Consider the following 114,740-nt stretch of genomic DNA (forward strand, 5'->3'; position numbering starts at 1 on the left):
CATAGGCAAGCCCGCGTGCAGCCGCGTGACGGCGCATATTCTCACCGGCCGCCTCGGCATTCGAAAACAATTGCACCGCAATTGCGCCTTCGCCTCTGCTTACAGCGACTTGCCCCAGCCCCGCCAGCATTTCTCCGTCATCGGGATCGACCCGCTGCGCGCGATTGTAAAAACGCAGCGCCGAGGAGAAATCGCCAAGTTGCAGAGACGCGTTCCCTGCATCGAGCAGGGCGCGCATGTTTTCCGGATTTCGACCGAGCCTTTGCATCGCATCCGAAAGCTCTGCCTGTGCTTGAGCGGGCAAGCTTTGCACGACTTCCTGCGCATGAACCTGAGTCGCTGCAAGCAACGGAAAACCCGCGATAAAAGCGGAAACGGAAAGCTGGCAAAGGAAAAGGCACGATCGGATCATCGACCGCGCCCTAACCATATTTGACACTTCGCGAAAAGCCCGAAGTGCGTGTGTCGAGCCGTCGGTACGATCATCCGTGCCGATATCGGGCCGATCCAAGGGCGAGTTTACTGATTGTTCTGCCGGCCGAGGAAGCGCGGGATGCGCATGGCGCTGCCGCTATCGTCATCCTCGTCGTCATCTTCCTCATCTTCGCTCGATGAGCCCTGACGCGACAAGTTGGCCATGCGTTCGAACAGCGTACTGCCTCCGCCAGAAGGCGGCGGATTGTCTGCTGCCGGAGCGGGAGCGCCGTCGGTAGAAGCATCGCCAGCATCGTCAGATCTTACGCCGCCTTCGCCTTCGCCCTGCGCAGCACCACCGCCCAGCATGCGCGCGCGGCGGCCGCCCGTCGGCGCAGGGTCGATGTCTTCATCCGCCTCGGCGAGGCGCGTCGCATCGAGGAGAAGTTCGTCGCCTTCGCCATCGTCGCTGTTTTCGCCCGTTTCACCGGCATCATCACCATCTCCGGCCGCGTCGCCCTCACCCATCCCGGTCGGCATATCCGGCTCGGCGGGTTCTTCGGAGTCAGCCGTCAGGTCGAGCATATCGTCGCCTTTATCCTCGTCGGCTCCGAACCCTTCCGGCTCCGAGGCTCCGAAATTGGTGTCATCCGCGGGAGTGGGGATAGAAGCAGGTTCAGGCGCGGCAGGCTCCTCTTCCGGCTCATCCATCGCACCGAGATCGAGCGTATCGTCCTCTTCCTCGTCCATTGACGTGTCGGAGGGAATGGGGATCGCCGGGCGCCCAGGGCCGCGCGAAGCAGAAAGATCGACGGACCGTGAAGGCTCCATAGCACCATCGGCGCTCTGCTCAATTCCCGTTGCCACCACCGAGACGCGGATCTTGCCGTCCAGCTCCGGATTGAAGGCGCTGCCCCAGATGATGTTGGCTTCGGGATCGACAAGCTCGCGAATGTGGTTTGCAGCCTCATCCACTTCGAGCAGCTTCATGTCCTCGCCGCCGATGATGGAAATGATGACGCCCTTCGCGCCCTGCATCGACACACCGTCGAGCAGCGGATTGGCAATGGCGCGTTCGGCAGCTTCGAGAGCGCGATTGTCGCCCTCGCCTTCGCCCGTGCCCATCATCGCCTTGCCCATTTCGCCCATGACGGAGCGGACATCGGCAAAGTCGAGATTGATGAGACCCGGCATCACCATCAGATCAGTGATGGAGCGCACGCCCTGCTGCAGCACTTCGTCGGCCAGCAGGAAAGCTTCCTTGAAGGTCGTTTCCGCCTTGGCAACGAGGAACAGGTTCTGGTTCGGAATGACGATCAGCGTGTCGACATTCTTCTGCAGTTCCTCGATCCCGCTTTCGGCACTGCGCATGCGGCGCGTGCCTTCGAAGAGGAAAGGCTTGGTCACCACGCCGACGGTAAGGATGCCCTTGTCACGCGCCACCTGGGCGATGACGGGCGCTGCACCCGTACCGGTGCCGCCGCCCATGCCGGCTGCGATGAAGACCATGTTGACGCCATCGAGTGCACGCTCGATTTCTTCGGTCGTTTCCTCAGCCGCGGCACGGCCGACTTCCGGGCGTGAACCAGCGCCAAGGCCCTGCGTGATGTCCGGGCCAAGCTGGATCCGATGTTCTGCCGTCGCTGTATTGAGCGCCTGCGCATCGGTGTTCGCAACGATGAAATCGACGCCTTCGATTTCAGACTCGATCATGTTGGCGATGGCGTTGCCGCCCGCACCGCCCACACCGATTACGGTAATGCGCGGGCGCAGTTCTTCTACAGAAGGCGGGCCGATATTAATGCTCATCTTAAAATTCCCCCAGGGAGAGGTTTGATTTCCTTTGGATGCGACCTTGCCACAAAGCGATTCTCAGGCAGAGAAGGCACTGAATTGTTTCCACAGCTGTGCATAGTATCAAAAATACTCTTTCATCGCGCCCCATACACGCATCAGCGTTGCCACGGGGCCGAAAGAGCTGGTTTGGGTGAAGCGTGAACCGATGGAGCGAATGTCTACCGGATCCTCCGCCGCATAGAGCACAAGGCCTGCAAGCGTTGCAAAACCGGGCGCGGAATGCGCCTCTGGCAAACCGCGCAGGGCAACGGGCTTTCCGATCCGGGCGGGCACGCCGAGCACGCTTTGTGCATAGTCGGCGAGGCCAGCAAGTTCGGCGCCGCCGCCGGTCAGGACCACCTGCCGCGCGCTCGATCCGCTCTTGCCGCCAGTAAAGCCCATGGAATCGAGCGCATTGCCGACTTCACGCATCAACTGGTCAAGCTCGCCAGTGATGACGGCGATAAGTTCTGCCCGCGGTACCTGATTGCGATCATCTGCGCCGCGCGCGACAGGGCCGCGCCCTTCTTCGCCCGGAGCGGTGACCGAAATCATTTCGCGGTGATCATGCGGGCTGGCAATAGCCGATCCGTTCACGCATTTGAGGCGCTCGGCCTGGAAGCGGCGGATCGAGAAGGCACTTGCGATGGCATCGGTGATATCGTTCGAACCGCGCGGAATGGCGGCAAGGCCAACCAGCATGCCGCCTGCGTAGACAGAGACATTCGTCACTTCGCCGCCGAATTCGACCATGGCGACACCTAAGTCACGCTCCTCAGCGGTGAGACATGCATATCCCGTGGCGAGCGGAGACGCGACGATCCCTTCCACATCGAGATGCGCGTTCTGGACCGCCTCCCTGACATTGCGAATGGGCGCGCCATCGGCGAGCATCACATGGACATCGACCCCCAGCCGCTCTGCATGCAAATCTTTCGGATTGGCGACGCCATGTGCGCCATCGAGGAAATAACAGGCAGGCTGCGCATGGAGGACGCTGCGGCCATCGGGCTGGATTGTGTCGCGCGCGGCCATCAGCAGCGCCTCGATATCTTCTTCCTCGATCCGGCGGCCGCCAATGCCGAGTTCTATCGGGCGGATTTCGCTTTGCAGGCCTGCACCCGAGCAGCCGATCCACACTGCATCGACGCTCGTCCCGGCGAGTTTCTCTGCTCGCTCCAGCGCATCGCGCACGGCATAGGTTGCTGCCGCCATATCGACAACATAGCCGCGGTTGATGCCCTGGCTGGCGCGGTGGCCGCTGCCCAACACCTGCATCTCTCCATTCTCGGTAATCGCCGCGATGATCGCGGAAATGCGGAAACTGCCGATGTTGATCGCACCGATTATCCGCGCGACGTGCTGCTGCCCTGCCATCAGCTATCCCCCTCCATGGCCAATTCCTGCTGCTCCGAACGCCCCGGTATATTCATGTACATGCGCGGCGCATTGCGCATGTCGAAACTTGCTGCCTGCCCGCCGATCAGGCGGTGCACGCCGTCGGCCTGAGCAAAACTGATCAAGGCCGCTGCCGCGCGGTCTTCACCTTCGGGTAGAGCCAGTTCCTGATCGGTGACGAAAGTCAGGTCCCAGCGGCGATTGCCGATCCATTCGGCGGCTTTGATCTGGCTTTGCAGCGCGGGCGCGGAATCGAGAAGTGCGGTCAGGTCTTCCACACGGTCCTGCGCGCCGGGTCCTGCGATAAGAAGATATTCCGAAGCGGCGGAGCGGCCGATCGGCTCCAGCTCGACACCCGTATCGTCAATCAGCATCAGCCGGTCGGGCCGCTGGAGGACGGCATGCGGCTCCCTCTCGATGATGTCGATCACCAGAGTATCGGGCAATTGGCGCGAGACGCGGGCATCGCGCACCCAAGGCAGCTCGACCAGGTCCTCGCGAAGACCGGCGAGATCAACACGTGTCATGGCGAGGTTCTGCTGGCTGAGAGCGCGCTCATACACTGTCTGCACATTCATCCGCTCGATACCGTTGGGTTGGATATGCTGCACTTCATAGCCGGCGTTCGACGCAATATGCGCGATACGGTCCGACGCGACAGCAGTGGCCCCGGAAATATTCGCGATGAAAATCGCTGCGGCGAGCGCGCCGCCGAGGATCATCACGGTGAAAGCCTTGTGGAGCTGCTCTTCGGTAAACGGCAGCATGGAAAGCGCGCGGCCGATAATCGACTGGCCCTTGCTGCGTGCCGAGCGGACCTTGCGGCTGGTGCCCTGCGCGCGCGCCTGCCGCCTGACGCCTTTCGCTTTCCGGGTGACCGTGCGTGCCATCAGGAAAGCTTCCCGGCACGCCGCAGCGCGTCCTCGACGATCATCTCGCACAAGGTCGGATAGTCTATGTCACAATGCGAGGCCTGCTCCGGCACGAGGCTGAGCGGGGTCATGCCCGGCTGGGTGTTGGTTTCCAGCACGAACAAACCGTCCTCGCCTTGGCTATCATCCCAGCGGAAATCGGTGCGGCTGGTGCCGTGGCATCCAAGCACCTTATGCGCGCGTTCGGCATAGCGGCGGCACAGGGCGGCGATGTTGTCCGGAATGTCGGCGGGGAAAACGTGAGTCGTCTTTCCGTCGGTATATTTATGCTCGAAATCATAAAAGCCAGTATCGATGATCAGCTCGGTCACGCCGAGTGATTGCACACCGTCCGCCGTATCGATCACAGCCGTCGTCAGCTCGCGCCCGCGAATGTATGGCTCTGCCAGCAGGCTTTCGAAATCCTGCCACGGCCCCTTCGCATCGCGCGCAATCGGATTGCCGTAAGGACTATCCTCTGTGACGATAGCGACGCCGACTGACGAGCCCTCATTCACCGGCTTCAGGACATAGGGCCGCGCGATAGGATCGCTTTCATACAGGTCATCCGATTGGACGATCCGCCCGCCGGGCATCGGAATGCCGTGTGGAACAAGCGCCTGCTTCGTCAATTCCTTGTCGATTGCGACAACCGAGGTCGCGAGGCCTGAATGGGTATAAGGAATACCCATCAGATCGAGCATGCCCTGCACCGTGCCGTCCTCTCCCGGGACGCCATGTAGCGCGTTGAAAACCGCATCGGGCGCAGCTTCGCGGATCTTCGCGGCAACATCGCGGTCCATGTCCAGCCGGGTGACGCGGTGCCCTGCGCTCTCCAGCGCATCGGCCACACCATTGCCGGACATGAGCGAAACCTCGCGCTCATTCGCCCAGCCGCCCATCAGGACGAGGATGTGGAGGGGGGAAAGCAAGCTCACGGCCGCCCCACCCGCTTGATTTCCCATTCGAGCGCCACGCCCGTTTTCTCGCTCACACGGCGGCGGACTTCTTCGCCGAGCCCTTCAATTTCAGAGCTTGTCGCATCGCCGGTATTGATCAGGAAATTGGTGTGTTTCTCGCTCACCTGTGCTCCGCCCATTTTGAGACCGCGGCATCCGGCTTCGTCTACGAGCTTCCATGCACTGGTGCCCGGAGGGTTCTTAAAAGTCGATCCACCGGTCTTGGTGCGCAGCGGCTGCGAATTCTCGCGCTCTTCGGCGATGCGGTCCATTTCCGCGCCGATTACCTCAGGGTCGCCGGGTTCGCCTTTGAAGCGCGCAGCCACTACGATCGTGCCATCGGTCAGGCGCGAGTGGCGATAGCTGTATTCGAGATCGCCGACGGGCAAGGTCAGGAAAGCGCCATTGGGCATGACCACATCGCAATCGACAAGGATATCGGCCACTTCGCGCCCATATGCTCCGCCGTTCATGCGCACGAAACCACCGACAGTGCCGGGAATACCGCGCAGGAATTCCAGCCCTGCAATCCCTGCATCGCGCGCGGCAGAGGCAACCAGAATGCCCGGCGCACCGCCGCCGCATTCGATCACATTGTCGCGCTTTACCTCGACGGTCGAAAACGGCTTGCCCAACCGCACGACCACACCCGGCACTCCGCCATCGCGAATGATAAGATTGGACCCCAGGCCCAGCGCCATCACCGGCGTGCCGGGCTCCAGCGCGGAGAGAAAATTGGTGAGGTCTTCAAGATTGGCAGGTTCGAACAGCCAGTCAGCCGTGCCGCCGCTCTTGAACCAGACGAGCTTGGCGAGCGGCGCATTTTTCTTCAGATCGCCCAGAACTTGGTTGGGCACGATGCCGCTACCGCCCGGCTCCTCCGCTCCACCCGGCGCGCCGCCGACCCAGCGGTTCTCACCCATCTGCAACCCATTGCTCATTCGCCGTCTCCTCCGGCCCGGAAATTGGCGACAGCGGTGGCAAGGCCTGCTGCCCATTTGGTGATGTCGCCTGCACCGAGGCACACCACCATGTCGCCGGGCGCAAGCACCGCATTCAGTTTTTCCGCAAGATCGGTAGGGCCATCCACAGCTTCCGCATGGCGATGGCCCCGCGCTTTGAGGCCGGAAACGAGCATGTGTTCGTCAACGCCGGGAATAGGCTCTTCGCCTGCCGGGTAGACGGGCGCTGCGTAAATCAGGTCTGCATCGGCGAAGGCGCCTTGGAAATCCTCCAGCAAATCGCGCAGGCGCGTGTAGCGATGCGGCTGGGCGACTGCGATCACGCGGCCCGTTGCAGCATCCTTGGCTGCGGAAAGCACTGCGCGGATTTCCACCGGGTGATGCGCATAATCGTCAATCACGCGAGCGGTTCTGCCGCCCTCTAGCGCGATATCGCCGACATGGCTGAAGCGGCGCTTCACCCCGCCGAAGCGAGAAAAGCCATCACGGATGGCATCGGGCGCGCAGCCCATTTCCAGCGCCACCGCGATTGCCGCACAGGCATTCTGTACGTTGTGGCGGCCGGGCATGGGAAGTTCAATATTCTCAATGCGGGTTTCACCGCCATCTCGATCGGTCTGCACGACATCGAAGCGCGTTACGCCGCCATCGGGCTGGACATTTTCCGCCCGGACATCGGCATGGGCGGAGAAACCGTATGTAATCACCCGCCTGTCACGGACCTTGGCGATGACATTGCGCACTTCATCGTGATCGAGGCACAGCACTGCAGCCCCGTAGAACGGCACATTCTCGATGAACTGGACGAAAGCATCCTTCACCGCATCGAAACTGCCGTAATGATCGAGATGCTCGGGATCGATATTGGTGACGACAGCGATTGTGCCATCGAGGCGCAGGAAGCTGCCATCGCTTTCGTCGGCTTCGACGACCATCCAGTCGCTATCACCCAGCCGCGCGTTGGAACCGTAGCTTTCGATGATGCCGCCGTTGATGACGGTCGGGTCGACGCCGCCTGCATCGAGCAAGGCCGCGACCATGCTTGTCGTGGTCGTCTTGCCATGCGTCCCGGCGACCGCGACCGTCTGTTTAAGGCGCATCAGCTCTGCAAGCATTTCTGCGCGGCGCACGACGGGGACGCGGTTTTCGAGCGCAGCGGCAACTTCGGGATTGGTACGCTTTACGGCGGTAGAGGTCACCACCACGGCAGCGTCACCTAAGTTCGACGCATCGTGCCCGATATGAACCATGATACCGGCCTCGCGGAGGGCCTCGACCCGCGGGCTTTCATTGAGATCACTGCCCTGCACTGTGTAACCAAGATTGTGCATCACTTCGGCAATGCCGGACATGCCGATGCCGCCGATGCCGACGAAGTGGATAGTCCCGATATCGGTGCTGACTGCTTTCATTCAGGGCGCTCCCGTGCCGCACCTTGACCAGCTTCGACACCCTGCGATGCGCCGCGCGCATTGTTTTCACCCACGCGGATCACATCCATCATGTCTGCGCCGCCGAAGCCTTCGACGAGATCGGCCAAATCGCTGGCAGCCTTGGGCCTGCCGCAATTCCACGCGGCATGGGCTGCTGTTGCGAGCGTATCTGGCCGCTGCGCCATGGCTTGGATCTGCTTGGCGAGTTCTTTCGCTTCGAACTTAGTCTGACGAATTGAGCGTGCACCGCCCGCCCTCACGATTTCGCGCGTGTTGGCGGCCTGGTGATCGTCTGTCGCGATGGGCAACGGGACCAGTATTGCGGGCCGACCGACTGCGGTGAGTTCGGCAATGGTCGATGCCCCCGCGCGGCCGATGAAGAGATGCGCATCTGCCAGCGTCGCTGCCATGTCCTCGAAATAGGTCGCAAGCTCTGCCGGAATGCCGTGATTGGCATAGCGCTCGCGCACGGCCTCCAGATCTTCAGGACGGCATTGTTGCGTCACCTGCAATCGGCTGCGAAGCGCGGTGGGGAGCATGGATAGGCCATCGGGCACAACTTCGGAAAGCACCCGCGCACCCTGGCTGCCGCCGGTGACCAGCACGCGGAATAGGCCGTCTTCGGTAAAGGCGGGAAACGGCTCTTCGCGCAGAGAAAGCACGCCCGGACGTACCGGATTGCCGACAAGGTGGACCTTGTCTGCGTGCTTGTCTTTCAACCGGTCAACTTCTGGATAGGCGGTTGCAATGGCATCCACCCGGCCCGCCATCAGGCGATTGACGCGGCCAAGCACGGCGTTCTGCTCGTGAATAACCGTGGGAATGTTCATCGCCTGCGCCCCGAACAGGGCAGGCATGGCGGGATATCCGCCAAAGCCGATCACCGCGCTGGGGCCGAAGCTTTCGAACAGGCGACGGGACATCGCCTTGCCCTTTTGCACGGCCGCGATCGCCTTGGGCCAGCGCAGCGGATTTTTGCCGAAGCGGCCCGCGGGCAGAACATGGGCGGTCAGAAAATCGGGCTTGCCGGGAATTGCCGCGCCGCGCTCATCAGTGATCAGCGCAACATGGTGACCACGCCGCTCCAGCTTATGCGCCAGCGCGAAAGCGGGCGTCAGATGCCCGCCAGTGCCGCCTGCTGCCAATACGAAATGACGCGATGATGCCGTCATGTGTCACCCTCTTTCTCAATCGAACCCTTCCAGTCGAAGGGTTCTCGCGCGAGATAGGGATTGCGGCGAGTCACCGCCAGCAGCAGTCCCACGGTGAAGCAGATTGCGAGCGTCGATGACCCGCCATAGCTGATCAGCGGCAGCGTCATGCCCTTGGAGGGAAAGAGCTGCAGATTGACGAGGATATTGATGAACGCCTGTCCGCCGAACATCGCCGTCAGGCCGCTCGCGGCAAGAATGATGAACAGCCGGTCTTCTTCGACCATGCGGATCAGCACGCGCAGCACAATGGCGAGGTACAGCAGCACGACGATACCGCAGACGATCAGTCCGAACTCCTCGCCAATGACGGAAAAGATATAGTCCGTATGCGCTTCGGGCAGACGCATTTTATTATCGCCCAGCCAGAAGCCACTGCCGGTCCACCCGCCAGAGTTGAGCGTGCGGCTGGCGAGGTCCACGTGGTCGAACGCCGTCGGCCCGCCAAGGAAGGCGTCGATGCGGTGGCGCGCATTGTCGTAGAACAGATAGGCCGCGATCATCCCGGCAACGCCTGCTGCGGTCAGCATGCCGATCCGCTGGAGCGGAAGGCCCGCCAGCATCACCATGACAAACCATGTGCCGACAAACAGTATCGCGCCGCCTAGGTTGGGCTGCGCCATCAGAAGGACGACGATCAATCCCACCAGAGCGCCCGAGACGCCGATGACGGGAAGCTTGTCGTCGCGAAGCTTCCAGCTGAGGATCCACGCGAGCATGATGGCAAAGGCGGGCTTTAGGAATTCGCTCGGCTGCAGGCTCATCCCGACATTCAGCCAGCGCCGCGCGCCGTTGATTTCCGTGCCCACGAAGGGAACCAGCACCATGGCAAACAGCATTGCGCAGCCGAGCGCGATTGCGCCGCGCCGCAGCAATTTGAGGGGCATGAGCGAGGTTCCGATCAGCACGCACAGGCCAAGCACTTGCATGCGGATATGTGCCCAGAAGAAATAAAGATCGGGCAGCTGCGTTTCTGCCGTGGAAAGGCGATTTGCACTTGCCGGAGAGGCCGCAGCGACCGCGAGCGTGCCGACCAGCATCAGCAATGCAACAAAAAACAGCAGCCAGCGATCGACCTCGCGCCACCAGATGCGAAGCTCGCGCTTCCAATCGGTCTTCATGCGCGGCTGGCCAGAGAGGCTCGGCCGACGCTCACCCGGGCGGGGAATAAAGATGGGGCGTGTCGTCATGCGACCGATCCTCCTTCCAGCCCGCAGGCTTCGCGGTCGCCCCCGCAAGCGATTTCGGCAACGGCTTCTTTGAACATTTCGCCGCGCACTTCGTAATCGCGGAACTGGTCGAAGCTCGCACAGGCAGGGCTCAGCATCACCACATCATTGGCGCGCGCGTTCTCGACCGCGCGGCGTACCGCCTCCGGCAGCATTTCGCAGCGGTGGACCGGCATCTGGCCTTCCAGCAGATCGGCGAACATCGGGCCCGCTTCACCGATGGTGTAAGCCCGGGCGACATGGCTGAAGAAAGGCGCGCAATCATCGAGATTGTCTTCCTTCGCGAGACCACCGCAGATCCAGTGGATGCGCTTTTGCTCGCCCTCCGGCGGAAAGGCCGCAAGCGCGGGCGCGGTGGACGCAGGATTGGTCGCCTTGGAATCGTTCACGAACAGAACTTCGTCGCAAATCGCGACCCGTTCCATACGGTGGGGCAGACCGGGGAAGCTGCGAAGGCCCTCTTCAATCTGCTCTGAATTCAAGCCCATCGTGGTGCATAATTGTGCAGCAATTGCCGCGTTCTGCAGATTGTGCGGGCCCTGAAGGCTCGGCCAGTTATCTTGCTGATCGGCCCAGCGCGACGGGTCGACGCAGCGCGCCTGGCCTTCGAGTCGCCGCTCGGCTTCGGCAGACTGGATCGCCCGCGTCGGCGCATCGGCACAGCCGAACACCGCGAATTGGCCGCTGCCCTGCATCGTGAACAGCCGCCCCTTGGCGAAAGCATAATCGGCAAAGCCATCATAGCGGTCGAGATGATCAGGCGTAATATTGAGCAGCGCAGCCGCTTCACAGGCGAGCGAGCGGGTCAAATCGATCTGGTAGCTCGACAGCTCCAGCACATAGACGCCGCCTTCGGGCAAAGGCTCCTGGGTGAGAATCGGCAAGCCGATATTGCCGCCCATCGTTGTTGGGACGCCCGCAGTCTTGAGGATGTGGTGGACCAGCGCAGTCGTGGTCGATTTGCCATTGGTGCCGGTGATGCCGACGACCTTGTGCGGCGGCAGTTCGGACCGGGCGAGCGCGAAGAGCTCGATATCGCCGATGATCGGCACACCCGCAGCTTTCGCCCGCTCACGAAGCGGGTGGGTATTGAGCGGCACACCTGGTGAAACCACGATTGCATCAAAGCCAGTGAGATCGATCTCAAGCGGATCGCCGATTTTCGCGCGGCCTTCCAACTGCCGCTTCGGCTCCGCGCGGCGATCCCAAACGGTGACGTCGGCGCCGCTCGCCAGCAGGCTTTCGACCGTGGCCATGCCCGATCGCGCCAGTCCCAGCACGTGATAGCGTTTGCCGCGAAAGGCTTCTGCAGTGATCATCGCACCTTCAATGTCGCGAGCCCGATCACGGCGAGCACGATGGCGATAATCCAGAACCGGATCACGACCTTGCTTTCGCTCCAGCCGAGCTGTTCGAAATGGTGGTGGATGGGGGCCATGCGGAAAATGCGCTTGCCGGTCCGCTTGAACCAAAAGACCTGCACGATCACGCTCACCGCTTCGAGGACGAAAAGACCGCCGATAATGGCGAGTACGATCTCATGATGGCTGGCAACGGCAATCGCGCCCAGCGCGCCGCCCAGGGCAAGCGATCCGGTATCGCCCATGAAGACCGCGGCTGGGGGTGCATTGAACCACAGAAAGGCAAGCCCTGCTCCCATGATGGCAGCGCACAAAATCGCCAACTCACCCGCGCCCGGCACATGCGGAATGCCCAGATATTCCGAAAAGTCGACGCGGCCTACGAGGTAGCAGATGATGAGGAAAGCACCCGCTGCAATCACCACCGGCATGGTGGCAAGACCGTCCAGCCCGTCGGTCAAATTTACCGCATTGCCTGCGCCCACGATTACCACGGCGGCGAACACGTAATAGAACGGGCCGAGCGGTATCTGCACTTCAGAGAAAAAAGGAATGTAGAGATCGGTGCTGATCTGGCTGACGATCAAATAGCTGGCGATGCCGGCGACGATAAATTCAGCAAACAGCCGGACCTTACCCGAAACGCCTTTGTGGCTGCGCTTGGTCACCTTGTCGTAATCGTCGAGGAAGCCGATCAGGCCGAAACCTATCGTCACCGCGAGGCAAGCCCATACGAAGGGGCTGGAAAGGTCCATCCACAGCAGCATCGCGATCGTCAGGGCGATCAGGATCATCAGGCCGCCCATGGTCGGCGTGCCCACCTTGGCGAGATGCGACTGCGGCCCATCGCTGCGGATCGGCTGGCCCTTGCCCTGCCGCACGCGCAGCATGTTGATGAATTTGGGCCCGATAATCAGGCCGATGATAAGCGCCGTCATCATCGCCGCACCAGCGCGGAAGGTCTGGTAACGAACGAGGTTCAGCGCGCCCTCAAAATTCAGAAGTTCGGCCAGAAAATAGAACATAGGTTACGGGCGTCAGCCTTTCCTCGCGGCAAAATGATCGACCACGCGCGATAACCCTACAGAGTTCGATCCCTTGACCAGGACGGCGTCCCCGCCGGCAAGGCCGAATTCCTGTAGCGCCGCGATAGCTTCGCCCGCATTTTCGCAATGGGCAAAGCGGAAGGGATTGCCAAGCGTATCGCGGGGCAGTTTCCCCATTTCCCGTGCGAGGGCCGCCATCTCGGCGCCAACGAGAATTGCGTAATCGACATTCGCATCTGCAAGCGGCTCGGCAAGATTGGCGTGGAATTGCGGGCCGAAATCGCCCAGTTCCTTCATGCTGCCGAGTACCGCAATCCGGCGCGAAGCGGGCGTTTGCCCAAGCTGCGCCAGCGTGGCGCGCATGCTCGCAGGGTTGGCGTTGTAGCTTTCATCGATGATGAGCGCGTGGCCGCCGGGAACCGGCACCCGCTGGCGCGCTCCCCGGCCCTTCAGTCCGCCCATTTCAGCGAGGGCAAGACCCGCTGCGCCCAGATCGCCGCCTGCCGCATAGACCGCTGCCATCACGCAGAGCGAGTTGTCGATCCAGTGTTCGCCCGGCTCCGCCACGGTAAAGCATAGGCGGATATTGCCCATCGCTGCCGTTACCAGCGCGCCGCCAGTCGCCTCGTCCGGCACGTGGTCGAGGAGGCGCATGTCGGCATTGGTACCGCGACCGAAAGAAAGGACTTTTGCGCCCTGCTTGGCCGCCGCATCGCGCAGCTGCTGGAAATGAGGGCTGTCTGCCGGGATCACTGCCGTGCCGCCTTCTACCAGGCCGTCGAAGATCTCCGCCTTGGCATCGGCAATCGCCTCCATGCTGCCGAGGTTCTCGATATGCGCGGGCGCGATGGTAGTGATGACGGCGACATGCGGGCGCACCTGCGTGGTAAGTCCGCGAATTTCTTCGGCATGGTTCATGCCCATTTCAAACACGCCATATTTGCTGCGCGAAGGCATGCGCGACAGGCTGAGCGGCACGCCGACATGATTGTTGTAGCTGCGCACCGACCGATGCGCCGCCCCGCGGCTTGTGCGCTCTAGCGCGGTGAAAATCGCTTCCTTCACACCAGTCTTGCCGACCGAGCCGGTCACCCCGATGATGCGCGCTTTCGCACGGTTGCGCGCTGCTGCCGCGAGAGCGTGCAGCGCGCCGGTGGTGTCCTCCACCAGCACATGCGGATAATCGACCGGACGATCGACGATGGCCGCAGCCGCTCCGTTAGTGAATGCCGCATCGAGAAAGCGGTGGCCGTCCATCGCCTCGCCTTTCAGCGCGATGAAAAGGTCCCCCGATTGCACATCGCGGCTATCCATCTCGACGCCGCTAACCTGAAATTCACCATAAGCGGTCCCGCCTGTAGCGTCGGCGATTTCGGCAGAAGTCCACAGGGCAAGGCGCAGCTCGTCGCGCGCAGGGCGCGGCCAGCGTAGAGTCTTGGCGAGCGCGCTCACTGATCACCCCCGGCTGCCATAGCCGCAGCGCATTCGCGCGCGACGGTCACATCATCGAACGGCAAAACCCGCATATTCTCTCCCGATCCCACGATCTGTCCCTGTTCGTGTCCCTTGCCTGCGACCAGCACGATATCGTCCTGGCCCGCCTCGGCGATAGCTTCCGCGATGGCAGCGCGCCTTCCCGCGACATCGCGTGCACCCTTTGCTCCGCTGAGGACCTCGGCCCTTATCGTTTCCGGGTCCTCTCCGCGCGGATTGTCGTCGGTGACGATCACCAGGTCCGAACCTTCCACAGCAGCAGCACCCATCGGCGCGCGTTTGCCCTGGTCCCGGTCCCCGCCCGCACCGAATACGGTGATGAGCCGCCCGGTAACATGCGGACGGAGCGCAGCAATCGCGGCGCTCAGCGCATCCGGCGTGTGGGCATAATCGATATAGACGGGCGCGCCACTCTGGCTGATGACGGCGCGCTCCAGCCGTCCGCGAACGGGTTGGAGGCGCGACACGGCATCGAAGACCTGTGCCGGATCGCTGCCGGTCACGAGGGCAAGGCCCGCAGAGGTCAGCGCATTGGCGACTTGATAGGCCCCAATCAGCGGTAGGCGGAACGTCCGTTCCTGCCCATCGTGCTCGAGCGTCAGTTCCTGTCCCAGCGGCGTTGCGCTGCGCGAGGTCAGGCGAATATCCTTGCCCTTCTCACCAACGGTGAAGATTCGCAGACCGCGCTCCTTTGCGACGGCAATCGCGCGCTCGGACCATTCGTCGTCCGCCCAGATCACCGCTGCGCCGTCTGCATCGACCACTTCGGTGAACAGCCTCATCTTGGCCGCGAAGTAGTCTTCCATGTCCTTGTGGTAATCGAGGTGGTCACGGCTGAGATTGGTGAACGCGCCAGCTTTTACGGGCAGGCCTTCATTGCGATACTGGCTGAGGCCGTGGCTGGAGGCTTCATAGGCGACATGGGTCACGCCTTCGCGCGCAAGCCCGGTATTGTTGCCAAGGAAAGTTACGATGTCAGGCGTGGTGAGGCCGGTGGAGACGCTCTCGTCCGGCGTCGTTACACCCAGCGTCCCGATGCTGGCCGCGCGTTCCCCGCACATGCGCCAGATCTGCCGCGTCATTTCGACGCAAGACGTTTTTCCATTTGTGCCGGTTACCGCGACGACCGTTGCGGGCGTGGGGCGGAAATATAGCGCTGCAAGATCTGCGAAAAGCTTGCGTGGTGTGTCGCTGGCGATGTGCAGCGCGCCCTCGACCGTAGCTTCGGGACGGGCGACCACAGCAATAGCGCCCGCAGAAATCGCGGCGGGAATGAAGTCCTCACCATTTACTACGCTGCCCTGAAATGCGCCAAACACATTGCCGGGCGCGACCTTGCGGTTATCAATGGCAAAGCCGGTGATAGCTGTATCACCGGCTTCGGCTGCGTCCGTTCCTGCGGCGCTGGCGAGATCGGAAAGACGCATCAGTCGGTATCTCCTACGAGAGGGCGCAGGTCGGACAGGTCGATGTCGCGATCAGCATCGGGATAGACGCCCAATTGCGGACCGATGCGCGGGACCAAGCGGCCCACAATCGGTGCAGCGTTCCAAGCGGCGGTACGCTGATAGGAGCTGGCAACTGTGCCCTGCGGCTCATCCAGCATCACGATCACGACATAGCGCGGATCGTCCATCGGGAATGCAGCGGCGAAAGTCGAAACCAGCGTGGTCTGGCGATAGCCGCCTGCGCCCGGCTTTTCCGCACTGCCCGTCTTGCCGCCCACGCGGAAGCCCGGAGCATCGGCGTTGCGCCCTGTGCCATAGACCGCAATCATCCGCAGCAGCTGGTTCATGCGCGCGCTGGTGCTGGCCTTGAATACGCGGCGACCGCGTGGCGCTTCACCCGGGCCGAGACGGTGGAGCGTCGCCGGACGCCAGATACCGCCATTCACCATGGCAGCATAGGCGCTTGCGAGGTGCAGCGGGGTCACCGCGATACCGTGACCGTAGCCGACCGTGACGCCGCGAATGCGAGACCATTCGCCCGACTGCCAGAGCGGGAAACCGCGTGCAGGCAGCTCGATGTAAGGCCGCTCATTCATGCCGAGCTCCACCATATACTGGCGCAGCGTGTCGGCCCCCATTTCATCAACGATATGGCCGGTCACAACGTTGGAGGAATGGATCAGCATTTCCGGCGCATTGAGAGTGGTGCCGTAATTGCTGAGATCCCGGATCGTTGCACCCTGCACCTGATAGGGCGTAGCGCTGTAGCGGCGACCAATATTGGTTATTGAGCCGCTGTCGATTGCTGCAGCCACGGTCAGCGGCTTGAATGTCGAACCAAGCTCGTAAACCTGGTTGGTGACGCGGTTGAAAGCCGGCGCGGTGATGCCGCGATCGTGTTGTTCCTGTGTCACTCGCACATCGGATGACTGCACGTCATTGGGATCGAATTCGGGCAGCGACGCAAGCGCGAGCACCTCGCCCGTGTCGACATCCAGCACGATGCCGGCGGCGCCCACCGCGTTCACCGAAAGCATGCCACGGCGGAGTTCGTCTTCGAGCGCACCTTGCGCGCGCATATCGATGCTGAGCGCCACCGACTGATCGCGGCGAGCGGGATCGAGCAATTGTTCGTCCAGCACCTCTTCCATGCCCACGCGGCCATGGCCATCCGCGCCGACGTAGCCCAGAACATGCGCCGCCATCGATCCTTGTGGATAGTGACGATCTTCTTCCTGCGGCAATTCCAGCGCCAATTCACCCAGAGCGCGGACGCGGTTGGCATCTTCGGGCAGGATGCGCCGACGGATGTACCCGCGCTCACCGGAGGCGAGCATTTCGGTGACTTCCTGCACATCAAGATCAGGGAATATATCGCGCAGTTGCTGTGCGATTTCACCAGGTTCGCCGATCAGAGGCGGCCCGCCATCGCCGCCCTCGCTCATCGCGTCAGGATTGAACCACAGCGCGTACGCCGGGAAAGCGCGCGCCAGCGGCACACCGTTGCGATCGGTGATCTCTCCACGCGGAGGCAGCAGCTGGTCTGCCATGCTCTGCCGCGCCGAGCCGGGCTCAGCAACGCCGATATAGGCTAGCTTGAGCAGCGCGACAGCAGCCACCAGCACGAACACCACGACCACCAGCAGGATGCGCAGTCGTGCGATCAGCAGAGAGCGGCGGCGGTGATCGATCTGCCCCGCAGGACGAGGAATGATTGTGTGCGGTGCGGCAAAGCTGGTCACCGGATGGTCGCCTCCGCAACTGCGCCGCTCACACCCGCGATCGGCATGCGCAGCGGCCCGGGCGCGACGGTAACGGCAAGACGGCCATCATCTTCAGCCTCTTCCTCGAGAAGGTTCGCATCGATCGGGCGGCCTGTGAGCCGGGAGACGATTTGTGGAAATTCGGGCACATCCTCGACGGAGCGCATGCCGGCAAGGCGAATGGGCGCAGGCGCATCGACGCTGGGCGGAGCACCATAGGATGCGAGCTGGCGCGGCCCCTCGATAAACTGGTCGGCGGCGGGTGCCTGAAAGCCGAAGTCCACCCGGTTCCAAGCGGCCAATTGCACCTGATTGGCGCGCGTGAGCAATTCGGTCTCGAGAAGCAGCTTCTGCTCTTCCAATTGAACAATCTGTTGCTCGGCGCGCACGACATCGGCGTGGACGGACGTGACCTTGATATGCAGCATGGCATAAAGCGCCAGGCAAATCCCCAACGCAGCAAACCAGCCAATGCGGCGAATACGACTTGGTGCGGTCATGCGGCGTGCTCCCTTGCTGGTGCGGCAGTGCGTGTGCCCGCGCGCAAAGTGGAGGATCGGGCGCGCGGATTGCGGTCGATTTCGGCGGCGGACGGGCGGATAGCCTTTGTCAGTTGCCCGAAGCGCGGGAGGGGTGTTGTTCGCGCTTCGGGCAGGTGGCGCGAGCCGCGGGGGTTCATATTCGCGGCATCGCGGAAGAAGCTCTTCACGATACGGTCTTCAAGCGAGTGAAAAGAGACGACTGCGAGCCGACCGCCTTCTTTCAGCAGCGTTTCAGCGGCGCTCAACCCCTGCTCAAGCTCGTCCAGCTCGCCATTCACATGGATGCGGATGGCCTGGAAACTGCGGGTCGCTGGGTCTTTCTTGTCGCCGGCGCGATAGCGCAGCGCCTTGCGCACGACTTCGGCCAGTTCACCGGTGGTGGTGAGTGGACGCGCTGCCACAATGGCGCGGGCAACCCGGCGCGACTGACGCTCTTCGCCGTAGCGATAGAGCACGTCGGCGATGTCTTTCTCATCCGCTTCATTGACGAAATCGGCAGCATTCGGGCCGGACTGGCTCATCGTCATGTCGAGCGGGCCGTTGCTGCTGAAGGCAAAGCCGCGCTCGGCCTGGTCAAGCTGCATGGACGACACGCCGATATCCATCGCGATGCCATCGACCTCGGCAATGCCGGCCTCTGCCATGCTTTCGACCATTTCGGAAAAACGGCGTGGGTGCAGGACCAGGCGGGGGGAATCGCCTTCGGTCTCCGGCCATTTTTGCCCAGCAGCGATCGCATCGGGATCGCGATCGAAGGCATGGACAGTCGCACCGCGTTCGAGGATCGCGCGGGTGTAACCTCCGGCGCCGAAGGTCGCGTCGATGATGACATCGCCGGGCTGCGGGTCGAGCGCTTTAATCACTTCATCGAGCAGGACGGGGACATGGGGCGCGGACTGGCTCATTTGCGCGCCGCCTTTGCCGCGGCCTTGGCGCGTGCATCTTCGGCCTCTGCCACGAACAGCTCGTGCCGCAGCGCCCAGCTGCCGCCCATCTGGCCCAGCCGGTCAAGATCCCACAGAGTGATGAAGGTGCCGCCGCCGATGAAACAGATATTGTGCGAAATCCCGCCGACCTTGCAGTAGCGTGGCGGCAGAATGAAACGGCCACTGCCATCGAAGGGCACTTCGTGGTGCGAATAAAGCTGCATCTCGCGCTCATCCCGATCAAAATCGAGATCGCGGCGCACGGCATTATCTTCCTCGCGATTGAGGATGTCTTCGAACTTGTCGATGCTCGAATGGCCGAAAGCGGTCAGGCAGGGATATTTGTGATGCGTGGTGACGCAGAGAACGCGGTCATCACCCAGTGCCTCGAATGTCTTGCGGAACATGGGAGGCAGGACGAAGCGATCCTTTTCGCCGCGAAGCGAAAAGCCCTCTCCTCTATATCCCGCCGTCTGCTGCGACACGTCCCATTCCCCGAAATTTCATTCCCCATCGGACAAATCTTCCCCGCATCCAGCCGCGCGCAAGCACGACCGAACGGCCTCCGAATGAGGCGCATTACGGGTTTGTTGTCCGATAGAATCACGGAATAACGCGGGTTAACGCGGGATGGAAGGGGAAATTACGGGAAATTGTGGGAGAACAGCGCAAATACCTGATTTTACGACGAATCTTCCTCGTCTATTTACGCGCATTCATGGTTAGCGTCATCAGCGTGGCAATTGGAATTGCTGGAAAATTCCGGCGAATCCGCCAGTCCTTCGGCATTTTCACCGTGATTTCCCGCACCGTCCCCAAATTCGGGAAAAATCGTCTGGAGCAGCATGCCAAAACCAGCTTCCGCCTTTGGATATGGCCCTGCGATATCAATGATCGCCGCATCGGCCATCACAAGCACCTCCCCCTCCCCAATCGCACATCGCGCCAGCAATCCTGCCGAAAGCAGGGTGCAGTCGTCAGTATCCTCAACCAAAGCAAATTCGCCTGGCTCGTTGAATGGCAATTGCTGCCCGTTGAGCTCTGCCAGCTCCAGATTTTCAGCGCTGTGATCGTGGTGGGTGGCTGCGTCTCCATCGTGCAAAGTGAGCCGCAGCCCCCAATGCGTAAGAATTGGAGAAAGAAGGATCGTATCCTGTGGCCGCCGCCTGTCGCCGATGTGGAAGCGACTGGGGCCTGTCATCACCGGATCGGCAAAGAGCAGCAAACGCCCTCCCCCGCGCACCCATGCGTCCAGCGCGACATTTTCCTCGCCCGTCAGTCCACGCGGCTGGGCCATCAGCAGCATATTCAATGGCGCGAGCGCTTCCGGCGTCAAATAATCGAGGGGGATCGGTTCAGCATGCTCTTCGATCAAATCGCGTGCCCAATGCGTATGCGCCTCTCCGCGTATCAGATCGCCCATGCCATCGGCTTCGCCCCAATAGATCGGGATAGTGCCCATCAGGCCAAGCTGGGGACGCGGAGGATCCACATGCGTCATCACCGGCTCCTGAGCGGCGGCAGGTGCGCTGAGCACCAGCGCAAGCGACGCGAGCAGTTTACTGCAGCGGCGCATTGGAAGGCGGCAAATCTTCAGTCGGCGGAGGCGATGGTGAGGCGCTGTTCGTCGGCGTCGGCTCAGCGGGAAGCTCCGGAACCACGCCTGCGTCAGACAGCGGATCGCGCGGCGCGGCCGTTTCGGTCGGCTCGACTGTGGGCGCAGCGTCGGGCACGGTGATCGCCTCGGTCTGCTGCGCGCGGCTGATGACGATATCGGCCAGCCCGATCAGAAGCACCATGGCGACAATACCGAATAGCCCGATTTGCAACCGTTGTATGCGCTCTGCACGCGTCCCGCCGAGCGGCACATAAGGCGCGTTATCCGCCTCTCTCTGCCGCATCATTTTGTAGGGATCGAAAGCCATGGGCCAAGTTTAGCCCGTCAAGATGAACCTAGCCAGTCGAAAACTGGCAAGTCCTTCTGACGCAGCCAGTCGGCGTTATAGAGCGTTGAAAGATAACGAAAGCCGCTATCGCACAAGATGGTGGCGATCCGCGGTGTTTCGCGCCCCTCCGAAACCAGCTGGCGACCGAGCGCAACTGCACCTGCCACATTGATGCCGCTCGATAGGCCGAGGCACAGCCCCTCTTCGCGTAGCAGCCGAGCGACCCAGTCGAGCCCTTCCTCATCCGAGATGCGGAATTGCGTATCGATCGGCGCGTCTTCCAGATTGGCGGTAATGCGCCCTTGGCCGATGCCCTCTGCGACCGACGAACCTTCGGATTTCAGCTCGCCTTCCGCGTAGTAATTATACAGCGCCGCGCCATGCGGATCGGTCAGCGCGATGCGGATATTCTCGTCCTTTTCCTTCAGCGCCAAACCCACGCCCGCAAGCGTCCCGCCCGTGCCCACAGCGCATGTGAAGCCATCGACGCGCCCTACCAGCTGATCCCAGATTTCAGGCGCGGTGGTTTCGATATGGGCGCGGCGATTGGCGACATTGTCGAACTGGTTGGCCCAGATGGCATTGTCCATATCCTCTGCGATGCGGCGGCTGGTGTGCACAAAGTGATTGGGGTCTGCAAATTTGGTCGGCGGCACGGTAACCAGCTCTGCGCCGAGCGCTCGCAGCGTGTCCATTTTCTCCCGCGACTGATTGTCCGGCATGACGATGATCGTCTTGTAGCCGAGCGCATTGGCGACAAGCGCAATGCCGATGCCGGTGTTGCCCGCCGTGCCTTCGACGACGGTGCCGCCCGGCTTCAACTCCCCGCGCGCCTCGGCATCGCGCACGATCCAGAGTGCCGCGCGATCTTTCACCGATGCGCCCGGATTGGCGAATTCGCACTTGCCCCAGATTTCGCATCCCGCAGCCTCGCTCGGGCCGGAAAGCAGGACAAGCGGCGTATTGCCGATGAGGTTGAGAGTATCGGTACGGACGGGTGCGTTCATCATGGCAGATGAGTTAGGCTTCACGCCGCCAATGCGCAACGCGATTGGTTCTTGAGGTGGCTAAACTTAATCCTCTTCGGCGATCGTCACTTTCAAACCATCCAGCTCACCTGTGAACGGGATCTGGCAAGACAGGCGCGAGTTGTCATCGCGGTGATCGCTGGAATCAAGAAGATCGTCCTCGTCCTCGCTCATGTCCGGCAGCTTGTCCTTAAAGGCCGGGTCGACATGCACGTGGCAAGTCGCGCAGGAGCAGCAGCCGCCACACAGCGCCAGCAGCTCGTCAAAACCATTGTCGCGGATCGCTTCCATCACCGTCAGGCCGTCATCGACCTCGATTGTGGATTCTTCGCCTGCGCGGTTGACGACGGTAAGCTTGGGCATGGGCTTGCAATTCCTCTCTCTTGGGGCGAGGCGGAGCTAGGCAATTGCGCCAAGCTTGGCAAGGATGGACAAAGGATGGGGCTGACCGCCGCTCAGATCAAAACCGCGCTGGACGAAGTAGCACACCGCGAGCCGGCGATTGCCGATGCGCTGGCGAAGGCGGGATACCCCGAACCGCGCATCCGGGAGACTGGCTACAAGACGCTGCTGCGCACCATCGTCGGCCAGCAGGTAAGCGTCGCTGCCGCCACTAGCATGTGGAACAAGCTGGAAGCCGAGCTGGGCGAAGACTTCGGCTGCGAAGACCTGCTATCCCGCGATTTCGACACCCTGCGCGCCTGCGGGCTTTCGCGGCAGAAGCAGGGCTATGCCCGGTCGCTCTGCGAACTCGTCAGCGCGGGCGAGGTCAATTTCGACAATCTTCCCGCAGACGATGAGGAGGCGATCGCCGAGCTCACCAAGATCAAGGGCATTGGCCGCTGGTCGGCAGAGATCTACCTGCTGTTCGCAGAGGGTCGCCCCGACATCTGGCCCGCCGGAGACCTAGCGGTGATGGCAGGCATCGGCAAAATCCTCCGAATGGAAGAGCGCCCTGACGAAAAAACCACCCGCGCCCTCGCCGAACCCTGGCGACCCCATCGCGGCGCAACGGCGATTTTCACGTGGCACTGCTACAACAATCCGGCGCTTTAGCTTGGCAACACGCCGCCGCGTTCCTAGCTGTCACCCTTATCCAAGGGAGACAATATGAGCACCACCGCCGCTGACCGCGTATCTTCCACGAAGCTCATCAGCCGTGATGACCTGTTTGGAAATCCCACCCGCTCCGGGGGAAAGATCAGCCCCGATGGCAAATGGGTCAGCTGGATGGCGCCGTGGGAACGCGTGATGAACGTTTTCATGGCTCCGGCAGACGATCCTGACAATCCGCGCCGCATGACGAGCGCCAAGGACCGCCCGATCCCGCAATATTTTTGGGCACCCGACAGCCAGAGCCTGCTCTACATCCGCGACAAGGAAGGCGATGAGAACTTCCTGCTCTACACCGTTCCCGTCACGGCGGAGGAAGGTGCTGAGGAGAAATGCCTCACTCCCTTCGAGGACACACGCGTGCAGGTCGTCGGCGGGTCCGAGACCATTCGCGACAAGATCCTGATCGGCCTCAACAATCGCGATCCGCGCTTTCACGATGTCCACCTGCTCGATCTGAACACCGGCGAGCTGGAGCTGGTGTTCGAGAACAACGAATGGGCCGGCTTCGAAGCGGATGACAGCCTCACCCTGCGCTGGGCAGTGCGGCAGAATGCCGCGGGCGGCACCGACATGCACGAGATCACCGATGGCGTGGTGGCGGACGAACCGCGCGAGACCACGGGGCTGGACGATGCGCTGACCACCGGCATGGCTGGCTACACCACCGATGGCAGCATCTTGTATTGGCTCGACAGCCGTGGTCGCGACACGGCCGCGCTCTTTGCCGAAGATACCGCGACAGGCGAGCGCACGCTGATCGCCGAACACGACAAGGCCGACATCGGCGGCACCATGCGCCATGCCAAGACCGGCGTAGTGCAGGCTTACAACGTCACTTACCTTCGCACCGAACATCACGCGATCGATCCGGACATCGGTGCGGCCTTTGCCTGGCTGCGTGAGCGCTTGGACGGCGATTTCGGCGTGCAATCGCGTACCGATGATGATCGCCGCTGGCTGGTATGGAACGACCCGCTAACTGGCCCGATCGCAAGCTATCTGTTCGATCGCGACACCGAAACGCTGACGCAATTTTACGTCACCAAGCCGGAACTCGAAGGCGCACCGCTCCAGACCATGCACGCGCGTGAAATCAAAGCCCGTGACGGGCTGACCCTGCCGAGCTACCTCACCCTGCCCCCGCAGTCGGATGCGGAAGCCACCGGCATTCCGCAAGCGCCGGTGCCGATGGTGTTGCTGGTCCATGGCGGCCCGTGGGCGCGCGATGGCTATGGCTATAACCGCGCGCACCAGTGGCTCGCCAATCGCGGCTATGCGGTGCTGAGCGTCAACTTCCGTGGCTCTACAGGCTTCGGCAAAAGCTTCATCTCCGCCGGCGACAAGGAATGGTCCGGCAAGATGCATGACGATTTGATCGACGCGGTCGAATGGGCGATTGAACAGGGCATTGCCGAGCGCGACAAGGTGGCGATCATGGGCGGATCCTATGGCGGCTACGCCACGCTGGTTGGCCTGACGTTTACGCCCGATGTTTTTGCCTGCGGTGTCGATATCGTAGGCCCGTCCAACCTCGAAACGCTGCTGGAAACCATCCCGCCCTATTGGGAGCCGATGGTGAAGCAATTCCATGAGCGGATGGGCGACCCAACCACGGCCGAAGGCGTCGAGTTCCTGAAGTCTATTTCCCCGCTCTACAAGGCGAACGAAATCATCAAGCCGCTGCTGATCGGCCAGGGCGCGAACGATCCGCGCGTGAAGCAGGCCGAAAGCGATCAGATCGTGGACGCCATGGAGCGCGACGGTGTTCCTGTCACCTATGTGCTCTTCCCCGATGAAGGCCACGGCTTCGCCCGGCCCGAAAACAACATCGCTTTCAATGCGATTGCGGAGAATTTCCTCGCCGAAGTGCTGGGTGGCCGCGCCGAGCCGGTGGGCGATGTGCTGGAAGCCTCAACCGCCGAAATCCGCACCGGCAAGGAGCATGTGGGGCTGTAGTTGACAGCCATGTCAGTAGTGATATCGCCCTTAGCGAAAGCGAGAGGCAATATGACTGACTATAAAAGCATCCTCATCACCGGCGGCGGATCGGGCATCGGGCGCGCAATTGCGCAACGTTTTTCGCGCGGGGGATGGTTTGTCGGCCTGGCCGATATCAGCGAAGACGGCATGGCGGAGACAGGCGCACTGCTCCCCGAAGGCACGTGGTCATCTCACACGCTCGACGTGCGCGATCCCGAACAGTGGGAGCGCGTCCTAAAGGAGTTTCATGAGGCTTGCGGTGGGCGGATCGATTGCCTTGCCAACAATGCGGGCGTACCGCTGGGCGGCGATCTGGCGGATCTGACGACCGAGGAGATCGACCGCACGCTCGCGATCAATCTCAACGGCGTCATCTACGGCGCGCGTGCCGCCTATCCCTATCTCAAAGAGGCTGCACCCGGCTCCTGCCTGGTGAGCACTTGCAGTGCCGCGGGCCTTTACGGGCAGGCGGGCATGACCGTCTATTGCGCCAGCAAATTCGGCGTGCGCGCGATTACCGAAAGCCTCGATGTGGAATGGGCGGCCGACGGCATCCGCGTGACTGATGTGATGCCCAGCTTCATCGACACGCCCCTTCTCGCGCAATCGAGCCATCATGGCGACAACACCCCGATCCGCGACCGCGTGCAGGCAGCGGGCCTCGAGTTCACGCCAGTGGAGGATGTTGCCGAGACCTTCTGGCGCGCGGTGCATGGCGACAAGCTGCACAATCCGATCGGCGCAACTGCCAAGAAGATCGCCACCGCGGCGCGCTGGATGCCCTCCTACATCCGCAACAAATCGCGCGAACTGGCGCTCAAGGGTCTCAAACCCATGGGTTGACCAGCCCTTCCAATCGCATGATAGCGAAGGGCAAGGGAGAGGCGGAAATGGCCACACAAAAAAGCATTTTCATCACCGGCGGCGGCAGCGGGATCGGCCGCGCGATGGCGCAGCATTTCGCAGCGCAAGGCTGGCTCGTCGGCATTTCCGACCGCAACCAGCAGGGCATGGATGAGACCAAGGCGCTGCTGCCGGACGGTCAATGCCACACCTATAAATTCGATGTGACAGACCGCGCTGCATGGGACGAGGCGCTGTCCGCATTCACCAAGCACACCGGCGGGCGGCTTGATGTCCTCGCCAACAATGCCGGCCTGCCATCGGGCGGCCCGCTGACTGAAGTCACGCATGAGGAGCTCGACCTGCTGCTCGACGTAAACCTGCGCGCGGTGTTCTACGGCGCGAAGGCCGCCTTCCCTTACCTCAAGGCTGCAGCACCCGGATCATGCCTGCTCAATACCGCCAGCGCGGCCGCGATTTACGGCATGGCGAACCAGAGCGTTTACGGCGCGACCAAGGCTGGCGTGCGCAGTATGACCGAAAGCCTCGATGCCGAATGGGCGCATCTGGGGATCAAGTCGCGCTCGATCATGCCCAGCTTCATCGATACACCGCTGCTGCAAAACCCGCCCAACCGCAGCCGCAACACGCCGATCCGCGACAGCGTGATGAAAGCAGGTCTGGAATTCACGCCGGTAGAGCAAGTCGCACAGGAAGCCTGGGACGCGGTGCATGGCGACAAGGTTCACACCCTCGTCGGCAAGACCGCGCGCAAGATGGGCTTTGTCGGCAAGTGGTTCCCCGGCACACTACGCAAGCGCGCCAAGACGCTTGCGCAGGCGCATGAGGAAAGCGAAGGCCGCCCGGCGGAGAGTTAGCGCTCAGTAGCCGCCCAAGTATTCGAATGGCAGTAGATGGGGTGGAAAGCTGTCATTCCCGATACGTCGCCCATGGTGCCCAAGCCGGGAACCGGTCGATACATTCATGGCTAGTGCCGGTATCGAACTTCACGCTCAGTACTCGAAAAACTGCGACAAACCCCTCGGGGGGCCAGTCGGGATTTCCGTAAGTTGGCAGCAAGTTTTCTGCTGGAGCAGGAGAGAATATTCCTACTCGGCAGATACCATGGCTAGCAAGCGAGGCGATTGCCTTTCGGTAGACACCCACTGTCGCACTCTCTGGTAGGTCAACGATCACAAAGGGGCTGCTCCCATGTGGACCGACTTCAAGGCCCTGAACCAGCGGAGCAAAATCATCAATACGATCTCCTCCTAGGTTCCATTGGCCAGTTTCAGGTTCAAACAATGGAAGGGATGGATTTGAACCTTCTTCGAACACAATGCCACCGGGTTCGCCGTAAACCTCTAAAGCGAAATCTTTAGGGCCTGATGCGTCGAGATGTCCCGTTACCCATAACTGCGTCGCAGCCATCCGTGCAGCGTAGATAATCAAGATTGCGAAGAGAATTCCTAGCAGAAGCACTCTCGTTCGGCTTATACGTTTTCGGAGCATCTCTTCTTGTAGCAAGATAGGTCCGATTGGCCAACGTCCGCAATCGGGTCGATACCGGTCATCCCACCAGCGCGTCGATGTCCCCGGCCAGCTTCACATCACGTTCGCTCAATCCATCCGCATCATGTGTGGTCAGCGTGATTTCGACCTTATTATAGACGTTGAACCATTCGGGATGGTGATCCTGCTTTTCGGCGAGGATCGCGACGCGGCTCATGAAGCCCCAGGCTTCCACGAAATCACCGAATTCGAAGGTGCGTTTGATCGCGCCGCCTTCGCGGTCGAATTCCCAGCCATTGAGGCTCTCTACAGCGACATTGGCCTCGGCTTCGGTCAATTTGGCAACAGACATCGTCATTCCTTTTCTTGCGCGTTTCGCATCTCTTGCCCTAACGCATGGGGCGATGGAAACGTGCCGACTAGCCGCAAATCATCTGGCGTGCCGCCGCGGCGAGCGGTTGCTGTTTACCGGCCTTTCGCTGGAGCTGGCGGGCGGCGAGGCATGCCACGTGACGGGACCGAATGGCACGGGTAAGTCGAGCCTGATCCGCATCCTCGCCGGGCTTCTTCGACCCTTCGTGGGCACGGTGGAAAACACGGGTAGCATGGCGCTACTCGATCAGTCACTCGCGCTCGATGAGCATCTGCCGCTGGGAAAGTCGCTGGCTTTCTGGCGTGCATTAGATGGGGCTGCGGATCGTGATCTGGCGCGCCTTGGTCTGGCGGAGCTGCTCGAAGTACCGGTGCGTTACCTGTCCACCGGGCAGCGCAAGCGGGCAGCCATCGCCCGGCTTCTCGGCCAGAATGCGCCAATCTGGTTGCTCGATGAGCCACTGAACGGCCTCGATACGCAGGCCGTGGCACTCGTGGAGCAATTGGTCGCCGAGCATGTGGCGGCAGGCGGCATCGCGCTCATTGCCAGCCATCAGGCTATTGCCGTTCCGGGAATGCGAACACTCGCCCTCCCCGATTTCGAACCTGAACTCGCGTGAGTACGATTGCCACCTTGCTGAAGCGTGACCTCGCGGCGCTGCTACCTGGCTCGGCCAAGGGCAATTCGCTGCTGCCGCTGCTGTTCTTCCTCGCCGTGGCGATGCTCTACCCGTTCGCTGTAGGCCCCGATGCTGCCTTGCTTGGAGCGACAGGTGGCGGGGTGATCTGGGTCGCGGCCCTCCTCGCTGCGATCCTGCCGCTCGACCGGCTGCTCGCGCCCGATGTCGAGAGCGGCTTCTTCGACCAATGGGCTCTGCGGGGTATCGCCGAGGAAGTCATCGTCGCCGTGCGCCTGCTGGCCCATTGGCTGAGTTTCGGCCCCTTCATCATGCTCGCCGCCCTGCCCGCGAGCGCCCTCGTCGGGATCGACAATGCGACTCTCCATACGGTGCTCCTTGGCCTGCTGGCCGGAACGCCTGGCCTCGCCGCTATCGGCATCATCATCGCGAGCGTCACGGTCGGCATCAAAGGCAATGCAGCGCTATCCGGCCTGCTCGTGATCCCCCTCGCCGTGCCCTTGCTGATCTTCGGCGCAGGCTCGCTATCCAGCGGCGGCGAAGGCGGATTGGCCCTCACCGGCGCCATCAGTCTCGCGCTCGTGGCAATGGCGCCTTTCGCAGGCGGAGCCGCCATCCGCGCGAGCCGCGAGAGCTAGCCACGCGGCAAAACCCAAAGTTAGTCGCAGAAGCTGATGCGGTAATTGCCGCTGGAATCGATCTGCGGGACCACGCGGCTCATTTCGCGCAAATCATCGCCGACGCGCACTTGGTCCACACCCACGCCGCGCACCGGGCGTTCGGGTCCACGGTGCCAATTGTCACCAATATCCGCGTAATACAGCTCCGATCCATTGACGATGATCGCATCGCGGCGGTCCGAGAACGCGATGGCATTGTCATGTCCGGGAGCAAAGGTCCAAGCCCCGTTCCCGTTCATTCGCTGCCCATTCACCACGAGACTGAAGGCGATATTCTTCGTGACATTACAGCGATTGACCACCCGCAATTCAGCACGGCGACCTTCCCCGCCAACGCCGCCGAAATGGATCCACGGCACATATCCCACCCCGCCATCATCAAGCGGAACCTCCGCGAAATCTCCGCCGACCGTGCCCGATACGGTGGTGAGCGTGCTGACCGGGATCGTGTCGGTGACGGCGCTGCCATAATCGGGTGCAGAGTGAACGGTGGCGGGCTCAAGCGTGAAATAGTCATCCGCTGTCGAGCTATCGAGCGATGGCAGGTTGTCCTGCGCGAGCGCACTGCGCTGGACGTAGGCCTGCCGTCCGGCAATCCGGGCCCAATCGGGTGCGCCATCGACCGACACCACCTCAACATAATCGCCTCTGGATAAGGCGCCGATCTCTCCCGCGCCGTCGCTTGGAGAATCGAAGAGAGCGACATTCCGCCGCGCGAAGGAAGGATCGCCGCTTTCTGCCGCGACCTCTTGAGCCGCGTCGTGATTGTTGGTCAGGCCACCAAACGCATCGTCCTGCGGCACGAACCCGCCGCCTTCGTCATCGCCCATTTGCGACATCGCGAAAAACCCGATTCCCACGATGGCGACAGCGATCCCGACGGGGACCCAGCGCCCCTTGTTTTTCGGCGGCGGCGCATGGATGGGCTCTTCAGGCTGTACGCGCGACGGCTCATGCCTGTCTTCCCGCACCACCTCTTCAGGCGCGTCATGATCTTGTCCCATGAAGGGTGGAACTTCCTCAACTGGCCGTCTGGCAGTTTCGGGTTCTACTGGCGGCGAAGCGGGCGTCGAAGTGGGTGCAGACGGAGGCGGTGGAGGCGGAGGAGGCGGTGCTGCAGGCTCTGGCGCGGGGCCGATAATCTCATCGAACAAACCAATCAGAGGCGGGCATTCGCCAGCCGGCATCGTGGCCTTCCGGCCGGGACCTGCTTCATAATCGATGATTGTATCGCGGGTGATATCCTGCCGCTCAATGGCGGCGCGCCACTGCTTTTCGGTCGATAGCCGCCGTTTGCGACCACCGGTCGTCGCGATAATCTTGGCGCTGGAAAAATCGTCTGCCACTTGTTCACATCCTGCCTGTCCGCACGGTTTGCCTGGAGATGACGGCCTGCGTCAATTCATCCGGTAGGTGATGGCTGTGGCGTATGTCCCGCGTGTGGGGGAGCCATCTGCATTGAGCGCGGGGTTGAAACGGGCATAGCGCCGCATACCGTCGCAAGCCGCATCGTCCAAAGTGCTGGACCCGCTGGAAGAGGTGACCGAACAGGTCGCCACGCGGCCATTGCTCCCGATAACGACGCTGACGCCGACGGATCCTTCTTCACCTGCCCGAAGGGCGCGAGACGGATAATTGTTGGCAATCTGCCGCGCCCAGCGTCCCTGATTGTCAGGCTGGGCCGGCCGGGCGAGCGACCGCGCGGGCGCGCCTGTCTTGTCAGGGGCCGGAGCAACACTAGACGCGAGTGTGGGCGTAGGTGTCGGCGTCGGACTGGGCGTAGCACGCCTTTCGCGAGCGGCATCGTCACTGGCGCTAGCAGAGGGCGTTGGCGTAGGCGCGATCTCTTCGGCGGGCAATTCTACCGCCGCATCCTCTTCCACTTCATCCGGAATTTCTTCGAGTGCAGCATCGGCGTCCGCCATCAGACCGTCGTCATATTGGCTGAAATTCGGCTCGGTATCGTCACCGCCGCCCATGGACAGAGCGCCTATCGCGACAATTGCGATCGCCCCCCCAATCCACAAGATGGCGGCGCGGGATGACTTTGGCTCTTCAGCAACAATTGGCTGATAGCTCGTTGGGCCAGACGCTGCAGAAGAAGCGACCGGAGCGGCAGCAGCAGCCGCGCCTGGCGCCGCTTTTTCAGCCTTACTCTCCGATCGAGCCGCCGGTGTCGCCGGGACAGGCTTAGGCTGCGCTGGCGTGGTCTTTGGGGATTCGGCCGCTGGTTTGGCCACAGGCGCAGCCGCAGGGCCGACGATGCTATCGAAAAGCGGCGCGAGCTCGGGGCAATCTCCGGCCACCGTTTCGACCGGGCCCTTGCCGGGCGCCTCGTAAGTTACAGGCGTGTCACGCTCCAATTCGCCATTTGTGATGGCCGCGCGCCATTGCTTCGGCGTCGAAAGCCTCCGCATGCGTCCGCCAATCTGGGCGGTAATCTTGGGATTGGGACCTGCCACGGTTTACTCGCTCAGCTTTCAGGACAAGCCGCTGATCGCGCCTTTGGTCTTGAGCTTCCACTCATTGTTCGAATCACGCTGCAATACGGCGGGGCGAATAACGGACAGCTTGTCCCCCCGCTGCATGTCGAAATGGTGCGCCAGCGGATGGTCCGATGCCTCCTGCCGATATTTCTGCCACGATTTTTTCAGGTTGAAGCCCGGAAGAAGCAGCGCCTCATTGCTGTTATTCGGATCGGGAACGACCCAGAATCGATCGATATCGCTTTTGATCAGCGTGGTAATATCGGTGCTGCGCTCATTGGTGTAATATTGCGCCTTCACACTTTCCGCGAGCCGGGTGAAATCGCCCGGCTTGGTGGTGGAATTGAATTTGTTCACCAGATCGTCTGCATTGTGCGCGCTCGCCGCAGTTGGCGCCCTTGCGGCCGGTTCTGCTGGGCGGCTCTCAGGCTGAGGAGCGGGTCTCTCCGGCGGTGGCGGCGCGCCGCGATGCGGGTCTTCCGGGTCCTGCACACGATCATTCTTGCGGTCGTATACATTGCTCGAAGCTGCCGCAGCGGAGGTTGAGGAGGCAGGGGTATTGGCAGCGCTGTGGCCTCCCGCTTCCAGCTCCTGGACGCGCTTTCGCAGCGCATCGCGCTCTTTGCGCAGATCTTCAATCTGTCGTTGATAATCGGCGAGCACTTCGCTCGGATCCTGCACTTTTCCATAGGGAGGCATTGGCTCGTTCCCCTTTATCTTGACCGGCGAATTCTTGCGTGCGCCCCGTCCATCGTCGCTGGCAAATTTTCGGCGCAGCCAGAAAATGATCGGGATGGCCGCCAAGATGGCGAGCGCGAGGATGAGCAATTCCACATGCTCGCGGACCATCGCCATGGCTGACGTATCTTCGGACGCAGGATCAGTCTCAAGCATTTCCGGCGTAAAGGTTTCGTCTCCGGCAGGCGGCTCTGCAGTCACAGGCAAAGCAGGTTCGCCCGGCTGTTGCGGCGATCCGGGCGCATTTGCATTCGGACTGCTCACCTCTGCGGGTGCAGCCTCAATCTCCGGCTGAGGAGCCGCCTCGGGCGCGGTGACGGTCCCGGTCGAAGTATCCTGCGCCGCGGCAGGTGAAAGTGCGAAACCCGCTGCAGCGATCGAAGCAAGGCCGATGGCGCGAAAGCCGCGAAGCAACGCCTGCGCCCTCACCATTTCGGGTCCTCATTCTGCACCGTCAACAGGTTCTGCCGTTCATCAACATTGCGCGCCAGCATATGCACCAGCATCCGCAATTTGGAGATGAAGGGTGGTTCGATTTCCTGCGTTTCGCCGGTCTCGTCATCGCCCGATTGTTCCAGCGCCGCGAGTGCGCGGGAGAATTCCCGGTCCACGCTGTTGCGGATGTCGTTCCGCGCCGCGCCATTTTTAGAATCGATCTTGATCTTCAGGCCCGTCCGCTTCGCGAGAAGGTCAAGGAAGCGATCGAATTCGTGATCGGTGACATCATCCAGCCGCAGGCCTTCGGGAAGGTCTTCCACCGCAAAATCGCTGCCGAAAGTCTTCTGCTCGCCATTGGAGAGAATGACTGCCTCACCCAGAGGCGTGGCGGTGTTGCGCGCATGGCGTTTACGGTCTGCGCGCGTGCCGCAAAGCATGCCATGCGCCACTTCGTGCTTGGGATGGGTGGAGAAAAGATCGCCCACGCGCGGGTCACTCGGCTCGGTGATGCGAGCATTTTCCTCGCCCTCCGCAGGCTCTGCATGGACAACATCGGTGATCATCCGTGCCAGCTGGCCGAGCAGGCTGTATTCGTCTTCCGCGCGCCCGAAATGACTGAAGAAGCTCGACCCGCGTCCGGCGAATGCCAATGTCAGCGAATTGATATCGCTATCGTTCAGCAGCCCCTTGCTCTTCAGGCTTCGCAGCACCAGTCCGGTGTAGTAAAACAGCCCTGCCAGAGCGAGCGTCGCGGTGTTGGTGAGGCCCACACCCTGCGGCTCATCGCTGAACATCGGATAACTGTCCGCAAATGTATCGTTGAAGTCCGGCTGGCTGATGTAAAGCTCGACAAAATGTTTCAGCGAAGCGTTCTGGCCGAAGCGTTCGAGCACGTCGCGCATCGATGATGCGGAGCTGCGGAATTCATCGAATACAGCGATGTTCTGCGACAGGAATTGGGTGAAGAAATCTCCGCCCGCGATTTTAAAGGAGCTGCGCCAGATTGTCTCTTCGCGATGATAGATCGCGATTTCCGTCGTGCCGCCGCCGATATCGAACATGGTGATTAGCCTGCCGGCTTTGCCGACATGCTCCGGCCCATCGACGAAGAAGCGCAATGCTGCAGCCCCTTCGGTCTCGAAATCGACATAGTCTTTGATATTCGGCTTCTTCCCGATGACTGGCTCCATAATGCCGGTCCATGCGAGCTTTACCGCCTCCTGAAACACGTTGGCGTCCCTGGAACTCCAGGCCTGCGGATAAGAAAAATGCCACTTGATCTTTTCCGGCATGACTTCGCGCGCCATGGCCTCGACCGTGCTCATCATGATGATCTGGCGGATGAAGCGCCGAACCATCCATTTGATCTCAGGATCCTTGCTCCACTTCAGGTCGAAAGCGAGCTCCTTCTTCTCCTCCCGCTCGACGGCATAGCTGAACTTGTCCGCCACTTCCGGCATGAAGAAGATATTGTCTGTGATACCGTGATAATTGGAATTGCCCACATCCCCGCTGGAATTGCCGCCGCGAAGGTCGAAGCTGCGGCGATACATGACTGTCGGGAAAGGCGAGATGACTTCTGTTGCCGGGAAAAACGGAACGCAGTCGTAGTGAAACTGGTCCTCATCCGCCAAGCGGCTGTGGATGGGCCGCGACACGCGCGGTTTGAATACCATCCGCTCCGTCTTCGAGCCTGACTTGAAATAGACAACCGTATTCGTCGTGCCGAAATCGACCGCAATATCCATCGTTCCCGGCCCTTGCGCGCTGCGCCGTTCGGGCAGCAGTATGCAGCCGGCGGGCATGATGTCGCCGCCATCGTCAGGCTTCATGCCGAAGAACAGGTAATCCGCGCCCTGGCCAAGGATGTGCTGTTCGCCAATCGCATCCTCGATATCGGTGAAACGGAAACGGTGGGCGATAAGCTTGCCGTCCTGACCTTTCAGTTCCCCTGAATTGCCTTGGAAGAATTGCTCCATCCGCTCGAACACCAGATCGTCATTCGATCCCAGCGACATGAGCAGCGCCATTGCCTCTGTCCGGCGGTTCTTGGACCGAAGTGCGACCGTATCGGCAAGGCTCTGCATGGATGCAGCAAAGCGCGGCGCCATTTCATAATCGGAATTGAAGCTGTAGCGCATGAAATTCCACGGCCAGTTCTTCATGCCGACGTCGGGCCACAGGATGATATCATCCGGCACGCTTTCCTCTGCCACCATGGTCTGCTTGTCATAAAGCTTGGAAATCGTGTGGATCGGCGCGCGCGATGATGAATCGGACGGTATCAGATCGAGTGTCAAGCGCACTTCAAAGGCATCGCCGCGATCATCGATCGATAGCTGGTGGCTGATCCGATCGCGCGAAATCAGGAACAGCACCAGCGGGCTGATCGGCAGGGTGAAGTTCTCCCAGCGGGGCCCGTGCTCTTCCACCGGGCCATCATTAGCGAGCTTCACCAGCTTTTCAGTAAACAGCTGATCGGGCGTGATGACCATATAGCCGTCGCGTTCAGCATCGCGCTGCAGCGCGTCGCGATTGCCGCCCTGATCGACGGTGCCGAGCATGTATTTGCTATAGAGCCGCACGTCCTGCGGCGCCTTCTGCAAAGTTTTCTTGGCGATATCGGGATCGATCAGGATCAGGCCGCGCAGTTTGCCTTGCTCATCATCGCTCCGCGCGAAAACGCCATTGTCCGGCAGGACTTTGAGCTCGCATTCCGAAATCGCACCTTCGACCTCGTCGCCCGGTGCGGGCGCGCTGCCGAGCACTTCGTAAAATGGATAAGGCAGGTCTTCGGAGAAGCCTTCGTAATTGCCTGCAAAAGCGCGCGCAGAGCCATCGATCTTTTCTTTGCAGGCCTTGCCGAAATCGCCGATCTCCGTGCGAATTTCATGCGCCTTGTGCGAGATATTCGGGCCATCGAGGGCTTTGAAAATATTGATCAGATAGGCGTATAGCGCGACCCACTGTTCCTGCGGAATATCATTGTAATTGCACGGATCGCGAAGGCCATCGCGCAGCCACGGCACGCCTTCCATCTGCAGATTGCGTGCACCGCGAGCAGGCGCCACGAGGCAATTGGGGACCATCAGGCCGATGGCATTGGTCTCGCCCACATCGAATTCATCTTCACCCGTCGTCCGGATCGTAATGACGCCGGTGCGCGTCCAATCGAGGTTCTGGTTCAGCGTGTCCTTCGGGGCAAGCCGCCGCAGCACGCTGCGGAACTTCGCATTGCCAACGCCCGTCTGGTCGAGATCGATCGTCTGCACGCGCAGGATGAAAGTGTTGGTGTAGAAATGCCGCAGCGCCAGCAGCGCAAGCAGGCCGCGCCACTGATCGCGCGCATCGGCTTTCGCGATATGGCCCTTGGTGGTCAGCGCCTGGTTGAACAGCAGCGGGCGCGCCCATGGATCGGGCAGCGACTTAAGGCCATCGATCTCGACATCGTCATTCGACAGTTCGAGCGAGCTCGCCATGTCATTCAGGGCACCCGATTTCATCCACACGCCGGAAGCCGTTGCGGGCGGATAATCCTCGAAATTGAGTTTGGGGAGGTTGTAATAATGCGCCATGTTCTGTTCCCCTTATCCTTCGCTCGCCATGATCGGGCGGATGTCGCTGAATTCGTATAGCGCAGCGATGAAGCGGCCCATATTCTTGTGGTCGCCTTCCACTTCCAGCTGGGTCAAATTGTCCGAGAGGTCGACGACATTGGGCATGTCTGCATCCTTTTCGTCATCGAATTTCGTTGCGACCGACGTGTAAAGCTGCTCGTACTCCGGGTAATTCAAGCCCGGTCGGACATGCGGATCGAGGTCCAGTCGGCGATAGTCTATTTCTTCGACCAGCGGATAGCCGACGCGCCACAGTTCGAAAGAATTGTCCGCGTCGCGGCGTGAATAGGCGTCGATCGACGCGCACCAGCCAACAGCGTGGTCAAGCGCATCCTCAAAATTGTTGAGCGCCTGCGAAGGGCTGTTCTCATCCCAATTGATGCGATCAAGCTGCTGCGTTTTATACCACTGATCGCGGCGCACTTCTTTGCGCTTGGACGGATCATCGATCTGCGGCTTCCAGAACTTGAATGCGACAGCAAACCGCAGGAAGTTGGACACGATTTCGTGCAGCCGCTTGCGGTCTTCATCATTGCCGGAAATCGCTGGGATATCGTCCCAATCGATACGGTGATAATCGCCGCGCGCGGACACGGTGATGTTCTGGGTCACCTCTTCGTCCGGCAAGCGCTGCGTTTCGAAGAAGCGATAGCCGGCCGATGCGGCGAGGAATTCCGGCAGCAGGGCCGGATTACGCTGCGTACCCGAACCCTTTGAGTGGACGTCGATAGAGAAAAACGGGTTCCAACCGATAAGGTAGAGCTGGTCGAAAATGTGCTCGCCATCTTCGGCCTGACCCTTATCACCCAGCATGTGCTGGTAGTGGCGCAGCGCCCCGCGGGCCTGCACCTGCTGCTCATGCGCGCGGGCGACATTCTGGTCCTGGTCTTCATCGGGATCGGGAAATCCGAAATAGGGGAGCATCAATATGCCGCCAATATCGACATTGCGGGTGATGCCTTCCTCGCGGAGGCGATCGCGGATAATGCGCGCGATAGTGGGGAAGCCAGCTGCGCCGGTCCCGCCGAACACGGATCCGGCAAGCATGATGCGGCAATTGCCCTGCATGCCTGCGCTTTTAATTGCCTCTGTGATGGCGTCCCAGAAAGGATTGCGCTCTTCAGCGCGCAGAGTCATCGCCGCTGCACCGATATGCGGGCGACCGCGATAGCCCTGCCCCAGATCGAGGTTTTGCTCCTCGCTTTCCTCATCCCCGCCGGTTTCAAACAGCGCATCGAAAAGGTGCTTGTCTTCATTCATCGGGCCGAACACACCGGCGAGCGTTGCACCTGCTTTCTCGTCCGGGATCCACAGACCATCATCACCATCGAGCGGTTCGATCGCTGTCTTGAACAGTGGGCATTCGTCAGTACCGTCAATCGTGTGCGCGGAGCCGCCCCGCCAGGAATTGCGCGCACGGCGATAGGCTTCAAACACGGTGCGTGCACGGTTGAGGTTGCCGTTGCTTTCGTCCTGATCGACAAAGCCGACTTTCATCTCATTGGGCCCGACGCCCATGGCGGCGAGATTGATCACCGCTTCCACGACCTTTGCGCCGGTACCGCCAACGCCAATGATGATATTCATATTCTCTCGTCCTTCAGAAGGATGTCATGCGCGCGGGGCTTGCGCCGCGCAGCTCAGCCAAAAATTCAGCCGCCGGGGATGGACGGCTTCATTTTCTCAGGCGTGGAAATGCGCGTGCCGAGCCAGAAGGTGATCAGCCACACAACGACCATCATTGCCGGGAATCCCCAGCCGCGCGCCGGTGCCAATACCTGGCCCCAATTGCCGAAATAGCTGGAAAAATGCGCGAGCACCGCAAAGCCGATAGTCACGATCACGATGGTGAGAGCATGGCCGAACCACGCACCGCGCATGGAGCGGAAACCCGCAGGGTCGCCCACCTTCTCTCCGCGCGCCACGATCTGGAACACGAACACAAGGCCGATCACCAGCACGGCAAGCCCGGTCAGCGCATGCCAGAAAGCGATATCGCCCTGCGTGTCATCGACAAGCGATTCCAGCGAACGCTGCACCTGCGTCAAACATTCCTGCGCCTGGTTGCCCGAAAAGCCGCCGCCAGCGCCTTCGCAATTGGCGAGGCGCTCCGTCTCTAGTGTGGGATCGAGCGCATCGGTGGACCCGTTCACGAAAAACAGGATCGCGCCAAACACCAGCATCACAGCCAGCCAGAGCCCTGCAAATTTGAACATTGATTGCGCCATTAGCGTTACTTCCCCCTTGTTCGCGCCGAGATGCGACGCGGCGTTTCAACTATTCGCTTTGAATGATCACCTGTGTGGCTGATCGTTCGATTTCTTCGCGGCCCGGTATCATCAGCTCTGCCAGCAATATGCGGCGGAGCGGCTCAAGGCCGGGAACACCGGTGCGCTGAGCGCCCGACGATGCGCGCAGACGCTGCAGCAACTGAGAATTGTCCATGGACCATTCGGTCATCCAAGCAGCCGCCGGATGATCGTTCACGATACCGCGCTGGCCGGCAACCACCTGCACCAGATAGGTGCCTTCACGGTCCGCTCCCAGCTGATTGAGCACATCCTGCGTCAGCGTGTAATTGACCGTTTGTCCGCTAACCGAGCCACCGCCGGGAGGCAGCGCCCCAACGCTGGTCCACGCCGCACCGCTCTCACAGCCTTCGGCATCGAGCATGGTTGGATCGAGCCGCCAGACCCAGCCTTCCCACAACGGCTGGTTCCCAATTACTTCAAAATCGGCAACGCCTGCATCGGCCTCGACACTCAGTAACAGACCGCCTTCATCGGCGGCATCGGCGCGCTCGGCATCGAACACGTAGGATTGGATGCCTTCGGCCCCCGGAATGCGGGTCTGGATCGGGCGCGCGATAAAGCCGGTCGAAACGCCCGACAGCGCAGGCTCGCCGAGCACAATGGAACCTGCTTCAAGCCCGAACAGTGCAAAGGAGCGGTCCGAAACGGCCGTGTCCGCGCTGAAAGGCGTGATTTCGGCAGTGTCGAGATATTCGAAATAAGTCCGCACCTGATAAGGCGTACCGATCAGCAGGATCACCAGCGGACGATCGGATATGGAAGCAGAAACCGCTTCGGTGCCGACAAAAATCCGGCCGTTGAAAGGCACGCGCACGGCAAGAATGCCGACCGACAGGCCCTCTTCGACGATCATCGTGCGCAGGCTGCCGCCGACCGATGCCTCGAATGCGTCGATAGCCTCGCGGTCATCGAGCATTAGATCGGTGACGATGACAGACAGCGCGCCCGAACCTTCACTCTCGCGCGAATGCAAGACCCATTCGAGCAGGTCGGCAATACGCGTCTCGCTGTCCGTATATATGGCGGGGCGGGCGAAGGCAGCGGGATCCTCGAACTGTTCGGGCGCTTCAGGCTCTGCGCGATTGAAGCGATATTCGCCAAATTTGTAATAGTCGACTTCGCCACCGCCGGCGCTGTAGAGGCTGCTGCGGGTGAAATTACGCGTTAGCGATGCGAGATTGCCGATGGCGTTGGGGCTGTTTGCAACATAACCCGCCATGCCGCCCGACACGTCGAAATAGAGATCCACATCGCCCGGATTACGGCGAATGGCGGAAGACGCTGCCCGATAGTTTTCCACCGGCGCTGGCAGGCATGTGGCGACATTGTCGAGCGAGACTTCCGGTTCTTTCGTGAAAATGCGGTAGGCGATGATCGCCCCCACAAACAGCACCACAATTCCCCCTGCGACTGCCGCGATGCGCCAGTCAAAACCCTTTTCAGCCCGTCTCGCCAATATTCCCCCCGACACTTGTCGCGATAATCAATGGCTCTACTGTTAACGTAAATCAATGATTCGGAAAGCCCCCGTGAGGATGAGAATTTTATAATGGCACAGGTCGAAAACAACTTGACCGTCACCGCTCGCGTCGGCGGCAGGCATCGCCGGCTCGCGACCGAGAAGCAATTGCGCGCCGCGATTGCCAAAGGCGAGCTTGATCGCAAGAGCGAAATCAGTGTCGAGCGCCCGGGTGCCGAAAAGCAGGTGATGGTGGCGGAAAACGTGCCCGAACTCGCCGGACTCTTCGACGAGATGCTTGGCGCAAAGCCTGCTCCGCAACAGCCCGCGCCGGAAGTGACGCAGCAAGACGAGCAGCCACACCGGAGTGCGCCAGTGAATGCCGAAAGCGACCCTGCGCCCTCCCTCGCCACCGCGCCGATCCAGCGCAGCCAGCCACCGGCGAGCGACCGGACATTGTTCGAACGCGCGGAGGCCGGGGGAGCGATCAACCGCAACTCCTCTCGCCCAAATTATCGCGGCGGGGCGAGCGAGCCCTCACCTGTCGATTACATGGTGATGCCGCTTAAACGTTATGCCGAGTTCCATGGCCGTTCGAGCCGCAGCGAATATTGGTGGTTTCAGCTCGCCGTGATCGTGGCGATGTTCGGGCTTGTGGTTGTGGCTGGCGGGATCATCGGCGAAGGCAGTTTCGGTATCATAGCGCTCGCATGGCTCGGCGTCCTGATACCGAGCTTTGCAGTCACCGTGCGGCGCCTGCACGATAGCGGCCTGTCGGGAACGTGGCTCATCGGCCTAATCATCGGATCGATAATCCCCATCGTGAATTTCCTGACGATAATCGTCTGGTTCATCCTGATGGTGCTGCCGGGAAACCAGGGCCAAAACCGCTTCGGCCCCGATCCTCTCGACCCGGCCAATGCAGAGGCGTTCAGCTGAACTGGACGTCAATAGGGTGGATGAAAATCTTCCGATTGCAGCGTGAGCATATAAACGACGAGCATTTCGGCTTCATCTTGCTCAAGATAGAAGTCCATTTGCTCGGGGTAATTATGCGCTTCTATCAGCCAATTTGTGAGCGTTTCGCGCGTAAGACCCGGCGTATTGGCAATCACCGGAAATTCGGGCGCTTGCGGATTCGGAGACAGGCCCATCGGCTCGATCGAATGGCATCCGGCACAGGCTGCCTGAGCTAGGGCGTACCCCTCTGAATGCATCGGCTGCGCGCCTGCCTCAGCAGTTTCCTGCCCGCTTGATGGCTGACACGCGGCAAGCGCAATCGCTGCCGAGGCCACTAGAAAATGCGAAGCTTTCATAATCCGACCCTCCCAATCGTTTTCAATATCGCGGCTGACGGGTCGGCAGTCTTTGCGCCAGATCAATAAGGCGGCTTGTGCAGACCCTTGGGCGAAGTTGTGAAGATCTCTGCGCCGTCTTCGGTAATGCCGATCGAATGCTCGAACTGCGCAGAGAGTGACTTGTCGCGCGTCACCGCGGTCCAGCCGTCATTGAGCAGTTTCACATGCGGGCGGCCGAGATTGATCATCGGTTCGATCGTCATGAACATACCTGCTTTCAGTTCCGGCCCCGTGCCGGCACGTGCGGCATGGACCACTTCGGGCGCATCGTGGAACAGGCGGCCAAGGCCGTGGCCGCAAAAATCGCGCACCACACCATATCGATGGCGCTCTGCCATTTTCTGGATTGCTGCGCCGATATCGCCCAGCCGCGCGCCGGGGCGCACTTGCGCGATGCCTTCCATCAGGCATTCATATGTCACATCGACCAGCTTCTTCGCTTTCAGCGCAGGCTCACCGACGAAGAACATGCGGCTTGTATCGCCGTGCCAACCATCGAGCAGCGGGGTGACATCGATATTGACGATATCGCCATCCTTTAGCCGCTTGTCCGACGGAATGCCGTGGCACACCACGTGGTTGATCGAGATACAGCAGCTGTGCGTATAGCCGCGATATCCAAGCGTTGCCGGAACTGCGCCGGCATCCAGCATCATTTCACGCGCCACGCGGTCCAGCTCATCGGTGGTGACGCCGGGCTCTACCCGCGCCGTCAGTTCGTCGAGCACTTCAGCCGCAAGGCGACCTGCCTTGCGCATGCCTTCGAAACCTTCGGGGCCATGCAGTTTGATCGTGCCGTCGCGGTAGACGGACATGTCTTCGGTTACGTGCTGATATTGCGTCATGGATCGCTACCTAAGCGATCTCAGCCGCAATTGCGAGCCAGACCTATTCCGGTGGCTGGAAGGCGGCGGCATATTCGGGCCGCACGATGTCGCGGATCTGGTCATCCACTTCGAAAGTGAATTCGTAGGAGCCTTCCGAATAGGGGCCCGCCAGATAGGGAGCGATCTGAATTCCGATGCGATCAAAAAATTCGCCATTGGTGGAGCCGAGCAGCAAGTTCGTCTCATCCGGCATAACGCAGGTATCGAAAATATCGTCCGATTGCGGGTCGACAGGGATGCCGCGCCGCTGCTCGCGCTCCATATTCAAGGCCTCGCACAGCCGTTCGCCCAAGGCTTCATCCAAAGCTTCGGGTGAGGTGAAAAAGGCGATCGGTTCTATCGGCGCATCGCCCTGCTTGTCCCAGACCATGGTGTCGAAGCCGTAATTGGGATGCGCGCCGCCTTCATAGGAACTGAGCGTTGCCGACATGCTCAGCCAGTCGGGCAAATTCGATACAACTTCCCACGCGGTCTCGCTGGAATAGGAATTGAACGGGAAGCCATTGCTGCGCGCCCTTGCGCTGCCTCTAGCCGCTTCCGTGGCAAGCCGCTGGCGCTTTTCATCCATCCGTCCATCGAGCCACAGTGCGAGCGCGGGTATTTCGCCCGCCTCCTGCGGATAGGAATAATCGAACAGGAATGTGTCGGTTTGCTCGGAGACCTCGCGCGCGCCGCCCACGGGCACGGGCAGAGAGGGATTTGGCGCAGCGCCGCTATCCGATCGCGCAGGTGCGTCGGGCGGCGCAGTTTCGCCTCGCCCGGATAGCGCATCGCATCCCGCCAACAGCAGGGCAGGAACAAGCAGCCACGTGATTCTTTGCATGATCACAAACGCCTCTTTCCAAACCACCACGAAAACGGCAAGCGATATTGTATGACTATAGCGACAGACCTGATCCAGCCGGATCGCGGGCAGGATGCCACCGCGATCCATCTCGTGAACACTGATAGCTTTCAAGAATTCGCCCAGGGATTATCCGGCCCACAGCGCGCTGCGCTGGCCGCGCAAAAGTTCAAAGGCGGCGGATATGATGTCGCTATCGTCCCGGATGGAGAAAGCTGGTTTGCCGTGGGCGGCGTGGCCGATCCGGCAGAACTTTCCAGCTGGTGCCTTGCCAAGCTTGCAGAAACCCTGCCAGCTGGCACTTATCGAGTCGCAGGCCGCCAGCCCGGCCCAGCCATGTTCGGCTGGCAAACCGCGCAATATGAATTCACCCGCTATCATAAACCTGACGAGGCCGAAGGGCCGCGCATCCTGCTGACCGAAGATGTCGCCAAGATCGATCTCTGCGTCGCCGAAGCGCAGGCGAGCGCATTGGTGGCCGATATGGTGAATACCCCCGCCGAAGATATGGGCCCGGCCGCGCTGGAGGCCGAAGCCGAACGGATCGCGACAGAGCACAAGGCTGAGATGAACGTCGTCCGCGGCGATGCTCTCGAAACAGGCTATCCGATGGTTCATGCCGTTGGGCGCGCCGCCGCTCGCAGCCATGCGCCGCGTCTTATCCATTTCACCTGGGGCGATAATAGCGATCCGACCATCGCGATTGTCGGCAAAGGCGTGTGTTTCGATTCAGGCGGCCTTTCCATGAAATCCCCGCGCGGCATGTTGCTGATGAAAAAGGATATGGGTGGCAGTGCACATGCGCTCGCATTGGCCGAACTCATCATGAAAGCAGGCCTCAAAGTGCGGCTGCATTGCATCGTGCCTGCGGTAGAGAATGCCGTAGCTGGCAATGCTTTCCGCCCCGGCGACGTGCTCAATAGCCGCAAGGGCCTGACGGTCGAGATCAGCAATACCGATGCCGAAGGGCGCTTAATCCTTGGCGATGCACTGACGCTCGCCAGCGAGCAGGAGCCGGAGCTGATTATCGATTTCGCGACACTGACTGGCGCAGCACGGGTGGCCGTGGGTCCTGACCTGCCCGCCCTGTTCACCCGGCGCGACCAGACGGCAGACCAGCTGATCGCCGCAGGCCGCGATCATGATGATGAGCCGTGGCGCCTGCCACTGTGGGACCCATACGCGGATTATCTGAAATCCCAGATCGCCGACACGGACAATTCCCACAGCAATGGCTTTGCGGGTGCAAGCGTTGCAGCAAGCTTTCTCGACAAATTTGTCGAAGACGGCGTGGAATGGGCGCATTTCGATACATTCGCTTGGCGACCCGCAGCCAAGCCGGGCCGCGCGAAAGGCGGCGCTGCACTGGGGCTTCGCGCGAGCTTCCACATGCTGCGCGGACGCTACGGTTAAGGGGCTCCCTTGTGCCGAAAGTCATGCGCGGCTAAGCGCGCTTTCTCGAATTGCATAGCGAAGCAGGAACGGCATTGAGCCAGAACGACGCATCCACCGGCATCAGCCAGGGAAAAGGTCCCTTCATCCTTGCAGGGCCTATCGAGCGCCCCGATCCGCGCACCGTGCCGTTGCGCGGTGACATTGCGCATATCGCGCTCGCTGGAAAACACTTTGTACCGCACTACGCCGTGCCCCAGCCGCGCACTGTAATGCCCGGAGGTGCGCCTCTGCGCGCGGCGGCTGACGATACGGCCGAAGAAATCTGCGTCGTGATGGAAGGCGAAAGCTTCGAAGTGCTCGATGTGGCGGGGCAATGGGCCTGGGGCTGCCTCTCGGTCGAAGGCCCGGTGGGCTATATCCGCGCCGACCTGCTCGAGGCAGTCGAGTAATGCCGCAAACGGTCTTCATCGATGGCGCAGCGGGCACTACCGGCCTTGAAATTGCTGACCGGCTCGAAGGCCGCGAGGAATTCGATCTGGTCCGGCTCAGCGAAGCAGAGCGCAAAGACCCGGACTGCCGCCGTACCGCGCTTAATTACGCCGATTTTGCGATCCTTTGCCTGCCGGATGACGCTTCGATCGAAGCTGTTTCCATGCTGGATGAAAATAGCGAAACGCGGCTGATCGACGCCTCCAGCGCCCATCGCGGCGCGCCGGGCTGGATTTACGGCTTCCCCGAACTGGTCGGGACGAATGCCATTGTGAATGCGAAGCGCGTGGCCAATCCGGGCTGCTATCCCACTGGCTTCCTCTCGCTGATCGCGCCGTTGATCAGGGCGAAGCTGCTGCCGCGCGACTGGCCCTACACGGTGAATGGCATTTCCGGCTTTTCCGGCGGTGGGAAGAGCCTGATCGCCCGGTTCGAGGACGAGGCAGACATTGCTTATCGCGCCTACGGGCTGGCGCTCGGTCACAAGCATTTGGCGGAGATGAAAAGCAAGGCGGGTTTGGAGCATGAGCCGGTATTCTCGCCAGCCGTCGTGCCGGCCTTCCGCGGCATGCTGGTGGAAGTGCCGCTGCATGTGGCAGCCATGCGCTCTGCCGCAACGCCGGAAAAGCTGCGTGACGAATTGACGCGCTACTACGCCGAAGCAGCGCTGATTACCGTACATCAGGATAATCCAGATGAGCTGATCTTGCGCCAAGAGCAGGAGCCGTCCGACCGGATCGATCTGTGGGTCTTCGCCGACAAGGAAGGCGAAGCAGTCCGGCTGATCGCGCGGCTTGATAATCTGGGCAAAGGCGCGGCGGGCGCGGCGGTGCAATCGCTCAACCTGATGTCGGGCGCGGACGAGCTTGCGGGCCTGCGCATTTAAGCTGCCCAGCTTTTGGGCAGTCATGCCTCAAAATTCACCAATCGGGCTCGTCTCGATGGAGGGTGTAAGACCTTTGCACCCTTTCGCCCGAGGAGGCGATTGGTTACGCTCTCACGCAGTAAGTCTGGCACGATTCTTGAACTCTTTCGAGCGGGTAATGTCAGGCGGGAACACGCCCGGCACTTATCCGCTTAACAAGGATAATATTGGGCCAGAGCACAGGGGCGCTGCGTGAAGAAGATCGAAGCCATCATCAAACCCTTCAAGCTCGACGAGGTGAAAGATGCGCTGCACGAAGTCGGCGTATCGGGCATCACCGTGACAGAGGCCAAGGGTTTCGGCCGCCAGAAGGGCCATACGGAGCTCTACCGAGGCGCCGAATATGTGGTCGACTTCCTGCCCAAGGTGAAACTGGAGATCGTCGTGCCGGACACGCTGGCCGATCAGGTGGTCGAAGCGATTGCCGGGGCCGCACAGACAGGCCGCATCGGCGATGGTAAGATCTTTGTCTCCGACATCGCCACCGCCATCCGCATCCGCACCGGCGAACAGGATGACACCGCGCTCTGACGCTCAACCAATCCCGCAACAATACGAACAATACTACGTCTTGGAGGACATAGAATAATGGCAAGTGCAGCTGATATCGTGAAGCAGATCTCTGACGAGGAAATCGAGTGGGTGGATGTCCGCTTCACCGATCCCAAGGGCAAGTGGCAGCACCTGTCCATGTGCGGCAGCGTCGTCGATGAAGACATGCTTGAAGAAGGCATGATGTTCGACGGGTCTTCCATAGAAGGCTGGAAGACGATCAATGAAAGCGACATGATCCTGAAGCCGGATCTGGACAGCGTCTATGTCGATCCGTTCAGCGCGACGCCAATGATGGTGATTTTCTGCGACATTGTGGAGCCGAGCAATGGCGAGCTTTATTCGCGTGACCCGCGCTCGACCGCCAAGCGCGCCGAATCCTATCTCAAGTCCACCGGCATCGGTGACACGATCTATGTCGGCCCCGAACCCGAATTCTTCATGTTCGACGATGTCCGCTTCGAAGACGGTTATGCCGGATCGGGCTACCAGATCGACGATATCGAGCTGCCGACCAATGGCGCCACCGAAATCGAAGGCGGCAATATGGGTCACCGCCCGCGCGCCAAGGGCGGCTATTTCCCCGTCGCTCCGGTCGACAGCGCCATGGATATTCGCGCCGAAATGGTTTCGACCATGATGGAAATGGGCCTTCCGATGGATAAGCACCACCACGAAGTGGCCGCTGCCCAGCACGAACTTGGCATTACCTTCAGCACGCTGACCAAGACGGCCGACCAGGTGCAGATTTACAAGTATGTCGTGCACCAGGTCGCTCACGCCTATGGCAAGACTGCGACCTTCATGCCCAAGCCGATCAAGGACGATAACGGCAGCGGCATGCACACCCACATGTCGATCTGGAAGGATGGCAAGCCGACTTTCGCGGGCAATGAATATGCCGGCCTGTCGGAAACCTGCCTCCACTACATTGGCGGTGTGATTAAGCATGCGAAGGCGCTGAACGCTTTCACCAACCCCAGCACCAACAGCTACAAGCGCCTGGTACCGGGCTTTGAAGCGCCGGTTCTGCTCGCCTATTCGGCGCGCAATCGCTCGGCCTCCTGCCGTATTCCGTACGGCTCGGGCGAGAAAGCCAAGCGCGTGGAATTCCGCTTCCCCGATCCGATGGCCAACCCCTATCTTGCCTTCAGCGCGCTGCTGATGGCTGGCCTCGACGGGATCGAAAACAAGATCCACCCGGGCGATGCGATGGACAAGAACCTCTACGACCTGCCCCCGGCAGAGCTCGCCGATGTTCCGACGGTCTGCGGCAGCTTGCGCGAAGCGCTGCTCGCCCTGCGCGACGACCACGAATTCCTGCTGAAGGGCGACGTGTTCACGAAGGACCAGATCGACGCCTACATGGACCTGAAGTGGGAAGACGTGCTGCGCTTCGAAACGACGCCGAGCCCGGTCGAATTCGACATGTATTACTCGTCGTAAATACGACCACCGTCCGCTGCCCTCAAGCAGCGAAGCGGTAGGGCAATAGAAAGGCCGTCCGGAGCGATCCGGGCGGCCTTTTTCGTTGCAATAATTTGCGCTTCAGAAAGGGGCCGGAATGCGACGATGGATTACGATAGGAGCGTCTTCCTCTGCCGGAACTTCCAGCTGGGTGAAGGGCTGGCCCATCCACAGCCGATAGCCGCCCTCGTCCAGATGCGCGATGCGGTTGAGCTTGAGGTAGCCGACGTTCATGCGCGTATAGTTGTCCGACCGGCAGAGCCCGGAATCGGTTTCGTCGCGGCATGAAATCGGGCGATCCAACGCTTCGAAGTCCGCCGCCAATTGCAACATGGCGACCGCTTCATCTGTAGAAACTTCCTCGGCCAGCGTAGCGAAATCGGCAAACTCGCACGGGTCTTCGCGAGACAAGGCCACTTGCCTAAAGGGCCGTGCGCTGTGCGTCGATACCCCGCCGTCCATCGTGTTCAAGGTCACGTACCATGAAATCCGCGTGCAGGCGTCCCCCACCCTCTCGGGCCGTTCGAGCAGCGTGTAGTCGCGAAAGCCCGGCGGGGTCATGTCCTGCGTCCGGTCTTCGATCCTGACGATCGCGCCGTGCTCCTGCCCTTCCAGCATCACTGTGCCCATTTCAGATGCGCTCATGCCCTCGATCGCGTCAAACCAAGCGCTGTCCTGCGCCTGCGCTGCGGGGCCGGTAAGCAGAGCGCCGATTGCTGCGACGGAAAGCACCTTCATGTTCATCTCCTCCACCCGACTGGGTTAGGTGAAGAAATTATCACAGTAATCCCGCGTCCGCAAAAAATGCTTTGCCGATCAACGCATCGCCAGCATTCCGCGCTTACCGCTGGCGACAAACACTCCGAGCAGCAACAGGCCTGCGAACATCGACAGCCAGTCTAGCGGTGCGGGTGCGGTCGCGTAGTTCAGATGCGCGAGGAGTGACCAGCCGCCGCCGAACAGGAATAGTAGGTAGAAACAAAGCGCGGTTGCTTCTCTCGACACGCTGAGCATCAGCTCGTCTGTATGGCGGCGCTGGCGATGTCCGGCGAACCATGCAAATCCGACCAAAACGATCACCGCGGCGAGGACAATTTCCCGACCGATAATGCCCGCAGGCTCCGCCAATGCAGCCATGATCAGGGCAAGCGCGAGGGCGATCATCCCCGCGCCGCTCCAGCTTAACATGGCTTTTTGTTCGCGCAGCTCATCTGCATCTTCGACGTTCAGGAATGTCGCCCCGGCCTTGGGCATGGCTAGCCCGAAAAGCACGGCGAGCGCAGTCAGCAAGTAAATCAGGCCGATGAGCATCGCGACTTCACGCGACGCGCCGAGCACGCCCAGCAAGCCGCTATCGGCAAGGCGAAGGCCGCCCATCGCACCAAGAAAGCCGGCGATTGCGCCCAGCCCCACGGCGAAAAATGTCTTGTTGCGCCTGCGCTTCTTGTCTGCAGTTTCCATGTCAGTCTCAGTCATTGTCCGGTTCCCAATCGTCGATGAATATGTCCGGCACGTTCACGGCGAAAAGCTTCGCCATGCGCAGCGCCAGCGGCAGGGAGGGATCGTATTTATCGGTTTCGACCGCATTCACCGTTTGCCGAGAGACGCCAAGCCGCCTTGCCAGCTCACCCTGGCTCCAGCCCTGCGCTTCCCGATAATGCTTCACGCGGTTGTACACCGAATCACCTCTTATGCCTGTAAAGAGCTCTTTACTGACAAGAGGTCTTTACAGTCAAGAGCTCTTTACAAGCGCGTGAGCTCAGCTTGGTGCTGCCTCAGCGCAAGGGTTCGGCGACGATGCGTGGCGGCGGGTCTTCCATCAGGCGCTGCATATATTCCGCGCGGTGTTCGGACAGCCCGGCATCGCACCAACTGCGCAAAGGATGATCGGCGCCGCCGGCAAAGCTGCGGAAAGTGGCCCAGTCCACACCTTCGAAAATGCAAATGCGCGCCAATTCCTGCGACGGATTGGCAAGGTAAATTCGCGTGCCATCGGTCAATTCTGCCACCGCAGATGTCCATCGCGCAATCGGCAGCGCCATGGACCATGCAACCTCGCGCCCATCGAGATACAGATCGAGAGCTGCATCGGCATTGAAGCGCGAATGGACGTTTCCGGGATGGACGACAATCGCGGCGCGCGCCCCGTCCGGTTCGCCCGTTTCCGCGCGCATTTCATATCCATCATCGTAAGGCTGCGCGTTTTCCGGCAAGTCTGCCGGTTCGCCAGCCTCCTCCTGCAGCTCGCATGTCAGCGGATCAGGCCAAAGCGAGGTGATCTCACCGACTTTGGCAAAGCGCCTGTTACCCGGCAGGCTGTCAGGAATGATTTCAAACCGGCATGCATCGAAGCGGACTTGCCCGTCCTCCACGATCGCGCGTTCCCACGGATCGATATTTCCGGAGGGGTATGGCCCCAGAAACGGGGCGACATAAAATACCCCTCCTCCCGGACTGATTGCACCGACGAGATAACTTTCCGCCTGATAGCCGACCTGCATCGCATAAGGGATCGGCTCTTCGTCTCCCATGGCACGGGCATCCTCTGCGGCGCGCTCATAAAGCAGCTCATAGATCTGCGGCACGCGCCCCTGCCTCGGCTCATCTGGATCGGGCGCTGCGGGTAGAGTGATTTCTTCGAACGCGGACTCTTGCGCGGTGGCGACAGGCGCGCTGCAGGCGATGAGCGATGCGGCGACGGCCGGGGCAAGAAAGGCTCTGAATGTCGTGTTCATATCAGTCGAATAGCAGGCTGGTGTGCCCGATAAATGCCTTTCCTACAGAATTTCGGGTAACCTATTCACCCGCTCCTTTCTGGACCATGAAAGGCGTTCCCATGACCAATTCCGCCCCACGCAAACCGCTATTCGACCTTATACGCCGTATACTCGGAAGACCGTTTCGGCAGAGCGAAGTCGACGTGATCGATTGCGTGCTGGACGGCGAAAAAGATTGTTTTCAGGACACTGTCACACCTGTCACACCCCCCTCCTCCATCGGCGCGGATGGCATCGCGCTGATCAAGCAGTTCGAAGGCTGCGCGAAGCGGCGGGCCGATGGCTTGATCGAGGCGTATCCCGATCCCGGCACAGGGGATGATCCGTGGACGATCGGCTGGGGCGCAACGGGCGCAGACCGGTTCAACGGTGGACGCATCGCGCGCGGCACCGTGTGGACGAAGGCGCAATGCGATGCGCGGCTGGACGAAGACCTGGCGCGCTATGCCAAGGAGGTCGCGCAGGCACTGGGCGATGTTCCGACTACGCAGGCGCAGTTCGATGCCCTTGTCAGCTTTCACTACAATACCGGCGCAATCGGCAAGGCGACGCTAACGCGCAAACACCGCGCGGGCGACCATGCCGGGGCCGCGCGCGAATTCGATCGCTGGTGCTATGCCGGTGGGCGCGTCCTTAAAGGTTTGGCGCGGAGGCGGGCTGCTGAATCGGCGTTGTATCGCGGCGGCTGAGGCTAAGGCGGCGTGGGCTCACCCGAGCGTCTGTCGGGAACCGTCACGCTGCCAGTCCCGTTGCAAGGCCGAACAGGAGACTTCAGAATGAAGCTTGTACTTGCAGCAGTATCAGCTCTCGCTTTGGCGGCCACACCGGCGCTCGCCCAGGGCCAGGGCAATGGAAACGGGAATGGCAATCGCGGCGGCGGTGGCCCTCCTGGCCAAGTCGAACGCGGCAATCCCGGCAATGGTGGCGGCAACGCCCAGCGCGGCAATCGCGGCGGCGGAAATGACCGTGTCGTGCAGCGCGGCAACCCCGGCAATGGCAACGCTAATCGCGGCGGCGGGAATGGCCGCAGCAATGGCGCGGGCAATGCCAATCGCGGCGGACCGCCGGTGATGGACGGCGGTAATGGTCGCGGCAACGGGCAGTCCGCTTTCCGTGGAAATGGCAACGGCAATGGCAATGGCAATGGCCGGGGCAACCGCAATGACGGGCTCGACATTCGCCTCGATACGCGCGGCGGTGGCGGGCTGATCGACCGGGTGCTGTACCGCGAAAGTGGCATCGTCAATGGGTGCCCTCCCGGCCTTGCGCGCAAACGCAATGGCTGCCTTCCTCCCGGCCAGGCGCGGCAGCTGAACAACCGGTTTGACCGCTATTCTCGCTATTCGCCCAATTGGTGGGGCCTGCCCTATGGCGGCAGCAACTACTTCTACGATGATGGTTTCCTGCTGCGCTATGACGGCAACCGCGTGTCCGGCTTCATTCCGCTGCTTGGCGGCGCGCTGACGGTGGGCAATGTCTGGCCGTCCGATTACGGCTACCGCGAAGTGCCGCGTTACACCTCGCGCTATTACGGGCTGGGCGATAGCTATCGCTTTGCCGACAATGTCGCCTATCGCCTCGATCCGGAAACGGCAGCGATCACCTCGGTCGCGGCGCTGCTCACCGGCGACGAATTTACCGTCGGCAGCCCGATGCCACGCGGATATGATGTCTATAACGTGCCCTATGGCTACCGCGATCGCTATCGCGACGGGCCGGATCGCTGGTATCGCTACAATGACGGCTATGTCTATCAGGTCGACCCTGAAACGCGGCTGGTCGCTGCGGCTATCGAACTGCTGATTTGAGGGACGGAGTTATGACATTCGCCAAACGATCGCGCACTTCGCTCGCTGCTGTGCTCGGCTGCACGTTGATGCTCGCCGCCTGCGGAGACACTACTGCCGATGAGAGTGCCGCCACGCCGGGAGAGCCTGGAACACAGACAATCGCGGCCATGATCGCTGAGAACGACCAGCTGTCTTCCGTCGATGGATTGCTGCGGGATGCTGGGCTATCCGGCACTTTCGATGCGGCGCCCCATTACACAGTGTTCGCGCCCACCGACGAGGCACTCGGCTCTTTGGGTGAGGAGTTCACGGGAGAAGAGGCGCAGGCCGCGCTGATCGCCGTGCTGCGCGAACACGTGGTCCCCGGCTATCTGACGCCTGACGACATCGCCAATGCGATCGAAGCCAATGCCGGGCCTGTCGAAATGGCAACCATGGGCAGCGGCACGCTCACTTTTGCGATGGATGGTGATACGGTCACCGTCGCGGGCGAAAACGGCGAACAAGGCAGCGCAATCGGCTCCGAAATGCTCGGCGCGAATGGCGTCGTCGTTCCCATCGATACCGTGCTGAAAGACCTCACGCCCGGCGGATGAGGCCGTCACTTATCGGTCGGGCGCTACTTCCTAGTAGTCCCGCCTGATCTCCGCCGCCACGCTCTGCCGGCCGACGGTGCTCACCGTCGCCAGCAGGTTCAGCCAGTTGGTGATGCGAAATTCGGCATTGGTGGCGGAATAGCCCGCGCCATCGGTGATGATCTCGACATAGAAGCGCCGACCGAAGTTCTTGCCGAGCGCAATCGAGGTTCCGCGATCGAGCGCCGCATCCGCCGGCACGATGCGCAGGCGATCGAGGCCGATGGCATCGCGCAGCTGGTTGATCGGGCCCATACCCGACCCGCCGCGTAGGCTCGCCACAGCAGCGCCCAGTTGCAGCGCGTCAGTCGCAGAGAGCGAGGTGACAGAACCACCGAACAGCAGCCGCGCGAGCAGCTCCTCTTCCGGCAGCGCGGGGGTGGAGGAGAAGGTGATCTGCGGCTGGCTGGCATTGCCTTCCACGCTCACCTCGACAGACAGGCCGGTGACTTCCGTCTCTGCCGTGAGGTCAATACGCGGATCGATCGGCACGTTCTCGTCAAAGTCGATATTGCCGCGGGTTATCTCGAAACGCGTACCTGCAAAGGAATAGAAGCCCTGACGCGGCACGATGCTGACTTCGCCGCCCACGCGCGGATCATCGGTCGTCCCGCGAATGCGCAGGCCGCTTGAGCGCCATTCGCTATCGAGGCCTAGGCCATCGACCATGATGCCGCCCGGTGCGGTCACATTGATTAGGTAACGCCACGGTGTCGCATCCAGGGCAACCCGCTCGATATCGGCAGGCTGGTTGATCTCGGTGATGTTGACCCGCGGAAGTTCGGCCAGAGCCTCACTTGTCGCACCAAGCCGCCAGCGCGCTTCATTGGCGCGGAGACGGCCTGCGATCGTGCCGCCAATCCCGTTGGAAACGATGCGCATCGGCCCCGTCACCGTCGCGCCCATATTGGCGAGGTCGAGAATCTCGGCATTCTGGGCGGCGAGGCGGATATCCATGCTCGGCCCACGTGTCGCCGTAATGCCGGACAGGTCGATGAAACCGCTGCCGCTCACTGTCCCGCCATTGCTCGCCGTTCCGGAAAAGCGCGTCAGGTTGAAGCGCGAACCGTCAAAGCTGCCGCGCGCGGTCACATCGGAGACATTGGTCCCGGTGAGGGGGCTGCGAACGCGCAGGTCATCGCCCGCCAGCGAACCGGCGATGCGCGGATTGCCCAGCGTGCCGCGCATATTGGCAGCCACATCGATCCGGCCCGTCACATCGAGCAGCTCGATTGCCGCGAGCCGCCACAGCGAGGCAGCGGAACCCTCGAAACGGAATTCGCCGAGCAGGTCGCCTGCATAAAGCCGCTCATTCAGTGGGCCGCTTTGCGGCAGGTTGGCGATGCGTGCCTGCAGCCGCCCGTCGGAGGATCCATCGTCGGAAATGACCGCGCGAACCTGTGCGAGGCTTTCCGACAGGTCGCCGACCAGCGCGATATCCAGTGGATTGGAAATGATAAGCGTGCTGGCCCGCGTCAGGTCGGAAATCATCAGCCGCGCTTCGCCGGTCGGCAGGCCATTGGCACCCGCTGCAAATTCGATCACACCCGAGACCGCGCCGCCGACGCCCTGTTCACCCAGGAAAACGTCGGAGACTTGGAGCGGCATGTTGGTGAGGGCGAGGCGGCCTTGCGGTGCGGTATCTCCGCCGAACCTGCCGCTGGCGATCACGAAGCCATCACCGAAAGATATCTGCGAGCGCTCCAGCTCCCATCCGCCATCTTCGAGGCGGTTCAGAACCGCACGGCGCGGCATCGAAATCTCGCGCTCTTCATAAGAGCCATCTACCGCGACGGCGATCCGATCGGAAGTCGTGCGGCCATTGATCAGAAGTTCGAACTGGCTGCCCCGCCGCCCCGCAATCGCAGCATCGAATTCGCCATTGCCATTCACCACGCTGGCGTTGGCCGCCAGGCGTCCGATGAAAATGCCGCCATATGAAAGCCCCTGCGCGCTCGCGCTGCCGCGGATAGTGGTGTTGCCTTCATCCAGCCTGCCGCTCGCATCGATCTCTCCGCGAGCAATCGAAAGCGCGTTCTCTCCGCCGAACCGCGCATTGCGGAGCGTAAGATCGACATCGAAGGCCTGCACTCCGTTGGGCATGGACAGGGCGATGGTTCCATCCACCCCGCCGCGTGAAAGCGAAAGATCGCCCACCGCGCCGCCATCTGCAAGCTGCAGCTGACCGGCGATGCGGGTCGACGCAACATCGAGCTGCGCAATATCGATGACGGTCGCACCGTCTTCAGGAATAGTGAGGTCAAGATTGCCCGCAAATTCGCCAAGCAGCGATTGCCCCTCGGTCTCGATCGCAAAGCCGTCTGCCGAGGGAGAAATGGCGACACGCACATCGCGAAGTCCGGCGGCGGGAAGCGGATCGGCGAAGACCAGTTCCGCGCGCGGACCATCTTCCGCTAGCGTCGCCTCGACAGTGAAAGGTCCGTAATCCGCCTGCCTGCCGGTGCCGGCAAGCGTCGTCTCGCCATCCTGGACCCGGCCATCGAGCGTCAAGGTCAGCTTGCTGCCATTGACGTTGAAGTTGCGGAAGTCGATGGGCGAATTCCCGCCCAGGGTCACGCCGCCTGCGAACCGCAAATCCTCTCCGGCAAGATTGGCGATGGTCGAATTCGTCAATCGTTCGGCGCGGCCGCGCACATCGGCATTCACGCGCCACGGATTGCCTCCACCCAATGTCACGTCGATCTGCGCAGCGGCATCGATTAAACCGATCCCGTCGAATGACAGATCGGCAATGTTCACCGGACCGTTGACCTGCGTAATGCCGCTTTCAAGATTGGCGTTGAGGCCAAGCCTCGCCTGCAATCCGCGGAAATCTATCGCCAGATCATCCGACAGCAGTTCGCCGCCTGCATAGACCAGCGTGCCATCAAGCGTACCGTTGACCAGACGCGGATCGACCCAGGTGATGCCGCTATTGACCCGGCCAATGTCTGCATCGAGCGGTACGGTGAACCGCGTGCCATCGAAGCTTGCCGTGCCGCGCTGCACAACATTGCTGAGGATGGTTCCGCCTGCATCCACTTCGGCGATGCGCAGCACATGATCCATGGAAAGATCGCGAAAAGGCCCGTCCAGCGTCGCCTCGAGCTCGGTGCCTTCGAGCGCAATATCGGGCGAAAACAGCGTCTCATCCAGCAATTGCACATCCAGCGCGAAGTCTTCGAATGCATTGTTCGCCAGGTCGATGACACCTTCACCCTCGGCATTGAAACCGCGTGCGCGCAGCATCAATTCGCCTTCGGCCACGCTGTCTTCGAGCGTCCCGGTGAGGTTTACCATCACCGTCTCGCCCACCGCGCGAGCGGGCAGCCCTTCGAGATAATCGCCGGGCCGCGCGCGGCCACTCAGGCGATAAGTTCCGGCTTCATTGACAAGATCGAAATCGAGCAGCGGCTCCCCGCCTTGCAGCGCCAACAGGTCGCCTTCCCAAGAGGTCCAAGTGCCATCGCCTTCCAGCGTGATGGCAAGGTCTTCTTCCGCCCCGACCATAGTGGCGAGGAAACCGCCTGCGGGAGCCTGCCAGTTCAAATCGATATCGAACTGATCCCCATCAGGCTCTGCATCGATCAGCGCGGCAAATTCATCTCCGCCGCCGAATTCGCCATCTGCATCGAGGAACAAACGGCCATCGCGAATGTCGGCTTCCGCCGCGAACTGGATCACACGCTCCTCGCCCAACAGCCCCTCTGCGACGGTCAGATCTTCGATCAGCAGCCGATCCACGCGAATGTCGAAATCGGGCAGAATCGGCGCATCAGGATCGCCCGGGATCAGCTCAGGCGCGGCGTAGAGAGTGGCATCGCGCGCGACGAGATAACGAATATCAAGTCCGCTGGTGAACCAGCGATGCGGGCGCCAATTGAGCTCGACCACAGGGATTTCGAGAAACAGCGTATCGTTCGCATCGCGCAGCTCGACATCCTTCAGCGTCGAGCTCCACAAGATCGATCCGTCGATTTCGCCAACTTCGACCGAAAGGCCCGAGGCGGGCGCGACTTTGGAAATCTGATCGACGATAAACTGCCGCCCCGGGGGCGTGTGCAGGAAGGCGACGAACAGCAGCACCAAGATAAGCAGGCCGAGCAGTACAAGGCCGATCGCGCGCAGCACCTTGTGCAGCGCACTGGTGCGCTTTTCCGATGCGTCCTGCGTCGCCTCATCAGGCGCGGTATCTGCGACGTCACTCGCCATCAGAAAGCCTGCCCCAGCGCGACGTATACGGCGACCCAATTGTCATTCGGACCCGGATTGAGCGGGAATGCGACATCCAGACGCAGCGGCCCAAAAGTGGTGGCATAGCGAACACCCAAGCCAGCGCCGAAACGGATCGTCTCGAAGTCAGGTGTCGAGCTGCGCGAGACCGTGCCTGCATCGACAAATGGGACGACCGAAACCGCACCATCGAGCAGCGGCGTCTGCACGCGCGCTTCCAAAGATGCCTCGACCAGCGAGCGCCCACCGCTCGGTTCGCCAAGCGTATTGGTAGGGCCGATGGCGTTGAAGCCATAGCCGCGAACCGATCCGCCACCACCCGCATAGAAGCGGCGTGACGGTGCAATATTCTGCACCGGCGCACCGACGATCGTCCCGGCACGAAGGCGACCGGCCAGCACGACCCGGTCGGACACCGATTGGTAATTGGCGAGATCGAATTGGAGGTTCAGATAAGTCGAGTTCTCCTCGAAGACGCGGGAGATTTCTGGCGACACCGCGCCCCTGATGCGGAAGCCTTCGGTAGGATCGAGCAGATCATCCGACGTGTCATATTGCACATAGCCCGGCAGGGCGGCGACGAGGAAGTCGGTTTCGCCGCTCACCTGACCGTCCGATGTGATTTCGGCTTCGCGCGTCGCCACCAATTCGAAGCCAATGCCCCAAGATAGTTCCTTCTGGAAAAGCAAGGTCGATCGCCGCTCATACAGGCCAACCAGCGAAACCGTTTCGGCGTCGAAGGCATCGGTATCGATCGTGGTGGCGAAGGCATCGATCGTCAGGATGCGATCACGGCCGAGGAAGTTGCTCTTCTGGAAGGTGACACCCGCCAATTGTTCGCGCGTCCCCGCAATCCCGCGGACCCGCAGCAGGCCTTCGGGCGGGAAGAGATTGCGATGCTCCCACGATCCTTCGAGCCGGATGCCTTCTTCGGTGCCAAAGCCGATATTGCCCCTCAGCGTGCGGAGCGGTGCGGGCGTCATATCGGCTTCGATATTGACGCGGCCCGGAGCGCCATTGGCGGGTTCTTCCACTACTACCGGCGTGAGCGAGACAGAGCCGACCAGACCTGTTGCAAGGATCGCGCGGCGCAAATCTTCCTCATCGCTTCGCTGGTAGAGATCACCCGGATCCCAGCGAGCAATGCGAGAAAGATGGCGACCGGACAGGAAATCGGGCAGCGTGCTGGTGACAACGCCAAAATTATACTGACCACCCGGCTCCACCGGCATGGTCAGATCGCCCTCTTCTCGGGCATGGTCGATCAGCAGTTCCGGTTCTTCGATAGCGGCGAAGGGGAAGCCCTGCTCGCCTAGCGCAACATCCAGATCGAGCTGCTCGGTTTCGATTGCATCGAGCGAAATGAAATCGCCCGACTGGATTTCAAAAGCGCTGCGCAGCGACGGGTAGGCATCGCCTGCCTCCGCCAGATTGCCAAGGTCGATTTCACCGAAGCGATAGCGCGTGCCCGGCAGGATATCGAAACGCGCCGCAGGAACCTCGAGTTCTGCATCCACGCTGTCATCGACGCGGCCAATGCTGCGGGTGATGGTCCCGTCAAAATAGCCGTAGACGCGCAGAAGTCGGGCCAGCAGCTCCTCATCATTGCGCGCTTGCACGGCAAGTCGAGCGACATTGCCGTCATCGTCCAGCTCTTCGATGGTGGACAGCGCATTGAAGCGATCGAGAAATTCCTCACGCTCGGGGAAGAGGGAATTATCGGTCGGGAAGACGAGCACGAGCTCATCCGAAATCCGCTCTTCACTTCCTGCGACCAGTGGCGGAATTTCCTCGTCGAATGTGGCGAATTCGATCGGCTCTTCCGGCTCGAGTGGATCGAGAGTCGGAATCTCGGAGCCATCGGGCCATGGTATGCTTACCAGCGGCATTTCCGAAAGCGGATCATCGCTATCGAGGCGGAAATCCTCATCTTCTGGGGTCGTGGTGTCGCCTTGCGGAATGCCCTGATCAGCCCAACTTTCCGGATTTTCGACTGCTTCGGGTGGAATCAGCTCATCGAGGCTGCGATTGTCAGGCGCATCCTGCGCAAAAGCGGGTTGAGCCGCGAACGCGCAGACCGCCGCCAGCGCTGCCCAACGCAGACGCTTGCGCGAGTTCGCAAATTCAAGCGAGTTTATATTCGGCCTGCAGGCCGGGAGTGTTATCTTTGGATCCGCCATCAGGCGCTGGTGTCCGTTCCGTGCCCCCGGATGTGACCCCCTTGATAAGTGCGCGCTGTTCCTCGTCAGACATGCGCCGCCACCCATCGGGGCCGAGCCGTTCGAGCGGGCGGAAGCGCACCTTGTATTGCATACGGTCGGACCCTTCGACCCAATAGCCGAGATAGACATAAGGAAGGCCTGTTTCCGCTGCGCGGCGAATGTGGTCAAGAATGACGTAAGTACCAAGCCCGCTGCGTCCCTCATGCTCCGGGTCGAAAAAGCTGTAGATCATCGAAAGCCCGTCGCCCTGCCTGTCCATCAGGCAGGCCGCCACCAGACGCCCTACGCTTCCGTCGGTAGCAGGTTCCCGATATTCCACAACAAAACTCGAGACGCTGGTGTGCTCCACCATGTCGGCATAATCGACCTCGTCCATGGCCGCCATGCCGCCACCGGGGTGCCGATTGGCGAGATATTTCTGCAGCAATTCGAATTGCTCATGCGTGGCCCACGGGCGACACTCAGAAGTGACGAGATCAGAATTGCGCTTGAGCAGGCGCTTTTGCGAGTTGGACGGTTTGAAGTCCAACGCGGCAACGCGGACGGAGACGCAGGCGCGGCAATCGGCGCAACTTGGGCGATATGCCACCGTCTGGCTGCGGCGAAACCCGATCCGCCCCAGCGCATCGTTCAGCTGCTCCGCATGCTCACCCTTCAGCTCCGTGAACACCTTCCGCTCCGTCTTGCCCGGCAGATATGGGCACGGCGCAGGGCTCGTCACGAAAAAGCGGGGGAAGCGAACGGGAGCCGTCACGGGTACAAGTAATCCCTTCAACAATCGCGGCACGAACAGGTCTGCTGCGCCAACCCCGCCCTTGAATCACGCGGAGTGGCGCTTGTGAATCATGTTAACCATAAAAAACGCAAATTGCAGGATTTATTTCCACAGGCTGCCTCGCGCCCCGAAGGAGCGGCCCGGAATGGGTCAGTCTTTGTGGAGGGCCTGACGGCTGCGTTTAGTTAACGGCGACCGAGCTGACTTCGTAGCCCTTGCCGCGTAGCGCCTGCACCAGCGCATTGAGCTGCGCTTTGTCGCGCGCTTCGCATTCAATATCGGTGACTAGGCCCTTTGCCGGCAGGTTGGTGAAAATCCGCTGGTGGTAGATCTCGATGATATTGACATTATGCGCATCGAATTCGCGCATCACGCGGAAAAGCGCGCCCGGGCGATCCTGCAAAGTGATCTGCAAACGCGCCAGACGGCCAGAGCGAGCAAGGTCACGCAAAAGCACATTGGCGAGAAGCCGCGTGTCGATATTGCCACCGCATAAGACAAGGCCGATTTTCTTTCCCTTGAATCGCTTCGGATAGGAAAGGATCGCCGCAAGGCCCGCAGCGCCTGCGCCCTCGACCACCGTCTTCTCGATTTGTAGCAGCAGGCTGACCGCTTCTTCCAAATGTGGCTCGTCTACAAGGACGATATCGTCGACCAGCCGGTCGATAACGGTCTGGGTGAATTTGCCCGGCTCCTTTACCGCAATGCCCTCTGCCAACGTATCGCCGCCCGATGGCAGGTCCTCGCCTTTGTATGCATTGTATGATGATGGATAGAGCTGCGCCTCTACACCGATCACTTCGAGCGGCGGCTGGTGGTCCTTCGCAACCGTCGCCATGCCCGAGATCAAGCCGCCACCACCAATCGGCACGACGATGCAATCGAGTTCGGCAGCGTCTTCAAGCAATTCGAGCGCCACCGTGCCCTGGCCTGCGGCGACCTTTGGATCGTCGAAGGGATGCACGAAGGTCAGGCCCATTTCCTTTTCGAGCTTGCGCGCATGAGCGCTCGCTTCATCGAAAGTCTCGCCTTCGAGCACGACATTCCCGCCGACCGCCTCGGTCTGCATGACTTTCACCACAGGCGTTGTGCGCGGCATGACGATAGTCACCGGTACGCCCAAACGCTTGCCGTGATAGGATAGCCCTTGCGAGTGATTGCCTGCGCTCGCCGCGATGACACCGCGCGAACGCTGCTCATCGCTCAGCTGCAGCAAGGCATTAAGCGCGCCGCGCTCCTTATAGGCGGCGGTGAACTGCTGGTTTTCAAACTTCAGCCAGATTTCCGCGCCGGTAATGGCAGACAAGGTCTGCGAGTGCATGGTGGGCGTGCGCACTACAGCGCCATCGATGCGCTTTGCAGCGGCCCGGACATCGGCGATAGTCAGTTTTCCCTCACTCATGGGGCGCGAGGCCTAGCCAAATGTGCGCGTGAGGGAAATAGGATTGCTGCTTTGCGACATGAAAGTTTGCCTTGCCCGATTGCGTCTTGCCGGCGGAACGGGCATCCCTGCCGCCATGAGTAAAGACGGATTGAAAATTGCGTTTCTTGGTCTCGGCGTGATGGGCGGCCCGATGGCTGCGCATCTCGCGCGCGCCGGTCACATTGTGACAGGCTATAACCGCACGCACAGCAAAGCGCAGGCGTGGCAGAGAACGCTGTCGGATGACGGCGTTGAGGTTGCTATCGCCGAGACTCCAGCTGAGGCAGCAGCAGGTAAGGACGTGGTGCTAGCCTGCCTCGGAAATGATGATGATGTCGCATCGGTCGTTTTTGGCACGGGCGGCGCGCTCGCGGCGATGAAGCAAGGCGCCACCTTTATCGATCACACGACGGTATCTCCGGCGCTTGCGCGGGGGATTGCAGAAGAATGCGAACAGCTCGGCCTGCACGCGGTCGACGCGCCAGTTTCTGGCGGTCAGGCGGGTGCGGAGAATGGCAAGCTCGCGATTATGTGCGGCGGATCGGATGCGGCGATGGCGGCGGCCGCGCCTGTGATGGAAGCGTTCGCCGCGCGCATCGTCCATATCGGCGATGCAGGCGCAGGGCAGGCGTGCAAGGCGGTGAACCAGGTGTGCATCGCAGGCGTGCTGGCGGGCCTTTCCGAAGGCGTCCGGCTGGCGCAGGCGACGGGCGTCGACACAGGCAAAGTGCTCGAAGCGATTTCAGGTGGCGCGGCGCAAAGCTGGCAGATGGAAAATCGCTGGCAGACCATGGTGGAGGGCGAATTCGACTTCGGCTTCGCAATCGATTGGATGCGCAAAGATCTCGCCATTGCACTTGGCGAAGCGAAGGCCAATGGCCTCTCCATGCCGGTCGCCGCCCTCGTCGATCAATTCTATGCGCAGGTGCAAACTGCCGGCGGTTCGCGGCAGGATACCAGCGCTCTTATCCGTCATTTGCCGGAGGTAAAGTAACGTGAAATTCGCTCGTATCGCAGCCGCTTTTGCTGCGCTTTCTGCCTTTTCGACGCCCGCGCTGGCGGACACCTGGATCGACAATGTCGAAGGTATTTCGATAGGCCGCGATGGCACTATCGATCGCTTTACCGGCATGGTGATCGACGAGGACGGGCGCATTTCCGAATTGCTCGACTTCGGCGATCGGCCCACGCGCGAAATAGAATACCGCGTCGATGGCGAAGGCCGCGTCATGGTGCCCGGCTTTATAGATGGCCACGCGCATCTCATGGGGCTCGGTCTCGGCACGCTGGTGCTCGATCTGTCCGGCACGACTTCGCTCAGCGAAGCGCTCGGCCGCATCGAAGCCTATGCCGCCGCCTATCCCGACCGACCGTGGATTATCGGGCGCGGCTGGAATCAGGAGCTTTGGGGCCTTGGCCGTTTTCCGACTGCGGCGGATCTCGATGCTATTGTGCCTGATCGCCCTGTCTGGCTGGAGCGTGTGGATGGCCATGCCGGCTGGGCTAACTCGATTGCCTTGGAAGCGGGCGGGGTAACAGCTTCCACAGCCGATCCCGATGGCGGACGCATTGAGCGTCTTGCCGGATCGCGCGCTCCGGCAGGCGTGCTTGTCGATGCAGCCATGCCGATGGTCGCCGAACAAATCCCCCCGCCTTTGCCCGAAGATCGCGACCTGGCGCTGTACAATGCGCAAAATTTGCTGCTGAGCCACGGCATCACCGCGATGGCTGACATGGGCACCACCGTCGAGGACTGGATGACCATTCGCCGCGCAGGGGATGCCGGATGGCTGCAGATCCGCGTGATGGCCTATGCCGATTCGGTAGACTCCATGCTGCTCATCGGCGGACCGCGCCCTTCAGATTGGCTTTATGATGATCGCCTGCGTCTCAATGGCGTGAAGCTCTATCTCGATGGCGCGCTCGGCTCACGCGGAGCCTTGCTGCTCGATGATTACGAGGACGATCACGGCAATCGCGGGCTGCCGCTCCTCAATGGCACGCAGCTGCGCAATTTGATGAGCCGCGCCGCGCTCGACAGTTTTCAGGTCGCGGTGCATGCCATCGGAGATGCCGCCAATCAGGAAGCGCTGACGGCTATCGAGGAATTGTCGGAGGATTACAGCGGCGATCGGCGTTGGCGAATTGAGCATGCGCAAATTGTGACGCCGCAAGATCTGCCCCGCTTTGGTCGAAACGGAATTATCGCCAGCATGCAGCCGGTCCACCAGACAAGCGACATGTTCATGGCAGAAGCACGGCTGGGCGATAATAGGCTGGGCGGTGCCTATGCTTGGAAATCGATCCTCGATGCAGGTGGAACGTTGGCATTCGGCACCGATGCACCTGTGGAGCCTGTAGACCCCATGGCTGGCCTCGCGGTTGCCACGACACGGATGAATGCAGACGGCGCGCCCGAAGGCGGATGGCGTGCGGAAGAGGCAATCAGCCGTGAACAGGCGCTTGCCGCCTATACTGCTGCCGCAGCCTATGCCGGTTTTGCCGAGGGCCGCTTTGGCAGGCTTGTACCCGGTGAGCGCGCGGATTTCGTGTTACTATCGGCGGACCCCTTGTTAGTCGGATCGCAACAAATCCGCGATATCAGGGTCTTGGAAACATGGATTGCCGGTCAACGTGTGTATGATGCGGACTTGCAACAGCCGGTGATTGAAGGGCCGGGCGAATAAATTGTTACATATTTGGTCTCGCCTTTCTCAGGATGAGACGTTATGCAACCATGTGAATCGAAAAATTGGGGTGAGTAACTCGATGATGAAGAAATTTTTTACGACTGCTGCCGTTGCTGGCGCAATGATTGCGACACCGGCCATGGCGCAGGATGCCGCTTTTGACCGTCTGCCTGCTCCGGCTGAGCAGGGCGAAGACCTTTCCGCAACGCCGCCTGCCGGCATTTTCATCGGCATTGCTGCTGTCGTTGCAATCGTTCTGGGTGTCATCATTGCCACTGGCGAAAACGACGCGGACGAAACTCTGCCGACCAGCCCGTAAGGACCGAGTTGAATGAATACGAAAAGGGGGCCGCGGCCCCCTTTTTTGTGCGCCATTGAGATGTGACGTGGCGCGGACGAATTGCGAGCGTGGGTTCGCAAACCATCGCCGCGCCGCCGCAGCTGACTTTTCCGTTAGTCTTTGCCCTTAGCCGGAGCTGCGCCTTCTGTTGACGCCGGCGCAATTTCAGCTTTCGCTTTCGCATCGGCTTTAGCCTGCTCGGCAGCTTCTTTCGCTTCCGCCTTGCGCCGCCTTTTTTCGCTAATCCGCATAAGGATGAGCGAGCCTTCGAATAGGACTATCAAAGGCGCGGCGAGCATAAGCTGCGACACGACATCGGGCGGGGTGATGATTGCAGCCGCAGCAAACACCGCGACAATCACATATTTGCGGCCAGCGACAAGCTGCTCGCGCGTCACCAGACCTGCCGCGTTCAGCAGCATCAGGACGACCGGCAGCAAGAAACTCACCCCGAAAGCCAGAATGAAGCGCATCACGAGATCGAGATACTCGCCCATGGCAGGAAGCGCCTGTGCGTTCAGGCCGCCCGCATCGCCTTGGAAACCAAGGAACCAGGTGAAAGCCAACGGCATCACCACGAAATAAGCGAGCGAGCCGCCCAGGATGAATAAGATCGGTGTCGCAATCAGGAAGGGAAGAAAAGCCTTCTTTTCCTTGGCGTAAAGGCCGGGCGCGACAAAGCGCCACAGCTGGTTCGCGATGATCGGGAAGGACACGAAAATCGCGGCAAACAAAGCGACTTTGATCTCGACAAAGAACGCCTCGTAAAGCCGCGTATAAATGAGCTGGCCCTGCCCCTCTGGAAAAGCCGCAGTCAGAGGGCGGACAAGAAAGCCGAAGATCTCATCGGCGAAATAGAAGCAAATCGCGAAAGCGATGCCGATCGCGATGACGGCCCTGAACAGGCGACCGCGCAGCTCGACCAGATGATCGAGCAGCGGGGCCTGTGTCTCGTCGAGATCGCTGACTTTGAGAGCCATCGCCTAACTGTCCTTGCTCTCGGCGGGGGCTGCAGCAGGCGCCTTGTCGTCGGTATCCGGCGGCAAATCAGCTTGCTTGGCAGCCTGCGCTTCCAGTTCCGCTTCGCGCGCCGCGCGCTCGGCTTCCTCAGCCGCCGCCCGCTGCTTTTCCGCGATGATTTTCAATTCGGTTGCCTTGTCACGCGGAGCTTCCTGGGGCTTCGTTGGAGCCGCGGCGACCGGCTTGGCAGGGTAAGCGCCTGTCGGCTCCATTTCTGCAGGAGCGCCTTCGGGATGCTCACGCATGATGCGCTCATTCTGCTCTTTCCAGCGCTTCTCCATGTCCTCGAGTTCAGCATCGCGGACTACCGTATCGAGGCCGGAGCGAAACTGGGCAGAAAGCTTGCGCAATTTACCCACCCAGCGCCCGACCATGCGCAGCGCAACCGGCATGTCATCCTTACCGATGACGAGCACCGCCACCACAAAGATGAGCAGCAATTCTACTGCACCGATATCGAACATCTAAAGCGCCCTCACCAGCCGCGCGGGGCCGGGATCAGCCGGCAGTCTTGTCGTTTCGCGACTGAGTTTCGGGGGTTTCCGAAGCTGCAGGTGCATCCTCGGCCGGGGCTTCGATCTGCGGGCTGTTTTCAGAAGACGCGCGCGTTTCCTCAGTCATACCCTTTTTGAAGCTACTAATCCCCTTGCCGAAATCGCCCATCATTTCAGAAATGCGGCCGCGCCCGAACAGGACGAGAACGACAATAGCGACGATCAGAATCTGCCAAATACCTGGCTGCATGATATTTCCTCGATTGGGATTGAGGGCTTAACTTAAGCCTTTTCGTCCGGAGTTTCCAGCGCTGCGATTCTCGCCGCGCTATCTGCATCCGAAATGTTTGCACTCATATCGGCCTCTTCGGCCGTATCTTCTGCCTCCGCAGCCTGCTCTGCTGCCAACTGCTCTTCCTTCTTGGCGACCATGTCATCATAGGCATCGTTGACCGGATCGAGCAGGCCCGCGGCTTTCAATTCGGCAAGGCCCGGCAAGTCCTTGCGGGTCTCCAATCCGAAATGGCCGAGAAAATCCGGCGTCGTGGCGTAGATCACCGGCCGACCGGGCACTTCACGCCTCCCTGCGGCGCGCACCCAGCCTGCTTCCATCAGCACATCCAAGGTCCCGCCACTGGTCTGCACGCCGCGAATCGCCTCGATCTCCGCACGGCTGACAGGCTCGTGATAGGCAATGATTGCGAGAACTTCGGTGGCCGCGCGCGAAAGCCGGCGCACCTGCTCTTTTTCTCGCCGTAGTAGATGTGCAAGATCGGGCGCGGTCTGAAATTGCCAGCGCCTGCCTCTCTCCACCAGCACCACGCCGCGATCCTGATAAAGTCCCTGCAATTCCGAAAGCGCATCCTTGACATCGGCATCGCCCAAATGCGCGGAAATCTGCTCGCGCGTCATCGGCTCTTCCGCTGCGAAAAGGCAGGCCTCCACCGCGCGTGCGAGATCGGATGGTTGCGCGCTCATGCCCGCATCCGCCGCAGATGGAGCGGGCCGAAAGTGTCGTCCTGACGAAGCTCCGCCTTGCCCAGCCGCGCCAGTTCCAGCGCCGCAACGAAACTCGATGCAAGCGCGCTTTTCTTGAGGCGCGGTTCGGCATCGCCCGGCAGGAAAGCGCGGATTTCCATCCAGTCCACTGTGACGCCGAGCAGGGCAGAAACGCGATCAAGCGCGCTATCCAGGGTCATCACAGGCCGCTCAGCCACCATGTGCACGACAGGCTCCGTGCGCAATTTGACCTGCCCGTAAGCGCGCACGAGCTGATACCAATCGCATTGCCACGCGTTCTTGCGCAGGATCTTCAGGCCTTCCGGCGCGCCGCGAGCGAATACATCGCGGCCCAATCTATCCCGTGTCATAAGGCGAGCGCCCGCTTCCCGCATCGCGCCCAAACGCTGGAGCCGCAATTGCAGCCTGAGCGCTAGTTCTTCAGGCGAAGGGTCTTCCTGCTCTTCCTTTGGCAGCAGCAGGGCGGATTTAAGGTAAGCGAGCCAAGCGGCCATCACAAGATAGTCTGCCGCGATCTCCAGCTTCAACGCTTCGGCCCGCTCGATATAATCGATATATTGATCGACCAGCGCGAGGATGGAAATGGATTTGAGATCGACCTTTTGCCGGCGCGCGAGATCGAGCAACAGGTCAAGCGGGCCTTCCCAGCCATCGAGCTCCAGATAGAGCGCATTCTCATCGACCGTGCCCGGTGCGGCGATGCCCCGCCATTCTTCACCGCTATCCGTGACCTCGTCAGTCCGTTCGACCAACCCGCCTTCTTCGATGGCCGCGCTCATGCCTGCACTCCCGCCGCTTCAAGCAACCCATCGCGCTGGGCGACGAGTTTGTCACGAGATGCAGAATCACCAGGCGTGCCAGTATCAGCGAGCGCCCGATCTAGCCGAGCATGCGCTGCATCTGTCATGGCAGGAACGGCTTTCATTGTGCCTTCCATGTCGTCCATCTTGCCCCAGCAATTGAGCACGACATCACACCCCGCCGCGATCGCGCGGGCAGAGCGTTCAGGAATAGTGCCTTCCAGCGCTTCCATGTCGATATCATCGGTCAAAAGCAGACCATCGAATCCTATGCGGCCGCGAATGATTTCGCCGATGACCTTTTCGGACAAAGTTGCCGGATTGTCCCTATCCCATGTGGGGTATCTGATATGCGCGCTCATGCCGATTGGAGCGTCAGCGAGCTTCTGGAACGGCGCGATGTCGACTTGCAGTTCTTCCGCGCTCGCTTCCACCACGGGCAAGTCCTTGTGGCTATCCACCATGGCGCGCCCATGCCCCGGCATGTGCTTGATGCAACCCGCAACGCCGCCGCGCGCGAGGCCATCGAGGACGGCCCGACCAAGTGCAGCGACTTGCATCGGTTCTGCACCCAGAGCCCGGTCTCCGATCACATCGTGAGAGCCCTCCACTCGCACATCGAGGAGCGGCAAGTAATCGACGGTGATGCCGACTTCGTGCAAATCCATCGCCAGCAATTGCGCATTGGCGCGCACCGCCTGGATCGCGCTGGCTGGTGCAATCTCGTAGAGCTGGGCGAAGACGCCCTGCGGTGGGTAGGCGGTCCATTCGGGCGGCTTCATCCGCGATACGCGGCCGCCTTCCTGGTCGATACTGATCAGCAGCTTTTCTCGGCCATGTATGCTGCGTAGATCGTCGGTCAGCGCACGCAATTGCTCACGCGTTTCGACATTGCGACCGAACAGTATGTAGCCCGCCGGGTCAGCCTCTTTGAAGAAAGCGCGTTCGGCATCGGTCAGCTGCGGACCGGAAAGGCTGAAAATTGCGGGCGTCATATGCTCTATTTACGCCTGAAAAGCGCCAATCGCGCAAGCGATTCACCATAGCCCATAGGGGAAAACGACAGGAACTGCCGGATCTAGTCGGCCCTGCAATTAGCGCACATAGCAATCCCCGCCCGATGCGCGGATTGAGCGGCAAACGCTATCGGCTGCAGAACGATCGGAAGCGACAGCTTGCAAGCGGAATACATCCGCGCCATTCACTTCGGCTTCGACAATGCGATAGCGCAGCCCTGACAGCGCGCTGAAACGGTTCGAAGCGCTGCTCCAGGCTGTCTGCGCATCGGAACGGCTACCGAACGCACCGATCTGGACGTAAGCGCCGCCAGTAGCTTCCGTTTCGCCGCGTGAGCCCGATACACCATCCTGATTGCGATCTATGCTGGGGCGTGCATTGCTATCTCCGCCATCGCTCGCCTCGATCCGGCCGCGCGTGCTCTCACCCTCGGCGACTTGGAAGGCCTGATCGCCCGTGCCCGAAACGTCGCGGCCACCCGGATCTTCCGGGCGCTGTTTGTAGGCGCCTTCCGGCGCTTCGATTGTGCTGCCGTCTGCGATCAGTTCAGCATCGGGCGTGTCTTTCGTGAACCACCAGACGCCGAACAGCGCCGCGGCGACAACCAACAGGCCGACTACCGCAATGCCGATCAGGCGGAAGTCGAAACCACCTTCATCCTCGTAATCATCGCCTTCGAGCCATGGGAGATCCTCATCCTCGTCAGCAAGAGCCAGCTGCTCCTCCTGCTCCAAGGATTCATCCCCGGTCTCGTTTTCATCACCTTGATAGGTCATGTGTTACAACTCCTCGACGGCTTCGACCCCCAATAGCGCGAGCCCGTTACGAATTACCTGCCCGATCTGCGCTGACAAGAACAGTCTCGCGGCGGACAAATCGGGCTGCTGTGCCACGATAATGCGCTTTTCCGCATCGTCATTGCCCAAATTCCAGAAGGCATGGAAGGCGGCTGCGAGGTCATAGAGATAGAAAGCGATCCGGTGCGGTTCGCGCGCGCGGGCAGCAGCTTCGACCTCGCGCGGGAATTGTGCAGCTTGCTTGACCAGTGCCAGATCATCTTCGCCTAGCAATTCCAGTGAATAGCCGGAAGGCTCGATACCCTGCTCATCCGCCTTGCGCAGGATCGAGCAAATCCGCGCATGGGCGTATTGCACGTAGAACACCGGATTATCTTTCGAGGCTTCGACCACTTTGGCAAAGTCGAAATCCATCTGCGCTTCGGGTTTGCGGGTGAGCATGGAGAAGCGAACGACGTCCTTACCCACTTCATCGACCATGTCGGCGATGGTCACGAAATTGCCCGAACGCTTGGACATCTTCGCAGGCTCGCCATCGCGCAGCAGCTGCACCATCTGCACCAGCTTAACATCGAAAGGGATGGGCTTGCCGTCGCCTTCGGACAATGCTGCGACGGCCGCCTTGATGCGCTTCACCGTGCCTGAGTGATCCGCACCCCAGATGTCGATCAGCTCGTCAGCCTTTTCGGCCTTTTGCATGTGATAGGCGAGATCGGCGCCGAAATAGGTCCATTTGCCGCCAGACTTTTTGATCGGGCGGTCCTGATCGTCGCCATATTTGGTGGAGCGGAACAGCGGCAGTTCGACAGGCTCCCAATCCTCCGGCGGGGCCTTGCCCTTGGGCGCTTCCAGCACACCGTCATAGACAAGGTCATGTTCGCGCAGCCAAGCCTCGGCAGCTTCGGGCTTTTTCGCCGCCTGCAGCGCCGCTTCGGACGCGAACACGTCGTGTTCGATACCAAGCTTGCCGAGATCGGACTTGATCATGTCCATCATCCGCTCGACAGCAAAGGCGCGGAAGATGGGCAGCCACTCCGCCTCATCGGCGGCCTGGTAGCGATCGCCGAATTCGCTTTTCGCATCCTCGCCGACCGAGACGAGATAGGCACCGGGGTAATAACCTTCGGGAATCTCGCCGATGTCTTCGCCCAATGCTTCGCGGTAGCGCAGGTGCGCCGAGCGGGCGAGCGTATCGACCTGGCTGCCAGCGTCATTCACATAGTATTCGCGCGTTACCTCATGTCCTGCATATTCCAGCAGGCTGGCGAGTGCATCGCCGACCACCGCGCCGCGGCAATGGCCCATATGCATGGGGCCGGTGGGGTTGGCTGAGACATATTCGACATTCACGCGCTTGCCCTGCCCCATGGTCGATTTGCCATAGGCATCGCCAAGCGCAGCTATCGCGGCAATTTCCTCGCGCCATACGATGGGAGCCAGACGCAAATTGATAAAGCCGGGGCCTGCGATTTCAGCGCTTTCGATCAGCGCATCGCGGTCCAGATGTTCGACGATCTTTTCCGCGAGCGCACGCGGATTGGTCTTCGCCTGCTTGGCCAGCACCATGGCCGCATTGGTGGCGAGATCACCATGCGAGGAATCGCGCGGCGGCTCTACGCTGACATTGTGGCGCGGCGTATCGGGCGGCAGCGTGCCTTCCGCCTCAAGCGCGGCGAGCACCGCATCGATTTTCTCCGCAAAAGCGGCGTAAAGAGTGTGTGTTTCAGACATGCCGGGCCGGTTAGCCTTTTTGCATGCCAGGGGGAAGGCTCTGATTGTGCCCCGAGGGGGCGATCAATCAGCGGGTCGCGTTATATTCCAACTGCTCGTCTTCGAGCTGGAACCCGATGAGCAGCTCGAATGTCGCACGAGCAACTGCGGCGCGGACTTCCGGCTCGGTCAGCGGATCGACTGCAGCGGAGAGATCGCCGGCGCGGCGGCGGCGGGTAATACGCTCACGAATATCTTCCGGGAGCGTTGCGGCTGCACGATCGACGAAAGCGCCGGCTGTGCCGGTTGTCTGGGCGCGCGCCTGACCGTCTGCAAAATTCAGCGTAACAGTGCCAATCCGCTTCGAGACCACCGAGTTTCCGCCGCGCATCACGGTCGAGAAGAAAGGCAATTCAACGGTACGCGCGCCGCTGGTGTTCCGGCGCTGGGCGACAACGTCAAAGGTTGCGTTGGTGTAGACCTGCGCACCCGTTTCATCGCACGTACTCTGGACGTTGGTGATCGCTGCGGTAACATCCAGCGCGTCTGCGGTGCGAGCACCGGGCGTTGTAAACAGCGTCACATCGCCGGTGTAATTCGGCACACCCACTGCCGGACATACGGAGCGCAAAGCCGTGATCCCGACGCCCTGATCGACGACAAGCTCTCCCTCGCCCGAACAGGCGGCGAGCAGCATTGCAGATGCGGATGCGGCGAAAAAGGCGGGGCGAAACTGCATATACGTCCTTAAACCTGCGCGGCCGGGCATCGGCCTGTCTTGAATATCGGAGGGAGAGAAACGAAATCTCTTTTCCGAAAGAAGTGCCCCTAGCCCTTTCGCGGGGCAGCCACAACCGCTAGAGCTGACAGTATGAACGCCCCCTTTCAGGAAAATCGCTCCGGCGAGAAAAAATCGCCGCTCAAGGTCTTGATTGCAGCGCCGCGCGGCTTTTGCGCGGGCGTGGATCGCGCGATCGAGATCGTGGAACGCTCCATCGAACGCTATGGCGCGCCGGTCTATGTGCGGCACGAAATCGTGCATAATCGCTATGTGGTCGAGGGCCTGCGCGAAAAAGGGGCTATTTTCGTCGAGGAATTGGATGAAGTGCCGGACGATGCACCGGTGGTATTCAGCGCGCATGGCGTGCCCAAATCCGTACCCGCAGAGGCCGAGCGGCGTGAGATGATCTATCTCGATGCCACTTGCCCCCTGGTAAGCAAGGTGCACCGCCAGGCCGAACGGCAGATCGAGAAAGGCCAGCACATCATCTTCATCGGCCATCAGGGCCACCCGGAAGTGATCGGCACAATGGGTCAAGTTCCCGAAGGCCGGATGACGCTGGTCGAAACTGTCGATGACGTTGCGAAGCTGTCATTCACCGAGGAAGACGACCTCGCCTTCCTGACCCAGACGACTCTATCGGTCGACGATACGGCAGATGTCATCCGCGCTCTGAAGACGCGCTATCCGCAGATCATCGCCCCCAAGGCGGAAGACATCTGTTACGCCACATCAAACAGGCAGGCATCTGTGAAAGCCATCGCCGGTGAATGCCAACTTGTGCTGGTGATCGGCGCGCCCAATTCGTCCAACTCTTTGCGGCTGGTCGAAGTGGCAGAGCGCATGGGTGCAACATCCTACCTCATACAGCGGGCGGACGAAATCGATCCGGCCTGGCTGGAGAATGTCGATACGGTCGGCGTCACCGCCGGCGCTTCGGCTCCTGAAGTGCTCGTGCGCGAAGTGCTCGCAAAGCTCGGCGAGATGTGTGACGTAACCGAAGAGACCGTCCGGACGACCGAAGAGAAAATGATCTTCAAACTGCCTCGCCAGCTGACCGAATAGGCCGCTTTGTGGCGGTCTACACGCAGCTTTCTGCAGAAACGCTGAGCGATCTCATCTCGCATTACGACGTGGGCGAGCTCGTTTCGGCCAAAGGCATTGCCGAGGGCATTTCCAATTCCAACTGGCTGGTGGAAACTACGACCAGCCGGTTCATCCTGACCATGTACGAGCGGCGCATCGACATTGCCGATCTGCCGTTTTTCCTTGGACTGCTCGATCATCTGTCCGCCAAGGGGCTGCCCGTTCCGCGCACGATCCACGATACATCGGGGGCCGCCTCGCGCATGATAGATGGCAAGGCAGTGGCGCTGATCGAATTCCTGCCGGGTGTTTCGATCGACAATCCCACCCCTTCACAAGCACACAATGTCGGCGCGGTGCTCGCGCGCCTGCACCTTGCCGCGGACGATTATCCGGGACGGCGGACGAATGATCTGGGGCCTGACACTTCACTGCACGTGCTCGAACAGTGCGGGGCAGAGGCATTGGCTAGGATCGACGCAGAACTGCCTGAAATGCTTCCAATGGCCCGATCGATTGCCGCCGACTGGCCGAAGGATTTGCCGCGGTCAGTCATCCATTCGGACCTGTTCCCGGACAATGTGCTGATGCTGGGCGACGAAGTCAGCGGACTGATCGATTTCTATTTCGCCTGCCACGATATGACTGCCTATGACCTGGCGGTTACGCATGCCGCGTGGAGTTTTGACCATGACGGTCGCAGCTTTCGCTCAGATATCGGCAGCGCCTTGATCGGCGGCTATCAATCGGTGCGCGCGTTGAGTGTCGCAGAACGCGCGGCAATGCCCATTTTGGCGCGGGGCGCGTGCATGCGATTCATCTCCAGCCGGACGCAGGACTGGATCGATACACCGACAGATGCGCTCGTCACCCGTAAAGACCCGATGGATTTCGTCCGCCGCTTGCAATTCTACCAAAGCAATGGTGCAGAGCTCTTCGCATGAAACATGTCGAAATTTTCACCGATGGTGCCTGCAAGGGCAATCCCGGACCGGGCGGCTGGGGCGCATTGTTGCGCATGGGGCGGCATGAAAAGGAGCTGGTCGGCGCCGAGCCCGAAACCACCAACAACCGGATGGAAATGACCGCCGCGATCAAGGCGCTCGGCGCACTGATCGAGCCGTGCGAAGTAACGCTCTACACGGACAGCAAATATCTGATCGATGGCATCACGAGGTGGGTCCACGGCTGGAAAAAGCGCGGCTGGGTCAACGCCAGCAAGAAGCCAGTGAAGAATGCCGATCTGTGGCACGACCTGATTGAGGTAGCATCCACCCATAAGATCAACTGGCAATGGGTGAAGGGCCACAATGGCCATCCGGAAAACGAGCGTGTCGATCAGCTCGCCAGCGATGCGGCTGACGCGATAAGTCGCGGCTAATTTCGCTCGGGCATGAAAAAGGCCAGCCCCGCACGGGACCGGCCTTCTTCAAATCCGCTGCTGAAAAGCCTTAGCTCTCGTCGACGATCTTCGCGCCGGGGCCATTCTTCTGGATCGATTCGATAGCATTCTTGGCGCTGGCCTTGGACGAATAGCCTTCGGTCGAAAACATGATCTCGTCATTATATTTGAAGCGGACACGAAATTCGCCGGCCTTGTCCTTATAAATCTGGAAATGATGCGCCATGGAAATGCTCTCCTCTAGTGGTTGTAATCTTCAAGCTGAATTGGCGGCAGCATAACAAATTGACACCGCTTGGCTAGGCCACCGGGAGGGCAAAGCGATCTGGCGTGTATAAATTTACATCCAGAGCCTCGGTCATGGCATCCCGGTCCTGTCCGCTGGCCAATTGTGCGCCGAGGCGCGCAGCGGCAGGCGCGGTCTGGATTCCGTAGCCGCCCTGGCCGGCGAACCAGAACAAGCCATCCAGCTCGGGATCGAAGCCGTAAACCGGCAGGCGATCTGGTGAAAAGCTGCGCAGCCCCGCCCATTTGTGCTCCACCGCCTCGATTTCCCAATCGACCACGTGCTGGAACCGATCGATCGCGAGCGCGATGTCCATCTCTTCAGGCGCGGCATCGCATGGCTCCGATGGCGTTTCATCATGCGGACTGAGCCAAAGCTTCCCGCTTTCCGGGCGGAAATAGAAGTCGCCCGAGAGATCGAGCGTAAGAGGCAGGTCGGCAGGCGCTGACGGATTGACGCGCAATTGCGCCACTGTTCGGCGTAGCGGCTGGATGCCTATCGGACGCGCGCCGCACAATAGCGAGACACTGTCTGCCCAGGCTCCCGCGGCATTGATCACCACAGCCGCACGCACTTCTCCGGCGGTCCCGAAATCGAGCCGCCAGTCCGCCCCGTCTCGCGCTGCCGCGGCCAAACGGTGACGGGTTCGCAATTCGACCCGGCCTTTTCGCGCAAGCGAGAGGTAGTGCTGATGTAGGCCGCCCACATCGATGTCCGCGCAATTGGGCTGGCTGAGAGCGTGATCCCATCCCGGCAGCACGCCGGGCAGCATCTGCTCCAGCCCCGCACGATCCAATCGCCTGATCGTCACGTCAGAATCGGCGAAGCGTTCGAGAAAGCTGTCGACTTCCTCTTCCTGCCCCGCGCGCCCGACATACAAACCGCCGCGCGGCGTCAGGAAACCGCCCTCCTGAAGATACGGGCCCGAAGCCAGCGTCAGCGGAACGATATCGGGGCCGCCGTAACACTCTTCGCGAAAGGCAGCGGACCGACCCGTCGTGTGATAACCCGGACGATCCTCTGCCTCGGCCAGCAACACGCGGCCATGCGGAGCGAGTTCGGCAGCGATACTCGCCCCGGCCATGCCCGCGCCGATTACAGCGAAGTCGAACGTCTCACTCATCCCGTCAGCTTTCGCTCCAGGAAATCATCGATGGCTTCCAAAGCTCGATTTCGCACGGAGTCTTCTTCGCGAAGGATTTCATGCCGCGCTTCGGATCCGAAAGTCAGGTGGTCGACATCGGGCAGGCGTGCAATGGCGCTTCGGATTGCCGCCGGGCTCACAAGCCTGTCCGCATTGGTCGCGATCACAAACACGGGCAGATCCACCGCTTCGAGCGCGCCCTTCGTGAAGATCTTTGCCGTGCTGTGATAAGCGGCATTCACCCAGCCCCAGCTGCCGGGGCCAAGCTCCAGCTCGGGGCGACTCTCGCGCCACCACAGTTCATCGGCATAGCGATCCTCATCATGGGTCAGCAGCGTATTGCGCAGGCCGGGCTTGGCACCGGGTTTTTCACTCATTTTCCATGCGGGACGTTTGGGATCGCCAATGCGCGCCATCATGCTGGCAAAGCCGCGCTTGACCGGGAGCGGCAGATGCTCGGGCATAGTGTCGAGCATGGGTGCGGAAAGAATCAATGCGTCAGGCGCAGGAGATAGCGCCTCGTCGATCACCGCGCGCAAAGTCAGGTGGCCGCCCATGGAGTGGCCTGCCAGCACGCGCGGGCCGGAATGGCGAGCGGCCCATGTCCCCCAGAAGGCGGCGAGGTCTGCCACCCACAGATCGAAATCGTCGATATGGCCCGTTGCCTTGTCATTGCCGAGACGACCCGATCCGCCCTGCCCACGCCAATCCGCCGCCGAAACCCGCCAGCCCTGCAGGCGCCAATGCTCGAAGGTTTCGATATATTTCTCATAGGCATCGCCGCGCCCTGCCATGAACAGCATCGCGCCTTTTGGAGCGATGCCGGCGGGCGGGTCCGGCCAGTCGATATGGCGGATCTGGTGCCCGTCAGGCGCATGCCACATGCCCTCTCGCGCATCGGCCGGAATGGCCCTGCGATCGAATGCGGCAGCGATGACGCTTATGCTTTGGCTAATTTCAACCTCCTGCCCTTGGTTACTATTTGGTAAGCCATAAGCGCTAGCACGAGCATCCAAGGGATATTTGGGGGCTTTATGCTAGACGATCCAATCAAGTACGGACTGCTTGCGGCATTGGCAATTGCGCTGATCATCGCAGCTATCACCGATCTCAAAAGCCGCCGCATCGCGAACAAGCTGAATGCGGCGATTGCTCTTGGCGCACCGCTGTTCTGGTTTGCTTCGGGCATGAGCTTTCTGCCGTCTGGCGATGGCTGGTTCGAACCGACCAGCGTCGTGATGCAGCTTGCCCTCGCTCTCGTGACCTTTGCCGTGCTTTCCGTTTTATTCGCTTTGAGGTGGATGGGAGGAGGCGATGTAAAGCTCCTGACCGCGCTCGCGTTATGGATCGCTCCAGCAACTTTCGGAAAGCTGCTTATCATGATGGCGCTACTCGGCGGCGTACTGACTTTAGTCTTCGGGTCGATCAACGTCATGTCCCGCCGCCACTCAAAAAGCAGCGAGAAAAATCCACTTACCATTCCATATGGCGTGGCCATCGCACTCGCCGGCCTGTGGGCCATCGGCACATTCTATCTTCCCGCATCGGCAGCCGCCGGTGTGACGGGGTGAACCTCATTTTAACCATTGTCGGTCTATCCCGACCGCAACGTAATCCGAGATCCAAATAAGGGGGCTTGACGCACCATGGACAAGAAGAAGCTCATTTTGTTGGTAGGGGCACTGGTCATTGCGATCGGTACGGCCCTTGCTGCCCGGAGCATGTTCGCCGGCGCGGCGGCTCCTGAAGTCGAAGCTGCCGAACCGGAGCCGCAAGGCCCCAAAGTGCTGGTTGCGAAACGCAGCCTGCCGGTCGGCACGATCATTACTGCAGATGCGGTGGGCTACCAGCTCTGGCCGCAGGAACTGGTGCAAGACGCCTATTTCATCGACGGTGAAGCTGACATGGAGCAGCTGCTGGGTACGGTTGTTCGCAACCCGATGACGGCAGGTGAGCCGGTGACACAAGGTTCGCTCGTATCGCCTGGCGATCGCGGCTTCCTTGCCGCTGCGCTCGGCCCGGGCATGCGCGCTGTGACCGTTCCGGTTAGTGCACGCACCGGTGTGGCAGGCTTTGTCTTCCCGGGTGACCGCGTCGACATGATGCTGACCCAGACCGTGACGGGTGAAGGCGGCGGTGCAGGGCAAGCTCTGCAGGCGGCTGAAACCATCCTTACCAATCTGCGCGTCCTGGCGACCGACCAGTCGACCGAAACCACGCAAACCGAAGACGGCCGCACCGTGGTTCGCGCATTCCGTACGGTGACGCTGGAAGTGACCCCGCGCATTGCCGAACAGATCGCGGTTGCACAGACGATCGGTACGATCAGCCTGGCGCTGCGTTCGATCGCCGACAACCAGACCGAGCTTGAGCGCGCTATTGCCTCTGGCGATATCGACCTGCCCGATGATGCAACGCCCGAAGAAGAAGAAGCATTGCTTCGTTCTGCCTCCGCACGTCCGGGTGAAGGTGCCAGCTCTTACCAAACCGGCGGCGATGTCTCTCGCTTCCAGCGTAGCACGGTTCCCTCGCGCGCTCCGGCTCCGCAGCCTGACAATGCCCAGCCTGCACCGGCACCTGGCGGTGCACTAGCTCCGGCCGTCCAGATGGGCCCCTCGGTCCGTGTGACCCGTGGCCAGAACACCACTGTTGAACCGGTCGACCGCGGCGCAGGCGCTCTGCTTGATCGCCAGGCTGGAGCCATGGGCCAGGGTGCCCGGGTCGCTCCGGTCGGCATGTCGACCCTGCGGTGATCGCCATGACCCAGACAAAACATTCTAATCGCTCAATTTCCCGCGGGAATTTTCCGAAAGGCAAGACTATGACCAGCCGTCTTTTCAAGACCGTCATGAGTGCCGCTGTCGCGCTCACGCCGCTGGCGATGCTGCCGGCCGCTCCGGCCCAGGCCCAGTCCGTTGCACCGGCACAGGATCTCGTCCTGTCAATTGGTCGCGGCGAATTGGTGACTGTGCCCGGCAATATGGCCGACATCTTCGTTGCCAATAATTCCATCGCCGATGTGCAGGTGAAGTCGCAGCGTCAGCTGTATATCTTCGGCCTTTCAGGCGGCGAGACCACGATTTACGCCAGCAATGCTGCAGGTGACATCATTTGGTCTGCCAATGTCCGTGTGGGCTCCAACATTGACAGCATCGATCAGATGCTGGGCCTCGCAATGCCGGAAGCCAATGTTTCGGTCGCCACGATGGGAACCAACACTGTGCTGCTGACCGGCACGGTGGCGGCTCCTGAAGACGCTGCCGAAGCAGAGCGCCTGGTACAGGCTTTCGTAGGCGAGGATGCCAATGTCATTTCCCGCCTGCGTATGGCGACGCCGCTGCAAGTCATGCTGCGCGTTCGCTTTGCCGAAGTCAGCCGTTCGCTGGTTCGCAATATCGGCGCTAACCTGACGTCTGTCGATAGTGGCGGGGGTTTCCAATTCGGTGTCGGTACGGGCCGCGAGGGCTTTTTCCAGGGCGGTACGGGTCTTAACGCATTGGGCGTTGGCAATGTGCCGACCGGCCTGATCCCCGACCCGAACAATCCGGGCCAATTCATCGAGGGAACCGGCACGCAGATCAATCCGATTTCGCCCGGCGGCACAATTGCCGGAATGGGCGAGTTCCTCGGCCTCGACCTGCTTGGCGCACTCGACCTTGGCGAACGCCGCGGTCTGGTGACCACCCTTTCCGAACCGACCCTGGTCGCGCTTTCGGGTGAGACGGCAGAATTCCTTGCTGGCGGTGAATTTCCGATCCCGCTGAGCCAGGGCCTTGGCACCACCACCGTCCAATATCGCGATTTCGGTGTCAGCCTGTCTTACACGCCGACGGTCCTTTCCAACGGCCGCATTTCGATGCGCGTCCGCCCGGAAGTATCCGAGCTGTCGACGCAAGGTTCGGTCGTTCTTAACGGCTTCCAGATCCCTGCTCTGACGATCCGCCGCGCGGAAACGTCGATCGAGCTGGGATCGGGCGAAAGCTTCATGATCGCCGGCCTGATGCAGAACAACGCGCAGAACACTGTCGACCAGATCCCGGGCGTGGGTGACATGCCCATCATCGGCAATTTGTTCCGCTCGACGGAATTCCGCCGCGGTGAAACCGAGCTGGTGATCGTTGTGACGCCTTATTTGGTCGAGCCGGTCAATGATCGTGACATCCGCTTGCCGACCGACGGCTTCGCCGTCCCCGATGCAGCTGCGCAGGTCATGATGGCTCAGGAAACCGACGGAACCACTGGCCGGATACGTCCGATGCCGCGCCCGGCGAACCCTTCGCCGACCGGTCCGGACCTTAGCCTGATCGAACAGAATGGCACCGCTGTTGCTGGCGGGGAAACCCCCGGCGCAGCTGCGCCCCAGTCCGCCGCGGCAGCTGTGCCCGGCTTCAGCTTCGACGATGGAGAGTGATCACCATGACCAATCGTAACAAACGCTTTGCCGCGACAGCCGTGGCACTCTCGCTCGGTGTCGGTCTTTCCGCCTGCGGAACGCTGAACGAAGGCCCGCAGAATTTCTCGCTCGACAGCGTGAATCAGCCGATCGTCGAACGCCAGAACTACACTCTGGATGTCGCCAGCGGCGGCAGCGGTCTCTCGGTTCCCGAACAGGCGCGCCTTGCAGACTGGTTCGAAACGCTCGACCTTGGCTATGGCGATCGCATCGCCGTGGATGATCCGACGGCCAGCCCCGCTGTGCTGGAAGATGTCGCAGCAGTCGCAAGCCGCTTCGGCCTGCTGGTCAGCCCAGATGCGCCTGTCACCAATGGCTTCGTCGATCCGGGCAATGTCCGCATTGTCGTCACCCGCTCCATGGCCAGCGTTCCCGGCTGCCCGATCTGGCGTGACCAATACGGCATCGAGCAGGGCAACCAGACTTCGCCCGGCTTCGGCTGCGCGGTCAACAGCAACATCGCCGCCATGGTCGCCAATCCTGAGCATCTGCTCGAAGGGGAAAGCGGCACTGGTGACACTGTAATCATGCGGTCCAACCGCGCCATCGATGCATATCGTGAAGCGGAACCGTCAGGCAATGGCGGCACCTCGCTGCCGCGTGTTTCTTCGGAAGGGGGCTAATCTAATGAGTTCAAGTTGGAAACCCGGACCGCTCGGCAATCGCGAGCCGTTCTCTGCCTTCATCTGCGACGATGGTGCACTGGATGCACTGCGCCCCGTAGTGATCGAAATGGGCTGGCAGCCGGAGAAGTGCAACAAGGGCGGTCTGCGTAACGCGATCCAGTCCCTCTCCATCTCCGCAAGCCCGGCCATCTTGATGGTCGATCTGTCGGAAAGCGGCGATCCGCTGAATGATATCAACGCTCTTGCCGAGGTTTGCGAACCGGGCACGGTGGTGATCGCAGTGGGCCAGGTGAACGATGTTCGCTTGTATCGCGATCTGCTGGCAAGCGGCATTCACGATTACCTGCTGAAGCCGCTTTCGGCGAGCCAGCTGCGCGATTCGCTCACGCAGGCCCAGGCGGTGTTCTCTTCGCCGCGCGGCGGCGATGGTGAGCAGGAGCACACCCATATCTCGACCGCTGTGGTCGGCACGCGTGGCGGCGTTGGTGCCTCCACTCTCGCCACCTCGCTCGCTTGGCTGTTCTCGGTCGAACATGAGCGTTCGACTGCGCTGCTCGATCTCGATGTGCATTTCGGCACCGGCGCGCTTTCGCTGGATCTGGAGCCGGGCCGCGGCCTGACCGATGCGATCGAAAACCCGAGCCGTATCGATGGCCTGTTCATTGAGCGTGCGATGATCCGCGCGAATGACAATCTCGCCATCATGTCTGCCGAAGCGCCGATCAATTCGCCGCTGATGACCGACGGCACGGCTTTCCTCCAACTGGAGGAAGAATTCAGCCAAGCCTTCGACATGACGGTGATCGATCTGCCGCGCAACATGCTGATTAACTTCCCGCATCTGCTGACAGATGTGAATGTTGTGACGCTGATGACCGAGCTGACGCTCGCCTCTGCCCGCGATACGATTCGTATTCTGTCGTGGTTGAAGCAGAATGCTCCGGGTGCACATCCGATGATCGTCTGCAACAAGATGCAGGGCGGCGCAGCTGAAATCAGCAAGGCTGACTTCGAGGCTTCGATCGAACGGAAAATCAACTTCCAGATTGCGATGGACCAGAAGGCGGCTGCCAATGCTGCGAAGCTCGGCCAGACGTTTATCGAAGCCAACAAATCTTCCAAAACGGTCGGCCCGATGCGCGATATCGGCAACACCATTATCGGCGTAGCCGATGATGACGGCGCCAGCCTGGAAGAAAGCGGCAAAAAGGGCGGTGGCCTCGGCAAATTCGACCTGAAATCTTTCTTGGGCGGCATGTCCAAGAAGGACAAGGGCGCAGAAGCCGTCGAAGCAGCCGAATGATCGTGACGGAGCGGGTCTTCAAGGCCCGCTCCGCCATGCTCGCCAACTGAATTTACGTAAAGAGAAGGCGGACAATGAACATCATCCAGCTCGTGCTTGTGGCCGGTGGCCTGATGGGATTGATGATCCTTGGCTATGTCCTGTTGAACGGGAAATCACCGGGCAAGGAAAGCCAGCGTCGCCTCGAGGCGGTGCGTTATCGCCATTCTGAAAGCACCACAGACAAGGTTGAAGGGCAGCTGAAGAAAGCCATCGCCGCGCGCAAGCCGAAGCAGTTCAAAGCTGCAGGTTCCGGTTCTCGCGTCGAGGCACTTGAAGTCCGTCTGAACCGTACAGGCATGGGCTGGACGCTGCAGCAATATCTGTACGTATCGCTGGGCCTGGCTGTCGTAGTGACCGCGCTTGCCTATCTGCGCACGGGCGCAGCGCCAATTTCGCTCGGCATCGGGCTGGTCATCGGTGCGGGCTTGCCGCACCTGATTGTCGGCCATTTCATCAAGCGCCGGACCAATCAGTTTAACGCCAAGTTTCCGGATGCCATCGAGCTGTTGGTGCGCGGCCTGCGCTCCGGCCTTCCCGTTGCGGAAACGCTGTCCGTCGTAGGTCAGGAAATTCCCGGCCCGGTGGGTGTCGAATTCCGCCAGGTGGTGGAGCGGATCAAGATTGGCCGCACCATGGAGGAATCCTTGCAGGAAGCCTCGGACAAGCTCGGCACGGCAGAGTTTCAATTCTTCGTCATCACCCTCGCCATTCAGCGCGAGACGGGTGGCAACTTGGCAGAGACGCTGTCGAACCTTGCCGACGTGCTGCGCAAGCGCGCGCAGATGAAGCTGAAGATCAGGGCGATGAGCTCCGAATCCAAGGCCTCAGCCTATATCGTGGGTGCTCTGCCCTTCATCGTGTTCGGCATGATCTACTGGATCAACCCCACCTATATTGGCGGCTTCTTCGAAGATGAACGCCTGATTGTCACCGGCCTGTTCGGCCTCGTTTGGATGGGCATCGGTGCCTTCATCATGGCCAAGATGGTCAGCTTCGAGATCTAAGGGAGGAGGGAAATGATGAATATATTGAGCCTCGCCCCTGCAAGCGGCCCCACCCTTCTGGGAGTGGATGTGATCCTCGTCGGGTCGATCCTGGTCGGGATCACGGCAATTGCCGTCATGATGGCGATCTATGCTGCGGTGACCGTGAAGGATCCGATGGCAAAGCGCGTCAAAGCGCTGAACGATCGCCGTGCGGAACTCAAAACCGGTATGCTCACCAACACTGCCAAAAAGCGGCAGAGCCTGGTGCGCAAGACCGACACGACCGAGAAGATGAAAGACACGTTGCAGGGCATGAAAGTCCTGCAGGAAGAGCAGGTCAAGGATGTCCAGCAAAAGCTGGCGCAGGCAGGCTTCCGAAACAAGGAAATGGCCGTTGTCATTATCTTTGCGCGCATGGTCTTGCCGGTTGTTCTCGGCCTTCTCGGCATTGTCTTGTTCTACTGGACCGACACCTTTCCCGATTGGGGCAGCACGAAGCGGTTCCTCGCTTTTGCTGGCCTTGTCATTGCTGGCTATAAGGGGCCGGAAACCTACCTGAAAAATGTCGCGACGAAGCGGACGAAAGAAATCCAGAAAGGCCTGCCGGACGCGCTTGATCTGCTGGTGATCTGTGCAGAGGCGGGCCTGACGGTGGATGCAGCCTTCAACCGCGTGGCGCGCGAACTGGGCCGGGCCTATCCGGAACTGGGCGACGAATTTGCCCTTACCGCGATCGAGCTGTCCTTCCTGACAGAACGCCGTCAGGCATTCGAAAACCTCGCTTACCGCGTGGATCTCGACGCTGTGCGCGGCGTGGTGACGACGATGATCCAGACCGAACGCTACGGTACGCCGCTAGCCTCCGCTTTGCGCGTGCTTTCGGCTGAATTCCGTAACGAGCGGATGATGCGTGCTGAGGAAAAGGCCGCGCGTTTGCCTGCGATCATGACAGTGCCGCTGATCCTGTTCATCCTGCCGGTGCTGTTCATCGTGATCCTGGGTCCGGCCGCCTGTTCCATCGGCGATGCCTTCTCCGGCGATGGGCCGGGAAGTAACTAAACTTTCACCGCCCCGCGTGGGCAGTGGGCAAGATAAACCCCGCCGGTGCGAGCCGCGCTGGGTTTTTCATGCGCGCTTTCAGTTTCGGCGCTGACTTTAGCCTTACTTGAGGCCGTAATTGCCTTTGGAAAGATCCTCACCAGACATTTCCTCGGCCATGCTGCGCGCCCGCTCGAGCAGGGCACGAAACAGCTCAAGCTCGTCGTGAGAGAATCCTTCGAAAAGCTTGGCTTCCATCTCCAGCGCAAGCGGCATGATTTCCGCATGCATCGCTTTTCCGTTTTCGGTCAGTTCAAGCAGGTGGGAACGGCCGTCCTGCTCATTTGGGGCACGCTGTGCGAGCTCACGCTCTTCGAGCACTTTGCATGCGCGATTGACCGCGACCTTGTCCATCAACGTCCGCTTGGTGAGGTCGCGCTGGGTCATCGCGCCGGCATCGCCTAACACCGCCATCACCCGCCATTCCGGAATGCTCAGGCCCCAGCGCTGGCGATATTCCATCGCGATCCGGCCGCTGACGGCATTGGACGCCAGTGACAATTGATAGGGGAGGAAGCGCGAAAGAAGACTGGCTGGTTGCATAAGCAACTACTTCTAAGTGATCTCACGCGCTTGGCAAGATGCGCGGCGGCAAAAGCGAAAGCGCCTTGCTATTCCTGCGGCTCAGCGAAAAAGCTCATCAGCCGGCCTGCCACCGCATCGAGGCGCGCAGCAGCGCCCACATCCCAAACATCGCGAGGAGTGACGATCGCCGTGTCGAGCACGGTATCAATCGGGCTGGCCTTGCGAGTCTTCGGCAAAGCGGCAGCGAATTCGGCGAGCATGGCACGCGCATTTTCCGCATTGGTCGACATGAGCGCAACAATATCTGCGACATCCACATCGCCGTCTGGCTCTCGCCAGCAATCGTAATCGGTGACCATACCGACCAGCGCATAAGGAAGTTCTGCTTCGCGGGCGAGGCGCGCTTCCGGCATGGCGGTCATGCCAATCACATTCGCGCCCCAGTCACGGAAAACATGGCTTTCCGCGCGCGTCGAGAATTGCGGGCCCTCGATCGCCACATAAGTGCCGCCTTCATGCACCTTAGCCCCTGCCCTGTCGGCAGCTGAGGCGGCCATTTTGGACATGCGCGGACAGACCGGATCGGCCAGCGGCACATGGGCGACGATGCCGTCACCAAAGAAACTTCGCTCACGCTGCACCGTGCGATCAAGCAATTGGTCCACCACGACGAAATCTCCCGGCGCAAACTCTTCCTTCAGGCTGCCAATCGCCGAAATGGCGAGAAGATCGGTCACGCCGCAGCGCTTCAGCGTGTCGATATTGGCGCGGTAATTCACATGGCTGGGAGACAGGCGATGCCCCGCTCCGTGCCGCGCGATGAAGGAAAATTGCACACCGCCAATCTTACCCGTCACAACAGGGCCGGATGGATCCCCGAACGCGGAATTGACGGCGATTTCTTGCGCATCTTCAAGCGCGCCGGGCTCGTAAAGGCCCGAACCTCCGATCACTCCGATATGCCAATCGGCCATGCTTCGCTCTCCTGAAATTACCTGACCGACTTATTTGGGCGGCATCCTGATCGCTCCATCCAGACGGACACATTCGCCATTGAAATAACCTGTTTCTGCGATGAAGCAGACGAGCGAGGCATACTCGGCCGGATCACCCAAACGCTTCGGGAAAGGCACCGCTTCGGCGAGCGCCGCCTGCGCTTTTTCCGGCAGGCCTGCCAGCATCGGCGTGCCGAAAATGCCAGGCAGGATGGCATTCACGCGAATGCCCTCGCCCATCAAATCTCGCGCCATGGGCAGGGTCATGCCCTTCACGCCAGCTTTCGATGCGGCGTAGGCAATCTGGCCGATCTGCCCGTCTTCAGCAGCCACGGAAGCCGTGTTTACGATGCAGCCGCGTTCGCCGTGCTCGTCCAGCGGATCGAGCGCCATCATGCCCTCGGCCGATTTGGCGCAGCATAGAAACGTGCCGACAAGATTGATATTGATCGCACCTGCGAATTTGCCGAGTGGCAAGTGGCTCAATGCACCCGTTTCGCGGTCTCGCTTTACGATCTTGCCGACTGGCGCGATGCCTGCGCAGTTGACGAGGATACGCTCTTGGCCATGCGTTTCCCGGGCTTTTGCAAAAGCTGCGTCGACCGAGGCTTCGTCGGTGACATCGGCGTGGCAGAACGCCCCGCCAAGTTCTTGCGCTACCTCTTCACCGCGCTCTGCATTCATGTCGAAGATCGCGACCTTGGCTCCCTTGGCAGCCAGAGCGCGCGCCGTGGCCTCGCCAAGGCCAGATGCCGCTCCGGTCACGATTGCAGCAATTGAATTGTCGATCTTCATGGCAGTTCCTCAATATTGGCGTGGGCCGAAGCCGCATTCTGTGCAGATGGGTCCTAGAGCGCGCGCAGCACGGGTCAAGGCGCGCCAGTCATCAACCATTTCTCAGCCGTGAAACGAGCAAAGAAAAAGGCCCCGCAACCGAAGCTGCGGAGCCCTTTCTTTGGCTTAGTCAATCCTGATCGGATTAGAAGCGAACCGAAAGCGTTCCGAAGAACTCACGGCCGTCAAGGTCGTAACCATTGCCGAGCGGAGTGTTCGAAATACAGGTGATCGGCTCGTTACAATCGATCAGCGGCGGAGCTTCGTCGAAGATGTTCGACACACCAAGACGCAGGGTAATCCAGTCGTCGAAGGTGTAGCGGATCGAAGCGGTGTGGACGAAGTAGTCATCCGCAAACCCGATGTCGCGACAGAAGACGCCGTCACCCTCAACAACACCAGCGCCGTCACCGGTACAGGTGTCACCGAAGAAACCGGTTCCGAGATTTCCGAAGGCGTCATCCAGCGGGTCGATACCCGTTGCCTGCTGCTCGGTTTCGCCGATCCAGCGGGTCTGCCAAGTGAAGGCAAAATCGCTGTACTGGGCGGAGAAGGTCGCACGGCCGGTCCAAAGCGGGAAGCCGAATTCGCCCTGATCTTCATCGAAGTCCTGCTCGCCATCATCATTGACGAACAAGGTGCTCCGCTCAAGCAGGTGGTTCGCACGAAGGTTCAAGCCGAGGCTCAGAACTTCACCTCCAAGCGTCACATCATAACCGAGCGTTGCGTTCAGATCGATGCCGCGCACCTTCTCTTCGTCCTGGTTAAGGAACTGCGGGAAGGCCTGGTTGATCAGGTTACGGCCGACTGTATCGTATTCGAGCTGGTCACAAAAGATGCTCGGCGTCTGCGGCTGGTCGTTGAAGAAGCATTCGTTAATTGCAAACTGAGCGCTCAACGATGCGATCGAGTCTTCCACAACAATGGCGTAGTAGTTGAAGTTGAACGAGAAGTCGAAATCGCCCCAGCTGTCGCCGACGGCAACACCCGTGGTGAACGAAGTCGAAGTTTCCGGATCGAGATCGAGACTACCCTGGTTTGCAACCTCGATGCTCGATGTTGCGATTGTGTTTGAACCCGAGTCGTTGATACCGACCGTGAACGGATCGCGTCCTTGCGTCTGACAGTTCTGAATGACGTCGGGATCACGCGTGTCATCGCCAGGCTGATAGCCGCCGTTGAGAGCGTCAAATGCCGCATCCGGAACCGCACACGGGTCAAAGATTGTTGCGAAGCCGGTGATACCACCAAGGAAGTTCTCGCGAAGGTTCGGCGCACGGAACGAAGTACCGTAGCTTGCCTTCAGGAGCACTTCGGGGACCGGAGCCCAACCCGCCTTGATCGAGTATGTGCCAGCCGTGCCGTAGAATTCCTCTTCGGTCAGACGACCGGAAAGGTTGACATCCAGCGTGCCCAGCTCGGGCGTGTCGAACACCGGAACATCAAGCTCGGCGAACGCTTCGATGATGTACTTTTCACCGTTCGTGCCGAGGTCACGGAAGAATCCGAAGAACAGACCATTGGATGCCTGGAAGTTCGGGTTCGTCTCGATGCTGTCATTGCGGAATTCGGTACCGACAACGAGGGCAAGCGGACCAGCAGGAAGCTGCGCAAGGTCACCCGTGGCGTAGGCCGAGAGAACGATCTGTTCGTAAGTCGTATCGACAATACGCTGGTCGAACAGATAATCACGCTCTGCCTGGGTTGCGAAATCGCCGATGGCGCCCGTCAGCACGCTCGGGGCAAACAGGTTCACCGGCACACAGCCCTGAACAAGATCAGGCGCAGCCAGATCCGGATTGGCCAGCGTGCCGCAAGGACCAATATACTGCGGATCGCCGAACGCACCGAAGATGTCGAGGCCGTTGTCGTAATCATCAGCAATGCCGTCGCCGCTATCGTCGGCTACACCGTCACCGTCGAAATCCTGCGTCGGATCGATACCGAGCGAGAGCGCCAAGCGGTCTTCACGGATACCGTTACGGACCGAGAGACCTTCCGAACGCGAGTAGACACCGGAGACTTCGAAAGTCCAGCTGTCATCGATGAAAGGCAGGTCACCGCGAACACCAAGCACAGCGCGATACTGTTCCTGCGTGATATCGGTGTTATTACGGTCCCCGCGGATGCCGCTGATCGGCACGACCGGAAGGCTGAAGCCTGCAGGGCCGAACTGGCCGTTCGGGCCATAAAGCGGGAAGCCGTTGTTCTGCGCGTTGTCGATCAGACGACAGTCGACACCATCAGGATTGGTGTTGATATTACACGGGTTGAACGGGTTGATATCCGGTACGGACGGGAAGATCTGCGGCACGCCGGTATTGTCCGCACTGATTTCCGCACGGCTGTACAGCAGTTCAAAGAAGGGCGTCAGGTTCATGTCGCCGTCAAGGGTGTACTCGCCGTAAGCCATGACGTTGTACAGTTCCTGACGCGAGATGAACACCTGATCGATGTTCGCCGCATTGGTGTTCACATCCTGGAAGTCGACGTCACGGATGCCGTCGCCATCACGATCCAGCTGCTCACCGAACGCGTTGGTCGAGTCCGCATAGGGGAAGTCCGGGAAGCCCGGGAAGTTGCCCTGGCCGTCTGCCTGGAAGTAAATCGAGCCAGAAAAGTTGAACGGATTGAAAATACGGCCGGAGATACCGCCGATCTTACATTCGCTCTCGGAAACCGAAACGGCACCGCCCGAATCACGCTGCACGATCGCATTGTCGCGCAGGCCAACGGTACGAATTTCACCGGTGTCGGTGATCTCGTAGTGGGTGTCACAACCGCGCAGGAAGGGGCGGTCACGCAGACGGACTTCGTCACGGACAGAATATTCCGCACCAATACCAATAAAGCCGTTGCTGAACTGCTGACCCCATGCGCCGCTGACGGTGTAATCGTCGCCGCCACCCTCGGGGTTGTAGTTACCCGAAAGGAAGACTTCGAACCCGTCAATGTCGTTGCGCAGGACGATGTTACCCACACCGGCCACAGCGTCCGAACCATAAACCGACGATGCGCCGTCAAGCAGCAGGTCGTAGCGGTCGATCAGCGATGCAGGCAGCAAGTTGATCGACGGGCTGGTCGGCGCGCCTTCCACACCTGCAGGTGCGAGGCGGCGACCATTGATGAGAAGCAGGGTACGCTCTGCACCCAGACCGCGAAGGTTCAGCGTCTGCGAACCCGGACCGTTATCGAGCACGAAGCCTTGGAAGGTCGCGTCGATCTGGATACCGGCGGCAGCTTCCGAGCGTTGCAGGATCTGCGCGGCATCGAAGTTTCCGACGTCACGCTCGACTTCGGTGCTAAGAGTCTGGAGAGGCGAAATGCTGGTGTAGGTGTCCGTGCGGACACGCGAGCCGGTGACGACGATACGCTCTTCGCTGGCAACTTCGTCCTCATCGAGGACGTCGTCATCGGGATCGTTATCGATAATGCCATCGGGATCGGTTTCATCCTGATCCTGTGCATAAACCGGAGCACCTGCCAGAAGCGCTGCGGCCGAAACCGTAAGCGCCAACCCTGTCAGGGTATTCTTCTGAAACTTTTTCATGTTTGTCGCGTCCACTTCAATTTCGAAATTCACAAGCCATTCATTCCAGACCGGGCAGTTATGCTGCCTCTTTTGGCGTGACGGCTTGCAGGGTAAGCTGCGAATTCCAATACGCTGCGGGTGAATGACTGCAATAGCGTTGGGCCCTTGTCAAAACGACATGCGCGGCAAGCACTGGAAACGCCCAGTTTTGACAGCCCCTGTTACCAAAAACACACACTTCGGCGCACCAGACTTTCATTTCGTCGTCACAAAGCGGCCTCAGGATTGCCTGTTCGCCCCTGCACAAAACCCATGATTCTCCAGCGTTTTTGATACTCGTTCGGCTTGCGCACGGCAGATCGCGGTGTTGTTGCACTGCAACATGATTGGCTGTGCTTTTCCGAAATATCGTATCAACATTGCGTCTAGCGGCGTTCTGGCGCAATGTTCGCCAACTTTCCGTACTTTCTGGAATGCAACAGGGATCAATACGCAAATGAAACTTCGCACCGCACTACGTTCCGCTTCCGCCCCGATCGCCCTTTCCATCGCTTGCCTCGCGAATCCTGCGTTGGCGCAAGATGCGGATGATGAGCCGAGCGCCGAGGAGCAGGAAGGCAGTATCGTGGTGCTTGGTTCACGCATCCAGCGTGATCCGAATGAGGCTGCGCCTTCTCCTGTTTCGACTATATCTATCGACGACATCCGCGAAACCGGGGTGATCGACGCGACGGAGGCTCTTCGCGAGATCCCCGCTTTGTCCAATTCGGGCACCATTTCCGATTCGCTGCAGAACGGCGCGGGCGGCATCGGCCAAGCGACGCTGAACCTTCGCGGCCTGGGCTCGGTCCGTACCCTTGTGCTCGTCAACGGCCAGCGCCACGTATCGGGTGTCGCGGGCAGCCAGATCGTTGATGTTTCGAGCATTCCCACCGGCCTGATCGAACGCGTTGACGTGCTGACCGGCGGTGCATCGGCCGTTTACGGTGCGGACGCTGTGACGGGCGTCGTGAACTATGTGCTGCGCGAAGATTTCGACGGCTTCGAGATCGATGCCACGGGCGGCGTTTCGGCCGAGGGCGATGGCTGGATCGGCGCCATTGACGGCGCGGTCGGCTTCAATGCCCCCAACGGGCGTGGCAATGTCACTCTTGCAGCCGGATATTCTTACACAGAGCAGCTGCTGCAGGGCGATCGTGATTTCTTCGCCAATAATGGCCGTTTCAATACCGGGACGACCTACCCCAGTCCACTGCTGCGGTTCCAGCGCGGAGATATCAGCGATGCGACGCCGAACTTCCAGGATTTCTACAGCATCGCGAATTTCTCATTCCCGATCGGTTTCCGCATCCCGCTTCCGGGGACGCCCGAATATGACGCGATCTTTAGCGGCGGCACCACGCCCACCGCTGCCGAGCAGGCCCTGATCGACCAAGCGCTGGGCGCTCCTGCGCTTGCCTATCAGTCCGATCCGCGCTTCGCGATTTCATCGGGCGCCGGGCTGATTTTCCGCCGCGATTTCGGTTTTTTCGATGCCGATATCAACAATAACGGGATCAATGACTGCCAAGAGAGCTTCATCGGCCTGACGGGCTTTGGCGGTGGCGGCTGCTACGTGTCCACGCCGGGTGGCGGGGTAAAGATTTTCGAAGACGGCATCGTCGCCAGTTCCAGCAACCAATTCGGCGGTGACGGCGCGCCGGAGCGCGTCAGCGGCGCTACTCTCGTCCCGGGTAATGAGCGGGTCTACGCTGCCCTGCTCGCCAATTATGATGTGACGGACGGGATCAATCTTTTCGTCGATGCGAAATATGTGAATTCCTACACGGAGTCGCAGAACCCCTACAACACGTTCTACGATTCCTTGCTGATCTATGCCGACAACCCTTTCATCCCGGATGTGCTGCAGGCGGATGCGGATGATGCGGGCGGCCTGCGGGTCAGTCGGGACTTTACCGACCTTGGCCTTGCACGCCAGCTTGCCAGCCGTGAGACCTATCGCATCGTGAGCGGCCTGCGCGGTGAATTTGGCAGTGGCAGCGAATTCAGCTGGCAGCTCAGCGCGAATTATGGCCGTTTCGAATCAGAAATCGAGAATGAGAATACCGTCCTGCCGGACCGTTTGTTCGCAGCGATCGACGCGGTGGATGAAGGTCAGTTCCTCAATGGCACGCCAAATGGCAACATTGTTTGCCGTTCGGATCTCGATCCTGATGCGCGCCACCCCGGCAGCCAGTTCTTCCCGGTAATCGAACCCGGTTTCTTCACTTTCAATCCGGGCGATGGCAGCTGCCGTCCTGCCTCGCTTTTCAATGGCGAGCAGTCGGTGTCTCAGGAAGCTGTCGACTTCATCTCGGTGACGACAGTCAATGAAGCGGTGCTCGAACAATTCGTGCTGAGCGCAAGCCTTGGCGGTGACACCAGCAGCTTCTTCGAACTCCCCGGTGGCCCGGTCCGTTTCGCAGTCGGTGCCGAATACCGCGAGGAGAAGAGCAGCTTCGAATTCGATCCGCTGGTATTGGGCATCGCGCCAATCGACACGCCCGATATCAGTGCCGGTCAGTTTATCGGCGATGTCTCTGCCAACCAACAGTTGGTGTTCGATGCGCAGACGCGCAGCTTCAACACTGGCGGCCAGTTCGACGTGGCGGAGATTTTCGCCGAGGTGAACATCCCCATCCTGGAGGCGGTACCCTTCTTCGATGTGCTCGAACTGACGGGTGCAGCGCGCTACTCGGACTACTCGACTGTCGGCGGCACATTCACTTGGAGCGTCAGCGGCATTTGGGCGCCGATTGAAGATGTTCGCTTCCGCGGCACCTATTCGCGCGCTGTGCGTGCGCCGAATATTTCCGAACTGTTCGATCCGGAACAGGGCACAGTGTTCCGCCCGTCCGACCCGTGTGATGTCTCGCAGATTGCCGTCCTCGATGCGGCAGACGCTGCAAACCGGCAGGCCAACTGTGTCGCCGACTTCCAGGCGCTGGGCGCCGCGCCCAGCGACTACTCGACAAACGGCGTGTATGACTATTCGGACCCGCTGACGGCGCGCTTCTCCGGCACCACGGGTGGCAATCCCGATCTGCTGGAAGAAACCGCGACAACATACACGTTCGGCGCGCTCATTACGCCGCGTTTCATCCCGGGCCTTTTGCTCTCGGTCGACTATTACAATATCGAGATCGAGGACGCGATTGCCGCAGTCGGCTCGCAGGATATCGTCGATACGTGTTACGATTCGACAGCCTTCCCGAACCAGTTCTGTGGCCAATTCGATCGTAATGGCGATCCCACAAGCCCGACTTTCCTCGGTTTCAACTTCCTTCGCCAGACGCAGTTGAACTTCGGGCGCATCGAAACGGCGGGTATCGACGGGACGATTGCCTATCGCTTCGACATTGGCGATTTCGACATCGGCGCGCGGGCTTCGGTCAACTGGGTGGATTACATCGATCGTTTCTTCGATCCGACCGACCCGACCAATGTCGATCCGGAATTGCGTGAAGAGCAGCGCCCGGAATGGGCAGGCGTAGGCTCGCTCACGGTCGGCTACGGACCATTCTCGCTGCGCTACGGCCTGCAATATGTCGGCAGCACGGCATTCTCCGGTATCGAAATCGAGACTGCAGAGGCCCAGGTAGGACCGGCTGGCTTCGCCGATGAGTATTGGATCCACGACATCAGCGTCAGCTATGAAGCGAATGATGATTTCACGATCTATGCGGGCGTGAACAACCTGACCGATGAGCAGCCCTATCCGACGAACTTCTCCTACCCGGTCTCACCGTACGGGACGTCGTTCTTCCTCGGCATTACATTGCGCGGGGATCAGATTCCGGGCCTCTAAGGGGTGCTACACGACCTTAAGAAAAGGGCGGGGATTTCCCCGCCCTTTTTGTTTTTGTCGGATGGCAAGGCGCAGTCCTACTGCACCGTCATCTCCAGCTCGCCGTCGCCTTCGTCCACGTTGACAGTCGAGCCATCGGGGATCTCGCCGCCCAGCAGTTTCTCAGCCAGCGGATCCTGCAGATAGCGCTGCACCGCCCGCTTCAGCGGCCGCGCACCATAAACCGGATCGTATCCGACCCTGCCGAGCCATTTGCGCGCGCCCTCGGAGAGATCGAGCACGATCTTACGGTCCTTCAGCAGCTTCTGAACGCGGGCCACCTGGATATCGACGATAGGCGCCATGTGCTCCATCGCGAGGCGGTGGAACAGGACGATTTCATCAAGCCGGTTAAGGAATTCGGGGCGGAAATGTCCGCGCACCACATCCATAACCTGATCCTCGACATCTTCCACCTTCTGGTCATCGCCCAGATTCGAAAGGAATTGGCTGCCCAAGTTCGATGTCAGGATGATCAGTGTGTTGCTGAAATCGACCTGGCGGCCCTGCCCGTCTGTCAGGCGGCCATCGTCGAGCACCTGCAGCAGCACGTTGAACACGTCGCTATGCGCTTTCTCGACCTCGTCGAAGAGGACCACCTGATAGGGCCGGCGCCGCACCGCTTCGGTCAGCACACCGCCCTCATCATAGCCGACATAGCCCGGAGGCGCGCCGATCAGCCGTGCGACCGAATGCTTCTCCATGAATTCGCTCATGTCGATGCGCACCATCGCCTGATCGTCATCGAACAGGAAGGACGCGAGCGCCTTGGTGAGCTCGGTCTTGCCAACGCCGGTAGGGCCGAGGAACAGGAAGCTGCCAAGCGGACGGCCCGGATCCTGCAGGCCAGCGCGTGCACGGCGCACAGCCTTTGAAACGGCGGTAATCGCCTTTTCCTGGCCGATCACACGCTTGCCCAGCGCTTCCTCCATCTTAAGGAGCTTGTCGCGCTCGCCTTCGAGCATCTTCTCCATTGGAATGCCCGTCCAGCGTGCGACGACGGAGGCGATATCATCCTCGGTCACTTCTTCTTTCAGAAGCGCGTTCTCGGTGTGATCAGCGGCCTCGGCGAGCTGCTTCTCCAGCTTGGGGATCGTGCCATATTGCAGCTCACCCGCAGCGGCGAGATCGCCACTGCGCTGGGCCTGCTCCAGCTCGATCCGCGCCGCATCAAGGTCTTCCTTGATCTTCGCTTCGGCGTGGATCTTGTCGCGCTCGTTCTGCCAGCGCGTGGTCAGCTCGGATGATTGCTGCTCAAGATTGGCGAGCTCCTCGCGCAAAGCCGCGAGCCGGTCTTGCGATGCGGAGTCGCTCTCCTTGCCGAGAGCCTGCTCTTCAATCTTCAACTGGATGATGCGCCGGTCTAGGTTCTCAATCTCTTCGGGCTTGCTCTCCACTTCCATACGGATGCGGCTGGCGGCCTCGTCCATCAGGTCGATGGCCTTGTCGGGCAGGAAGCGATCGGAAATATAGCGCTCGGAAAGCTGTGCTGCGGCCACGATCGCACCATCGGTGATGCGCACGCCGTGATGCAGCTCGTATTTCTCCTTGATGCCGCGCAGGATGGAGATCGTGTCCTCCACGCTCGGCTCATCCACGAAGACGGGCTGGAAGCGTCGCTGGAGCGCGGCGTCCTTCTCGACGTATTTTTGATATTCGTCGAGCGTCGTAGCGCCGATGCAATGCAGTTCGCCGCGTGCAAGGGCGGGCTTCAGCAGGTTCGACGCATCCATACTGCCTTCGCTCGCGCCCGCACCGATCAGCGTGTGCATTTCATCGATGAAGAGGATGATCTGCCCATCGGCATCCTTCACCTCATCGAGCACCGTCTTGAGGCGCTCTTCAAATTCGCCGCGATACTTCGCGCCTGCAATCAGGCTACCCATGTCGAGCGCCATCAGCGTGCGGTCCCTCAGGCTGTCGGGCACATCCCCATTGGCAATGCGAAGCGCGAGCCCTTCGGCAATTGCGGTCTTACCCGTGCCGGGCTCACCGATCACGACCGGGTTATTCTTCGTGCGACGGGCAAGGATCTGCACGACGCGGCGAATTTCCTCGTCACGCCCGATCACGGGATCGAGCTTTCCGTCCTTCGCCTTCTGCGTCAGGTCCTGCGCGTATTTCTTCATCGCATCATAGGCGGCTTCAGCATTGGCGCTGTCCGCCGTCTTGCCCTTGCGCAGCTCGTTGATCGCGGTGTTGAGCGCCTGCGGGTCGAGCCCCGCTGCGGCGAGCGCCTTGCCCGCACGGCTATCCTTTTGAAGCGCGATCGCGAGCAGTAGCCGCTCGACGGTGACATAGCTGTCGCCCGCTTTCTCCGCGACCTGTTCGGCCTGGTCGAGCAGGCGCACACTGTCATTGTCGAGGCCCGGCTGCTGCTGGGCCCCGCCCCCGCTGACGGCAGGGATCTTAGCCAGAAGCGCATCCACTTCCTGCACCGCGCGACCCGGACTGGCACCCGCGCGCTGGAGCAGGCCTGCGGCCATGCCCTCTTCATCTTCCAGAAGCGCCTTCAGAATGTGCTCGGGCGAAATCCGCTGGTGTTCGTTGCGAATGGCAATGGTCAGCGCGCTTTGCAGGAAGCCGCGCGCGCGATCGGTGAATTTATCGAGATTCATTGCTGGTCCCTCATCCAATTACCACTAACAGATAGTGTTGCATTTGCGCCACACAAGTGCGTCTGTGGGTAATAATCGCATGCTGGTCGAGAACTTCCAGCATCAATCGTCCATGTCGCCCGCATTTTCCTCATAATCGAGCAAATCACCGGGCTTGCAGCCGAGCACGAGGCACATTTTCGAAAGCGTCGCGAAGCGCAATCCCCGTACTTTGCCAGATCGGAAATGCGATAGCTGGGTCTCGCTAATGCCGATGCGAGTTGCCAGTTCCTTACCTGTCATACCGCGTGCATCGAGTAAGCGGTCGAGAGTGACTCTCACCGGCATCAGAGAAACTCCTCCAGTTCGCGCGCCATAAAAATGGCTCGGCGCATGAGGCGACCAAGCAACCAGAGCAGAAGGCCGACCGCGCCCAACGTCACATAGGTTGGATCGAAATAGGCGATGCCGCGAAACTCGCCGATATCAAAGAGGCGCATCAGCAGAGCGACGCCGAAGATTTCAAACACCGCACCGCCCGCCAGCAATACTCCTGCTCCAGAAAGGAGCTGTGGCATTACGTCAACAAAGCCTCGCCCGCGCGCCACTTGCCAGCCGGCAAAAGCAAGCATGATGATCGCGACGATGTAGCTGACTGTGGCGACGCGCCGGAGCGCCCAATAGCCAAACTCGGCACCGTAAAAAACGCCGCCGATCAGATCGATGACGACGATGGCGCTAAGCACCAGGGCGCATAGCCCACCGGCAATAGCGACAAGATAACCCGCTTGCCTCAAATCATCCATTCCGCACTCCGAATTTAGCCTTGACTTAAATTTCTCATCTCAGCATTTAACCGTTAGTTAAATCGCGGCGCAAGAGGGATGAGGCATGAATTTGGCAATCGAGACCAGTGAGCTGCGCAAAAGTCTTGGAACCCGTCTGCGTCGCCGCGCCATTATTCGCGGATGCGATCTCAAGGTGCCGCGGGGAAAGGTCTACGGTTTCATCGGACCAAACGGCGCTGGCAAGACGACGATGATGCGGCTGCTGCTGGGCATTCTTCGCCCCGATGCCGGAACGGTCAGATTGCTGGGGCATGACATGGCTGACCGCCCGCATGTCGCTTTGCGGCGCATCGGCGCATTTGTCGAAAGCCCGGCGCTGTATGATCACCTGTCCGGCACGGCCAATCTTGACATAACCCGCCGCCTGCTCGGCCTGCCAGAGACTGAGGTGGCGCGGGTTCTCGATATTGTCGGTATGACGCGGCACGCCGCGCGCAAGGTGCGGGATTATTCGCTTGGCATGAAGCAACGCACCGCGCTTGCGCGCACGCTTCTGGGCGCACCAGAACTCCTGATGCTCGATGAACCGACCAACGGCCTCGACCCTGAGGGCATCTCTGAAATGCGCGATCTGATCCGTGATTTGCCGGACAGAATTGGTGCAACCGTTTTTGTATCCAGCCATTTGCTCGCCGAAGTCGAACAGGTGGCGGATTATGCCGGATTGCTGCGCGACGGTCAGCTTGCCATGCAGGGGCCACTGACTGAATTGCTCGCCAGCGAACGCGTTCTTCGCCTCAAGACAGATCAGACGGAAAATACGCTCCGCATCCTCAAGATCGCAGGACTAGAGCCACGAACCGCAGGGCGCGAGTATATCGCGCTTTCCTGTCCGGCGGGTGAGGATTTCTTTGCCTTTTCCGCCGCGATCAACGCGCGTCTCGTCGATGCAGGAATCCTGGTCGGAGAGATCGTGGAACAGCGCCAAACGCTTGAGGATCTTTATCGCCAGTCGGCTGGTGCGGGCCTGAGGAAGGACGCTGCATGATGGCGCTTATTCGAGCCGAACTCGCCAAGCTAAACGGTTCCTTGGCGCTGCTCTTTATGCTGGCTGTTCCGGCACTCACGGCGGCGTTGGCGCTGCTGGCCATCGTTACGAATGGCAGCGCTTCGAACTGGAACACGATCCTCGGCAGCTTTGTCCTGCCGCTTTGGGTGATGTTCATCTATCCTATGGCGACAGCCACTTTTGCGACTCTTACCGCGCAGGTCGAGTACCGTGCGAAGGCGTGGGACCACTTGCTCGCCCTTCCCTTCTCCCGCTGGCAAATTTTCGCGGCGAAATGGGTCGTCGTGCAAGCATCCCTCGCTCTAATGACGGCGCTTCTGTTCGCTTATTCTTATATTCTCATTTCGACGGGCGGGCTGCTCATCGGCAGCATGCCAGTTGGCGATCCTGCATTTGCCAAAGTCGCCAATGGCTCGCTGCGATTGCTCGCGGCCGGCATGCTGTTTTCTACCATCCAATTGTGGATCGCCTTGCGCTTCGGCAATTTCGTGATCCCCCTGGCTGTTGGCATCGCGGGAACTCTGGTGGGAATGGCGGTGGTCATTACGGGCTCATCGCAGGCCAATTGGTTTCCGTGGGTCATGACGATCAATGCGGCGAAAGATGGGTGGGAAAGTTCGGTTGTCGGAGGCCTCATCGGGGGCGCAATCGCGCTCGCACTGATGCTGACTGACCTGTCGAAGCGCTCTCTGCGCTAGGCTTTTGCGCTACGAGCAGACGCACGCTTCCCCTCGCTGATCTTTATGCTAACACGCTCGCCATGAATCTGCGCACAGCACTCCGCTCGCTTATCCCTGCAACCGCCACTCTGGCGCTACTGGGTTGTTCCACCACCGACACCATGCCCGTCGCTGAGACTCAGGCGGAATATGTCGAAGCCGAAGCGAGCGTGGGTACGCCGCAGGCTGCCTCGCTGGACGATCTGCTCGCCTCCATCGACATCCCGCATGAAACGTTCACGCTGGACAACGGCCTGCAAGTGATCGTCCATACTGATCGCAAGAGCCCGCTGGTTGGCGTCACCACCTATTACCGGGTCGGCTCAAAGCATGAACCGCGCGGCCGCACGGGTTTTGCCCATCTGTTCGAGCATCTGATGTTCGGCGGATCGGAGAATGTCGAGAATTTCGATATTCCGCTGGAAGCCGCAGGTTCGACCAGCACCAATGGCTCCACCTGGTATGATCGCACCAATTATGTCGAGACCGTGCCCACCGGTGCGCTCGACCTTGCGCTGATGATGGAAAGCGACCGCATGGGTTATCTGCTCGGCGCGGTGAGCCAGGAGAAGCTCGATAACCAGCGTATGGTGGTGCAGAACGAAAAGCGTCAGGGGGACAACAGCCCCTATGGCCTCGTCAATTACGTTCTGAATGATGCGCTGCTGCCTATCGGCCACCCCTATCGCCATTCGACCATCGGTTCGATGGCAGATCTTTCCGCCGCCAGCCTCGTCGATGTGCAGAACTGGTTCCGCGACAATTACGGCCCCAACAATGTGGTGCTCGCGCTCACGGGCGATATCGATGCCGAGACCGCGCGCCCGATGGTGGAGCGCTGGTTTGGCGATATTCCGGAAGGCCCCGATGTGGAGCAGCTCGAAGCTGGCCCGGTAACTCTGGCAGAGCCGGTCTATCAGGAAATCACCGACCAGGTGCCTTCGACCCGCATCTACCAGGCATGGACGGGGCCGGGCATGACGCACACGGATGCCGTTCCGTTGCAGGTTGGCATGCAGATCCTCGGCGGCCTCAACTCTTCACGTCTCGACAACGCGCTGGTGCGCGGTGAAGAAAGCGCGACGAGTGTTTACGCGTATTCGCAGCAGCATGAGCAGCTAAGCTTCTTGCAGGCCATCGTCACTGTCAGCGACGGTGTCGACCATGCCGAAGCGCAGGCCGACCTCGAAGCTGAAATCGCGCGCATGATTGCCGAAGGTCCGACTCAGGACGAGATCAATCGCGCGGTCACCCAGTTCGCCTCCGGCTTTATCGGCGGGCAGCAGAGCGTCGGCGGCTTTGGCGGTAAGGGCATGATCCTTGCCGAAGGGCTGATGTATACAGGCGATGCCGGTTTCTACCGGACCCAGCTGGAGCAAATGGCCACGCTGACGCCGGAGACGGTGCGCGCGGCGATGGAGAGCTGGCTTTCACGCCCTGAAACCACGCTGGTCGTCGTGCCGGGCGAACGCACACTGGACGGTGCGACGCTGGGCGGCTGGGGCGATGAGGACCAATTTCCCGCGCCCGATCCCGATACCGGAAGCGACGTCGAAGTGACCCGCACAGGCCCCGAACGCGTTCTGCCAGAGCCGGAGCCGGTGGGCGCACTAACCTTTGCCGATGTAGAGCGCGCGACGCTTTCGAATGGCATCGAAGTCGTCCTTGCGCGCCGCGATGCGGTGCCGCAGATCAATCTTGCCATGGTGTTCGATGCCGGAAGTGCGGTCGATCCAATTGGCATGGCCGGTGTCCATGAGACAATGATCGACGCGATGACGGAAGGGACCACCACGCGCAGCACGCTCGATATCGCCATTGCTCAGGAAACACTCGGCGCATCGATCAACGCAAATGCCGGAGTGGAGCGCAGTACCGTATCCCTCACTGCATTGTCCGCCAACCTCCAGCCTTCGCTGGACCTGATGGCCGATATTGTTCGCAATCCGGCCTTTGCGGAAGAAGACGTGGCGCGCGTTCGCAGCCAGCGAGTCGCCGCGATCCAGCAGCAGCTCGCCTCTCCTGCAGGCATGGCCAGCCGCGCGCTGATGCCGCTGATCTATGGCGACGATCACCCTTACGCTTACGCTTCATCTGCTGGCGATGCGGATGTCGTTTCCGGCCTGACTGCGAGCGACCTCGCCGCCGAGCATGCCGAATGGTTCCGCCCAGATCTCGCCACCATCACCGCTGTTGGCGACGTGTCGATGAATGAGCTGGTTTCGGCGCTCGAAGCCAGCTTCGGCGACTGGCAGGCACCGGCAACGTCCGCGCCTGAAAAGTCCGTCGATGCGGAAATTCCGGCACCCGCCACGCGCCTCGTCGTAGTGGACCGGCCCAATTCGCCGTCCAGCTTCCTCTCGATCGGCCGTATCACCCCCTTCGAAGGGCATAGCGATGGCTTCGAAGCGGTTGAGCTCGCTAATGAAGTGATCGGCAGCGGCTTTCTCTCGCGGCTCAATAACGACCTGCGCGAAACCCGCGGCTGGACCTATGGCATCGGCTCCTCGATCCCCAGCGCCGAAGGCCCCCGCCGCCTGCAGATCGGCACGCAGGTGCAGGCAGATCGCACTGCGGACTCAATCGAAGTGATCATCGCGCAAATGTCTGCCTTCCCTTCGGTCCGCCCGGTGGATGATGTCGAATACCAGCGTGTTACGGATGGCAATATCCGCAACCTGCCCAACCGTTTCGAAACCAACGGACAGGTTCTCGGTGCGCTGCTGTCCAACCAGCTGCTGGGCCGCGATCTGCGTTACCAGGCGAGCCTGCCTGAGCTGTGGCGGAGCGTCACGCGGCAGGACATCGATGCTGCTGCTGGCGAATTCCTCCAGCCCAATGACCTAATCATTGTCGTGGTCGGCGACCGCGAAGTGATCGATCCGCAGCTCGAGCGTCTCGGCATGGAAATCGAATATCTGAGCGTGGACGAGCTGTAAGCTCCGCGCGCTGCGAACCGGAATACCAAGGAGTAGATTTATGAGCGATATTGGTGGCACTTACGATTTCACCGTCAGCACGCCGATGGGCGAACAGACGGGCACGATGGTGGTCACCCCCACCGCCGATGGCAACGGTTTCGACGGAGAGCTGAACGGGACGCTGGGCGCCATGTCCATCGCCAACGGTACTATCAACGGCAATACGCTAAACTGGCAGATGAAAATGAATATGCCACTGCCAATGACGCTGGATTGCGAAGCTGTGGTGGATGGCGACAATGTGGTCGGCTCCATCGATGCAGGGATGATGGGCAAGATGGCGATGAAAGCGACTCGTCGCACCTGATTTGAGGCAGACTTAAGGACCGCTGACGCACCTGCGGTCTCTCTGCGACAATGGGGGCAGCCGGGAACGACCGGGCGCCCCCTTCGCTTATCCAGCGAGCGCAATTGAGAGATCGCATGCCGGACGACAAGACTGACAATCACCGCAGCCGAAAGGTGCCGAGCAGCCGTGCTGCCCGCATGGGCGCATTCGGGCGGCTGGCGACAGGCGTTGCAGGCGGCGTGCTGGCTGAAGGTGCGAAGCGACTTGCTCGGGGTGAGCGGCCACGGCTTCGCGATGCGGTGATGACGCCCGCCAATGCCATGCGGCTGGCCGATCGCCTGTCCCACCTTCGCGGTGCCGCGATGAAAATGGGGCAGATGATCAGCATGGATGCAGGCGACATGCTGCCGCCTGAACTCGCACAGATTCTCGCCCGCGTGCGCGAACAGGCGGACCGCATGCCGCCAAACCAGCTGCGCGATGTCCTGGACAAGGAATGGGGCAAAGGCTGGCTCGGCCGGTTCGCAAAATTCAATCCGCGCCCGATTGCCGCCGCCAGCATCGGGCAGGTCCACCGCGCGGTGACCAAGGATGGCCGCGAGATTGCTATCAAGGTGCAATATCCGGGCGTTAAGGAAAGCATCGATGCCGATGTCGACAATGTCGCATCGCTGCTGAAGCTTTCCGGCCTTTTGCCGCCCGAACTCGACATCAAGCCATTGCTCGCCGAGGCAAAGCGCCAGCTGCACGAGGAAGCCGACTATATTCGCGAAGGCGAGCAGATGATGCTGTACCGCCAGCGGATGGAAGGCAGCGACCGTTTCCTCGTTCCAGCGATTGCCGAAGAATTCTCGACCGAGCGGGTGCTTGCGATGGACTTCATTCCCGGCCGCCCCATCGAGGAGATGGAAAGCGCTCCACAGGAAGAACGCGACGAAGCAACCGCCGATATCATCGCCTTGGTGCTGCGTGAATTGTTTGAATTCGGTGTGATGCAGACCGATCCGAACTTTGCCAATTATCGCTACCAACCCGATACCGGCAAGCTAGTGTTGCTCGATTTCGGTGCCACGCGCGCTGTCGATCCGGATGTGGCGGCAAGCTATCGCAAGCTGCTCGCGGCGGGGCTCGATCAGGATCGTGATGCCGTACGCAAGGCTGCGCTGGAAGCGGGATTCGTCAGCGAAGGGGTTATCTCATCGCAAGGCGAGCGGCTCGATACAATCATCGATATCATCATCACCGAGCTCAACCGCGATGGCCCCTTCGACTTCGGCGACCGGGCTTTCGTATCGGTCATCCGGGACGAGGGTTTCGAAATCGCCGCCGACAAGCGCGCTTGGCACATTCCGCCGGTCGAAACGCTTTTCGTCCAGCGTAAGATCAGCGGTACAGCCCTGCTCGGCGCTCGGCTGAAAGCAAAAGTGGACGTGCGCGTACTGGTGCGCCCCTATGTCGAGAGCGAACCTCTCAGCGCCTGATAGGCGACCGCGCTCACAGTATTGGCGAGGTTGAGCGAGCGAATGTGGTTGGACCGCATCGGCAGGAAGAACTCGCGCGCCTTGTGCGCCTCGCGGATGGCGGCAGGCAGACCCTTGGTCTCGCAGCCGAACACCAGATAGGCATCGTTGGGATAGTCGGGCTCGTAAAAGCTGCGCTCGCCATCATCCTCGAACAGGAACAGCTGATTATCGCGCGGGGCTCGCTCAGCCAGAAACGCTTTCCAGCTGGAAAATTCCGCCAACCGAACATGCTGCCAATAATCGAGGCCCGAACGCTTCACCCGCGCATCGGAAAGCACGAAGCCGAGCGGATGCACCAGCACGAGCTCCATATCGAGCGCAACGCAGGTTCGCCCCACCGCGCCGGTATTCCCCGGAATCTCCGGATGGACGAGGACGATAGAGGTCATGATTTAATCAGCAGTTTGCGCCTGTTCTGCCTGAGATGCTTGCGCGGCCTGTTCGGCTTCCCAGCGGGCCCGCGCCGATGCCATCCACTCGGCGTCCTCGGCAAGCTGCTGCAGCACACGCGGATGGATTGGCCTGCCATCGGGCAGTTCGCCGCGCTGCGCAGCCTCGCCATGCGCTTCATCCTCATAGCCAACCATCGCCATGCAGAGCTTTGGCGAATAAGCCATCCCATTGATCGTGGTGTCATGTGTTGGCGTATCGAGTTCACTTGCGCGCGATGCCATCACACCGCTGACTTCTACCAGCAAGCGATTGGCCCTCTCTGCCTCTCCCAAAGCGCGCAACAATACGCCGCGCGTTGCCTCGTCGATGGGGCCATTTTCCGGTCGCAGAAGTTTGAGCGTGGACCACGCCTCCAGCTCATCATCCTGACCTTGCCGCATATAGGCGTTCATATATTCCGCGCTGCTCAGCCGCATCATCCAGTCGCCTTCCAGATGGCGTGCAAGCAGCGGTCGCGCGGCATCGATGCCGGTTTCGTCCAGCACCATCTGTTCGGGCGTTTCCAGCCAGCCAAGCTCACTGCGATCCGCACCGGGAACAGCGAGAACATCGCGCACCCGCTCAATGGCGTCACGCATGCACAGGTTCATCCGCGGGCGGATGATCGCCAGCTCTGCCGAATTATGCAGGGCGGCGGCGATGCTTTCGAACTGAGCTTCAGCCGCTTCACGCTCCGCATTGCGGGCAAAGCGATCCTGAAGCAGCTGCGCCGCCAGCACGCCGCCCAGAATGACGACGAACTCCAGTACGAGCAGCCGCAATGTCTGCGATGCGCCCAGGCGTGAAAAAGCATTCTTCAGAGCGAGCAGCATGGGCTTTCAATTTTCCTGCAAATGAAGCGTGCGGTTACTTACGCTTCGTACCGAAGCGCTGTTTCCACTCGGCATGGTTGCCAGCCGCAAGGAGGCTGGCCTGCTCGATCCATTTGTCACGATCGATCCGGCCGCGAAAATTGCCGAGATGCGCGTCGACTTCGGCGACTTCCCGCGCGTTCCAGTCGGAAATCTGGTCGAATCGCCGCACGCCCAGATCGTTCAACAGTCCAGCCAGTTTGGGCCCGATGCCATTGATCTTGGTCAAGTCATCGCTTTCGCCTTCAGCGGGGGCAATATTGGGCGCTGCAGACGCTGTGGTGTCCGAAACCGGCGCAACGGCGGATGCGACCACCGGCTTTTCTGTCGGAATGGGGTCGGCAGATGTCGGCGCAGGATCTCGTACCGGCTTTGTCGTGGCAACCGGTGCTGGAGTGGGTTTCGTTGCGCTTGTCGAAGTGCGGCCGCCGCGCGGGCCTTCCGACACGCCGAGCGCGTTGGTTTCCCGCTCGCGGAAGCCGTCAATGTCGTGCTGCGCTTTCGAGGACGAGCCAAGCAAAAGCCACGCGGTGACCGCCACCAAGACGATCACGAACACGATAAACAACACAGTCAAACCCATAGCCAGTCCCCTTCACCATCCCGGCGGCACGCATGCGAATCCGTCCGGTTTTTCTCTGCGCGCGAAAGTGGCGGTTTCTGCACGCAGCGTAAAGGGGGCGGATACTAGCCGAGCTTGTCTTTCAGGATCTGGTTGACGACTGCGGGGTTCGCTTTGCCCTGCATCGCCTTCATCGTCTGACCGACAAAGAAACCGAAGAGCTTGTCCTTGCCGCCCATATACTGCTCGACCTTGTCCTGATTATTGGCGAGGATTTCGTCGATCGCAGCTTCGATCGCGCCCGTATCGCTGACCTGCTTCAGGCCTTCGGTATCGGCGATTTCGTCGGGTTCGCGGCCATCTTTCAGCACAATCTCGAAAATTTCCTTCGCTTGGCCGCCCGAAATCTCGCCTGCATCCTGCATCTTTAAGATAGCGGCCTGCCGCGCGGCCGTGGCGTTGCTCGCATCGCCTTCATCGCCGAGTGATTTCATCACGCCCGGCGCAACCGAGAGCGCCCAGTTTGCAACCGGCGTGGCGACGTCGGCCTCTGGCTTGCCCAGCGCCTTGGCGGTCTCAGTCAGCAACGTTTCGAAGCGTGCGAAGGTCTCGACTTCGGCGGTCAGCTCGCGCGCATTGTAAGGGGTCAGTCCCAGCTCGTTTTCATAGCGCTGGCGCTTGGCATCGGGCAGTTCGGGAAGGCTGGCGCGGCATTCCTCCAGGAAGGCATCGTCCAGTTCCAGCGGCAGCAGGTCGGGATCGGGGAAGTAGCGATAATCATGCGCATCCTCTTTGGACCGCATCGTCCGCGTTGTGCCGGTGCCCGGATCGAACAGGCGCGTTTCCTGATCGACCGTGCCGCCGCTTTCGAGCACATCGACCTGGCGGTTCGCCTCGAACTCGATCACCTGCATCACGAAGCGCACCGAGTTGACGTTCTTCGTCTCGGTCCGCGTGCCGAGTTCGGTCGAGCCGACCTTGCGCACCGAGACATTAACGTCCGCGCGCATCGAGCCCTCTTCCATGTTCCCATCGCACGATCCGACATAGCGCAGGATGCTGCGCAGCTTGCGGACATAGGCGCCGGCCTCCGCGGGCGAAGTCATGTCAGGGCGGCTGACAATTTCCATCAGTGCGACGCCGGTGCGGTTCAGGTCGACATAGGACATGGTCGGGTGCTGGTCGTGCATCAGCTTGCCCGCATCCTGCTCGATGTGGATGCGCTCGATCCCGATGACCTTGTCTTCGGGAATGCCCGCCTTCTCATCCGCCAGGATCGTCAGCGCGCCTTCGCCCACGATGGGGTGGTAAAGCTGGCTGATCTGGTAGCCCTGCGGCAGATCGGCGTAGAAATAATTCTTGCGATCGAAGCGGCTCCATTTGTGGATCTCCGCCTCGATCGCCATGCCGGTGCGCACCGCCTGCCGCACGCATTCGCGATTGGGCACAGGCAGCATCCCCGGCATTGCAGCGTCGACGAGGGAGACCTGCGAATTCGGCTCAGCCCCGAACTGTGTCGACGCGCCCGAAAACAGCTTGGCGTTGGAGGTGACCTGCGCATGGACCTCGAGGCCGATCACGACCTCCCACTCGCCCGTCGCGCCCTGGATTGTGTATTTGCTCATGTCAGATGCGATAATCGCCTCGGCGCGTGCTGAAAAGGCCTGTTTGTCGCTTGTATGACTTATCAGGCGGGTTGCAGCACGAAATAGCCCTGATCGCCCTCGCGATCGGCATTCAACGCACGCGCCTCCGCCTCGAATTCGGCGAGTTGCCTTGGCGAAAAGGGCAAGGCGTTACGCTGCCCGTCCCTGTCATGCATCGAGATGCCTTGCGCATAGGCTTCGCTCCAGGCGAGTGACCAGCCCAGCGTATCGAACCCGCTCGCCACGCACTCAAACCCATTGCTTGCGGCAAAATCTGCGAAACCTTGCGGGGAAAAAAGATAAAGGTGTCGCGGCGCATCAAGCTGCGCCCAATCCACGCCAAACCGCTCCCAGATTGCAGGCTGGAAAAGCGGCAGGCGGACAAACACTTTCCCACCGGGCACCAGCAGGCCCCGCGCCGCATGAAGCATTGCTGCCGGGTCGGCAAAATGCTCGAGCGAGTGGTGCATGGTGATGCAATCATAGCGCCCTTCATGCGTCAGCAGATCCCCACGAATCAGCTTTACACCCGATGGCGCGATGCCTGCCTTGTTGTCAGGCAGGAAAGGATCGATCCCGGTGAGGTTGCCAAAGCCAAGCTCCGCAAGCGCCTGCAGCCGCGTCCCCTCCCCGCAGCCGACATCGAGTAGGGCGCTGTCCTTGCGAAGACCTCCGATCAGCGCAGTCCAAGGCTCTGCGCCGCGGCGAATACGATCCACCGGCCCGCTACCCGTTGGATAAGCTTCCGGTCGACCTATCATCCCGGCCGTTGCCATACGTTTCAGCCAACGCTTCCATGCCGGATCGGTTCGGCGATCATTGAACGAGTAATATGCGCTGCCCGCATAGAAACGGCCAAGATCATCAGGAACTTGCCCAATCTGCAATGTCGAACAGGATTGGCAGCGGGCATAGACAAACTCTTCCCGCGTCCCGAACATCATCTCACGCGCCAGCACCGGCGCATCGAATTCCGCCGCGCCGCAAATGCGGCAGGCGTCAGGCGGTGAGAGGGACATCAATCCTCATCGGCATCCTTGCGCTTGGTCGTGTCGAAGCGCGCCTCTCCATGTTCGATACGCTTAGCGAGGAAGGCAGGTATCACAAAGGCGACGAGGATCATCGCAATGTAAGCGATACTCTCCATCACCGGAATGCTCACCACCACTTCTCCGGCTTCGCTGTAAACCCGGCGCGCTGTTCGATCGCGAGGCCGGCATTCAGCACGCCCTGTTCGTCCATCGCACGGCCGACGATCTGCAAGCCCAACGGCAGGCCGTCTTCGGTCACCGTAGCTGGAACGCTCATTGCAGGAAGACCGGCCAGCGAGGCAGGCACCGCAAACACGTCGTTCAGGTACATCGTCAGCGGATCGTCATTGAGCGAATTGAGGGGGAAGCTCGGCGTCGGCGTGGTTGGCGCGAGAATTACGTCGCATTGCTCGAAAGCCGCGTCGAAATCGCGCTGCACCAGCGTGCGCACTTTCATCGCCTGCGTGTAATAGGCATCATAGAAGCCTGCGCTGAGGACATAGGTGCCGAGCATTACGCGGCGCTTTACTTCGTCCCCGAAACCTGCGGCGCGCGTGGCGGCGTACATGTCCTGCAGGCCAGCGCCCTCGGGCAAGTCGCGCAGGCCGTAGCGCACGCCGTCATAGCGCGCGAGATTGCTCGACGCTTCGGCAGGCGCGACAATGTAATAGGCAGGCAGCGCATATTTGGTGTGTGGCAGCGAGACCTCGACGATCTCCGCGCCTGCATCGCGCAGCCACTCGGCACCCTTGTCCCAGCTGTCAAGGATCGCCTGATCGGTGCCCTCCATCCGGTATTCCTTGGGAATGCCGACTCTCTTGCCGCGCATGTCGGCGTCCAGGCCGCCGAACCAGTCCGGCACTGGCGCATCTAGGCTGGTCGAATCCTTGGGATCGAACCCGGCCATTGCGCCGAGCATGATGGCGCAATCCTCAACAGAACGCGCCATCGGGCCCGCCTGATCGAGCGAGCTGGCGAAGGCGACAACGCCCCACCGCGAGCATCGGCCATAGGTCGGCTTGATCCCGCAAATGCCGGTGAAGGCAGCAGGCTGGCGGATCGAGCCGCCAGTATCGGTGCCTGTTGCAGCAGGAGCGATGCGCGCTGCGACCGCTGCAGAAGAGCCGCCCGAGGAGCCGCCCGGGCTCATAGCGGCATTGGTGCCTTCCTTGCGCCACGGCGAAGCTACATTGCCGAAATAGGATGTCTCGTTGGAGGAGCCCATCGCGAACTGGTCGAGATTGAGCTTGCCCAGCATGCCGCAGCCCGCTTCCCACAGCTTGGCCGAAACGGTGCTTTCGTAGCGCGGGATAAACCCTTCGAGTATGTGGCTCGCGGCGGTGGTCTGCACCCCGTCGGTCGCGAACAGGTCCTTCATGCCGATCGGCACGCCCGCCATGGAGCCAAGTACCTCGCCCTTTGCTCGTGCAGCGTCCACCGCATCGGCGGCTTCAAGAGCCTTTTCGGGCGTGGTGACGATGAAGGCGTTGAGCTCGCTCGCCGCCTCGACGGCGGTGTTAAAGCTTTCCGCCACTTCGCGCGCAGAGAAATCGCCCGCAGCCACGCCATCGCGAATCTCGCGGACGCCGAAATTGGTAAAATCAGTCACTATTCGATCACCTTCGGCACGCCGTAGAAGCCGTGTTCTGCCACCGGAGCATTAGCCAGCACATCATCCTGCCGTCCACCGCCGGTCTTCGGATCGGCGTCGATCACATCGTCACGCAGGCGCAGGGCTTGCGGGATGACGGCAGTCATGGGCTCAACACCGGACGTATCGACTTCGCCCAGCTGCTCCACCCAGGTGAGGATATTGTTGAATTCGGGCACGAGGTGGTCGAGGTCTTCCTCGCCCATCTTGATGCGCGCCAATTGGGCGATTTTCGCCACTTCTTCTCGGGTAACGGACATGGCTTCGCGATAGCGAGGCGCAGGGGCCGGTTCAAGCTATTGCGTGCCCTCTTCCGCCGATCCGGGCAATTCCTCTGCCTGTGTGAGCGGCATCTGAAATGGCACGCCATCCACGAATAGGTGATCGCGCGTGACCTGGCGCACCTCGATAACGGAATCCGCGCTCACCTCGGGAGGTAATTCGGGCCTCGCCGTTTCTGCAGCGACCGCCTCCAGAGCGGGATCGTCGCCGCCCAAATTTTCGGTCGATGCCCGAAGGATATCGTAATTGCGTCCCTCGATCAGTGCAAAGCGACGGATGCCGGTCGATTCCTCGCCGAGATCGACGGCAGCGCAGGTCATGTCGCAGCGCCATGGTTCGGAGCGTATCTTGCGAAGCGCGATGGCGCGAAATTGCGGATCATCCGAGATCACCCGCAGATCGTCCGCAGCAAGAAGCGCGCCCTCGCTTTCGGTGCGGTAATACGGGCGGCTGTCCTGCTGGAGAGCGGCCTGCGCGAGGTCGGCAATGTCGCCCTCGCCTTCGGCCAATTCGTTCAGCGCCTCGCGCCCGGCCATGCCGAAATCCCAGCGTAGGGCCGTGAAATCGAACTCCTCCGCACTGACCGCGCCGCTTTGCAGCCGCGCCAACTGGTCGCGCGTCGAGATCGCTCCGAAGTCGAGGATCGGAAGCGACAGGATCAGCGCCAGTACGCAGGTCACCGCTGCCAGATACAGGTTCGCGCGGCGCAGGTAATCGCCCCATGCGGCCAAGCGCCCACGGATGAGCCCCGCCCAATATGCAATGCCATAAGCTGTCGTGATCACGACGGCGATCAGCGCCCAGATACGCTCTGGCGAAAGCCCATATTGATCGATCCGGATGCCAGTGCTGATCGCAGCGAAAATCGCTAGCGGCAGAATACAGAAGGCCAGCACAAGCGCGGCGGCCTGCATGACGACATTGCTGCTGCGCGCCTCATCATCATCGCGGATGATCGCATTTGCAAAGATGAAAGCGAACACCGCGCAGGTGAGCAGCACTGGCGTTGCACTGTCGGTCGCTTCCCAAAGCGCGCTCCCGCCCGAGGTCAGCAGGACGAAAAGAAAAATGACCAGCGCGAAAGCGAAAGGTACGGCCAGCAAAGCAAACACCAGCATGACCACACGCTGCAATGTGCCGAGCACGCCGAGCTGATTGCGCAGCACGCCCATAGCGCCGCCGAATGCTGCGCCCATGAATGCGCCTGGGAAGCCCACCGTATCGATGAGCGCTTCGATAAATTCGATGCCAACGATGCTGAACAATGCTTGCAGCAACCACAACACCAGCCAGCTGAGGCCGACAAAAGCGAATGCACCGCCCGCGCTGACGGCATCGGTCCAGACGTGGAAATGCGTTTCGGCGTAATCGGTTTGCCAGCGCTTTCGATGGCAATCGGCCTGAAACAGGGGGATGGCGAGCAGCGAAAAGAACACGCCTGCAGCGAAGGCGAATTCCGTGCCTGCCCGTGTGTCGGACCAGTCGGCGGCAAAAAAGGCGATGCCGCCCATGACAAGCCCAAGCCCGCCGACAAAGATCGCCGATTCCTTGAACCGTGAGGGGCGCAGGACGAAAGTCGCAGCGATGAACGCGAAGAAGCAGAATGCCGCGGCGGCTGAGCCGAACGCGCTTTCGCCATCGGCCTCGAGGATCAGATTGACCGCGAGGCCAGCAAGCAGGCCCAGCCCCGCCAGTACCCACGGTCGCTGCGGCCAGTCTTCCAGAAAATTCTCTTCGACGGGGAGTGCCCGCTCCATTTCAGAACCGGCCATCATGTCATCCCCCACCCGATGCGTTTACTCGGCAGTTGCCGCTTCGCCGCCCTCGGCACCCTCAGCGCCGGCGCCTTCAGCTTCCATCTGCTGCATCATCTGGATCATGGTCATGTAGCGCTGCTGCGCTTCTTCCTCAGGCATGAAATCGACAAGCGTCATGTCGAAATACAGGTCCGATCCCGGCGGGATGGGAGAGCCTTCTTGCGGTTCATCACCATACCCCAGATCGGACGGGATGAAGACCTCGTACGTGCCGCCCTTCTGCATCTGCAGCACGGCTTCCTGAAAGCCGGGGATCATCTGCGCCAGTGGCAGAGCTGCACCTTCGGGCAGAATGCCCGGCACGGGCCACTCGCCATCGGTCGACTGGTCGAAAATGGTGCCATCTTCCAGGCGGCCCGTGTAACGCACGAAGACAATATCCTCGAGCGTGGGGCTTTCGCCTTCGCCTGCCGTAATCGTATCCACGGTCACGCCCTTGGGCATGGCTGCCCAGGCGATGGCTGCGGCGAGCACGACTGCGGCGAGCACGCCGAGCCACAGCTTCAGCAGCGAACCCTTGGCGATGGGTTGCAGAGGAACACGGGTTACTTCAGCCATTCGATACGATCCTGCCAATTTCCACCGCGCAAACAAAAGGGCGCGGATTCTCTCCACGCCCCTTTGGCTTAGCTGCGATGAGCTTTCAAGCGATCTTGCCCCATAGTCGGGGAAAGCGGCTTACTTGATGCCGTCACGCTCCATACGCTTGCGCTCCAGCTTGCGGGCGCGGCGCACGGCAGCGGCCTTTTCACGGGCGCGCTTTTCGCTCGGCTTTTCGTAGTGACGACGCAGCTTCATCTCGCGATAGACGCCTTCCCGCTGCAGCTTCTTCTTGAGCGCGCGGAGGGCCTGCTCGACATTGTTATCGCGGACGATGATCTGCATAAAACTCTTGCCACCTTATCTAATTCAAAACCGATGAGAGCCCGCGGATCAGGCGCGGGGTGCACCGTATGATTTATCAACGAAAAACGCGCCGAATCCGTTCCGGAACCGGCTTTCTCGGGCGGCAGATAAGCGAATCATCGGCAAAAGGCAAGGCGCTCGCGGCATTTGCAGCAAGTTTTGGGTTCCGCAGTGAAGGGCCAGCGGCTAAGACGCTCGCCATGTCCCAAACGACTTCCCCCCTTCTCGCCTCTGCCTATGTGGCATTGGGCGGCGGCCTGGGTTCGCTCGCGCGATACCAGCTCGGCCGTTTCATGACCTCATGGTTGGGCGCGCCTGTCATCAGCGTCTTTCCCTTTGCCACGCTTGCCGTCAACACGATCGGCAGCCTACTGATGGGCCTTCTGGCCGGCTGGCTGTATCGCAGCGCGCCCGAAAATGCAGAGAGCCTGCGCCTTTTGCTGGGCGTCGGCATTCTCGGCGGGTTCACCACATTCAGCGCATTCAGCCTCGAGCTGTCATTGCTGATCGAGCGCGGGCAGATCGGCATGGCGGCGATTTACCTGATGCTTTCCATCGGGCTCGGCGTAACCGGCTTTGTCTTTGGCCTGATGGTCACGCGGCTGTTGTCATAATGGGCAAGCAAGACGCAGATCAGGTTCGCCAGTTCACCGTCGATGCCGATGATGATGGCGTGCGGCTGGACCGCTGGTTCAAGCGCCATTTGCCGCAAGTCGGCTTCGGCACCGTCAGCCGCTGGGCGCGCACCGGACAGCTGCGCGTCGATGGCAGCCGCGCGAAAGTGGATGATCGCCTTTCCGAAGGTCAGGTCCTGCGGGTTCCGCCGGGCGGTGAGGAC

Annotated in this window: 107 protein-coding genes (2 of these 107 only partly in view); 36 read left to right on the forward strand and 71 right to left on the reverse strand. The window is 60.7% G+C overall.

Translation table 11 applies throughout. The features are described from left to right. From I5L03_RS11845 to I5L03_RS11945, 21 genes are all read right to left on the reverse strand, one after another. A protein-coding gene (locus I5L03_RS11845) for a tetratricopeptide repeat protein (protein WP_325100192.1) crosses the window boundary here: on the reverse strand, positions 1–430 show its start. It extends 1,145 nt beyond the left edge of the window; the window shows 430 of its 1,575 coding nt (coding positions 1–430); it begins with the start codon at positions 428–430; its stop codon lies beyond the left edge, outside the window. An 89-nt stretch (positions 431–519) separates the two neighbouring features. Then, positions 520–2,223 (reverse strand): cell division protein FtsZ, encoded by a 1,704-nt coding sequence (gene ftsZ / locus I5L03_RS11850; RefSeq protein WP_197922006.1) that lies wholly within the window; start codon positions 2,221–2,223, stop codon positions 520–522. Between the two features lie 108 nt (positions 2,224–2,331). Continuing rightward, entirely contained in the window at positions 2,332–3,627 is a 1,296-nt protein-coding gene (gene ftsA, locus I5L03_RS11855) for a cell division protein FtsA (protein WP_197922007.1), read from the reverse strand. Beyond that, complete coding sequence (locus I5L03_RS11860) at positions 3,627–4,538, reverse strand: cell division protein FtsQ/DivIB (RefSeq protein WP_197922008.1); 912 nt, start codon at positions 4,536–4,538, stop codon at positions 3,627–3,629. The genes ftsA and I5L03_RS11860 overlap by 1 nt, the downstream gene beginning before the upstream one ends. Beyond that, positions 4,538–5,524: a D-alanine--D-alanine ligase gene (locus I5L03_RS11865; protein WP_197922009.1), complete on the reverse strand. Its 987-nt coding sequence runs from the start codon at positions 5,522–5,524 to the stop codon at positions 4,538–4,540. The genes I5L03_RS11860 and I5L03_RS11865 overlap by 1 nt, the downstream gene beginning before the upstream one ends. Then, on the reverse strand, positions 5,494–6,459 hold the full coding sequence (gene murB, locus I5L03_RS11870; RefSeq protein ID WP_234035237.1) for a UDP-N-acetylmuramate dehydrogenase: 966 nt from the start codon (positions 6,457–6,459) through the stop codon (positions 5,494–5,496). The genes I5L03_RS11865 and murB overlap by 31 nt, the downstream gene beginning before the upstream one ends. Then, positions 6,456–7,892 carry a UDP-N-acetylmuramate--L-alanine ligase gene (gene murC / locus I5L03_RS11875; RefSeq protein ID WP_197922010.1) on the reverse strand — a complete coding sequence of 479 codons (1,437 nt, stop codon included), beginning with the start codon at positions 7,890–7,892 and terminating at the stop codon, positions 6,456–6,458. Before murC ends, murB begins: the two co-directional genes overlap by 4 nt. Next, positions 7,889–9,085, reverse strand: coding sequence for an undecaprenyldiphospho-muramoylpentapeptide beta-N-acetylglucosaminyltransferase (gene murG / locus I5L03_RS11880; RefSeq protein WP_197922011.1), 1,197 nt, complete (start codon positions 9,083–9,085; stop codon positions 7,889–7,891). Before murG ends, murC begins: the two co-directional genes overlap by 4 nt. Further along, a complete protein-coding gene (locus I5L03_RS11885; protein ID WP_407647633.1) occupies positions 9,082–10,314 on the reverse strand; it encodes an FtsW/RodA/SpoVE family cell cycle protein in 1,233 nt (410 codons plus the stop codon). The genes murG and I5L03_RS11885 overlap by 4 nt, the downstream gene beginning before the upstream one ends. Beyond that, positions 10,311–11,672 carry a UDP-N-acetylmuramoyl-L-alanine--D-glutamate ligase gene (gene murD, locus I5L03_RS11890; RefSeq protein ID WP_197922012.1) on the reverse strand — a complete coding sequence of 454 codons (1,362 nt, stop codon included), beginning with the start codon at positions 11,670–11,672 and terminating at the stop codon, positions 10,311–10,313. The genes I5L03_RS11885 and murD overlap by 4 nt, the downstream gene beginning before the upstream one ends. Next, on the reverse strand, positions 11,669–12,739 hold the full coding sequence (mraY, locus tag I5L03_RS11895; RefSeq protein WP_197922013.1) for a phospho-N-acetylmuramoyl-pentapeptide-transferase: 1,071 nt from the start codon (positions 12,737–12,739) through the stop codon (positions 11,669–11,671). The genes murD and mraY overlap by 4 nt, the downstream gene beginning before the upstream one ends. Before the next feature lie 12 nt (positions 12,740–12,751). Then, positions 12,752–14,212 carry a UDP-N-acetylmuramoyl-tripeptide--D-alanyl-D-alanine ligase gene (locus tag I5L03_RS11900; protein ID WP_197922014.1) on the reverse strand — a complete coding sequence of 487 codons (1,461 nt, stop codon included), beginning with the start codon at positions 14,210–14,212 and terminating at the stop codon, positions 12,752–12,754. Beyond that, complete coding sequence (locus I5L03_RS11905; protein WP_197922015.1) at positions 14,209–15,681, reverse strand: UDP-N-acetylmuramoyl-L-alanyl-D-glutamate--2,6-diaminopimelate ligase; 1,473 nt, start codon at positions 15,679–15,681, stop codon at positions 14,209–14,211. Before I5L03_RS11905 ends, I5L03_RS11900 begins: the two co-directional genes overlap by 4 nt. Next, positions 15,681–17,444, reverse strand: a complete 1,764-nt coding sequence (locus I5L03_RS11910; RefSeq protein WP_197922016.1) for a peptidoglycan D,D-transpeptidase FtsI family protein — start codon at positions 17,442–17,444, stop codon at positions 15,681–15,683. Before I5L03_RS11910 ends, I5L03_RS11905 begins: the two co-directional genes overlap by 1 nt. Continuing rightward, a complete protein-coding gene (locus I5L03_RS11915) occupies positions 17,441–17,965 on the reverse strand; it encodes a hypothetical protein (RefSeq protein ID WP_197922017.1) in 525 nt (174 codons plus the stop codon). Before I5L03_RS11915 ends, I5L03_RS11910 begins: the two co-directional genes overlap by 4 nt. After that, entirely contained in the window at positions 17,962–18,912 is a 951-nt protein-coding gene (rsmH, locus tag I5L03_RS11920) for a 16S rRNA (cytosine(1402)-N(4))-methyltransferase RsmH (RefSeq protein ID WP_197922018.1), read from the reverse strand. The genes I5L03_RS11915 and rsmH overlap by 4 nt, the downstream gene beginning before the upstream one ends. Then, positions 18,909–19,418 carry a division/cell wall cluster transcriptional repressor MraZ gene (locus I5L03_RS11925; protein WP_197922019.1) on the reverse strand — a complete coding sequence of 170 codons (510 nt, stop codon included), beginning with the start codon at positions 19,416–19,418 and terminating at the stop codon, positions 18,909–18,911. The genes rsmH and I5L03_RS11925 overlap by 4 nt, the downstream gene beginning before the upstream one ends. Positions 19,419–19,639: 221 nt before the next feature. Next, positions 19,640–20,509, reverse strand: a complete 870-nt coding sequence (locus I5L03_RS11930; RefSeq protein ID WP_197922020.1) for an ABC transporter — start codon at positions 20,507–20,509, stop codon at positions 19,640–19,642. Further along, positions 20,493–20,858 (reverse strand): hypothetical protein, encoded by a 366-nt coding sequence (locus tag I5L03_RS11935; protein WP_197922021.1) that lies wholly within the window; start codon positions 20,856–20,858, stop codon positions 20,493–20,495. Before I5L03_RS11935 ends, I5L03_RS11930 begins: the two co-directional genes overlap by 17 nt. Before the next feature lie 17 nt (positions 20,859–20,875). Next, positions 20,876–21,889, reverse strand: a complete 1,014-nt coding sequence (locus I5L03_RS11940) for a cysteine synthase A (RefSeq protein ID WP_197922022.1) — start codon at positions 21,887–21,889, stop codon at positions 20,876–20,878. 63 nt (positions 21,890–21,952) lie between these two features. Next, entirely contained in the window at positions 21,953–22,270 is a 318-nt protein-coding gene (locus I5L03_RS11945; protein WP_197922023.1) for a 2Fe-2S iron-sulfur cluster-binding protein, read from the reverse strand. 75 nt (positions 22,271–22,345) lie between these two features. Between I5L03_RS11945 and I5L03_RS11950 the strand changes: the two genes are divergently transcribed. The 4 genes from I5L03_RS11950 to I5L03_RS11965 are packed head-to-tail and all read left to right on the forward strand — an operon-like array spanning position 22,346 to position 26,724. Beyond that, positions 22,346–22,963, forward strand: coding sequence for a DNA-3-methyladenine glycosylase family protein (locus I5L03_RS11950; protein ID WP_197922024.1), 618 nt, complete (start codon positions 22,346–22,348; stop codon positions 22,961–22,963). A 54-nt stretch (positions 22,964–23,017) separates the two neighbouring features. After that, positions 23,018–24,979 (forward strand): S9 family peptidase, encoded by a 1,962-nt coding sequence (locus I5L03_RS11955; RefSeq protein ID WP_197922025.1) that lies wholly within the window; start codon positions 23,018–23,020, stop codon positions 24,977–24,979. Positions 24,980–25,030: 51 nt separating this feature from the next. Beyond that, a complete protein-coding gene (locus I5L03_RS11960) occupies positions 25,031–25,846 on the forward strand; it encodes an SDR family oxidoreductase (RefSeq protein ID WP_197922026.1) in 816 nt (271 codons plus the stop codon). 47 nt (positions 25,847–25,893) lie between these two features. Next, the gene (locus tag I5L03_RS11965) at positions 25,894–26,724 is read left to right on the forward strand and encodes an SDR family oxidoreductase (RefSeq protein WP_197922027.1); all 831 of its coding nucleotides are present in this window, start codon (positions 25,894–25,896) and stop codon (positions 26,722–26,724) included. A 52-nt stretch (positions 26,725–26,776) separates the two neighbouring features. Here I5L03_RS11965 and I5L03_RS11970 read toward each other — a convergent pair whose 3' ends face one another. Further along, positions 26,777–27,277, reverse strand: a complete 501-nt coding sequence (locus tag I5L03_RS11970) for a hypothetical protein (protein WP_197922028.1) — start codon at positions 27,275–27,277, stop codon at positions 26,777–26,779. A gap of 139 nt (positions 27,278–27,416) precedes the next feature. Continuing rightward, positions 27,417–27,710: a 4a-hydroxytetrahydrobiopterin dehydratase gene (locus tag I5L03_RS11975; protein ID WP_197922029.1), complete on the reverse strand. Its 294-nt coding sequence runs from the start codon at positions 27,708–27,710 to the stop codon at positions 27,417–27,419. A 52-nt stretch (positions 27,711–27,762) separates the two neighbouring features. On the opposite strand from I5L03_RS11975, the gene ccmA reads away from it, so the two are divergent. Both ccmA and I5L03_RS11985 read left to right on the forward strand, forming a co-directional pair. After that, positions 27,763–28,350, forward strand: a complete 588-nt coding sequence (gene ccmA, locus I5L03_RS11980; RefSeq protein ID WP_197922030.1) for a heme ABC exporter ATP-binding protein CcmA — start codon at positions 27,763–27,765, stop codon at positions 28,348–28,350. Further along, positions 28,347–29,006: a heme exporter protein CcmB gene (locus tag I5L03_RS11985; RefSeq protein ID WP_197922031.1), complete on the forward strand. Its 660-nt coding sequence runs from the start codon at positions 28,347–28,349 to the stop codon at positions 29,004–29,006. Before ccmA ends, I5L03_RS11985 begins: the two co-directional genes overlap by 4 nt. Before the next feature lie 20 nt (positions 29,007–29,026). On the opposite strand, the gene I5L03_RS11990 is transcribed toward I5L03_RS11985, so the two are convergent. The 7 genes from I5L03_RS11990 to I5L03_RS12020 form a co-directional block, all read right to left on the reverse strand. After that, on the reverse strand, positions 29,027–30,394 hold the full coding sequence (locus tag I5L03_RS11990; RefSeq protein WP_197922032.1) for an SH3 domain-containing protein: 1,368 nt from the start codon (positions 30,392–30,394) through the stop codon (positions 29,027–29,029). A gap of 51 nt (positions 30,395–30,445) precedes the next feature. After that, the gene (locus I5L03_RS13600) at positions 30,446–31,510 is read right to left on the reverse strand and encodes an energy transducer TonB (RefSeq protein WP_325100193.1); all 1,065 of its coding nucleotides are present in this window, start codon (positions 31,508–31,510) and stop codon (positions 30,446–30,448) included. Positions 31,511–31,528: 18 nt separating this feature from the next. Continuing rightward, positions 31,529–32,704, reverse strand: coding sequence for a hypothetical protein (locus tag I5L03_RS12000; RefSeq protein WP_197922033.1), 1,176 nt, complete (start codon positions 32,702–32,704; stop codon positions 31,529–31,531). After that, a complete protein-coding gene (locus tag I5L03_RS12005; protein WP_197922034.1) occupies positions 32,698–36,285 on the reverse strand; it encodes a hypothetical protein in 3,588 nt (1,195 codons plus the stop codon). Before I5L03_RS12005 ends, I5L03_RS12000 begins: the two co-directional genes overlap by 7 nt. 12 nt (positions 36,286–36,297) lie before the next feature. After that, a complete protein-coding gene (locus I5L03_RS12010; protein ID WP_197922035.1) occupies positions 36,298–37,914 on the reverse strand; it encodes a tubulin-like doman-containing protein in 1,617 nt (538 codons plus the stop codon). A gap of 65 nt (positions 37,915–37,979) precedes the next feature. Continuing rightward, positions 37,980–38,543 carry a hypothetical protein gene (locus tag I5L03_RS12015; RefSeq protein ID WP_197922036.1) on the reverse strand — a complete coding sequence of 188 codons (564 nt, stop codon included), beginning with the start codon at positions 38,541–38,543 and terminating at the stop codon, positions 37,980–37,982. Between the two features lie 61 nt (positions 38,544–38,604). Then, complete coding sequence (locus I5L03_RS12020; protein ID WP_197922037.1) at positions 38,605–40,095, reverse strand: hypothetical protein; 1,491 nt, start codon at positions 40,093–40,095, stop codon at positions 38,605–38,607. 93 nt (positions 40,096–40,188) lie between these two features. On the opposite strand from I5L03_RS12020, the gene I5L03_RS13475 reads away from it, so the two are divergent. After that, entirely contained in the window at positions 40,189–41,037 is an 849-nt protein-coding gene (locus I5L03_RS13475) for a DUF805 domain-containing protein (RefSeq protein WP_234035238.1), read from the forward strand. 8 nt (positions 41,038–41,045) lie between these two features. Here I5L03_RS13475 and I5L03_RS12030 read toward each other — a convergent pair whose 3' ends face one another. The 3 genes from I5L03_RS12030 to I5L03_RS12040 all read right to left on the reverse strand — a co-directional run bounded on the left by I5L03_RS12030 (position 41,046) and on the right by I5L03_RS12040 (position 43,166). Next, positions 41,046–41,414 (reverse strand): cytochrome c family protein, encoded by a 369-nt coding sequence (locus I5L03_RS12030; protein ID WP_197922038.1) that lies wholly within the window; start codon positions 41,412–41,414, stop codon positions 41,046–41,048. 62 nt (positions 41,415–41,476) lie between these two features. Next, positions 41,477–42,301: a type I methionyl aminopeptidase gene (gene map, locus I5L03_RS12035; RefSeq protein WP_197922039.1), complete on the reverse strand. Its 825-nt coding sequence runs from the start codon at positions 42,299–42,301 to the stop codon at positions 41,477–41,479. 43 nt (positions 42,302–42,344) lie between these two features. Continuing rightward, positions 42,345–43,166, reverse strand: coding sequence for a DUF4163 domain-containing protein (locus I5L03_RS12040; protein WP_197922040.1), 822 nt, complete (start codon positions 43,164–43,166; stop codon positions 42,345–42,347). Positions 43,167–43,217: 51 nt separating this feature from the next. Between I5L03_RS12040 and I5L03_RS12045 the strand changes: the two genes are divergently transcribed. From I5L03_RS12045 to glnA, 5 genes are all read left to right on the forward strand, one after another. Continuing rightward, a complete protein-coding gene (locus tag I5L03_RS12045) occupies positions 43,218–44,600 on the forward strand; it encodes a leucyl aminopeptidase family protein (protein WP_197922042.1) in 1,383 nt (460 codons plus the stop codon). A gap of 74 nt (positions 44,601–44,674) precedes the next feature. Continuing rightward, positions 44,675–45,031, forward strand: coding sequence for a hypothetical protein (locus I5L03_RS12050; RefSeq protein WP_234035239.1), 357 nt, complete (start codon positions 44,675–44,677; stop codon positions 45,029–45,031). Continuing rightward, positions 45,031–45,957 carry an N-acetyl-gamma-glutamyl-phosphate reductase gene (gene argC / locus I5L03_RS12055; RefSeq protein WP_197922053.1) on the forward strand — a complete coding sequence of 309 codons (927 nt, stop codon included), beginning with the start codon at positions 45,031–45,033 and terminating at the stop codon, positions 45,955–45,957. The genes I5L03_RS12050 and argC overlap by 1 nt, the downstream gene beginning before the upstream one ends. Positions 45,958–46,188: 231 nt before the next feature. Then, positions 46,189–46,527: a P-II family nitrogen regulator gene (locus I5L03_RS12060; protein ID WP_197922055.1), complete on the forward strand. Its 339-nt coding sequence runs from the start codon at positions 46,189–46,191 to the stop codon at positions 46,525–46,527. 57 nt (positions 46,528–46,584) lie between these two features. After that, entirely contained in the window at positions 46,585–47,994 is a 1,410-nt protein-coding gene (gene glnA, locus I5L03_RS12065) for a type I glutamate--ammonia ligase (protein WP_199803281.1), read from the forward strand. A gap of 102 nt (positions 47,995–48,096) precedes the next feature. On the opposite strand, the gene I5L03_RS12070 is transcribed toward glnA, so the two are convergent. From I5L03_RS12070 to I5L03_RS12085, 4 genes are all read right to left on the reverse strand, one after another. Beyond that, entirely contained in the window at positions 48,097–48,753 is a 657-nt protein-coding gene (locus I5L03_RS12070) for a hypothetical protein (RefSeq protein ID WP_197922057.1), read from the reverse strand. A 78-nt stretch (positions 48,754–48,831) separates the two neighbouring features. After that, positions 48,832–49,491, reverse strand: a complete 660-nt coding sequence (locus tag I5L03_RS12075; RefSeq protein WP_197922059.1) for a hypothetical protein — start codon at positions 49,489–49,491, stop codon at positions 48,832–48,834. Next, on the reverse strand, positions 49,484–49,693 hold the full coding sequence (locus tag I5L03_RS12080) for a helix-turn-helix transcriptional regulator (protein WP_197922061.1): 210 nt from the start codon (positions 49,691–49,693) through the stop codon (positions 49,484–49,486). Before I5L03_RS12080 ends, I5L03_RS12075 begins: the two co-directional genes overlap by 8 nt. Before the next feature lie 97 nt (positions 49,694–49,790). Further along, positions 49,791–50,750, reverse strand: a complete 960-nt coding sequence (locus I5L03_RS12085) for a hypothetical protein (RefSeq protein ID WP_197922063.1) — start codon at positions 50,748–50,750, stop codon at positions 49,791–49,793. A 101-nt stretch (positions 50,751–50,851) separates the two neighbouring features. Here I5L03_RS12085 and I5L03_RS12090 point away from each other — a divergent pair, with 101 nt between their 5' ends. The 3 genes from I5L03_RS12090 to I5L03_RS12100 all read left to right on the forward strand — a co-directional run bounded on the left by I5L03_RS12090 (position 50,852) and on the right by I5L03_RS12100 (position 53,178). Further along, a complete protein-coding gene (locus I5L03_RS12090; protein WP_197922065.1) occupies positions 50,852–51,481 on the forward strand; it encodes a lysozyme in 630 nt (209 codons plus the stop codon). Between the two features lie 87 nt (positions 51,482–51,568). Further along, positions 51,569–52,600: a hypothetical protein gene (locus tag I5L03_RS12095; protein ID WP_197922066.1), complete on the forward strand. Its 1,032-nt coding sequence runs from the start codon at positions 51,569–51,571 to the stop codon at positions 52,598–52,600. Between the two features lie 11 nt (positions 52,601–52,611). After that, positions 52,612–53,178, forward strand: a complete 567-nt coding sequence (locus I5L03_RS12100; protein WP_197922077.1) for a fasciclin domain-containing protein — start codon at positions 52,612–52,614, stop codon at positions 53,176–53,178. Between the two features lie 30 nt (positions 53,179–53,208). Here the strand turns inward: I5L03_RS12100 and I5L03_RS12105 are convergent, their stop codons facing one another. The 4 genes from I5L03_RS12105 to I5L03_RS12120 all read right to left on the reverse strand — a co-directional run bounded on the left by I5L03_RS12105 (position 53,209) and on the right by I5L03_RS12120 (position 61,849). Further along, positions 53,209–57,429, reverse strand: a complete 4,221-nt coding sequence (locus tag I5L03_RS12105; protein WP_197922083.1) for a translocation/assembly module TamB domain-containing protein — start codon at positions 57,427–57,429, stop codon at positions 53,209–53,211. Next, positions 57,429–59,630 (reverse strand): autotransporter assembly complex protein TamA, encoded by a 2,202-nt coding sequence (locus tag I5L03_RS12110; protein WP_197922089.1) that lies wholly within the window; start codon positions 59,628–59,630, stop codon positions 57,429–57,431. Before I5L03_RS12110 ends, I5L03_RS12105 begins: the two co-directional genes overlap by 1 nt. Beyond that, entirely contained in the window at positions 59,575–60,426 is an 852-nt protein-coding gene (locus tag I5L03_RS12115) for an arginyltransferase (protein WP_197922090.1), read from the reverse strand. Before I5L03_RS12115 ends, I5L03_RS12110 begins: the two co-directional genes overlap by 56 nt. Positions 60,427–60,628: 202 nt before the next feature. Further along, positions 60,629–61,849 carry a threonine ammonia-lyase gene (locus tag I5L03_RS12120; protein WP_197922091.1) on the reverse strand — a complete coding sequence of 407 codons (1,221 nt, stop codon included), beginning with the start codon at positions 61,847–61,849 and terminating at the stop codon, positions 60,629–60,631. A 115-nt stretch (positions 61,850–61,964) separates the two neighbouring features. On the opposite strand from I5L03_RS12120, the gene I5L03_RS12125 reads away from it, so the two are divergent. The 3 genes from I5L03_RS12125 (at position 61,965) to I5L03_RS12135 (ending at position 64,879) form a co-directional block, all read left to right on the forward strand. Beyond that, positions 61,965–62,864, forward strand: a complete 900-nt coding sequence (locus I5L03_RS12125; protein ID WP_197922093.1) for an NAD(P)-dependent oxidoreductase — start codon at positions 61,965–61,967, stop codon at positions 62,862–62,864. A gap of 1 nt (position 62,865) precedes the next feature. Next, complete coding sequence (locus tag I5L03_RS12130) at positions 62,866–64,557, forward strand: amidohydrolase (protein WP_197922095.1); 1,692 nt, start codon at positions 62,866–62,868, stop codon at positions 64,555–64,557. A gap of 82 nt (positions 64,558–64,639) precedes the next feature. Then, entirely contained in the window at positions 64,640–64,879 is a 240-nt protein-coding gene (locus I5L03_RS12135; RefSeq protein WP_197922097.1) for a hypothetical protein, read from the forward strand. A gap of 134 nt (positions 64,880–65,013) precedes the next feature. Here I5L03_RS12135 and tatC read toward each other — a convergent pair whose 3' ends face one another. The 9 genes from tatC to I5L03_RS12180 all read right to left on the reverse strand — a co-directional run bounded on the left by tatC (position 65,014) and on the right by I5L03_RS12180 (position 72,497). Beyond that, complete coding sequence (gene tatC / locus I5L03_RS12140; RefSeq protein ID WP_197922101.1) at positions 65,014–65,880, reverse strand: twin-arginine translocase subunit TatC; 867 nt, start codon at positions 65,878–65,880, stop codon at positions 65,014–65,016. A 3-nt stretch (positions 65,881–65,883) separates the two neighbouring features. Beyond that, positions 65,884–66,384: a Sec-independent protein translocase protein TatB gene (gene tatB, locus I5L03_RS12145; protein WP_197922103.1), complete on the reverse strand. Its 501-nt coding sequence runs from the start codon at positions 66,382–66,384 to the stop codon at positions 65,884–65,886. Positions 66,385–66,418: 34 nt separating this feature from the next. Beyond that, the gene (gene tatA, locus I5L03_RS12150) at positions 66,419–66,664 is read right to left on the reverse strand and encodes a twin-arginine translocase TatA/TatE family subunit (RefSeq protein ID WP_197922105.1); all 246 of its coding nucleotides are present in this window, start codon (positions 66,662–66,664) and stop codon (positions 66,419–66,421) included. Between the two features lie 32 nt (positions 66,665–66,696). Then, a complete protein-coding gene (scpB, locus tag I5L03_RS12155) occupies positions 66,697–67,392 on the reverse strand; it encodes an SMC-Scp complex subunit ScpB (protein WP_197922116.1) in 696 nt (231 codons plus the stop codon). After that, on the reverse strand, positions 67,389–68,213 hold the full coding sequence (locus tag I5L03_RS12160; protein ID WP_197922118.1) for a segregation and condensation protein A: 825 nt from the start codon (positions 68,211–68,213) through the stop codon (positions 67,389–67,391). The genes scpB and I5L03_RS12160 overlap by 4 nt, the downstream gene beginning before the upstream one ends. Next, entirely contained in the window at positions 68,210–69,229 is a 1,020-nt protein-coding gene (gene nagZ, locus I5L03_RS12165; protein ID WP_197922120.1) for a beta-N-acetylhexosaminidase, read from the reverse strand. Before nagZ ends, I5L03_RS12160 begins: the two co-directional genes overlap by 4 nt. 99 nt (positions 69,230–69,328) lie before the next feature. Next, positions 69,329–70,027, reverse strand: a complete 699-nt coding sequence (locus I5L03_RS12170; protein WP_197922122.1) for an SPOR domain-containing protein — start codon at positions 70,025–70,027, stop codon at positions 69,329–69,331. Between the two features lie 3 nt (positions 70,028–70,030). Then, a complete protein-coding gene (argS, locus tag I5L03_RS12175; protein ID WP_197922124.1) occupies positions 70,031–71,779 on the reverse strand; it encodes an arginine--tRNA ligase in 1,749 nt (582 codons plus the stop codon). A gap of 67 nt (positions 71,780–71,846) precedes the next feature. Further along, the gene (locus tag I5L03_RS12180; protein ID WP_197922126.1) at positions 71,847–72,497 is read right to left on the reverse strand and encodes a hypothetical protein; all 651 of its coding nucleotides are present in this window, start codon (positions 72,495–72,497) and stop codon (positions 71,847–71,849) included. A 132-nt stretch (positions 72,498–72,629) separates the two neighbouring features. Between I5L03_RS12180 and ispH the strand changes: the two genes are divergently transcribed. Genes ispH through rnhA form a run of 3 tightly spaced genes read left to right on the forward strand, consistent with a single transcriptional unit; the run spans position 72,630 to position 75,006 of the window. Beyond that, positions 72,630–73,604: a 4-hydroxy-3-methylbut-2-enyl diphosphate reductase gene (gene ispH, locus I5L03_RS12185; RefSeq protein ID WP_197922128.1), complete on the forward strand. Its 975-nt coding sequence runs from the start codon at positions 72,630–72,632 to the stop codon at positions 73,602–73,604. A gap of 8 nt (positions 73,605–73,612) precedes the next feature. Continuing rightward, positions 73,613–74,569: a homoserine kinase gene (gene thrB / locus I5L03_RS12190; RefSeq protein ID WP_197922130.1), complete on the forward strand. Its 957-nt coding sequence runs from the start codon at positions 73,613–73,615 to the stop codon at positions 74,567–74,569. Continuing rightward, positions 74,566–75,006, forward strand: a complete 441-nt coding sequence (rnhA, locus tag I5L03_RS12195) for a ribonuclease HI (protein WP_197922138.1) — start codon at positions 74,566–74,568, stop codon at positions 75,004–75,006. The genes thrB and rnhA overlap by 4 nt, the downstream gene beginning before the upstream one ends. A gap of 70 nt (positions 75,007–75,076) precedes the next feature. On the opposite strand, the gene I5L03_RS12200 is transcribed toward rnhA, so the two are convergent. From I5L03_RS12200 to I5L03_RS12210, 3 genes are all read right to left on the reverse strand, one after another. After that, positions 75,077–75,253, reverse strand: a complete 177-nt coding sequence (locus I5L03_RS12200; protein WP_197922139.1) for a YegP family protein — start codon at positions 75,251–75,253, stop codon at positions 75,077–75,079. A gap of 73 nt (positions 75,254–75,326) precedes the next feature. Continuing rightward, positions 75,327–76,436 (reverse strand): NAD(P)/FAD-dependent oxidoreductase, encoded by a 1,110-nt coding sequence (locus I5L03_RS12205; RefSeq protein ID WP_197922140.1) that lies wholly within the window; start codon positions 76,434–76,436, stop codon positions 75,327–75,329. Continuing rightward, positions 76,433–77,341: an alpha/beta fold hydrolase gene (locus I5L03_RS12210; protein ID WP_197922142.1), complete on the reverse strand. Its 909-nt coding sequence runs from the start codon at positions 77,339–77,341 to the stop codon at positions 76,433–76,435. Before I5L03_RS12210 ends, I5L03_RS12205 begins: the two co-directional genes overlap by 4 nt. Before the next feature lie 150 nt (positions 77,342–77,491). Here I5L03_RS12210 and I5L03_RS12215 point away from each other — a divergent pair, with 150 nt between their 5' ends. The 7 genes from I5L03_RS12215 to I5L03_RS12245 all read left to right on the forward strand — a co-directional run bounded on the left by I5L03_RS12215 (position 77,492) and on the right by I5L03_RS12245 (position 84,926). Next, entirely contained in the window at positions 77,492–78,028 is a 537-nt protein-coding gene (locus I5L03_RS12215; RefSeq protein WP_197922146.1) for an A24 family peptidase, read from the forward strand. A 75-nt stretch (positions 78,029–78,103) separates the two neighbouring features. Further along, positions 78,104–79,210 carry a Flp pilus assembly protein CpaB gene (cpaB, locus tag I5L03_RS12220; RefSeq protein ID WP_197922148.1) on the forward strand — a complete coding sequence of 369 codons (1,107 nt, stop codon included), beginning with the start codon at positions 78,104–78,106 and terminating at the stop codon, positions 79,208–79,210. Positions 79,211–79,278: 68 nt separating this feature from the next. Then, positions 79,279–80,868: a type II and III secretion system protein family protein gene (locus tag I5L03_RS12225; RefSeq protein ID WP_234035240.1), complete on the forward strand. Its 1,590-nt coding sequence runs from the start codon at positions 79,279–79,281 to the stop codon at positions 80,866–80,868. A gap of 5 nt (positions 80,869–80,873) precedes the next feature. Further along, positions 80,874–81,533 (forward strand): CpaD family pilus assembly protein, encoded by a 660-nt coding sequence (locus tag I5L03_RS12230; protein WP_197922158.1) that lies wholly within the window; start codon positions 80,874–80,876, stop codon positions 81,531–81,533. Positions 81,534–81,537: 4 nt separating this feature from the next. Next, positions 81,538–82,839 carry a pilus assembly protein CpaE gene (locus tag I5L03_RS12235; protein ID WP_197922160.1) on the forward strand — a complete coding sequence of 434 codons (1,302 nt, stop codon included), beginning with the start codon at positions 81,538–81,540 and terminating at the stop codon, positions 82,837–82,839. Between the two features lie 74 nt (positions 82,840–82,913). Further along, positions 82,914–83,885 carry a type II secretion system F family protein gene (locus I5L03_RS12240; protein WP_197922161.1) on the forward strand — a complete coding sequence of 324 codons (972 nt, stop codon included), beginning with the start codon at positions 82,914–82,916 and terminating at the stop codon, positions 83,883–83,885. 12 nt (positions 83,886–83,897) lie between these two features. Beyond that, positions 83,898–84,926, forward strand: a complete 1,029-nt coding sequence (locus tag I5L03_RS12245) for a type II secretion system F family protein (RefSeq protein ID WP_234035241.1) — start codon at positions 83,898–83,900, stop codon at positions 84,924–84,926. A gap of 102 nt (positions 84,927–85,028) precedes the next feature. Here the strand turns inward: I5L03_RS12245 and I5L03_RS12250 are convergent, their stop codons facing one another. From I5L03_RS12250 to I5L03_RS12265, 4 genes are all read right to left on the reverse strand, one after another. Further along, the gene (locus I5L03_RS12250; RefSeq protein ID WP_197922163.1) at positions 85,029–85,508 is read right to left on the reverse strand and encodes a MarR family winged helix-turn-helix transcriptional regulator; all 480 of its coding nucleotides are present in this window, start codon (positions 85,506–85,508) and stop codon (positions 85,029–85,031) included. A gap of 68 nt (positions 85,509–85,576) precedes the next feature. Then, a complete protein-coding gene (mtnP, locus tag I5L03_RS12255) occupies positions 85,577–86,464 on the reverse strand; it encodes an S-methyl-5'-thioadenosine phosphorylase (protein WP_197922172.1) in 888 nt (295 codons plus the stop codon). A gap of 30 nt (positions 86,465–86,494) precedes the next feature. After that, entirely contained in the window at positions 86,495–87,280 is a 786-nt protein-coding gene (locus I5L03_RS12260; RefSeq protein WP_197922174.1) for an SDR family NAD(P)-dependent oxidoreductase, read from the reverse strand. A gap of 184 nt (positions 87,281–87,464) precedes the next feature. Next, positions 87,465–90,869, reverse strand: a complete 3,405-nt coding sequence (locus I5L03_RS12265) for a TonB-dependent receptor domain-containing protein (RefSeq protein ID WP_197922176.1) — start codon at positions 90,867–90,869, stop codon at positions 87,465–87,467. Between the two features lie 478 nt (positions 90,870–91,347). Between I5L03_RS12265 and I5L03_RS12270 the strand changes: the two genes are divergently transcribed. After that, complete coding sequence (locus I5L03_RS12270; RefSeq protein ID WP_197922179.1) at positions 91,348–94,698, forward strand: TonB-dependent receptor domain-containing protein; 3,351 nt, start codon at positions 91,348–91,350, stop codon at positions 94,696–94,698. Positions 94,699–94,775: 77 nt separating this feature from the next. Here the strand turns inward: I5L03_RS12270 and clpB are convergent, their stop codons facing one another. From clpB to I5L03_RS12285, 3 genes are all read right to left on the reverse strand, one after another. After that, the gene (clpB, locus tag I5L03_RS12275; protein ID WP_197922191.1) at positions 94,776–97,355 is read right to left on the reverse strand and encodes an ATP-dependent chaperone ClpB; all 2,580 of its coding nucleotides are present in this window, start codon (positions 97,353–97,355) and stop codon (positions 94,776–94,778) included. A gap of 102 nt (positions 97,356–97,457) precedes the next feature. After that, complete coding sequence (locus tag I5L03_RS12280) at positions 97,458–97,682, reverse strand: helix-turn-helix domain-containing protein (protein WP_197922193.1); 225 nt, start codon at positions 97,680–97,682, stop codon at positions 97,458–97,460. Next, on the reverse strand, positions 97,682–98,140 hold the full coding sequence (locus I5L03_RS12285; protein WP_197922195.1) for a hypothetical protein: 459 nt from the start codon (positions 98,138–98,140) through the stop codon (positions 97,682–97,684). Before I5L03_RS12285 ends, I5L03_RS12280 begins: the two co-directional genes overlap by 1 nt. Before the next feature lie 85 nt (positions 98,141–98,225). Between I5L03_RS12285 and I5L03_RS12290 the strand changes: the two genes are divergently transcribed. The 5 genes from I5L03_RS12290 (at position 98,226) to I5L03_RS12310 (ending at position 104,661) form a co-directional block, all read left to right on the forward strand. Beyond that, a complete protein-coding gene (locus tag I5L03_RS12290) occupies positions 98,226–99,170 on the forward strand; it encodes an ABC transporter ATP-binding protein (RefSeq protein WP_197922203.1) in 945 nt (314 codons plus the stop codon). Then, positions 99,167–99,889 (forward strand): ABC transporter permease, encoded by a 723-nt coding sequence (locus I5L03_RS12295; RefSeq protein ID WP_197922205.1) that lies wholly within the window; start codon positions 99,167–99,169, stop codon positions 99,887–99,889. The genes I5L03_RS12290 and I5L03_RS12295 overlap by 4 nt, the downstream gene beginning before the upstream one ends. Before the next feature lie 62 nt (positions 99,890–99,951). Further along, a complete protein-coding gene (locus I5L03_RS12300) occupies positions 99,952–102,849 on the forward strand; it encodes a M16 family metallopeptidase (RefSeq protein WP_234035242.1) in 2,898 nt (965 codons plus the stop codon). Between the two features lie 40 nt (positions 102,850–102,889). Continuing rightward, on the forward strand, positions 102,890–103,198 hold the full coding sequence (locus I5L03_RS12305; RefSeq protein ID WP_197922207.1) for a hypothetical protein: 309 nt from the start codon (positions 102,890–102,892) through the stop codon (positions 103,196–103,198). 116 nt (positions 103,199–103,314) lie between these two features. After that, positions 103,315–104,661: an ABC1 kinase family protein gene (locus I5L03_RS12310; protein WP_197922209.1), complete on the forward strand. Its 1,347-nt coding sequence runs from the start codon at positions 103,315–103,317 to the stop codon at positions 104,659–104,661. Here I5L03_RS12310 and I5L03_RS12315 read toward each other — a convergent pair. From I5L03_RS12315 to rpsU, 11 genes are all read right to left on the reverse strand, one after another. Further along, the gene (locus I5L03_RS12315; protein ID WP_197922211.1) at positions 104,631–105,092 is read right to left on the reverse strand and encodes a tRNA (cytidine(34)-2'-O)-methyltransferase; all 462 of its coding nucleotides are present in this window, start codon (positions 105,090–105,092) and stop codon (positions 104,631–104,633) included. The genes I5L03_RS12310 and I5L03_RS12315 overlap by 31 nt on opposite strands. Before the next feature lie 3 nt (positions 105,093–105,095). After that, positions 105,096–105,968: a hypothetical protein gene (locus I5L03_RS12320; RefSeq protein ID WP_197922213.1), complete on the reverse strand. Its 873-nt coding sequence runs from the start codon at positions 105,966–105,968 to the stop codon at positions 105,096–105,098. A gap of 34 nt (positions 105,969–106,002) precedes the next feature. Next, the gene (locus tag I5L03_RS12325; RefSeq protein ID WP_197922215.1) at positions 106,003–106,590 is read right to left on the reverse strand and encodes a hypothetical protein; all 588 of its coding nucleotides are present in this window, start codon (positions 106,588–106,590) and stop codon (positions 106,003–106,005) included. 104 nt (positions 106,591–106,694) lie between these two features. Next, a complete protein-coding gene (gene gatB / locus I5L03_RS12330; RefSeq protein ID WP_197922217.1) occupies positions 106,695–108,194 on the reverse strand; it encodes an Asp-tRNA(Asn)/Glu-tRNA(Gln) amidotransferase subunit GatB in 1,500 nt (499 codons plus the stop codon). A gap of 62 nt (positions 108,195–108,256) precedes the next feature. Beyond that, positions 108,257–109,234, reverse strand: a complete 978-nt coding sequence (locus tag I5L03_RS12335) for a class I SAM-dependent methyltransferase (protein ID WP_197922219.1) — start codon at positions 109,232–109,234, stop codon at positions 108,257–108,259. Further along, complete coding sequence (locus I5L03_RS12340; RefSeq protein ID WP_197922221.1) at positions 109,234–109,377, reverse strand: hypothetical protein; 144 nt, start codon at positions 109,375–109,377, stop codon at positions 109,234–109,236. The genes I5L03_RS12335 and I5L03_RS12340 overlap by 1 nt, the downstream gene beginning before the upstream one ends. Further along, positions 109,374–110,855: an Asp-tRNA(Asn)/Glu-tRNA(Gln) amidotransferase subunit GatA gene (gatA, locus tag I5L03_RS12345; protein WP_197922229.1), complete on the reverse strand. Its 1,482-nt coding sequence runs from the start codon at positions 110,853–110,855 to the stop codon at positions 109,374–109,376. The genes I5L03_RS12340 and gatA overlap by 4 nt, the downstream gene beginning before the upstream one ends. Then, positions 110,855–111,157: an Asp-tRNA(Asn)/Glu-tRNA(Gln) amidotransferase subunit GatC gene (gene gatC / locus I5L03_RS12350; RefSeq protein ID WP_197922231.1), complete on the reverse strand. Its 303-nt coding sequence runs from the start codon at positions 111,155–111,157 to the stop codon at positions 110,855–110,857. Before gatC ends, gatA begins: the two co-directional genes overlap by 1 nt. A gap of 36 nt (positions 111,158–111,193) precedes the next feature. Beyond that, positions 111,194–112,954: a DUF4153 domain-containing protein gene (locus I5L03_RS12355; protein WP_197922232.1), complete on the reverse strand. Its 1,761-nt coding sequence runs from the start codon at positions 112,952–112,954 to the stop codon at positions 111,194–111,196. Between the two features lie 21 nt (positions 112,955–112,975). Then, a complete protein-coding gene (locus tag I5L03_RS12360) occupies positions 112,976–113,554 on the reverse strand; it encodes an FKBP-type peptidyl-prolyl cis-trans isomerase (protein WP_197922233.1) in 579 nt (192 codons plus the stop codon). Between the two features lie 120 nt (positions 113,555–113,674). Next, complete coding sequence (gene rpsU, locus I5L03_RS12365; protein WP_176273015.1) at positions 113,675–113,881, reverse strand: 30S ribosomal protein S21; 207 nt, start codon at positions 113,879–113,881, stop codon at positions 113,675–113,677. 221 nt (positions 113,882–114,102) lie between these two features. On the opposite strand from rpsU, the gene crcB reads away from it, so the two are divergent. Both crcB and I5L03_RS13480 read left to right on the forward strand, forming a co-directional pair. Then, positions 114,103–114,516 carry a fluoride efflux transporter CrcB gene (crcB, locus tag I5L03_RS12370; RefSeq protein WP_197922234.1) on the forward strand — a complete coding sequence of 138 codons (414 nt, stop codon included), beginning with the start codon at positions 114,103–114,105 and terminating at the stop codon, positions 114,514–114,516. Continuing rightward, a protein-coding gene (locus I5L03_RS13480; protein ID WP_197922235.1) for an RluA family pseudouridine synthase crosses the window boundary here: on the forward strand, positions 114,516–114,740 show its 5' portion. The gene runs 918 nt beyond the window's last position; only the first 225 of its 1,143 coding nucleotides appear in the window; it begins with the start codon at positions 114,516–114,518; its stop codon lies off the right edge, out of view. Before crcB ends, I5L03_RS13480 begins: the two co-directional genes overlap by 1 nt.

Source organism: Aurantiacibacter sediminis (assembly GCF_016019885.1).
GTDB lineage: Bacteria > Pseudomonadota > Alphaproteobacteria > Sphingomonadales > Sphingomonadaceae > Alteraurantiacibacter > Alteraurantiacibacter sediminis.

Excerpts from the sequence above, each read along its gene's own strand:
- I5L03_RS12095 (WP_197922066.1), top strand. The coding sequence starts at position 51,569 with ATGAAGCTTGTACTTGCAGCAGTATCAGCTCTCGCTTTGGCGGCCACA.
- I5L03_RS13475 (WP_234035238.1), top strand. The coding sequence starts at position 40,189 with ATGGCACAGGTCGAAAACAACTTGACCGTCACCGCTCGCGTCGGCGGC.
- I5L03_RS12105 (WP_197922083.1), bottom strand. The coding sequence starts at position 57,429 with ATGGCGAGTGACGTCGCAGATACCGCGCCTGATGAGGCGACGCAGGAC.
- I5L03_RS12310 (WP_197922209.1), top strand. The coding sequence starts at position 103,315 with ATGCCGGACGACAAGACTGACAATCACCGCAGCCGAAAGGTGCCGAGC.
- I5L03_RS12335 (WP_197922219.1), bottom strand. The coding sequence starts at position 109,234 with ATGTCCCTCTCACCGCCTGACGCCTGCCGCATTTGCGGCGCGGCGGAA.
- tatC (WP_197922101.1), bottom strand. The coding sequence starts at position 65,880 with ATGGCTCTCAAAGTCAGCGATCTCGACGAGACACAGGCCCCGCTGCTC.
- mtnP (WP_197922172.1), bottom strand. The coding sequence starts at position 86,464 with ATGGCCGATTGGCATATCGGAGTGATCGGAGGTTCGGGCCTTTACGAG.
- argC (WP_197922053.1), top strand. The coding sequence starts at position 45,031 with ATGCCGCAAACGGTCTTCATCGATGGCGCAGCGGGCACTACCGGCCTT.
- I5L03_RS12285 (WP_197922195.1), bottom strand. The coding sequence starts at position 98,140 with ATGGATGATTTGAGGCAAGCGGGTTATCTTGTCGCTATTGCCGGTGGG.
- gatB (WP_197922217.1), bottom strand. The coding sequence starts at position 108,194 with ATGAGCAAATACACAATCCAGGGCGCGACGGGCGAGTGGGAGGTCGTG.
- I5L03_RS11865 (WP_197922009.1), bottom strand. The coding sequence starts at position 5,524 with ATGGGAAATCAAGCGGGTGGGGCGGCCGTGAGCTTGCTTTCCCCCCTC.
- I5L03_RS12295 (WP_197922205.1), top strand. The coding sequence starts at position 99,167 with ATGATGGCGCTTATTCGAGCCGAACTCGCCAAGCTAAACGGTTCCTTG.
- I5L03_RS12245 (WP_234035241.1), top strand. The coding sequence starts at position 83,898 with ATGATGAATATATTGAGCCTCGCCCCTGCAAGCGGCCCCACCCTTCTG.
- I5L03_RS11915 (WP_197922017.1), bottom strand. The coding sequence starts at position 17,965 with ATGACCGCACCAAGTCGTATTCGCCGCATTGGCTGGTTTGCTGCGTTG.
- I5L03_RS12005 (WP_197922034.1), bottom strand. The coding sequence starts at position 36,285 with ATGGCGCATTATTACAACCTCCCCAAACTCAATTTCGAGGATTATCCG.
- I5L03_RS12160 (WP_197922118.1), bottom strand. The coding sequence starts at position 68,213 with ATGAGCGCGGCCATCGAAGAAGGCGGGTTGGTCGAACGGACTGACGAG.
- I5L03_RS12015 (WP_197922036.1), bottom strand. The coding sequence starts at position 38,543 with ATGTTCAAATTTGCAGGGCTCTGGCTGGCTGTGATGCTGGTGTTTGGC.
- I5L03_RS12180 (WP_197922126.1), bottom strand. The coding sequence starts at position 72,497 with ATGCAGTTTCGCCCCGCCTTTTTCGCCGCATCCGCATCTGCAATGCTG.
- I5L03_RS12170 (WP_197922122.1), bottom strand. The coding sequence starts at position 70,027 with ATGACCTATCAAGGTGATGAAAACGAGACCGGGGATGAATCCTTGGAG.
- I5L03_RS12300 (WP_234035242.1), top strand. The coding sequence starts at position 99,952 with ATGAATCTGCGCACAGCACTCCGCTCGCTTATCCCTGCAACCGCCACT.
- I5L03_RS12000 (WP_197922033.1), bottom strand. The coding sequence starts at position 32,704 with ATGGTGAGGGCGCAGGCGTTGCTTCGCGGCTTTCGCGCCATCGGCCTT.
- I5L03_RS12125 (WP_197922093.1), top strand. The coding sequence starts at position 61,965 with ATGAGTAAAGACGGATTGAAAATTGCGTTTCTTGGTCTCGGCGTGATG.
- ispH (WP_197922128.1), top strand. The coding sequence starts at position 72,630 with ATGAACGCCCCCTTTCAGGAAAATCGCTCCGGCGAGAAAAAATCGCCG.
- map (WP_197922039.1), bottom strand. The coding sequence starts at position 42,301 with ATGACGCAATATCAGCACGTAACCGAAGACATGTCCGTCTACCGCGAC.
- I5L03_RS12100 (WP_197922077.1), top strand. The coding sequence starts at position 52,612 with ATGACATTCGCCAAACGATCGCGCACTTCGCTCGCTGCTGTGCTCGGC.
- ftsZ (WP_197922006.1), bottom strand. The coding sequence starts at position 2,223 with ATGAGCATTAATATCGGCCCGCCTTCTGTAGAAGAACTGCGCCCGCGC.
- I5L03_RS12110 (WP_197922089.1), bottom strand. The coding sequence starts at position 59,630 with ATGGCGGATCCAAAGATAACACTCCCGGCCTGCAGGCCGAATATAAAC.
- cpaB (WP_197922148.1), top strand. The coding sequence starts at position 78,104 with ATGGACAAGAAGAAGCTCATTTTGTTGGTAGGGGCACTGGTCATTGCG.
- I5L03_RS11935 (WP_197922021.1), bottom strand. The coding sequence starts at position 20,858 with ATGGCTTTCGATCCCTACAAAATGATGCGGCAGAGAGAGGCGGATAAC.
- I5L03_RS12040 (WP_197922040.1), bottom strand. The coding sequence starts at position 43,166 with ATGCAAAGAATCACGTGGCTGCTTGTTCCTGCCCTGCTGTTGGCGGGA.
- I5L03_RS11930 (WP_197922020.1), bottom strand. The coding sequence starts at position 20,509 with ATGCGCCGCTGCAGTAAACTGCTCGCGTCGCTTGCGCTGGTGCTCAGC.
- argS (WP_197922124.1), bottom strand. The coding sequence starts at position 71,779 with ATGTCTGAAACACACACTCTTTACGCCGCTTTTGCGGAGAAAATCGAT.
- mraY (WP_197922013.1), bottom strand. The coding sequence starts at position 12,739 with ATGTTCTATTTTCTGGCCGAACTTCTGAATTTTGAGGGCGCGCTGAAC.
- I5L03_RS11940 (WP_197922022.1), bottom strand. The coding sequence starts at position 21,889 with ATGATGAACGCACCCGTCCGTACCGATACTCTCAACCTCATCGGCAAT.
- I5L03_RS12045 (WP_197922042.1), top strand. The coding sequence starts at position 43,218 with ATGACTATAGCGACAGACCTGATCCAGCCGGATCGCGGGCAGGATGCC.
- I5L03_RS11975 (WP_197922029.1), bottom strand. The coding sequence starts at position 27,710 with ATGTCTGTTGCCAAATTGACCGAAGCCGAGGCCAATGTCGCTGTAGAG.
- I5L03_RS12030 (WP_197922038.1), bottom strand. The coding sequence starts at position 41,414 with ATGAAAGCTTCGCATTTTCTAGTGGCCTCGGCAGCGATTGCGCTTGCC.
- I5L03_RS12135 (WP_197922097.1), top strand. The coding sequence starts at position 64,640 with ATGATGAAGAAATTTTTTACGACTGCTGCCGTTGCTGGCGCAATGATT.
- I5L03_RS12325 (WP_197922215.1), bottom strand. The coding sequence starts at position 106,590 with ATGGGTTTGACTGTGTTGTTTATCGTGTTCGTGATCGTCTTGGTGGCG.
- I5L03_RS12240 (WP_197922161.1), top strand. The coding sequence starts at position 82,914 with ATGAACATCATCCAGCTCGTGCTTGTGGCCGGTGGCCTGATGGGATTG.
- murB (WP_234035237.1), bottom strand. The coding sequence starts at position 6,459 with ATGAGCAATGGGTTGCAGATGGGTGAGAACCGCTGGGTCGGCGGCGCG.
- I5L03_RS11960 (WP_197922026.1), top strand. The coding sequence starts at position 25,031 with ATGACTGACTATAAAAGCATCCTCATCACCGGCGGCGGATCGGGCATC.
- I5L03_RS12090 (WP_197922065.1), top strand. The coding sequence starts at position 50,852 with ATGACCAATTCCGCCCCACGCAAACCGCTATTCGACCTTATACGCCGT.
- I5L03_RS12265 (WP_197922176.1), bottom strand. The coding sequence starts at position 90,869 with ATGAAAAAGTTTCAGAAGAATACCCTGACAGGGTTGGCGCTTACGGTT.
- murC (WP_197922010.1), bottom strand. The coding sequence starts at position 7,892 with ATGAAAGCAGTCAGCACCGATATCGGGACTATCCACTTCGTCGGCATC.
- rnhA (WP_197922138.1), top strand. The coding sequence starts at position 74,566 with ATGAAACATGTCGAAATTTTCACCGATGGTGCCTGCAAGGGCAATCCC.
- I5L03_RS12075 (WP_197922059.1), bottom strand. The coding sequence starts at position 49,491 with ATGACTGAGACTGACATGGAAACTGCAGACAAGAAGCGCAGGCGCAAC.
- crcB (WP_197922234.1), top strand. The coding sequence starts at position 114,103 with ATGTCCCAAACGACTTCCCCCCTTCTCGCCTCTGCCTATGTGGCATTG.
- I5L03_RS12320 (WP_197922213.1), bottom strand. The coding sequence starts at position 105,968 with ATGCTGCTCGCTCTGAAGAATGCTTTTTCACGCCTGGGCGCATCGCAG.
- I5L03_RS12355 (WP_197922232.1), bottom strand. The coding sequence starts at position 112,954 with ATGATGGCCGGTTCTGAAATGGAGCGGGCACTCCCCGTCGAAGAGAAT.
- I5L03_RS12315 (WP_197922211.1), bottom strand. The coding sequence starts at position 105,092 with ATGACCTCTATCGTCCTCGTCCATCCGGAGATTCCGGGGAATACCGGC.
- scpB (WP_197922116.1), bottom strand. The coding sequence starts at position 67,392 with ATGAGCGCGCAACCATCCGATCTCGCACGCGCGGTGGAGGCCTGCCTT.
- I5L03_RS12270 (WP_197922179.1), top strand. The coding sequence starts at position 91,348 with ATGAAACTTCGCACCGCACTACGTTCCGCTTCCGCCCCGATCGCCCTT.
- I5L03_RS12360 (WP_197922233.1), bottom strand. The coding sequence starts at position 113,554 with ATGGCTGAAGTAACCCGTGTTCCTCTGCAACCCATCGCCAAGGGTTCG.
- gatC (WP_197922231.1), bottom strand. The coding sequence starts at position 111,157 with ATGTCCGTTACCCGAGAAGAAGTGGCGAAAATCGCCCAATTGGCGCGC.
- I5L03_RS11860 (WP_197922008.1), bottom strand. The coding sequence starts at position 4,538 with ATGGCACGCACGGTCACCCGGAAAGCGAAAGGCGTCAGGCGGCAGGCG.
- I5L03_RS11955 (WP_197922025.1), top strand. The coding sequence starts at position 23,018 with ATGAGCACCACCGCCGCTGACCGCGTATCTTCCACGAAGCTCATCAGC.
- I5L03_RS12290 (WP_197922203.1), top strand. The coding sequence starts at position 98,226 with ATGAATTTGGCAATCGAGACCAGTGAGCTGCGCAAAAGTCTTGGAACC.
- I5L03_RS12070 (WP_197922057.1), bottom strand. The coding sequence starts at position 48,753 with ATGAAGGTGCTTTCCGTCGCAGCAATCGGCGCTCTGCTTACCGGCCCC.
- rpsU (WP_176273015.1), bottom strand. The coding sequence starts at position 113,881 with ATGCAGATCATCGTCCGCGATAACAATGTCGAGCAGGCCCTCCGCGCG.
- I5L03_RS12205 (WP_197922140.1), bottom strand. The coding sequence starts at position 76,436 with ATGAGTGAGACGTTCGACTTCGCTGTAATCGGCGCGGGCATGGCCGGG.
- ftsA (WP_197922007.1), bottom strand. The coding sequence starts at position 3,627 with ATGGCAGGGCAGCAGCACGTCGCGCGGATAATCGGTGCGATCAACATC.
- I5L03_RS11950 (WP_197922024.1), top strand. The coding sequence starts at position 22,346 with ATGGGGCTGACCGCCGCTCAGATCAAAACCGCGCTGGACGAAGTAGCA.
- I5L03_RS11970 (WP_197922028.1), bottom strand. The coding sequence starts at position 27,277 with ATGGCTGCGACGCAGTTATGGGTAACGGGACATCTCGACGCATCAGGC.
- rsmH (WP_197922018.1), bottom strand. The coding sequence starts at position 18,912 with ATGAGCCAGTCCGCGCCCCATGTCCCCGTCCTGCTCGATGAAGTGATT.
- tatA (WP_197922105.1), bottom strand. The coding sequence starts at position 66,664 with ATGCAGCCAGGTATTTGGCAGATTCTGATCGTCGCTATTGTCGTTCTC.
- I5L03_RS12250 (WP_197922163.1), bottom strand. The coding sequence starts at position 85,508 with ATGCAACCAGCCAGTCTTCTTTCGCGCTTCCTCCCCTATCAATTGTCA.
- I5L03_RS12210 (WP_197922142.1), bottom strand. The coding sequence starts at position 77,341 with ATGTGGCATGCGCCTGACGGGCACCAGATCCGCCATATCGACTGGCCG.
- I5L03_RS12305 (WP_197922207.1), top strand. The coding sequence starts at position 102,890 with ATGAGCGATATTGGTGGCACTTACGATTTCACCGTCAGCACGCCGATG.
- clpB (WP_197922191.1), bottom strand. The coding sequence starts at position 97,355 with ATGAATCTCGATAAATTCACCGATCGCGCGCGCGGCTTCCTGCAAAGC.
- I5L03_RS12215 (WP_197922146.1), top strand. The coding sequence starts at position 77,492 with ATGCTAGACGATCCAATCAAGTACGGACTGCTTGCGGCATTGGCAATT.
- I5L03_RS12280 (WP_197922193.1), bottom strand. The coding sequence starts at position 97,682 with ATGCCGGTGAGAGTCACTCTCGACCGCTTACTCGATGCACGCGGTATG.
- I5L03_RS12200 (WP_197922139.1), bottom strand. The coding sequence starts at position 75,253 with ATGGCGCATCATTTCCAGATTTATAAGGACAAGGCCGGCGAATTTCGT.
- I5L03_RS11885 (WP_407647633.1), bottom strand. The coding sequence starts at position 10,314 with ATGACGACACGCCCCATCTTTATTCCCCGCCCGGGTGAGCGTCGGCCG.
- I5L03_RS12120 (WP_197922091.1), bottom strand. The coding sequence starts at position 61,849 with ATGAGTGAGGGAAAACTGACTATCGCCGATGTCCGGGCCGCTGCAAAG.
- I5L03_RS12230 (WP_197922158.1), top strand. The coding sequence starts at position 80,874 with ATGACCAATCGTAACAAACGCTTTGCCGCGACAGCCGTGGCACTCTCG.
- I5L03_RS12235 (WP_197922160.1), top strand. The coding sequence starts at position 81,538 with ATGAGTTCAAGTTGGAAACCCGGACCGCTCGGCAATCGCGAGCCGTTC.
- I5L03_RS11965 (WP_197922027.1), top strand. The coding sequence starts at position 25,894 with ATGGCCACACAAAAAAGCATTTTCATCACCGGCGGCGGCAGCGGGATC.
- I5L03_RS11945 (WP_197922023.1), bottom strand. The coding sequence starts at position 22,270 with ATGCCCAAGCTTACCGTCGTCAACCGCGCAGGCGAAGAATCCACAATC.
- glnA (WP_199803281.1), top strand. The coding sequence starts at position 46,585 with ATGGCAAGTGCAGCTGATATCGTGAAGCAGATCTCTGACGAGGAAATC.
- murG (WP_197922011.1), bottom strand. The coding sequence starts at position 9,085 with ATGACGGCATCATCGCGTCATTTCGTATTGGCAGCAGGCGGCACTGGC.
- tatB (WP_197922103.1), bottom strand. The coding sequence starts at position 66,384 with ATGTTCGATATCGGTGCAGTAGAATTGCTGCTCATCTTTGTGGTGGCG.
- I5L03_RS11905 (WP_197922015.1), bottom strand. The coding sequence starts at position 15,681 with ATGCGTCTTTCCGATCTCGCCAGCGCCGCAGGAACGGACGCAGCCGAA.
- I5L03_RS12010 (WP_197922035.1), bottom strand. The coding sequence starts at position 37,914 with ATGAATATCATCATTGGCGTTGGCGGTACCGGCGCAAAGGTCGTGGAA.
- ccmA (WP_197922030.1), top strand. The coding sequence starts at position 27,763 with ATGGAAACGTGCCGACTAGCCGCAAATCATCTGGCGTGCCGCCGCGGC.
- I5L03_RS12085 (WP_197922063.1), bottom strand. The coding sequence starts at position 50,750 with ATGAACACGACATTCAGAGCCTTTCTTGCCCCGGCCGTCGCCGCATCG.
- I5L03_RS12225 (WP_234035240.1), top strand. The coding sequence starts at position 79,279 with ATGACCAGCCGTCTTTTCAAGACCGTCATGAGTGCCGCTGTCGCGCTC.
- nagZ (WP_197922120.1), bottom strand. The coding sequence starts at position 69,229 with ATGACGCCCGCAATTTTCAGCCTTTCCGGTCCGCAGCTGACCGATGCC.
- murD (WP_197922012.1), bottom strand. The coding sequence starts at position 11,672 with ATGATCACTGCAGAAGCCTTTCGCGGCAAACGCTATCACGTGCTGGGA.
- I5L03_RS12260 (WP_197922174.1), bottom strand. The coding sequence starts at position 87,280 with ATGAAGATCGACAATTCAATTGCTGCAATCGTGACCGGAGCGGCATCT.